General features: G+C 70.0%; 106 protein-coding genes, 3 tRNA genes and 3 riboswitches (2 of these 112 only partly in view). Of the genes, 39 read left to right on the forward strand and 70 right to left on the reverse strand.

The window, feature by feature from the left end:
* Window positions 1–312, forward strand: partial view of an SDR family oxidoreductase gene (locus GY170_RS17115; protein WP_163896312.1) — the final stretch only. Its footprint begins 555 nt before the window's first position; only the last 312 of its 867 coding nucleotides appear in the window; its start codon lies beyond the left edge, outside the window; the stop codon is at window positions 310–312.
* Here GY170_RS17115 and GY170_RS17120 read toward each other — a convergent pair.
* The 3 genes from GY170_RS17120 to secA all read right to left on the reverse strand — a co-directional run bounded on the left by GY170_RS17120 (window position 298) and on the right by secA (window position 5,988).
* Entirely contained in the window at window positions 298–1,851 is a 1,554-nt protein-coding gene (locus GY170_RS17120; protein ID WP_163895867.1) for a substrate-binding domain-containing protein, read from the reverse strand. The two genes, GY170_RS17115 and GY170_RS17120, sit on opposite strands and share 15 nt — an antisense overlap.
* The gene (locus GY170_RS17125; RefSeq protein WP_163895869.1) at window positions 1,848–3,104 is read right to left on the reverse strand and encodes a translocase; all 1,257 of its coding nucleotides are present in this window, start codon (window positions 3,102–3,104) and stop codon (window positions 1,848–1,850) included. Before GY170_RS17125 ends, GY170_RS17120 begins: the two co-directional genes overlap by 4 nt.
* Before the next feature lie 127 nt (window positions 3,105–3,231).
* Entirely contained in the window at window positions 3,232–5,988 is a 2,757-nt protein-coding gene (gene secA, locus GY170_RS17130) for a preprotein translocase subunit SecA (protein WP_163895870.1), read from the reverse strand.
* Between the two features lie 165 nt (window positions 5,989–6,153).
* Between secA and GY170_RS17135 the strand changes: the two genes are divergently transcribed.
* The 3 genes from GY170_RS17135 (at window position 6,154) to mutT (ending at window position 8,772) form a co-directional block, all read left to right on the forward strand.
* Window positions 6,154–7,071: a peptidylprolyl isomerase gene (locus tag GY170_RS17135; protein ID WP_163895872.1), complete on the forward strand. Its 918-nt coding sequence runs from the start codon at window positions 6,154–6,156 to the stop codon at window positions 7,069–7,071.
* Window positions 7,071–8,291, forward strand: coding sequence for a bifunctional glutamate N-acetyltransferase/amino-acid acetyltransferase ArgJ (gene argJ, locus GY170_RS17140; protein WP_163895874.1), 1,221 nt, complete (start codon window positions 7,071–7,073; stop codon window positions 8,289–8,291). The genes GY170_RS17135 and argJ overlap by 1 nt, the downstream gene beginning before the upstream one ends.
* A gap of 79 nt (window positions 8,292–8,370) precedes the next feature.
* A complete protein-coding gene (mutT, locus tag GY170_RS17145) occupies window positions 8,371–8,772 on the forward strand; it encodes an 8-oxo-dGTP diphosphatase MutT (protein ID WP_163895876.1) in 402 nt (133 codons plus the stop codon).
* Window positions 8,773–9,177: 405 nt separating this feature from the next.
* Here the strand turns inward: mutT and infB are convergent, their stop codons facing one another.
* The 6 genes from infB to pip form a co-directional block, all read right to left on the reverse strand.
* Entirely contained in the window at window positions 9,178–11,715 is a 2,538-nt protein-coding gene (gene infB, locus GY170_RS17150; RefSeq protein ID WP_163895878.1) for a translation initiation factor IF-2, read from the reverse strand.
* Complete coding sequence (locus GY170_RS17155; protein WP_163895880.1) at window positions 11,715–12,341, reverse strand: RNA-binding protein; 627 nt, start codon at window positions 12,339–12,341, stop codon at window positions 11,715–11,717. Before GY170_RS17155 ends, infB begins: the two co-directional genes overlap by 1 nt.
* Window positions 12,342–12,348: 7 nt before the next feature.
* A complete protein-coding gene (gene nusA, locus GY170_RS17160; protein WP_163895882.1) occupies window positions 12,349–13,971 on the reverse strand; it encodes a transcription termination factor NusA in 1,623 nt (540 codons plus the stop codon).
* Between the two features lie 6 nt (window positions 13,972–13,977).
* Window positions 13,978–14,586 carry a ribosome maturation factor RimP gene (rimP, locus tag GY170_RS17165; protein WP_163895884.1) on the reverse strand — a complete coding sequence of 203 codons (609 nt, stop codon included), beginning with the start codon at window positions 14,584–14,586 and terminating at the stop codon, window positions 13,978–13,980.
* A gap of 190 nt (window positions 14,587–14,776) precedes the next feature.
* Window positions 14,777–15,562: an ABC transporter substrate-binding protein gene (locus GY170_RS17170; protein ID WP_163895886.1), complete on the reverse strand. Its 786-nt coding sequence runs from the start codon at window positions 15,560–15,562 to the stop codon at window positions 14,777–14,779.
* 39 nt (window positions 15,563–15,601) lie between these two features.
* A complete protein-coding gene (gene pip / locus GY170_RS17175; RefSeq protein WP_163895888.1) occupies window positions 15,602–16,573 on the reverse strand; it encodes a prolyl aminopeptidase in 972 nt (323 codons plus the stop codon).
* A gap of 53 nt (window positions 16,574–16,626) precedes the next feature.
* Between pip and ubiG the strand changes: the two genes are divergently transcribed.
* Window positions 16,627–17,403 carry a bifunctional 2-polyprenyl-6-hydroxyphenol methylase/3-demethylubiquinol 3-O-methyltransferase UbiG gene (gene ubiG, locus GY170_RS17180; protein WP_163895889.1) on the forward strand — a complete coding sequence of 259 codons (777 nt, stop codon included), beginning with the start codon at window positions 16,627–16,629 and terminating at the stop codon, window positions 17,401–17,403.
* A 442-nt stretch (window positions 17,404–17,845) separates the two neighbouring features.
* Here ubiG and GY170_RS17185 read toward each other — a convergent pair whose 3' ends face one another.
* Genes GY170_RS17185 through GY170_RS17200 form a run of 4 tightly spaced genes read right to left on the reverse strand, consistent with a single transcriptional unit; the run spans window position 17,846 to window position 20,144 of the window.
* The gene (locus tag GY170_RS17185) at window positions 17,846–18,286 is read right to left on the reverse strand and encodes a MarR family winged helix-turn-helix transcriptional regulator (RefSeq protein ID WP_163895891.1); all 441 of its coding nucleotides are present in this window, start codon (window positions 18,284–18,286) and stop codon (window positions 17,846–17,848) included.
* Between the two features lie 10 nt (window positions 18,287–18,296).
* The gene (locus GY170_RS17190) at window positions 18,297–19,127 is read right to left on the reverse strand and encodes a carbon-nitrogen hydrolase family protein (protein WP_163895893.1); all 831 of its coding nucleotides are present in this window, start codon (window positions 19,125–19,127) and stop codon (window positions 18,297–18,299) included.
* A complete protein-coding gene (grxC, locus tag GY170_RS17195; RefSeq protein WP_163895895.1) occupies window positions 19,124–19,381 on the reverse strand; it encodes a glutaredoxin 3 in 258 nt (85 codons plus the stop codon). Before grxC ends, GY170_RS17190 begins: the two co-directional genes overlap by 4 nt.
* A 31-nt stretch (window positions 19,382–19,412) precedes the next feature.
* A complete protein-coding gene (locus GY170_RS17200) occupies window positions 19,413–20,144 on the reverse strand; it encodes a ComF family protein (protein ID WP_235924241.1) in 732 nt (243 codons plus the stop codon).
* Between the two features lie 18 nt (window positions 20,145–20,162).
* Here GY170_RS17200 and GY170_RS17205 point away from each other — a divergent pair, with 18 nt between their 5' ends.
* Window positions 20,163–20,990 (forward strand): methyltransferase domain-containing protein, encoded by an 828-nt coding sequence (locus GY170_RS17205; protein WP_163895897.1) that lies wholly within the window; start codon window positions 20,163–20,165, stop codon window positions 20,988–20,990.
* Between the two features lie 47 nt (window positions 20,991–21,037).
* On the forward strand, window positions 21,038–22,060 hold the full coding sequence (gene hemH / locus GY170_RS17210; protein WP_163895899.1) for a ferrochelatase: 1,023 nt from the start codon (window positions 21,038–21,040) through the stop codon (window positions 22,058–22,060).
* Window positions 22,061–22,074: 14 nt separating this feature from the next.
* On the opposite strand, the gene GY170_RS17215 is transcribed toward hemH, so the two are convergent.
* The gene (locus GY170_RS17215; RefSeq protein WP_163895900.1) at window positions 22,075–22,287 is read right to left on the reverse strand and encodes a hypothetical protein; all 213 of its coding nucleotides are present in this window, start codon (window positions 22,285–22,287) and stop codon (window positions 22,075–22,077) included.
* 47 nt (window positions 22,288–22,334) lie between these two features.
* Window positions 22,335–22,940: a L,D-transpeptidase gene (locus tag GY170_RS17220; protein WP_163895902.1), complete on the reverse strand. Its 606-nt coding sequence runs from the start codon at window positions 22,938–22,940 to the stop codon at window positions 22,335–22,337.
* A gap of 185 nt (window positions 22,941–23,125) precedes the next feature.
* Here GY170_RS17220 and dalA point away from each other — a divergent pair, with 185 nt between their 5' ends.
* Window positions 23,126–23,632, forward strand: a complete 507-nt coding sequence (dalA, locus tag GY170_RS17225; RefSeq protein WP_163895904.1) for a divisome-associated lipoprotein DalA — start codon at window positions 23,126–23,128, stop codon at window positions 23,630–23,632.
* A 348-nt stretch (window positions 23,633–23,980) separates the two neighbouring features.
* Here dalA and GY170_RS17230 read toward each other — a convergent pair whose 3' ends face one another.
* From GY170_RS17230 to hslO, 7 genes are all read right to left on the reverse strand, one after another.
* Window positions 23,981–24,484, reverse strand: a complete 504-nt coding sequence (locus GY170_RS17230; protein WP_203531366.1) for a L,D-transpeptidase family protein — start codon at window positions 24,482–24,484, stop codon at window positions 23,981–23,983.
* A 101-nt stretch (window positions 24,485–24,585) separates the two neighbouring features.
* Window positions 24,586–25,782 carry a class I SAM-dependent RNA methyltransferase gene (locus GY170_RS17235; protein ID WP_163895906.1) on the reverse strand — a complete coding sequence of 399 codons (1,197 nt, stop codon included), beginning with the start codon at window positions 25,780–25,782 and terminating at the stop codon, window positions 24,586–24,588.
* 484 nt (window positions 25,783–26,266) lie between these two features.
* The gene (locus tag GY170_RS17240) at window positions 26,267–28,162 is read right to left on the reverse strand and encodes an ABC transporter ATP-binding protein (protein WP_163895908.1); all 1,896 of its coding nucleotides are present in this window, start codon (window positions 28,160–28,162) and stop codon (window positions 26,267–26,269) included.
* A 13-nt stretch (window positions 28,163–28,175) separates the two neighbouring features.
* Window positions 28,176–30,038 (reverse strand): ABC transporter ATP-binding protein, encoded by a 1,863-nt coding sequence (locus GY170_RS17245; RefSeq protein ID WP_163895909.1) that lies wholly within the window; start codon window positions 30,036–30,038, stop codon window positions 28,176–28,178.
* Between the two features lie 160 nt (window positions 30,039–30,198).
* Window positions 30,199–31,338, reverse strand: coding sequence for a CCA tRNA nucleotidyltransferase (locus GY170_RS17250; protein WP_163895911.1), 1,140 nt, complete (start codon window positions 31,336–31,338; stop codon window positions 30,199–30,201).
* Window positions 31,335–31,928, reverse strand: a complete 594-nt coding sequence (locus tag GY170_RS17255; RefSeq protein WP_163895913.1) for a CoA pyrophosphatase — start codon at window positions 31,926–31,928, stop codon at window positions 31,335–31,337. The genes GY170_RS17250 and GY170_RS17255 overlap by 4 nt, the downstream gene beginning before the upstream one ends.
* Window positions 31,921–32,913 (reverse strand): Hsp33 family molecular chaperone HslO, encoded by a 993-nt coding sequence (gene hslO / locus GY170_RS17260; RefSeq protein ID WP_163895915.1) that lies wholly within the window; start codon window positions 32,911–32,913, stop codon window positions 31,921–31,923. The genes GY170_RS17255 and hslO overlap by 8 nt, the downstream gene beginning before the upstream one ends.
* Window positions 32,914–32,981: 68 nt before the next feature.
* Between hslO and GY170_RS17265 the strand changes: the two genes are divergently transcribed.
* On the forward strand, window positions 32,982–33,410 hold the full coding sequence (locus GY170_RS17265) for an NUDIX hydrolase (protein WP_163895917.1): 429 nt from the start codon (window positions 32,982–32,984) through the stop codon (window positions 33,408–33,410).
* Here the strand turns inward: GY170_RS17265 and GY170_RS17270 are convergent.
* Window positions 33,407–34,159: a hypothetical protein gene (locus GY170_RS17270; protein ID WP_167803334.1), complete on the reverse strand. Its 753-nt coding sequence runs from the start codon at window positions 34,157–34,159 to the stop codon at window positions 33,407–33,409. The genes GY170_RS17265 and GY170_RS17270 overlap by 4 nt on opposite strands.
* 158 nt (window positions 34,160–34,317) lie before the next feature.
* Here GY170_RS17270 and GY170_RS17275 point away from each other — a divergent pair, with 158 nt between their 5' ends.
* The 3 genes from GY170_RS17275 (at window position 34,318) to GY170_RS17285 (ending at window position 36,534) form a co-directional block, all read left to right on the forward strand.
* A complete protein-coding gene (locus GY170_RS17275) occupies window positions 34,318–35,538 on the forward strand; it encodes an argininosuccinate synthase (RefSeq protein ID WP_163895920.1) in 1,221 nt (406 codons plus the stop codon).
* 121 nt (window positions 35,539–35,659) lie between these two features.
* Window positions 35,660–36,073, forward strand: coding sequence for a DUF1810 domain-containing protein (locus GY170_RS17280; protein ID WP_163895922.1), 414 nt, complete (start codon window positions 35,660–35,662; stop codon window positions 36,071–36,073).
* On the forward strand, window positions 36,070–36,534 hold the full coding sequence (locus GY170_RS17285) for a GNAT family N-acetyltransferase (protein ID WP_163895924.1): 465 nt from the start codon (window positions 36,070–36,072) through the stop codon (window positions 36,532–36,534). The genes GY170_RS17280 and GY170_RS17285 overlap by 4 nt, the downstream gene beginning before the upstream one ends.
* Before the next feature lie 66 nt (window positions 36,535–36,600).
* Here GY170_RS17285 and GY170_RS17290 read toward each other — a convergent pair whose 3' ends face one another.
* From GY170_RS17290 to petA, 4 genes are all read right to left on the reverse strand, one after another.
* Window positions 36,601–37,017, reverse strand: coding sequence for a DUF7282 domain-containing protein (locus tag GY170_RS17290; protein ID WP_163895926.1), 417 nt, complete (start codon window positions 37,015–37,017; stop codon window positions 36,601–36,603).
* A 207-nt stretch (window positions 37,018–37,224) separates the two neighbouring features.
* Window positions 37,225–38,094 carry a cytochrome c1 gene (locus GY170_RS17295; protein WP_163895928.1) on the reverse strand — a complete coding sequence of 290 codons (870 nt, stop codon included), beginning with the start codon at window positions 38,092–38,094 and terminating at the stop codon, window positions 37,225–37,227.
* A 14-nt stretch (window positions 38,095–38,108) separates the two neighbouring features.
* On the reverse strand, window positions 38,109–39,452 hold the full coding sequence (locus GY170_RS17300) for a cytochrome b (RefSeq protein WP_163895930.1): 1,344 nt from the start codon (window positions 39,450–39,452) through the stop codon (window positions 38,109–38,111).
* Window positions 39,453–39,464: 12 nt separating this feature from the next.
* Window positions 39,465–40,028: a ubiquinol-cytochrome c reductase iron-sulfur subunit gene (gene petA / locus GY170_RS17305; RefSeq protein ID WP_163895932.1), complete on the reverse strand. Its 564-nt coding sequence runs from the start codon at window positions 40,026–40,028 to the stop codon at window positions 39,465–39,467.
* A 302-nt stretch (window positions 40,029–40,330) separates the two neighbouring features.
* Between petA and GY170_RS17310 the strand changes: the two genes are divergently transcribed.
* Window positions 40,331–40,990: an outer membrane protein gene (locus tag GY170_RS17310; RefSeq protein WP_235937862.1), complete on the forward strand. Its 660-nt coding sequence runs from the start codon at window positions 40,331–40,333 to the stop codon at window positions 40,988–40,990.
* 126 nt (window positions 40,991–41,116) lie between these two features.
* Here GY170_RS17310 and GY170_RS17315 read toward each other — a convergent pair whose 3' ends face one another.
* From GY170_RS17315 to dapF, 4 genes are read right to left on the reverse strand one after another with little or no spacing between them, the layout of a single operon-like run.
* On the reverse strand, window positions 41,117–41,716 hold the full coding sequence (locus GY170_RS17315) for a glutathione S-transferase family protein (RefSeq protein WP_163896320.1): 600 nt from the start codon (window positions 41,714–41,716) through the stop codon (window positions 41,117–41,119).
* 4 nt (window positions 41,717–41,720) lie between these two features.
* Window positions 41,721–42,320 (reverse strand): FMN-binding negative transcriptional regulator, encoded by a 600-nt coding sequence (locus GY170_RS17320; RefSeq protein ID WP_163895935.1) that lies wholly within the window; start codon window positions 42,318–42,320, stop codon window positions 41,721–41,723.
* Between the two features lies 1 nt (window position 42,321).
* Entirely contained in the window at window positions 42,322–43,572 is a 1,251-nt protein-coding gene (gene mtaB, locus GY170_RS17325; protein ID WP_163895937.1) for a tRNA (N(6)-L-threonylcarbamoyladenosine(37)-C(2))-methylthiotransferase MtaB, read from the reverse strand.
* A complete protein-coding gene (gene dapF / locus GY170_RS17330; RefSeq protein ID WP_163895939.1) occupies window positions 43,572–44,405 on the reverse strand; it encodes a diaminopimelate epimerase in 834 nt (277 codons plus the stop codon). Before dapF ends, mtaB begins: the two co-directional genes overlap by 1 nt.
* 89 nt (window positions 44,406–44,494) lie before the next feature.
* On the opposite strand from dapF, the gene GY170_RS17335 reads away from it, so the two are divergent.
* Window positions 44,495–44,570: transfer RNA gene (locus GY170_RS17335), tRNA-Lys, on the forward strand.
* A 114-nt stretch (window positions 44,571–44,684) separates the two neighbouring features.
* On the opposite strand, the gene GY170_RS17340 is transcribed toward GY170_RS17335, so the two are convergent.
* The 3 genes from GY170_RS17340 to GY170_RS17350 all read right to left on the reverse strand — a co-directional run bounded on the left by GY170_RS17340 (window position 44,685) and on the right by GY170_RS17350 (window position 48,165).
* On the reverse strand, window positions 44,685–46,058 hold the full coding sequence (locus GY170_RS17340) for a methyl-accepting chemotaxis protein (protein ID WP_235937863.1): 1,374 nt from the start codon (window positions 46,056–46,058) through the stop codon (window positions 44,685–44,687).
* A 115-nt stretch (window positions 46,059–46,173) separates the two neighbouring features.
* On the reverse strand, window positions 46,174–47,004 hold the full coding sequence (locus tag GY170_RS17345) for an alpha/beta fold hydrolase (protein WP_163895941.1): 831 nt from the start codon (window positions 47,002–47,004) through the stop codon (window positions 46,174–46,176).
* Window positions 47,005–47,133: 129 nt separating this feature from the next.
* Window positions 47,134–48,165 (reverse strand): LacI family DNA-binding transcriptional regulator, encoded by a 1,032-nt coding sequence (locus tag GY170_RS17350; protein WP_163895943.1) that lies wholly within the window; start codon window positions 48,163–48,165, stop codon window positions 47,134–47,136.
* Between the two features lie 125 nt (window positions 48,166–48,290).
* Between GY170_RS17350 and GY170_RS17355 the strand changes: the two genes are divergently transcribed.
* Window positions 48,291–48,367, forward strand: a tRNA-Arg gene (locus tag GY170_RS17355).
* A 115-nt stretch (window positions 48,368–48,482) separates the two neighbouring features.
* Complete coding sequence (locus GY170_RS17360) at window positions 48,483–49,139, forward strand: L,D-transpeptidase (protein WP_163895945.1); 657 nt, start codon at window positions 48,483–48,485, stop codon at window positions 49,137–49,139.
* A gap of 41 nt (window positions 49,140–49,180) precedes the next feature.
* Here the strand turns inward: GY170_RS17360 and GY170_RS17365 are convergent, their stop codons facing one another.
* From GY170_RS17365 to GY170_RS17375, 3 genes are all read right to left on the reverse strand, one after another.
* A complete protein-coding gene (locus GY170_RS17365) occupies window positions 49,181–49,525 on the reverse strand; it encodes a hypothetical protein (protein WP_163895947.1) in 345 nt (114 codons plus the stop codon).
* Between the two features lie 72 nt (window positions 49,526–49,597).
* A complete protein-coding gene (locus tag GY170_RS17370; protein ID WP_203531368.1) occupies window positions 49,598–50,302 on the reverse strand; it encodes a winged helix-turn-helix domain-containing protein in 705 nt (234 codons plus the stop codon).
* On the reverse strand, window positions 50,274–50,558 hold the full coding sequence (locus GY170_RS17375; RefSeq protein WP_163895949.1) for a hypothetical protein: 285 nt from the start codon (window positions 50,556–50,558) through the stop codon (window positions 50,274–50,276). Before GY170_RS17375 ends, GY170_RS17370 begins: the two co-directional genes overlap by 29 nt.
* Window positions 50,559–50,723: 165 nt before the next feature.
* Between GY170_RS17375 and GY170_RS17380 the strand changes: the two genes are divergently transcribed.
* The 3 genes from GY170_RS17380 (at window position 50,724) to GY170_RS17390 (ending at window position 53,562) form a co-directional block, all read left to right on the forward strand.
* Window positions 50,724–51,293 carry a hypothetical protein gene (locus GY170_RS17380; protein ID WP_163895951.1) on the forward strand — a complete coding sequence of 190 codons (570 nt, stop codon included), beginning with the start codon at window positions 50,724–50,726 and terminating at the stop codon, window positions 51,291–51,293.
* 441 nt (window positions 51,294–51,734) lie between these two features.
* Window positions 51,735–52,343, forward strand: coding sequence for a ribonuclease HII (rnhB, locus tag GY170_RS17385; RefSeq protein ID WP_163895953.1), 609 nt, complete (start codon window positions 51,735–51,737; stop codon window positions 52,341–52,343).
* Window positions 52,344–52,464: 121 nt separating this feature from the next.
* Window positions 52,465–53,562, forward strand: coding sequence for a site-specific DNA-methyltransferase (locus GY170_RS17390; RefSeq protein ID WP_163895955.1), 1,098 nt, complete (start codon window positions 52,465–52,467; stop codon window positions 53,560–53,562).
* Window positions 53,563–53,719: 157 nt separating this feature from the next.
* Here the strand turns inward: GY170_RS17390 and GY170_RS17395 are convergent, their stop codons facing one another.
* The gene (locus GY170_RS17395; RefSeq protein WP_163895957.1) at window positions 53,720–54,961 is read right to left on the reverse strand and encodes a D-amino acid dehydrogenase; all 1,242 of its coding nucleotides are present in this window, start codon (window positions 54,959–54,961) and stop codon (window positions 53,720–53,722) included.
* Window positions 54,962–54,997: 36 nt separating this feature from the next.
* Window positions 54,998–55,120: riboswitch (glycine riboswitch) on the reverse strand.
* A riboswitch (glycine riboswitch) is annotated at window positions 55,121–55,208 on the reverse strand.
* A 62-nt stretch (window positions 55,209–55,270) separates the two neighbouring features.
* Entirely contained in the window at window positions 55,271–55,690 is a 420-nt protein-coding gene (locus tag GY170_RS17400) for an NUDIX domain-containing protein (protein ID WP_163895959.1), read from the reverse strand.
* Window positions 55,691–55,920: 230 nt separating this feature from the next.
* On the opposite strand from GY170_RS17400, the gene GY170_RS17405 reads away from it, so the two are divergent.
* Together GY170_RS17405 and GY170_RS17410 are read left to right on the forward strand one after the other, a co-directional pair.
* The gene (locus GY170_RS17405) at window positions 55,921–57,174 is read left to right on the forward strand and encodes a DNA polymerase IV (RefSeq protein WP_163896324.1); all 1,254 of its coding nucleotides are present in this window, start codon (window positions 55,921–55,923) and stop codon (window positions 57,172–57,174) included.
* 97 nt (window positions 57,175–57,271) lie between these two features.
* The gene (locus tag GY170_RS17410) at window positions 57,272–57,469 is read left to right on the forward strand and encodes a hypothetical protein (RefSeq protein WP_163895961.1); all 198 of its coding nucleotides are present in this window, start codon (window positions 57,272–57,274) and stop codon (window positions 57,467–57,469) included.
* Between the two features lie 15 nt (window positions 57,470–57,484).
* Here GY170_RS17410 and GY170_RS17415 read toward each other — a convergent pair whose 3' ends face one another.
* Entirely contained in the window at window positions 57,485–58,348 is an 864-nt protein-coding gene (locus tag GY170_RS17415) for an N-formylglutamate amidohydrolase (RefSeq protein ID WP_163895962.1), read from the reverse strand.
* A 160-nt stretch (window positions 58,349–58,508) separates the two neighbouring features.
* On the opposite strand from GY170_RS17415, the gene GY170_RS17420 reads away from it, so the two are divergent.
* The 3 genes from GY170_RS17420 (at window position 58,509) to GY170_RS17430 (ending at window position 60,291) form a co-directional block, all read left to right on the forward strand.
* Window positions 58,509–58,583, forward strand: a tRNA-Val gene (locus tag GY170_RS17420).
* Window positions 58,584–58,662: 79 nt separating this feature from the next.
* The gene (gene ykgO / locus GY170_RS17425) at window positions 58,663–58,788 is read left to right on the forward strand and encodes a type B 50S ribosomal protein L36 (RefSeq protein WP_163895964.1); all 126 of its coding nucleotides are present in this window, start codon (window positions 58,663–58,665) and stop codon (window positions 58,786–58,788) included.
* A gap of 183 nt (window positions 58,789–58,971) precedes the next feature.
* Window positions 58,972–60,291, forward strand: coding sequence for a pre-peptidase C-terminal domain-containing protein (locus tag GY170_RS17430; protein WP_163895966.1), 1,320 nt, complete (start codon window positions 58,972–58,974; stop codon window positions 60,289–60,291).
* A 48-nt stretch (window positions 60,292–60,339) separates the two neighbouring features.
* Here the strand turns inward: GY170_RS17430 and GY170_RS17435 are convergent, their stop codons facing one another.
* The 5 genes from GY170_RS17435 to GY170_RS17455 all read right to left on the reverse strand — a co-directional run bounded on the left by GY170_RS17435 (window position 60,340) and on the right by GY170_RS17455 (window position 64,753).
* Complete coding sequence (locus GY170_RS17435; protein WP_163895968.1) at window positions 60,340–60,810, reverse strand: GNAT family N-acetyltransferase; 471 nt, start codon at window positions 60,808–60,810, stop codon at window positions 60,340–60,342.
* On the reverse strand, window positions 60,807–62,459 hold the full coding sequence (locus GY170_RS17440) for a peptidoglycan-binding domain-containing protein (protein WP_163895970.1): 1,653 nt from the start codon (window positions 62,457–62,459) through the stop codon (window positions 60,807–60,809). Before GY170_RS17440 ends, GY170_RS17435 begins: the two co-directional genes overlap by 4 nt.
* A 123-nt stretch (window positions 62,460–62,582) precedes the next feature.
* Window positions 62,583–62,915 (reverse strand): DUF3775 domain-containing protein, encoded by a 333-nt coding sequence (locus GY170_RS17445; RefSeq protein WP_163895972.1) that lies wholly within the window; start codon window positions 62,913–62,915, stop codon window positions 62,583–62,585.
* Window positions 62,916–62,978: 63 nt separating this feature from the next.
* On the reverse strand, window positions 62,979–63,395 hold the full coding sequence (locus tag GY170_RS17450; protein WP_163895974.1) for a hypothetical protein: 417 nt from the start codon (window positions 63,393–63,395) through the stop codon (window positions 62,979–62,981).
* Between the two features lie 656 nt (window positions 63,396–64,051).
* Window positions 64,052–64,753, reverse strand: coding sequence for a helix-turn-helix transcriptional regulator (locus GY170_RS17455; protein WP_163895976.1), 702 nt, complete (start codon window positions 64,751–64,753; stop codon window positions 64,052–64,054).
* Between the two features lie 72 nt (window positions 64,754–64,825).
* On the opposite strand from GY170_RS17455, the gene GY170_RS17460 reads away from it, so the two are divergent.
* The gene (locus GY170_RS17460) at window positions 64,826–65,434 is read left to right on the forward strand and encodes a glutathione S-transferase family protein (RefSeq protein WP_163895978.1); all 609 of its coding nucleotides are present in this window, start codon (window positions 64,826–64,828) and stop codon (window positions 65,432–65,434) included.
* Here the strand turns inward: GY170_RS17460 and GY170_RS17465 are convergent.
* A complete protein-coding gene (locus GY170_RS17465; protein ID WP_163895979.1) occupies window positions 65,431–66,360 on the reverse strand; it encodes a DMT family transporter in 930 nt (309 codons plus the stop codon). The two genes, GY170_RS17460 and GY170_RS17465, sit on opposite strands and share 4 nt — an antisense overlap.
* 254 nt (window positions 66,361–66,614) lie before the next feature.
* On the opposite strand from GY170_RS17465, the gene GY170_RS17470 reads away from it, so the two are divergent.
* Window positions 66,615–67,583, forward strand: a complete 969-nt coding sequence (locus tag GY170_RS17470) for an endonuclease/exonuclease/phosphatase family protein (RefSeq protein WP_163895981.1) — start codon at window positions 66,615–66,617, stop codon at window positions 67,581–67,583.
* A gap of 123 nt (window positions 67,584–67,706) precedes the next feature.
* Here GY170_RS17470 and GY170_RS17475 read toward each other — a convergent pair whose 3' ends face one another.
* The 8 genes from GY170_RS17475 to aroC all read right to left on the reverse strand — a co-directional run bounded on the left by GY170_RS17475 (window position 67,707) and on the right by aroC (window position 79,464).
* Complete coding sequence (locus GY170_RS17475) at window positions 67,707–67,997, reverse strand: HU family DNA-binding protein (protein WP_163895983.1); 291 nt, start codon at window positions 67,995–67,997, stop codon at window positions 67,707–67,709.
* Between the two features lie 194 nt (window positions 67,998–68,191).
* Window positions 68,192–69,679 carry an AMP nucleosidase gene (locus tag GY170_RS17480; RefSeq protein WP_163895985.1) on the reverse strand — a complete coding sequence of 496 codons (1,488 nt, stop codon included), beginning with the start codon at window positions 69,677–69,679 and terminating at the stop codon, window positions 68,192–68,194.
* Window positions 69,676–71,475, reverse strand: a complete 1,800-nt coding sequence (locus tag GY170_RS17485) for an adenine deaminase (RefSeq protein WP_163895987.1) — start codon at window positions 71,473–71,475, stop codon at window positions 69,676–69,678. Before GY170_RS17485 ends, GY170_RS17480 begins: the two co-directional genes overlap by 4 nt.
* Window positions 71,476–71,703: 228 nt before the next feature.
* On the reverse strand, window positions 71,704–73,149 hold the full coding sequence (locus GY170_RS17490) for a DNA recombination protein RmuC (protein WP_163895989.1): 1,446 nt from the start codon (window positions 73,147–73,149) through the stop codon (window positions 71,704–71,706).
* Window positions 73,150–73,190: 41 nt separating this feature from the next.
* The gene (mutL, locus tag GY170_RS17495) at window positions 73,191–75,041 is read right to left on the reverse strand and encodes a DNA mismatch repair endonuclease MutL (protein ID WP_163895990.1); all 1,851 of its coding nucleotides are present in this window, start codon (window positions 75,039–75,041) and stop codon (window positions 73,191–73,193) included.
* A 44-nt stretch (window positions 75,042–75,085) separates the two neighbouring features.
* Window positions 75,086–76,459 carry a M16 family metallopeptidase gene (locus tag GY170_RS17500; protein WP_163895992.1) on the reverse strand — a complete coding sequence of 458 codons (1,374 nt, stop codon included), beginning with the start codon at window positions 76,457–76,459 and terminating at the stop codon, window positions 75,086–75,088.
* Window positions 76,456–77,802: a M16 family metallopeptidase gene (locus GY170_RS17505; protein WP_163895994.1), complete on the reverse strand. Its 1,347-nt coding sequence runs from the start codon at window positions 77,800–77,802 to the stop codon at window positions 76,456–76,458. Before GY170_RS17505 ends, GY170_RS17500 begins: the two co-directional genes overlap by 4 nt.
* Window positions 77,803–78,351: 549 nt before the next feature.
* Window positions 78,352–79,464 carry a chorismate synthase gene (aroC, locus tag GY170_RS17510; RefSeq protein WP_163895996.1) on the reverse strand — a complete coding sequence of 371 codons (1,113 nt, stop codon included), beginning with the start codon at window positions 79,462–79,464 and terminating at the stop codon, window positions 78,352–78,354.
* 417 nt (window positions 79,465–79,881) lie between these two features.
* Window positions 79,882–79,992: riboswitch (TPP riboswitch) on the forward strand.
* A 45-nt stretch (window positions 79,993–80,037) separates the two neighbouring features.
* Here aroC and thiB point away from each other — a divergent pair.
* From thiB to GY170_RS17525, 3 genes are read left to right on the forward strand one after another with little or no spacing between them, the layout of a single operon-like run.
* The gene (thiB, locus tag GY170_RS17515) at window positions 80,038–81,018 is read left to right on the forward strand and encodes a thiamine ABC transporter substrate binding subunit (protein WP_163895998.1); all 981 of its coding nucleotides are present in this window, start codon (window positions 80,038–80,040) and stop codon (window positions 81,016–81,018) included.
* Window positions 80,994–82,505: a thiamine/thiamine pyrophosphate ABC transporter permease ThiP gene (locus tag GY170_RS17520; RefSeq protein WP_163895999.1), complete on the forward strand. Its 1,512-nt coding sequence runs from the start codon at window positions 80,994–80,996 to the stop codon at window positions 82,503–82,505. The genes thiB and GY170_RS17520 overlap by 25 nt, the downstream gene beginning before the upstream one ends.
* Window positions 82,495–83,220, forward strand: coding sequence for a thiamine ABC transporter ATP-binding protein (locus tag GY170_RS17525; RefSeq protein ID WP_163896001.1), 726 nt, complete (start codon window positions 82,495–82,497; stop codon window positions 83,218–83,220). The genes GY170_RS17520 and GY170_RS17525 overlap by 11 nt, the downstream gene beginning before the upstream one ends.
* On the opposite strand, the gene GY170_RS17530 is transcribed toward GY170_RS17525, so the two are convergent.
* From GY170_RS17530 to GY170_RS17550, 5 genes are all read right to left on the reverse strand, one after another.
* Window positions 83,181–83,888, reverse strand: coding sequence for a sulfotransferase-like domain-containing protein (locus GY170_RS17530; RefSeq protein ID WP_163896003.1), 708 nt, complete (start codon window positions 83,886–83,888; stop codon window positions 83,181–83,183). The two genes, GY170_RS17525 and GY170_RS17530, sit on opposite strands and share 40 nt — an antisense overlap.
* 67 nt (window positions 83,889–83,955) lie before the next feature.
* A complete protein-coding gene (locus GY170_RS17535) occupies window positions 83,956–84,852 on the reverse strand; it encodes a D-amino acid aminotransferase (protein ID WP_163896005.1) in 897 nt (298 codons plus the stop codon).
* Window positions 84,853–84,890: 38 nt separating this feature from the next.
* Window positions 84,891–85,409 (reverse strand): c-type cytochrome, encoded by a 519-nt coding sequence (locus GY170_RS17540; protein WP_163896007.1) that lies wholly within the window; start codon window positions 85,407–85,409, stop codon window positions 84,891–84,893.
* 134 nt (window positions 85,410–85,543) lie between these two features.
* The gene (locus GY170_RS17545) at window positions 85,544–86,419 is read right to left on the reverse strand and encodes a ribokinase (RefSeq protein ID WP_163896008.1); all 876 of its coding nucleotides are present in this window, start codon (window positions 86,417–86,419) and stop codon (window positions 85,544–85,546) included.
* A gap of 85 nt (window positions 86,420–86,504) precedes the next feature.
* On the reverse strand, window positions 86,505–88,760 hold the full coding sequence (locus GY170_RS17550; protein ID WP_163896010.1) for an NADP-dependent malic enzyme: 2,256 nt from the start codon (window positions 88,758–88,760) through the stop codon (window positions 86,505–86,507).
* A gap of 413 nt (window positions 88,761–89,173) precedes the next feature.
* On the opposite strand from GY170_RS17550, the gene mutS reads away from it, so the two are divergent.
* Window positions 89,174–91,795 (forward strand): DNA mismatch repair protein MutS, encoded by a 2,622-nt coding sequence (mutS, locus tag GY170_RS17555; protein ID WP_235924243.1) that lies wholly within the window; start codon window positions 89,174–89,176, stop codon window positions 91,793–91,795.
* A 379-nt stretch (window positions 91,796–92,174) separates the two neighbouring features.
* Here mutS and GY170_RS17560 read toward each other — a convergent pair whose 3' ends face one another.
* Window positions 92,175–92,771: a nucleotide exchange factor GrpE gene (locus tag GY170_RS17560; protein ID WP_163896011.1), complete on the reverse strand. Its 597-nt coding sequence runs from the start codon at window positions 92,769–92,771 to the stop codon at window positions 92,175–92,177.
* Window positions 92,772–92,789: 18 nt separating this feature from the next.
* Window positions 92,790–93,854 carry a heat-inducible transcriptional repressor HrcA gene (gene hrcA / locus GY170_RS17565; protein WP_163896013.1) on the reverse strand — a complete coding sequence of 355 codons (1,065 nt, stop codon included), beginning with the start codon at window positions 93,852–93,854 and terminating at the stop codon, window positions 92,790–92,792.
* A gap of 117 nt (window positions 93,855–93,971) precedes the next feature.
* On the opposite strand from hrcA, the gene rph reads away from it, so the two are divergent.
* Genes rph through hemW form a run of 3 tightly spaced genes read left to right on the forward strand, consistent with a single transcriptional unit; the run spans window position 93,972 to window position 96,430 of the window.
* Window positions 93,972–94,691: a ribonuclease PH gene (rph, locus tag GY170_RS17570; protein WP_163896015.1), complete on the forward strand. Its 720-nt coding sequence runs from the start codon at window positions 93,972–93,974 to the stop codon at window positions 94,689–94,691.
* On the forward strand, window positions 94,678–95,289 hold the full coding sequence (rdgB, locus tag GY170_RS17575) for an RdgB/HAM1 family non-canonical purine NTP pyrophosphatase (protein WP_235924244.1): 612 nt from the start codon (window positions 94,678–94,680) through the stop codon (window positions 95,287–95,289). Before rph ends, rdgB begins: the two co-directional genes overlap by 14 nt.
* On the forward strand, window positions 95,279–96,430 hold the full coding sequence (hemW, locus tag GY170_RS17580; RefSeq protein ID WP_235924245.1) for a radical SAM family heme chaperone HemW: 1,152 nt from the start codon (window positions 95,279–95,281) through the stop codon (window positions 96,428–96,430). Before rdgB ends, hemW begins: the two co-directional genes overlap by 11 nt.
* On the opposite strand, the gene GY170_RS17585 is transcribed toward hemW, so the two are convergent.
* The 7 genes from GY170_RS17585 to hemJ all read right to left on the reverse strand — a co-directional run bounded on the left by GY170_RS17585 (window position 96,427) and on the right by hemJ (window position 103,773).
* Window positions 96,427–97,305, reverse strand: coding sequence for a ParB/RepB/Spo0J family partition protein (locus GY170_RS17585; protein WP_163896019.1), 879 nt, complete (start codon window positions 97,303–97,305; stop codon window positions 96,427–96,429). The two genes, hemW and GY170_RS17585, sit on opposite strands and share 4 nt — an antisense overlap.
* Window positions 97,305–98,093: a ParA family protein gene (locus GY170_RS17590; protein WP_163896021.1), complete on the reverse strand. Its 789-nt coding sequence runs from the start codon at window positions 98,091–98,093 to the stop codon at window positions 97,305–97,307. The genes GY170_RS17585 and GY170_RS17590 overlap by 1 nt, the downstream gene beginning before the upstream one ends.
* Window positions 98,086–98,700, reverse strand: a complete 615-nt coding sequence (rsmG, locus tag GY170_RS17595) for a 16S rRNA (guanine(527)-N(7))-methyltransferase RsmG (protein ID WP_163896023.1) — start codon at window positions 98,698–98,700, stop codon at window positions 98,086–98,088. Before rsmG ends, GY170_RS17590 begins: the two co-directional genes overlap by 8 nt.
* The gene (gene mnmG / locus GY170_RS17600; protein ID WP_209316622.1) at window positions 98,697–100,565 is read right to left on the reverse strand and encodes a tRNA uridine-5-carboxymethylaminomethyl(34) synthesis enzyme MnmG; all 1,869 of its coding nucleotides are present in this window, start codon (window positions 100,563–100,565) and stop codon (window positions 98,697–98,699) included. Before mnmG ends, rsmG begins: the two co-directional genes overlap by 4 nt.
* Window positions 100,566–100,576: 11 nt before the next feature.
* Window positions 100,577–101,848 (reverse strand): tRNA uridine-5-carboxymethylaminomethyl(34) synthesis GTPase MnmE, encoded by a 1,272-nt coding sequence (gene mnmE, locus GY170_RS17605; protein ID WP_163896027.1) that lies wholly within the window; start codon window positions 101,846–101,848, stop codon window positions 100,577–100,579.
* A 28-nt stretch (window positions 101,849–101,876) separates the two neighbouring features.
* Window positions 101,877–103,151 carry a transcription termination factor Rho gene (gene rho, locus GY170_RS17610; RefSeq protein WP_163896029.1) on the reverse strand — a complete coding sequence of 425 codons (1,275 nt, stop codon included), beginning with the start codon at window positions 103,149–103,151 and terminating at the stop codon, window positions 101,877–101,879.
* Window positions 103,152–103,317: 166 nt separating this feature from the next.
* A complete protein-coding gene (gene hemJ, locus GY170_RS17615) occupies window positions 103,318–103,773 on the reverse strand; it encodes a protoporphyrinogen oxidase HemJ (protein ID WP_163896030.1) in 456 nt (151 codons plus the stop codon).
* Window positions 103,774–104,165: 392 nt separating this feature from the next.
* Between hemJ and GY170_RS17620 the strand changes: the two genes are divergently transcribed.
* Genes GY170_RS17620 through dnaQ form a run of 4 tightly spaced genes read left to right on the forward strand, consistent with a single transcriptional unit; the run spans window position 104,166 to window position 106,882 of the window.
* Window positions 104,166–104,768: a Maf family protein gene (locus GY170_RS17620; protein ID WP_163896032.1), complete on the forward strand. Its 603-nt coding sequence runs from the start codon at window positions 104,166–104,168 to the stop codon at window positions 104,766–104,768.
* A complete protein-coding gene (locus GY170_RS17625) occupies window positions 104,765–105,601 on the forward strand; it encodes a shikimate dehydrogenase (RefSeq protein WP_163896034.1) in 837 nt (278 codons plus the stop codon). Before GY170_RS17620 ends, GY170_RS17625 begins: the two co-directional genes overlap by 4 nt.
* A complete protein-coding gene (gene coaE / locus GY170_RS17630; RefSeq protein ID WP_163896036.1) occupies window positions 105,598–106,206 on the forward strand; it encodes a dephospho-CoA kinase in 609 nt (202 codons plus the stop codon). The genes GY170_RS17625 and coaE overlap by 4 nt, the downstream gene beginning before the upstream one ends.
* Window positions 106,199–106,882, forward strand: coding sequence for a DNA polymerase III subunit epsilon (gene dnaQ / locus GY170_RS17635; protein ID WP_163896038.1), 684 nt, complete (start codon window positions 106,199–106,201; stop codon window positions 106,880–106,882). Before coaE ends, dnaQ begins: the two co-directional genes overlap by 8 nt.
* 18 nt (window positions 106,883–106,900) lie before the next feature.
* Here dnaQ and secB read toward each other — a convergent pair whose 3' ends face one another.
* Together secB and GY170_RS17645 are read right to left on the reverse strand one after the other, a co-directional pair.
* Complete coding sequence (secB, locus tag GY170_RS17640) at window positions 106,901–107,437, reverse strand: protein-export chaperone SecB (RefSeq protein WP_163896040.1); 537 nt, start codon at window positions 107,435–107,437, stop codon at window positions 106,901–106,903.
* Between the two features lie 120 nt (window positions 107,438–107,557).
* Window positions 107,558–108,076: an FxsA family protein gene (locus tag GY170_RS17645; protein ID WP_163896042.1), complete on the reverse strand. Its 519-nt coding sequence runs from the start codon at window positions 108,074–108,076 to the stop codon at window positions 107,558–107,560.
* 144 nt (window positions 108,077–108,220) lie between these two features.
* On the opposite strand from GY170_RS17645, the gene GY170_RS17650 reads away from it, so the two are divergent.
* Entirely contained in the window at window positions 108,221–108,883 is a 663-nt protein-coding gene (locus GY170_RS17650; protein ID WP_163896044.1) for a Tim44/TimA family putative adaptor protein, read from the forward strand.
* Window positions 108,880–109,787: the 5' portion of a murein transglycosylase A gene (gene mltA / locus GY170_RS17655; RefSeq protein WP_163896046.1), read on the forward strand. 124 nt of this gene lie beyond the right edge of the window; only the first 908 of its 1,032 coding nucleotides appear in the window; its start codon is at window positions 108,880–108,882; its stop codon lies off the right edge, out of view. Before GY170_RS17650 ends, mltA begins: the two co-directional genes overlap by 4 nt.

Consider the following 109,787-nt stretch of genomic DNA (forward strand, 5'->3'; position numbering starts at 1 on the left):
GATATCGCGCAGGTGCTCGTCGCCTCCCTTGCGCGGCCGAACCCGGGGCGCGCCTACAACGTCTGCGATGACGATCCGGCCCCGCCGCAGGAGGTGATCGCTTACGCCGCCGACCTCCTCGGCATGGCACCGCCGCCGGAGGAGCCGCTGGAGACGGCGGACCTCAGCCCCATGGCACGCAGCTTCTACGCGGAGTCCAAGCGCGTCAGCAACGCGCGGATCAAGGAGGAGCTGGGCGTGTCGCTGCTCTATTCCGACTACCACTCGGGGCTAAAGCAGGTCCTTCAGGACGAGGCGTCAGCGGAGCCATAGCTCCACGCGGCGGTTCCGCTCCCGCCCCCAGACGGTGTCGTCGCAGGCGACCGGCAGCACCTCTCCCAGCCCGATATGGGCCAGCGTCACCCCCGCCGGAACCTCGCCGCCCAGCGCCTCCAGCAGCGCCGCCTCCACCGCCGCTGCCCGTGTCCGCGCCAGCAGGAGGTTGCGCGAGGCGGGGCCGAGCCGGTCGGAGAAGCCGACGAACAGCAGCTCCCGCCCCGCGTAGCGTCCGTCGGCGATGCGGCGGGCCAGCACCTCCAGCGAGGCGCGCGAGGGGCCGTCGAGCGCCGCGTCCCCCTCCTCGAAGCGGAAGGTGGGGGAGAGGCGGGTGCGGGGTCCGAGCACATCCGCCATGTCGCGCAGGTCGGAGAGCGTCACCTCCGCCCCCGCGTTGCCGATGGCGGCGAGGAAGCGCCGCCCCTGCTCCGCCACCGGGATCTCCGCCGGCTCCTGCCCGATGACACCGGCGCGGCGCAGGACGAGCTGCGCCTCGGGCTCGGCCAGCCAGTCGAGGAAGGCGGCGACACTCGGGTGCTGGATGCGGCGGGGCATGTTGAGGTGCAGCGGCAGGGTGAGCGGGTAATCCTCGGTGCGGATGCCCGCCGCCTCCGCCGGCTGCGACAGCCCGCAGGGGCCGGAGACCTGCAGCGCCAGCGCCGGGTCGGCGGCGCCGAAGGGGACGAGGCCGACGGCGCTCCCCTCCCCCGCCACGGCCGCCGCCACCTCCTCCGCTGGCAGCCGCTGCACACCCGGAGAAAGGTCGCGGCCGGTGGCGCTGAGGAAGGCGGAGACGAAATACTGCGCCTGCCCGTCGCCCTCGGCGGCGAGATAGGGCGTGATCGGCCCCTGCGGCTGGCCGAGATCGGCCCAGTCGTTCAGTTCGCCGGAATAGATGCGCACGAGGTCCCGCAGGCGCATCCTGTCCATCGCGCGGCCGGGGGAGACGACGGGCACCAGCGCATCGAGCGCGAGGATCTGCACCTGCCCGCCCGTCTCCAGCGGCCCCAGCCCGGCATCGCGGGCGAGCGACAGCTCCATCGGGGTCAGCGGGCGGTCGGCGAGGGCCATGTCCGCCTCGTGGGCGAGGAGATCGGCGAAGGCATCCTCGGTGCTCGTGGCGCGCAGGCTCACCGCCAGCGGGGTGTCCCCGCCGAGCCGGTAGATGACGCGGTCCTGCCCCTCCTCCCGCGCCAGCGGGGCGCCGAGGGTGCGGGCATAGGCCTCCACCAGCGCCGGCAGGATCAGCCCGGCGAGCCGCGCGGGGCCGGAGAGGCGCAGCTCCGGCACAAAGCTGCCGGCCTCCGGGCAGGCGCCCTCGCAGGCGAGGCCCTCGTAGGCCAGCGTCATCTCTCCCATAGGGGCGTTGATGCGGATGTTCTGCCCGTCGAAACCGAGGAACTCGCCGGTGATCTCGAAGCCGCCGCCGGGCTCGCGGAGCGTCACCTCCTCGGCCATGGCGGGGGCAAACGCAAAGAGCGCGGCGAAGCTCGCCGCGCCGATCGTCTGCAGGGTGTGACCGCGCGGGCGCCTCATCTTGCCGCGAGTGTCAGGTCCTCCAGCATGTTTGACAACACAAGATATTGGCCGAGCGCGTCACATCCGGGAATGGCGAGCGTGAGGTCCGTCGCCTCCGGCGCCGCGCCCGGGCGGACCTGCAACGACTGGGCGGAGACCTCCTGCCCGCAATTGTCGGGCGTGATGACCGCCTCGACGGAGAGCTGCACCTCGCCCGGCAAGGCGGTGCCGCTTGGGAAGGTATAGATCTCGGCGAAGTAGCTGTGGGACGGCGTCTCGTCGCCCAGCTCGGTGATGTAGCCGCCCATCCCCTCCAGCGCCGCCTCGGCCGCGCGAGGGGCGCCCCACCAGACATGGCCCTCGTCGTCGTAGCCGGCGCCGTATTCCAGCGCGTGCAGCTCCATGCCCGTCGTGCCCTCCCATTGCAGGACGGCGCGGTCGAACTGGCCCATGTCGGCCACCTCGGCGGTGGCGGTGACACTCTCGCCGCCCGTCAGCTCGGCGATGAAGGTCGCCCGCTCGGCCAGCGCCGGCACGGTGAGGGAAAGCCGGCCCGACCCGTCCGTGAGGGCGGAGAACATCATGCCGCGATGGTGGATGACGACGGCGCTCTCCGGGTCACAGGGCGCGCGGAGCGTGAGGGAGACCAGGGCGCCCTGCTGCGGCGCAGCGGTGAGCGCGGTGTCACAGCTCGGCGTGGCCAGCGGGGCCGGGGCGACGGCGGGGAGGGCAAGCTCCAGCGCATCGGTGCCGAGCGCGGCGAGAAGCACCGGCTCCGGCGCCCCGAGGCGCGGCGCGTCGGCGACGGCAGGGAGGATCGGCGGCTGCGCGGCGGGCTCGGCCATGGTGAAGAGCAGCGGCGCGGCCTGGTCGATGACGGGCCGGGGCATGTCGGCGGAGGGCGCGGGGGCCTCGCCGGCGCGGAGGGAGGCGAAGATGGTCACGGGGCGGGCGAGCCGGGCGCCATCCGTCTCGTCAGGGGCGCTCTCGTCGGGCCGGATCTGGACGGGCGTCTGGCTCGGCTCCGCGTCTCCCCCCCCTGCCGGGGCCTGCACCTCGATGGGGGCCGGCGCCTCCTCGGGGGCGATGATCCTCACCGGCTGCTGGACGGGCGACTCTTCCGGGGGCGCCGAGCCCTCCGTCGCCACGGGGGCAGCCGGCTCGCCCGTGCCAAAGGCCGCGAAGGCATCCTGGTTCTGCATGACGAAGCCGATGCCCAACGCCGCAGCGAAGGTCGCTGTAGCGATGGCGACTTTGCGAATCCGATTCATTGGCCCCAACCCGGTCATTCGAGGTTTGAGCCAATATTTGCCGATCCACCGTGGCTGGGCTGCGGCCCGGCCAAGGAGTCTTAGCGGCCTGAATCAGGCGAAATCGGACGAAGCTGCCCTGATTGCGTCAGAATGCGCCGTGGCAGTGCTTGAACTTCTTGCCCGATCCGCAGGGGCAGGGATCGTTGCGGCCAGGGTTGCCCCAGGTCGACTGGTCCTCGGGGTCGAAGCCCGGGCGTGGCTCGCCCGCCGGCGCCTCCGCCCCGGCGCCTGCCATCGCGGGCGCGGCCGCCGCGGCGCCAGCCGCCGCGGGAGCGGCAGCGGGGGTGCCGCCATTGGCCTGCGCGGCCATGCGGCGACGCTGCTCCATCACCTGGGCGAGCATCGCCTTCTGCTGTTCCTCGCTCATCGGGCGCACGTTGGAGAGCTTCTGCGTCACCTCGGCGCGCAGCGATTCCAGCAGCGTGCCGAAGAGCTGGAAGGCCTCCGTCTTGTACTCGTTCAGCGGATCGCGCTGCGCGTAGCCGCGGAAGCCCACGACGGCGCGCAGATGTTCCAGCGTCAGCAGGTGCTCGCGCCACTTGGCGTCGATCGTCTGCAGCAGCACCTGCTTGCGCAGGTCGCGGAAGCTGTCGGCGCCGAAGGACTCTTCCTTCTCGGCGATGGACTTGTCGCTCTCGCTCTCCAGCCACTCGCGGATCTCGGTGTCGTCGATCCCTTCCTCGGCGGCCTTCTCGGCCACCGGCAGGTCGAGGCCGAGGATCGTCTTCACCTTCTCCTGCAGCTCCTCCGTCCGCCACTGGTCGGCGTAGGCGCGGGCCGGGATGTGCTCGGCGACCAGATCCTCGATCACCTGGTGGCGCATGTCGCGCGTGATGTCGGAGACGTCCTTCGCCTCCATGATCTCCAGCCGCTGGCTGAAGATCGCCTTGCGCTGGTCGTTCATCACGTCGTCGAACTTCAGCAGCTGCTTGCGGATGTCGAAGTTGCGGCCCTCGACCTTCGCCTGCGCGCGCTCGAGGCTCTTGTTCACCCACGGGTGCACGATGGCCTCGCCCTCCTTCATGCCGAGCTTGCCCAGCATGTTGTCGAGCCGCTCGGAGCCGAAGATGCGCATCAGGTCGTCATCGAGGCTGAGGAAGAAGATCGAGCGCCCCGGGTCCCCCTGGCGGCCAGAACGACCGCGAAGCTGGTTGTCGATGCGCCGGCTCTCGTGCCGCTCGGTGCCGAGCACGAAGAGCCCGCCGGCGGCGATGACCTTCTCCTTGTCGGATTTCACCTCGGCCTCGGCCGATTTGCGCAGCGCCTCGGGATCGGCCTCCGGATCGGCGGAGAGCGCCTCCTGCACCTTCATCTCGACGTTGCCGCCGAGCTGGATGTCGGTGCCGCGGCCGGCCATGTTGGTGGCGATGGTCACGGCGCCGGGCTTGCCCGCCTCGGCGATGATCAGCGCCTCGCGCTCGTGCTCCCGGGCGTTGAGCACGTTGTGCGGCACGCCGTCCTTCTGGAGCATCTGCGAGAGCATGTCGGACTTCTCGATCGACGTGGTGCCGACGAGGATCGGCTGGCCCTTCTGGTGGGAGGCCTTGATCTCGCCCACGATGCCGTCGAACTTTTCCTTCGCCGTCCGGTAGACCTGATCGTGCTCGTCGGAGCGGGCGATGGGCCGGTTGGTCGGCACCTCGACGACGCCGAGCTTGTAGATCTCCATGAACTCCTCCGCCTCGGTGGCGGCGGTGCCGGTCATCCCGGCGAGCTTGGAGTAGAGGCGGAAGTAGTTCTGAAAGGTGACGGAGGCGAGGGTCGTGTTCTCCGGCTGGATCTTCACGCCTTCCTTCGCCTCGATCGCCTGGTGCAACCCGTCGGAGAGGCGGCGGCCGGCCATCATGCGGCCGGTGAACTCGTCGATCAGCACGACCTCGTCATTGCGGACCATGTAGTGCTGGTCCTTCTGGAACAGCCGGTGCGCCTTGATCGCCTGGTTGACGTGGTGAACGAGCGTCGTGCTCTCCGGATCATACAGGCTCTGCCCGTCGGGCAGCAGGCCGGCCTCGGCGAGCATGACCTCCAGCGCCTCGTTGCCCTCGTCGGTGAAGGTGACGTTCCGCTGCTTCTCGTCGAGCTCGTAATGCTCCTCCGTCAGGCGGGGGATGAAGGCATCCACCTCCTTGTAAAGATGCGAGCGGTCCTGCGCGGGGCCGGAGATGATGAGCGGCGTGCGCGCCTCGTCGATGAGGATGGAGTCCACCTCGTCGACGATGGCGAAGTTGTGCCCGCGCTGCGACATGTCGGAGAGCTGCGCCTTCATGTTGTCGCGCAGGTAGTCGAAGCCGAGCTCGTTGTTCGTGGCGTAGGTCACGTCGGCCTTGTAGGCGTCGTGCTTCTCCGCCTGCGGCTGCTGCGGGTAGACGACGCCGCAGGTCATGCCGAGCTGGGCATAGACCTTGCCCATCCACTCCGCGTCGCGGCGGGCGAGGTAATCGTTGACCGTGACGATGTGCACGCCCTTGCCGGACAGCGCGTTGAGATAGGCGGGGAAGGTGGCGACCAGCGTCTTGCCCTCGCCCGTCTTCATCTCGGCGATGTTGCCCTGGTGCAGGAAGATGCCGCCCATCAGCTGCGTGTCGAAGGCCCTGAGGCCGAGGGCGCGGCGTGCGCCCTCCCGGCAGTTGGCGAAGGCTTCGGGGAGGAGATCGTCGAGGCTCTCGCCGTTGCGGGCGCGCTCGGCGAGGGCGGCGGTCTTCTCTTTCAGGCCATCGTCGGTGAGGGCGGAGAACTCCGGCTCCAGCGCGTTGATCTGCTCCACCAGCGGCCGCGTGGCCTTCACCCTGCGGTCATTGGGGGTGCCGAAGACCTTTTTGGCCAGCGTCGGAATGCCCAGCATGTCGTGATCCCTGCCGTCTCAACTTTCACGAGGAGGTTGGTTGCTGCCCCCAGAGGGGAGGCATAAACAGGCCGCGATCGCGGCTTCCCCGGCCTTCGGGCGATGTAAGGGGCGGCCCCTGAAGTGTCAACGCCGGGGCAAACCCGGCTACGGGAGGAACACCCAATGTTGAAGCAGTCAACGGCGCTCGCCGGCCTGATCCTGAGCCTCGGCCTCACCGGCCCCGCGCTCGCCCAGGACGACCAGACCACCTCCGAAGACGGCGCCACCGAAGCGCAGGCCGACGCGACCACCGACGAGACCATGGACCTGTCCGCCGACACGGTGATCGCCAGCGTCGACGGCGTGGAGATCACGCTCGGCCAGATGATCATCGCCCGCAGCCAGCTGCCGCAGCAGTACCAGCAGCTCCCGCCGGACGTGCTCTTCGACGGCGTGCTGACGCAGCTCATCCAGCAGCAGGCCCTCTCCGCCACGATGGAGGAGGAGCCCGCCCGCGTGCGCATCGCGCTGGAAAACCAGCGCCGCTCTCTGATGGCCGGCGAAGCGCTGACCTCCTTCCTCGACAGTGCCGTTTCGGAAGATGCCGTGCGCGCCGCCTATGACGAATCCTTCGCCGAAAGCGGCGGGGCGCTGGAATACAATGCCAGCCACATCCTCGTGCCGACGCAGGAAGAGGCGGCTGACGTCATCTCCCGCCTCGAGGGCGGCGAGGAGTTCGCCACGCTCGCCACCGAGCTCAGCCAGGATCCCGGCTCCGGCCAGAACGGCGGCAACCTCGGCTGGTTCGGCGCCGGCATGATGGTCGAGCCCTTCCAGGCCGCCGTGGAGACGCTGGAGGTTGGCGAAGTCTCCGGCCCCGTCGAGTCCCAGTTCGGCTGGCACGTCATCCAGCTCAACGAGACGCGTGAGCAGACGCCGCCCGCCTACGAGGAGATCGCCGGCGAGATCGAGGCGCAGCTGCAGGAGGAAGCCATCAACAGCTACCTCACCGAGCTGACCGAGAGCGCCGAGGTGGACCGCCCCGAGCCGGGAACCTACCCCGCCGACGTGCTGAACGACCTCACGCTTCTGGACGAGTGATGGCCGGCCCCGTCTCGCCCCTGGCGCCCGCGAGCTTCCCCACGCTGCCGCCCATCGCCGGTGTCCGTCTCGCGGCGGCGCAGGCGGGGGTGCGCTACAAGGGGCGGACGGATGTGATGCTGGCCGAGTTGGCCGAGGGGACGAGCGTGGCGGGGGTCTACACCCGCTCCGCCACCCGCTCCGCCCCCGTGCTCGACTGCCAGCAGAAGACAGGCGGCGCAGCCACCGGCCGCGCCGCCTTTCTGGTGAACTCCGGCAATTCCAACGCCTTCACCGGCCGCGCTGGGGTGGAGGCCGTCGAGGCGCTCTGCGCCGCCGTCGCCGATGTGACGGGGATCGACGCGGGGCGGATCTTCACCGCCTCCACCGGCGTGATCGGCGAGAAGCTCCCCCATGAGCGCATCAGCGCCAAGCTCGGTGAGCTGACCGGCGCGCTGCACGAGGGCGCGCTGGAAGAGGCCGCCCGCGCCATCATGACGACGGATACCTTCCCCAAGGGCGCCACGGCGGAGATCGAGGTGGGCGACGCCCGCGTGCGCATCGCCGGCATCGCCAAGGGCTCCGGCATGATCGCGCCCGATATGGCGACGATGCTCGTCTACATCTTCACGGATGCGAAGATCGCCCAGCCAGCCCTGCAGGATCTGCTCGGCCAGCTGACGGATCGCACCTTCAACTGCATCACGGTCGACAGCGATACCTCCACCTCCGACACCCTGCTCTGCGCCGCCACCGGCGCCTCCGGGGTCGACGTGGAGGGCTCCGCCGCCTTCGCCGATGCGCTGGAGGCGGTGATGCTCGACCTCGCCCACCAGGTGGTGAAGGACGGCGAGGGGGCGACGAAGTTCGTCGAGGTCCGCGTGACGGGGGCCGAGAACGACGACGACGCCCGCAAGGTGGCGCTCGCCATCGCCAACTCGCCGCTCGTCAAGACGGCGGTGGCGGGGGAGGACCCGAACTGGGGCCGCATCGTCATGGCCGTCGGCAAGTCCGGCGCCGCGGCGGATCGCGACAAGCTGTCGATCCGCTTCGGCGACATCGTGGTGGCGGAGAACGGCTGGGTCAGCCCCGACTACCGTGAGGAGCTGGGGGCGGAGTACATGCGCCGCGCCGAGCTGGTCATCGGCGCCGACCTCGGCCTCGGCCAGAGCACCGCCACGATGTGGACCTGCGACCTGACCAAGCGCTACATCGAGATCAACGCGGACTATCGCTCGTGATGCTGCGCTGCGGCGCAACCGGGCGCCGGAAATCGCGCGATTTCCGTCACGAATTCCGCGCGGAATTCGTGGGCGCCCGGTGACGAAGGTCGTCCTCGTCTCCGCCGTCGCGCTGATCGATGTGGACGGAAGAGTGCTCCTTGCCCGGCGGCCGGAGGGCAAGTCCATGGCCGGGCTCTGGGAATTTCCCGGCGGCAAGGTCGAACCGGGGGAGACGCCGGAGGCCGCACTGATTCGCGAGTTGCACGAGGAACTGGGCATCGAGACCTGGAACAGCTGCCTCGCACCCCTGACCTTTGCGTCACACGACTACCCGGAATTTCATCTTTTGATGCCGCTCTATGCATGCCGCCGGTGGGACGGCACGCCCCGTCCCCGCGAGGGACAGATTCTCAAATGGGCAAGTGCAAGGGAGTTGAGCAAATTCCCGATGCCGCCGGCCGATCTCCCGCTGATCCCAATTCTTCGCGACTGGCTCTAACGAATTTTTCACAAAGTTCGCATACCTGTCAGAAATGCATCGCCTGTGGGGCAAAAATCTGCTTTTCTGGGCAAGCCGTTAACTGGAGGGGGCGGGAGAGAGAGATGCTGAGAACGATTACGATTGGTAGCTGTGTGTCAGTCCAGGGCCTGCTCGTGAGAGATCTTGCCGACGGTAAGATTGTGGTCCGTGTGGACGATCGTCTCTACGAGGGCCGGCCGGTTGTCGCCAAGGCAGCGCCGACCGCGCACTGACATCGCCGCTACAGTTGACAGGAAGGGCGCTGCACCGCAGCGCCCTTTTTCATATGCAACAGCCAAGTCGCACGACATACCCCTGCGTCACCCCAGCAAAAAGGGCGGCCCCGAGAGGCCGCCCTTTTGCTGTTCCGGTGCAGGGTAGAGATCAGAGCGAGCGCTCGACCGTCTCCCGCTCGAAGATCTCGATGACATCGCCGGCGCGGATGTCTTCGTAGTTCTCGAAGGCCATGCCGCATTCCTGGCCGGAGATGACTTCCGCCACTTCGTCCTTGAAGCGCTTGAGCGTCTTCAGCGTGCCTTCGTGGATCACCACGTCGTCGCGCAGCAGGCGCACACCGGCGGAGCGGCGGGCCACCCCTTCGGTGACGAGGCACCCGGCAACCTTGCCGACGTTGGAAACCTTGAAGACCTCCTTGATCGACGCGTAGCCGATGAAGCGCTCGCGCACCTCGTCCTTCAGCAGGCCGGAGGCCGCCGCCTTCACGTCATCCACAAGGTCGTAGATCACCGAGTAGTACCGGATCTCCACGCCCTTCTGGTTGGCGGCCTGGCGGGCCGGCGCATTGGCGCGGACGTTGAAGCCGATGACTGGCATCCCCGAGGCTTCGGCGAGGCCGATATCCGTCTCGGTGATGGCACCGACGCCCGAATGGACGACACGGACACGCACCTCTTCGTTGCCCACCTTCTCCAGCGCCTGGACGATGGCCTCGGCGGAGCCCTGCACGTCGGCCTTCACCAGAACGGGCAGCTCGGCCACGTCCTTGTCTTCCTTGGCCTTCTGCATGAGCTGCTCGAGGGTCGTCGCGGCACCGGCGGCGGCGCGCTTCTCCTTCGAGACGCTCTCGCGGTACTCGGCGATCTCGCGGGCCTGCGCATCGGTCTCGACGACGTTGAGAACGTCGCCCGCCTCGGGCGTGCCGTTGAGGCCAAGAACCTCGACCGGAACCGACGGGCCGGCTTCCTTCACCCGCTCGCCCTGATCGTTGATCAGCGCGCGGACCTTGCCCCACTTCTCGCCGACGACGAAGATGTCGCCCTGCTTGAGCGTGCCGTTCTGCACGAGCACGGTGGCGACGGGGCCGCGGCCCACGTCGAGCTGCGCCTCGATCACCGCGCCGGAGGCGGAGCGGCTCGGGTTGGCCTTCAGCTCCAGCACCTCGGCCTGCAGCGCGATGGATTCGAGCAGATCGTCGAGGCCCTTGCCGGAAACGGCGGAGACTTCGACATCCTGCACGTCGCCGGACATCTTCTCGACGACGACCTCGTGCATCAGCAGATCGGTGCGGACCTTCTCTGGGTTGGCCTCGTGCTTGTCGACCTTGTTGATCGCCACGATCATCGGCACCTTCGCCGCTTTCGCGTGATTGATGGCCTCGATCGTCTGCGGCATCACCGCGTCATCCGCGGCCACCACCAGCACCACGATATCCGTCACCTGCGCGCCACGGGCCCGCATGGAGGTAAAGGCGGCGTGGCCGGGCGTATCGAGGAAGGTCAGCAGGTCACCGTTCGGCGCCGACACCTGGTAGGCGCCGATGTGCTGGGTGATCCCGCCGGCTTCGCCGGAGGTGACGCTCGTCTTGCGAATCGCGTCCAGCAGCGAGGTCTTGCCGTGGTCGACGTGACCCATGATCGTGATCACGGGCGGACGGGAGACGAGGTCTTCTTCCTTGTCCTCGACCGCGTGGATGACCTGCTCGACGTCGGCGGCGGAGACACGCTGCACCTTGTGACCGAATTCCTCGACCACCAGCTCGGCGGTGTCGGCGTCGATCGTCTGGTTCTGCGTGACCATCATGCCGCTGTTCATCAGCGCCTTGACGACATCCGCCACGCGCTCGGACATCCGGTTGGCCAATTCGCCCACCATGATCGCCTCGGGCACCTGCACGGTGCGCGTCACCTTCTCGCGCTCACCGGAGCCGCCCATCGCCTTCTGGCGGGCCCGCTCCTGCTTGCGCTTCATGGCGGCAAGGCTGCGCTGGCGGCCACTGCCCTCGCCGAGGGCCTGGTTCAGCGTCAGGCGGCCGGTGCGGCGGCTGTCTTCGCCGCGGCCCGGCTTCGGCCGGCCGGCATTCTTGTCGCCGCGCGCATCGCGGTTGGTGTCGCGGTCGGCCTTGCGGGGGCCACCGGGGCGGCCGGCCTCGGCCGCCTGCGCGGCAGCCTGGGCATCGGCCGGGGATTGCGTGGCCGGCTGGCCGGCAGCGGGCGCTTCCTTCTTGCGGGCGCCGGCCTTCTTGGCCTCTTCCGCCTCGCGCTTCTGGCGCTCCTCTTCCTCGGCGCGGGCCTTCAGGGCCTCGACGCGCTCACGCTCCTCACGCTCCTTGGCCTCGGCCTCGGCGCGGCGGCGGTCACGCTCCTCGGCGCGCTCCTTCTCTTCGGCAGCGCGCTTCTCGGCCTCGTCGGCCTCGCGGGCACGGGCCATGGCGAGCGCCTTCATGCGGCGCTCGAGCTCGGCCTCGGAAATGCCCTGCGGGCGCTTCTTGGGATCGCCGCTCACGGCCGCGCCGCCGCCGGCGTTGGAACCCGCGGCGCCGGGCTTCGGCACCACAACGCGCTTGCGCTTGGTTTCAACAACGACGTTCTTGGTACGCCCGTGGCTGAAGCTCTGCTTCACATTCCCCGGACGAGAGCCGGAACCACGCAGCCCAAGAGGCTTTTTGCCGTCGGTATCGCTCATCAAACTTCTATATCCTTTCCGGCGGCGATCGGCGCCCCCGAGATCTCTCGCATGCCGCGGAGCTTCGCGGCTTCCTCTACAACACGGTCACTCAACGCGCCAGATGCGAGCGCGCCATGTATCACAGATTGACGCCCGAATGCCAAACCCAATTCAGATGCGGTCAGGCAGCCGTAATAACGTGCGCCCGTCGGGGTCCAGAGCTTGGCCTTGCCCCGCTCCGACCCGTCGGACGCCTGGAGGAGAACGCGGATGCCGCCCTTCTCCAGGGCAGCCTTGACCTTCTCGAAGCCGCAGACCGCGAGGCCTGCCTTCCGCCCGAGTGATATAAGCTCGATTGTCCGACGTGCAAGCTGCCGCTCCACCTCGTCAGCAATGTTTTCCGGCACGTCGACCTTTGCCTTGGCGGCGCGGGCGAACTGGCCGGCCTTCGCCTTCTCCAGAATCGCCCGCTCTGCCGTGACGTAGATCCCCCGCCCCGGAAGGCGGCCGAGGATGTCGGGCACGATCATGCCGTCCGGCGACGCGACGAAGCGGACGAGGCCGCTCTTCGGCCCCGTCTCACCGGTAACGATGCACCGGCGCTCCGGCTCGTCCCTGTCCTTGTCGCGCCCGCCCCGGCTCATGCTGCGATCAGGCCTCCGCCTCTTGCGCCGCCGCGTCGCCTTCGGCCGCCTCGGCCTCGGCACGCGCCAGCTCGTCCGGGTCCACCCAGCCGAGGGCGACACGGGCGGTCATCACGAGGTTCTGCGCCTCTTCGAGGCTCATGTCGAAGGGCTCGAGGATGCCGTCGTCCTTGACGCGCTCGCCGTTCATGGTCGTCCAGCCGCCGGCCAGCTCCCAGTCGGCACAGGTGGCAAAGTCTTCCAGCGTCTTCACGCCATCCTTCGCCAGCGCCTCGATCATCTGCGGGCTGAGGCCCGGGAAGGAGATCAGGCTCTCCTCCGCGCCCAGCTCGCGCGCCCGGTCGAGAGCCGCCTTGTTCAGCGCTTCGAGGTGGTCGCGGGCGCGGGCCTGCAGCTCGCCGGCGGTGTCTTCGTCCACCCCGTCGATGACGAGCAGCTCGTCCTGGTCGACGTAGGCCACCTCCTCAAGGTTGGTGAAGCCCTCGGCGACGAGAAGCTGGGCGAAGAACTCGTCGAGGTCGAGCGTGTCCATGAAGAGCTTCGTGCGCTCCTCGAACTCGGCCTGACGGCGCTTGCTTTCCTCTTCCTCGGTCATGATGTCGATGTCGAGCCGGGTCAGCTGGCTGGCCAGGCGCACGTTCTGGCCGCGCCGGCCGATGGCCAGAGACAGCTGCTCTTCCGGCACCACCACCTCGATCCGCTCCGCATCCTCGTCGAGAACGACCTTCGTCACCTCGGCGGGTTGCAGCGCGTTGACGAGGAAGGTCGGCAGATCCTCATTCCACGGAATGATGTCGATCTTCTCACCCTGCAGTTCGTTGACAACGGCCTGCACGCGGCTGCCGCGCATACCGACGCAGGCGCCGACGGGGTCGATGGAGTTGTCGTAGGAGATCACGGCGATCTTGGCGCGGCTGCCCGGGTCGCGGGCGACGGCCTTGATCTCGATGATGCCCTCATAGATCTCCGGCACTTCCATCTTGAACAGGGCCGACATGAATTCCGGCGCCGTGCGGGAGAGGAAGATCTGCGGGCCGCGCACCTCGCGCCGCACATCCTTGATGTAGCAGCGGATGCGGTCACCCGGGCGGTAGCTCTCACGGCCGATCTTGTCGTTGCGGCGCAGGATCGCCTCGCCGGCGCCGACATCGACGATGAGGTTGCCGTATTCCTCGCGCTTGACGACGGCGTTGATGATCGTGCCGGCGCGGTCCTTGAACTCTTCGTACTGGCGGTCACGCTCGGCCTCGCGCACCTTCTGCAGGATGACCTGCTTGGCGCTCTGCGCGGCGATGCGGCCCAGCTCCACCGGGGGGACTTCCTCGGTGTAGACGTCGCCGACCTTCGGCTCGGAGAGGTACTGCTTGGCCTGCTCGACCGTCATCTCCGCCTGGTAATTCTCCAGCTCGTCCTCTTCGACGACCGTGCGGACCCGGGTGAAGGTCGCGCGGCCCGTCTTGCGGTCGATCGAGACGCGGATATCCATCTCGGCCCCGTAGCGGGACTTGGCGGCGCGGGCGAGGCTCTCCTCCATCGCCTCGACGACGAGGCCCGGGTCGATCATCTTCTCGCGCGCGACGGCCTCGGCCGTCTGCAGAAGCTCCAGCTGGTTGGCGGATGTGATGGCCATAACGGCTTACTCCTGGTTCTGCGCCCGGGGCTTGTTCCCCTGGGCGTCATCGTCATCGTCGAGCACGGTCTCGACCTCGTCGTACTGGGCCTCGTCGATGAGGCCCTGATCCTTGCGGCCCTTGAGCACCTCGCGGATGAGCTCGTCCGTCAGCACGAGCTTGGCATCCGTCAGCCAGTCGAACTGCAGGCCGATGGTGCCCTCCTCGATCTCGATCAGCACCTCCGAGCCCTCGGTGCCCTGCAGGATGCCGCGGAAGCGCTTGCGACCGTCGATCAGCTCGGCCGTCTCCAGCTTCGCGTCATGGCCCTGCCACTGGTCGAAATCCTTCAGCCGGGTCAGCGGCCGGTCGATGCCGGGGGAGGAGACCTCCAGCGCGTAGGCCTCGAGAATCGGGTCCTCCACGTCGAGCACGGCGGAGACGGCGAGCGAGATCTGCGCGCAGTCGTCGACCTCGATGGAGCCGTCGGGCTTCTGCGCCATGATCTGCAGCACCGGGTTCTTGCCGCCCTGCAGGCGCACGCGCACCAGCTCGAAGCCCAGATCCTCGATGACGGGGCGGACGATGGAGGCGATGCGCTGGTCGATGGCGGCCTTGGCGACGAGATCGGACATGGCGGGGTGCTCCGGCGTTCGGACACAAAAAAACGGGCCAGCGGCCCGTCGGAAGCTTCCGGTGGTGCGCCGGGGGTGGAGACCGGAGCGCCGCTGTTGAGGGCGATATAGGCGGAAGGGCCGGCCTTGGCAAGAGCAGTGACGGGGCGGCGGAGCGAGACGCGCCCGCAAGGGAGCGGCGAGCGTCCCCTCAGGCGAACCACCACCGCTCGGCAATGCGCCCGTCGTCGCCGGCCAGCGTGCCGTCGGAGGCGGCGGGCCGGGCAAGGGCGCGGCCCGGCGTAGCGGGCGCCGCGATGGCGATGCGCAGCCCCTCTTCCGCCGTGCGGCAGGCGGCGTCCACGAGGCCGGCCTCCAGCATCTCGGCGCGGGCCGCGTCCTCTTCCACCGCCATCAGCTCCACCCGGTCGAACCAGCCGGCGCGGCCGTCCTTGTAGTGGCCGGGCTGGCGCAGCAGCAGCGTGGGGCCCTCCTCCCCCGCCGCGATCCGATAGAGCCCGCTGCCCTCCCCCTCCGGGCCGGTGACGGCCAGAGCCGGGTCGGCGAGGCGGAAGGGCAGGTTCGGGTCAGGCGCGTGGAGGTGGATCGTCACGCGATGCGCGGTGGGCGCCTCCATCCCGGCGATGGCCGGCGCGAGGGGGCTGCCCGCGAGGCTGCGGAGGACATCCTCCGCCGTCACCGGCACATCTCCGTCGAATCGGGCGCCGCGGCGAAGCGCGATGGCCCAGGCCCGCGCGCCCTCCGACGGCTCCCAGCTTTCGGCCAGTTCGCCGATCAGTTCGCCGCCGGCGGCGATCTCCGTCAGGCAATCGTAGGCGGCGCGGCGAGCCACCAGCTCCAGCGCGTCCGCCGGCAGGGCCATGCGCAGCACGCCGCCGCGCGACTGGGCGGCGAGGGCCTGCCCCGTCGCCACCATCAGCCCGGCGGCGGCGCCGGTGCGTAGAAGGCCACGTCTGGTGAATCGTCTCTGGCTCATGCTGCGCCTGACACTAGAGGCTCGGGCGCGCGCGGCAAGTCAGCTCTCCGAGAGGCGGTCGGTGGCGCGGATCAGCTCGGCGCTGATCCCCGGCTCCGACAGGGCGTGCCCGGCGCGGGGGACCATGACCAGCCGCGCATTCGGCCAGCCGGCGGCGAGCTGGAAGGCGGAGTGCGGCGGGCAGATCATGTCGTAGCGGCCCTGCACGATCACGCCGGGGATGTCGGCAATCCGGTCCAGCCGGTTCAGAACCTGCTGCTCCTCGCTCAGGAAGCCCTTGTGGTGGAAGTAGTGATTCTCCAGCCGTGCAAAGGCGCGGGCGTAATCCGCCGGGCTCTCGCCGCCCGGCCCGTCGTTGTCGATCGAGGCGAGGGCATTCTCCCACTCCGCCCAGGCGCGAGCATGGCGCAGCTCCACCGCCGGGTCGCCGGAGAAGAGCCGCTCGGCATAGGCGGCGATCATGTCGCCGCGCTCCTCCTCGGGGATCGGCGCCGTGAAGCGCGCCCAGAGGTCGGGCCAGAACTGCCCGGCGCCACCGCCGTAGAACCAGTCGAGCTCCCGCTGGCTCATCAGGAAGACGCCGCGCAGCACGATGGAGCGCACGTGCTCGGGATGCGTCTGCGCGTAGATTAGCCCCAGCGCCGCGCCCCAGGAGCCACCGAAGACCATCCACGCCTCGATGCCCAGCACCTCGCGGATACGCTCGATATCCGCGACGAGGTGCCATGTCGTGTTGGCCTCGACGCTGGCATGGGGGCGAGAGCGGCCGCAGCCGCGCTGGTCGAAGAGGACGATCCGGTATTTCTTCGGGTCGAAGTAGCGGCGCATGGCGGGGGAGCATCCGCCGCCCGGCCCGCCGTGGAGCACCACCACCGGCAGGCCGGCGGGGTTGCCGCATTGCTCGACGTAGAGCGTATGGCCGTCGCCGACCTCCAGCATCCGCGAGTCGAAGGGCTCGACCGGGGGATACAGATGCGCGCCGGCGCGCTTGTGAACCGCTGTCCTGTCCATGACGTAGCCTATATAACGCTCGCGCAGCCCGCACCACGGGGGAAGGAGAACATATGACGCACTCCGAAGGCCACGGCGCCGTCACGTCCACCGCGACCGACCCGGCCGAGCTCGCCAAGTTCGAGGCGATGGCCGCCGAGTGGTGGGATCCGGAGGGCAAGTTCAAGCCGCTCCACATGCTCCAGCCGGTGCGGCTGGATTACGTGACCACCCAGATCGCCGCCGAGTTCGGCCGCGACCTCGGCACGGAGCGGCCCTTCGAGGGTCTGCGCCTGCTCGACATCGGCTGCGGCGGCGGCCTCCTCTGCGAGCCGATGGCGCGGCTCGGCGCCGACGTCGTGGGCGTGGACCCGGCGGCGCGGAACATCCCCGTCGCGCAGCTGCACGCGGAGCAGTCGGGCTTGCAGATCGACTACCGGGTGAACACGGCGGAGGCGCTGGCGGAGGCGGGCGAGCTCTTCGACGTCGTCCTCAACATGGAGGTGGTCGAGCACGTGCCCGACCCGGCGAGCTACCTCACCGCCTGCCGCGCGCTGTTGAAGCCCGGCGGCCTGCACATCTGCTCGACGCTCAACCGCAACCCCAAGAGTTTCATGATGGGGATCGTGGGCGCCGAGCACGTGATGCGCTGGCTGCCGAAGGGGACGCACGACTGGCGAAAGTTCATCACGCCGGACGAGCTCTACGATCTCCTGCGCGGCGCGGGCATGGAGCCGGTGGACCGCACGGGCATGGTCTTTAACCCGCTGAGCTGGCAATGGCGCCTCTCGGGCCGGGACCTCTCGGTGAACTACGTCACTGCAGCGCGGGCGCCTGCTGCGGAGGTTTAGCGCGAGGCGGAGGAGTCTCGGAGACGGTGCGTGACGAGCACGCACCCTACGCCTCGCATCCTCAGGCACAGTGCTTGCACCCCACGGGCATACATCAGGAACCGCTCCGCCCCCGTAGGGTGGGTTTCCAACCCACCTTCCCCTCTCCCCACCGCACGTCGGTCGCAGGCGCAGGGCGAGCGCCTGCCCGTGGGGTGGCGCTCCGACGGCGCTACTTCGCGCTTTATGCCCGCCAAGTCCCTCCCCGCTGCCCGCTGAGCACCAGGCCCCACCAGAGCGCCAGCCCGTCGGGACGGGCAGGCGCTCGCCCTGCGCCTTTGGCGCGCACCGGGCGGGGGAAAAGCGGCGGCGTGGCTCTCCGGCAAGGCTCCGATCGGCGTGCCTTAGGGAACAAGACGCGGGCGGCGCCCCGCAGGCCGGGCTTCAGCCCTGCACCCCCCCCTCAACTCTCCGACAGCTTCACCCGCAGGTCCCGCAACACCGGCAACAGCTGGCGCACCTTCTCCTCGCCCACGCGCCGCGTGATGTCCGCCATCAGGGGCACGATGGCCGCCACCGCGGCGTCGCGCGCCACCCGTCCTGCAGGGGAGAGGGAGACGAGCTTGCGGCGGGCGTCGTCCCAGTCCGGGCGGACATGGACCCAGCCGTTCCACTCCAGCTTCGAGAGCGTGTTCGTCATCGCCCCGCGCGTCAGGTGAAACGTCTTCGCCAGCTGCGCCGGCGTGCGCTCCCCGCCGTGGGTCGCGAGGTGGTTGAGCACCGAGAACTGCGACAGCTCCATCCCCTTCGGCAGCACCTTGGTCAGCTGCGCGCGGCTGAGCTGGTCGACCGTCAGGATCTCGCTGATCAGCGCGATGGCGAGGTTCTCGGTGGCCGTGCTCATCGGGCGCTCATCAGGGGCCGTCGAAGCCGCGGTCATGGCTCAGCGCCGGCAGCCTGCCGCGCGCCTCCGCCACCTTGCCGAGGTCGAGATCGACGAGGAACACGCCCGCCTCCTCCCCCGCATCCAGCAGCACCTCTCCCCAGGGCGCCACGGCCAGCGAATGGCCGTAGCTGCGGCGCGGTCGACCCTGGCTCAGGCTGTGCTCCCCCGTCTGCGCCGCGGCGAGGACGAAGGCGCCCGTCTCGATGGCGCGGGCGCGCAGCAGCACCTCCCAGTGGCCCGGCCCGGTGCCGGGGGAAAAAGCGGAGGGCACCAGAAGCACCTCCGCCCCCGCCTTGCCCAGCGCCCGGTGCAGGTGGGGGAAGCGCACGTCGTAGCAGATGGTCAGGCCCAGCGTCGCCAGCGGCGTCTGAGCCACCACCGCCTGCCCGCCGGGGCGGTAGCCGGCGCTCTCACGGTAGGTCTCGGTCTCGGAGACCTGCACGTCGAACATGTGGATCTTGTCGTAGCGCGCCGCGATCTCCCCCTCCGGCGAGATGAGGAACGAGCGATTGGCGAAGCGGCCATCGGCGTCGCGTGTCTTCAGCGCCAGCGAGCCGATGGCGAGCCAGACGCCCGCCTCGCGCGCCGCCTCGCGCAGGCCGGCGAGGACGGGATCGTCCTCCTCCAGCCGCAGCACCTCCTCCTGCTGGGTCCGGGAGGTGGAGACGCAGTTGGTCACCTCCGGCGTACAGACGAGCTGCGCACCGCCGGCCGCCGCCTCGGCGATCATGGCGCGGGCGGCGGCGAGGTTCTCCCCCGGGTCGTCGGAGGAGCACATCTGGCAGAGCGCCGCCCTCACGCGGCGAGCAGCGCGTCGAGCTTGCCGGCGCTGTCCAGCGCGTAGAGATCGTCGCAGCCGCCGACATGCGTGTCGCCGATGAAGATCTGCGGCACGGTGCGCCCGCCATTGGCGCGCTGCACCATCTCGGCCCGGCGCTCGGGATTGGCGACGACATCCACCTCGGAGTAGCTGACGCCCTTCTGGCTCAGCAGGCGCTTGGCGGCGTGGCAGTAGCCGCAGGTGGGGGAGGTGTAGATTTCGACTTGGGTCATGAAGGCCTCCAATCAGGGGTTGGAGGGTAACTTAGGCATCCTTTGCCGTTCGGGCCAGCGTGAGCGTGCAGACTTCCGTCGCGCCGGCGGCGAGGAGGGCGGTGCTGGAGGCGGCGAGCGTGGCGCCGGTGGTCAGCACATCGTCCACCAGCAGGACCCGGCGGCCGCGCACCGGGGCGGCGCGGCAGGGGTGCGGGGAGATGGCGCCGGCGAGGACGCCCTCCCGCGCCGCGCGCCCCAGCCCCTCCAGCTTGGCGGTGGGGGCGGGGCGGGTGAGCGCGTCCGGCGCCACCTGCAGCCCGAGCTCGCGGCCCACCGCCTGCGCCAGCAGCGCCGCCTGATTGTAGCGCCGCGCCCAGAGCCGCCGCCAGTGCAGCGGCACCGGCACGACGAGCGCGCCCTCCGGCTCCAGCGGCGCGGCGGCCCGCGCCATCCAGGCGCCGAAGGGGCGGGCCAGCTCCGCCCGGTCGTAGGCCTTGAAGGCCACCGCCAGCCGCGCGCCGATGTCGCGGTAGAGCAGCACCGAGCGCCCGCGCACCCAGGGGCGCGGCGCGGCGAGGCAGGCGTCGCACTGCACGGCGACACCCTCCGGCTCCTCCCCCGGCAGGGGCAGGCCGCAGACGTCGCAGACGAGGCCGGAGATCATGTGCGCCTCGGGCCAGCAGGCGGGGCAGAGGGCGAAGTCATTCTCCACCAGCGCCCCGCAGGAGACGCAGGCCGGCGGGTAGATCAGCCGCGCCAAGGCTTGCATCCCGCCCGCCATCACCGCATCTCCCTCTCCATGAGCCAGGCCCTCACAGACCGTGCCGCCCTCGCCCGCCAGCGCGCCCGCGCGGCGCGCAACCCGGCCCTCTTCCTGCAGGAGGCGGCGGCCGACGACGTTCAGGAAAGGCTCATCGAGGTTAACAGGGCCTTTACGTCCCCCGCGGTGGTGACGCCCTGGCCGGATCTCTGGGCCGCGCGCCTGCCCGGCGCCAAGCTGATCCCCGATCGGGAGACGCTGGATCTCACCGAGGGCTCCCATGACCTCGTCATCCACGCCCTGTCCCTGCACTGGGCCGACGATCCGCTCGGCCAGATCATCCAGTGCGCCCGCGCGCTGAAGCCCGATGGCCTCTTCATCGCCACCTTCTTCGGCGGCGAGACGCTCGCCACCCTCCGCGCCGCTCTCGCGGAGGCGGAGGCGGCCGTCACCGGCGGCGCCTCGCCCCGCGTGCTGCCGATGGCGGAGGTGCGGCAGGCCGGCGCGCTCCTCCAGCGGGCCGGGCTCGCCCTGCCGGTGGCGGACCTGACGCCCCTGCCCGTCTCCTACCCCTCCGCCCTCGCGCTGATGGGGGACCTGCGGGCCATGGGCGAGGGCAACGCGCTGGCCCAGCGCCTGCGCCGCCCGACCCGGCGGGAGGTCTTCGCCCGCGCCGCCGCCCTCCTGCAGGCAGGGGCGGATGACGAGGGGCGGATCACCGCTCGGTTCGAGCTCATCACCCTCACCGCATGGGCCCCCGCGCCCGACCAGCCGCAGCCCCTGCGCCCCGGCTCCGCCACCACCCGGCTGGAGGACGCGCTGCGCGAGGCGCGGAATGCCGCGCCGAAAGACCGGCCCGACAATTGATCCTTCACCGCCGTCGCGCGTATTGAATGCGCGACAGGAGGCACCCCATGCACCAGCTCCCCCCCGATCATCCGAGGATCCCTTCGGAGAAAACCGGCATTCTGCTCGCCAATCTCGGCACGCCGGACAGCCCCGATTACTGGCCGATGCGGCGCTACCTGTCGGAGTTCCTCTCGGACAAGCGCGTCGTCGACTACCCCGCGTGGCTCTGGCAGCCGATCCTGCAGGGGCCGATCCTCGCCCGCCGCCCGTCGAAGAGCGGCGCCAACTACCGGATGATCTGGAACAACGAGGCCAACGAGAGCCCGCTGATGACGATCACCAAGGCGCAGACGGCGGCCGTAGCCGAGTGGGCCGAGGGCCGTTACGGCGACAAGGTGATGGTCGAGTTCGCCATGCGCTACGGCAACCCCTCCACCCGCTCCGTCCTGCGGCGGATGGTGGAGGCGGGGTGCTCGCGGCTGCTCTTCTTCCCGCTCTACCCGCATTACGCCGGGGCGACGGTCGCCACCGCCAATGACGAGCTGTTCCGCGGCCTGATGAAGGAGAAGTGGCAGCCGACGCTGCGCATCGTGCCGCCCTATTTCGACGAGGACGATTACATCGCCGCTCTCGCGAACTCCGTCCGGGCGGGGCTGGCGGAGGATGTCGACATCCTGCTGTGCTCCTACCACGGCCTGCCGGAGCGCTACCTGCGCGAAGGCGACCCCTACCATTGCCAGTGCCACAAGACGACGCGGCGCCTGCGCGAGGCGCTCGGCTGGGACGAAACGAAGATCAAGACGACCTTCCAGTCGAAGTTCGGCCCGGAATCGTGGCTGCAGCCCTACACGGTGGAAGAGGTCGCTCGGCAGGCCGAGGCGGGCAACAAGCGCGTCGCCGTCATCGCGCCCGCCTTCTCGTCGGACTGCATCGAGACGCTGGAGGAGATCCAGGGCGAGATCCAGGAGAGCTTCACCCATGCGGGCGGCGAGCGCTTCACCTACATCCCCTGCCTGAACGCGGGGGAGGAGCACATGGCCGTGCTCACCCGCCTGATTGAGACCAACCTCGCCGGCTGGACCCTCTAGTCGTCGCCGCCCTTTTACTCGCCGCCGTCGCTCGAGCTGTCGCTGCTGGCGGCGACGAGGATCAGGGCGACGGCGCCGGCGAGCATGTAGAGCAGCGGCCGGGTCTGCCCGGCGAAGCCGGCCGTCGCCTCCACCACCTGCGGCGGCGCCTCGGGCGCAACCTCCTGCGCCATGGCGGGCAGGGCGAGGCCGGCGGAGATGGCGGCGGCAAGGATCAGGCGTGTCATCGGCAATTCCCCTCTGAATGCGGGGGCACCCTGCGCGCTCGCTCCGCTCAGATCAAGATCACCTTGGTGCCCACGGGCGTCAGGCTGAACAGCTCCTCGATATGCTCGTTGTAGAGCCCGATGCAGCCGTTGGAGCTGGGGCGCCCGATCTTGCGCGTGTCATGCGTGCCGTGGATCCGGTAATACTGCCACGACAGGTAGAGCGCGAAGGGCCCCAGCGGGTTGGTCGGGTCACCGCCCTCCACCACTGCCGGCCACTCGGGGTTGCGCTCCAGCATCGACGGCGTGGGGCGCCACGTCGGGGCGACGACCTTCTGCGTCACCTCGCAATTGCCGCGACGCGTCAGTTCTTCCGACGCGGGCACGGAGGTGGGGTAGAGGCGGTAGATGCTCTGGTCGGCGTTCCAGAAGTGCAGCGCCCGGCTGCGGATATCGACGAGGATCGCCGCCGGCACGGTGCTGTCGAAGTAATCCTGCCAGTTCAGCGTGCGGAAGCTGGAGACGTTGCGCGACACGCTTTGGCTGATATCGCCCTCGATGATCGTCGAGTTCTGCATCGTGGTGCTCTGCGCCATCGCGGCGGTCCCCGCGGCCGAGGCGGCGGAGGCGATGAAGAGGCGGCGCGACAGTCGGGGGGCGGAAAGCTTGCCCATGGGCGGCTCCTTTGCGGATCTTGGCTGCTCGGGAGCGGTCATACTCCCTCGCGGGCCGAAGCGTAAACGTCCGCGCGTGGCATCACCGCAATGTGAGGCTCGGCTCGGCCATCCGCCGCCGATGCGGGATTTGAACAGCCCCGCGCCCCGCGCTAAGGAGCCGGGACAGCTTTTGGAGACGCCTCATGCAGCGCCGGACCTTCGCGCTCGCCCTGCCCGCCCTCGCTCTGGCCGCCTGCGGGCGGCCCAGCAACGTCGGGCCCGACGGCCTGCCGCCGCCGCAGATCTACGACATCACGCCCGAGGTGGAGGCCGGGATCCCGTTCCGCTTCCTCGACGGGCTCAACACGCTGCGCCAGGCGGCCGGTGCCGGGGCGGTGCAGCTCGACGCCGCCCTCAACGCCGCCGCCGCGACCCATTCGCGCGACATGGCCCTGCAAAACCGCCCGTGGCACTTCGGCTCCGATGGCTCCTCGCCGCTCGACCGGCTGAACCGCGTGGGCTACAGCGGCGGCCTCGTCGGAGAGGCGATCTCCGAGAGCTACGAGACGGAGCTGGAGACCCTCGCCGCCTGGGCCGAGGCCCCGGAGACGCGCGAGGTTCTCCTGTCGCCCCGCGCCACCCGGATCGGGCTGGCGTGGTTCCAGGAGCCCTCGGGCAAGCTCTGGTGGACGCTGGTTCTGGGGAACTGACGGGCCGGCGTCGATCTTCTGAGCGCTGAATGGCTGCCGGGGAGCTCCCGGATCAGGGGAATGCCCGTCGTGGTCGCCCCTTCCCCGCCCGCAACCGGGCCGTCCCTCTCAGGCGCGGGGCGAGCGCCTGCCCGTGGGATGGCGCACCGTCAGTCCCGCGGTGCGCTTCATGCGCGCCAAAGCCCTCCCCGCCGTGAGCTAAGCGCCAAGCCCAGCCAGAGCGCCAGCCCGCCGGGACGGGCAGGCGCTCGCCCTGCGCCTTTGGCGCGTACCGGGCGGGGCAAAGCTCGACCGTGGCGCCGATTGGGGTGCCTCGTAGGCCGGGCTTCAGCCCGGCACACCCGCCCCTCAGGACGTCAGCAGGATCGGCGTGCCGTCGTTGACCATCGCGTAGATGTCCTCGATCTCCCGGTCCGACACGGCGATGCAGCCGGCCGTCCAGTCCGCCTTGCCGTCGAATTCCTTCGGCGTGCCGTGGATGAAGATGTCACCCCCCGGCGAGCGCCCCATCGATTCGGCGAAAGCGCGGTCGGCGCTGTTGGGGTAGGAGATGCCGATCGACAGGTGATAGCGGCTCTCGGGATTGCGGCGGTTGATGTAGTAGGCGCCCTCGGGCGTGCGCCCGTCCCCCTCGAACTGCTTGTGCCCCTGCGGCGTGAAGCCGAGCTGGAAGTCGTAGACGGCCAAGGCCTTGTTGTAATGCAGAAGATAGAGCCGCCGCTGGCTCTTCGCCGCCAGAAGCTGCGTCACGGCCGGGCCGTCATACGTCCTGAACTTGCTGGTCGCGCAGCCGGCGAGGCCGGTGAGCCCCGCCGCGGCTGACGCGGCCAGGAAGGTGCGTCGGTTGATCATTCGTCTGCCTCTCGCGCCGGATTTTCCGGTCTCTTGCTCTCCCGGTTCTTTACAGCGCCTGACGGGGGCTGTCCAAATCGCGGCTTCGTGAGCGGCGCGGTTCAGCGGGTCGCCCGTGTCGCCAGCTCCACATGGGAGGACCAGCGGAACTGGTCGACCACCCGCACCGGGCCGAGCGTGAAGCCGGCGGCGGTGAGCCGGGCGGCATCCCGCGCGAAGGTGACGGGGTTGCAGGAGACGAGGGCCACCGTGGAGAGCGTGGACGCCGCGATCTCGGCGATCTGCGCCTCCGCCCCGGCGCGGGGCGGGTCGATCACAGCGGCATCGAAGCGCGCCAGCTCGTCGGGCAGGAGGGGGCGGCGGAAGAGGTCCCGCGCCTCGGTCGTCACCCGGTGCAGCCCCGGCGGGCCGCGCCAGCCGGCGTCCAGCGCGCGCAGCATGGCGGCGTCGCCCTCGACGGCATGCACCTCCGCCCGCTCGGCGAGCGGCAGCGTGAAGGTGCCGCAGCCGGCGAAGAGGTCGACAATGCGGCGCGCGCCCTGCGTCGCGGCCTCCACCTCGGCCCGCAGCGCTGCCTCCCCCTCGGCCGTCGCCTGCAGGAAGGCGCCGGGCGGCGGGGAGACGCGGGCGCGGCCCATGGCCTGCGCGGGGGCGGAGAGCTCCGCCACCACCTCGTCGCCCCAGGCGATGCGGGAGAGCTCATGCGCGGCGGCGAGGGCGGGCAGCTCCATCCGCAGGTCCCGGTCCAGCGGCCGGCCGCCCTCCACCAGCACCTCCGGACCGGCAAGCGAATCGGTGACCGTCAGCGCCACCTCGCTCTTGCGGGAGGCGGCGAGCACCGTCAGCGCCTCCAGCGCCGGGAGTGTGGCGCGCAGGCGCTCGGTCACGAGCTGGCAGTCCGGTATGGCGGTGATCTGGTCCGAGGCGCGCATGTGGAAGCCGACGAGCGCGCCGCCCTTCGTCCGCCGCCCGGAGAAGCGGGCACGGCGGCGGGAGCGGGGTGGAGAGGTCTCCGGCCCCGTCACCTCGGCCTCGATCCCCTGCGCGGCGAGTGCCTTCTCGACGATGCCGCGCTTCCAGTCGGCGACGAAGGGGTCGGAGGCGTGCTGCATGGCGCAGCCGCCGCAGGTGCGGAAGTGCCGGCAGGGCGGGGAGACGCGGGTGGCGGAGGGCTCGAGGATGCGCGGTGTCCCCTCGCCCGGCTCGACCAGCTCGCCGGGCAGGACGCGGGGATGGAGCGAGCCGTCCTCGGCCCGGCCCTGGCCGGTCAGCGTGAGCGTTTCGATGCGGAGCGCCATGGCGGCGGGACGTCGGGCAACCGGGGCGGGAAGTCAAGCGGGAGGGGCGTTGGGGGGCCCGGCTTGGCGGACAGCAGGCCCACGCGCTGTTCCGCCGTTGCCGACTTTCTCCGCCGCTTGGGCCTCCTACCCCCCTCTGCGCCAACGTCGCCGCTTTGTCCCCCGCCCGGTGCGCGCCAAAGGCGCAGGGCGAGCGCCGGCCCGTCCCGTGGGCTGGCGCTCCGGTGACGTTGGCGCGGAGCTCGGAGCGGGGATGTAGTGGCGCCATAAAGCGCTGCCGCGGAATTGTCGGAGCGCCACCCCACGTGCCGGCGCTCGCCCTGCGCCTGCGGGTGTGTGCGCGAGTGGCAGGAGGGCGCGGGAGGAAAGGTCCCGCCTACCGACGAGGCGAATGGCCGTCCCCTCCCCTGCGGATGGCGTGCGCGGGTGGCCAGAGGGAGGTGGGTTGGAAACCCACCCTACGGAAGGAGCCGCCGCCCTCCCCTTACTCCGCCGCCTCCTGGCCTCCGTCGGTGCCAATGAAGCCGCCCGACTGGCGCTTCCAGTAGCGGGCGTAGAGGCCGTCCTGCGCGAGGAGGTCGTGGTGCGTGCCCTCCTCCACGATACGGCCGTCGTGCATCACCACGATCCGGTCCATCGAGGAGAGGGTGGAGAGGCGGTGCGCGATGGCCAGAACCGTCTTGCCCTCCATCGCCTCCTCCAGCGCCTCGAGGATCTGCGCCTCGACCTCGGAGTCCAGCGCCGACGTCGCCTCGTCCAGCACCAGGATCGGGGCGTCCTTCAGCAGCGCCCGCGCCAGCGAGATCCTCTGCCGCTGCCCTCCGGAGAGCTTCACGCCCCGCTCGCCGAGGAAGGCGTCGTAGCCCTGCCGGCCCCGGAAATCCCGCAGCTCTCCGATGAAGTCGTGGGCCTCGGCGCGCGCCGCGGCATCCTCGATCTCCGCCTGGCTGGCCTCGGGGCGGCCGTAGCCGATGTTCTCCCGAGCCGTCCGGTTGAACATGGAGGTCTCCTGCGTGACCATCCCGATCTGCTTGCGCAGGCTCTCCTGCGTGACCTTCGAGATGTCCTGCCCGCCGACGCGGATCGCGCCCTCCTCGGCATCGTAGAGCCGCAGGAGCAGCGCCACGAGCGTCGACTTGCCGGCGCCGGAGGCACCCACGACGCCGACCTTCTCGCCGGGGGCGATGCGCAGCGTCAGGTCGCGGATGCCGCCGGAGCCGCCGCCGTAGGTGTAGGTCACGTCGTCAAAGAGGATCTCGCGCGCCGGCTCCAGCTCCACCGCGTCGGGGGCATCCTGCAGGCGCCACTCGGGGGTGAGCGTGTCCACCGCGTCCTCCACCTCGCCGAGGTTGGAATACATCTGCATCAGCGTGAAGCTGACCCAGCCGGTCATTTGCGCGAGGCGCAGCGCGATGGCGCCGGCGGCGACGATCTGCCCGGTGCTCGCCTGCCCCTGGCTCCACAGATAGAGGGGGATGCCGACCAGCAGCACCGGCAGCGTGCCGGCCAGTGTCATCAGCCAGAAGCGGAAGGAGGTGGAGACATGGCCGAAGGCCAGCTGGTCCTGCCGGAAGCGGCGCAGGGCGCCGAGCGCGGCACGATCCTCGTACTCGCTGTGCGCGAAGAGCTTGACCGTCTTGATGTTGGTGATCGTGTCGACCACCTGCCCCGTCACGCGGGCCCGGCTCTCGGCCCGGTCCTTCGCCGTCTTGCGGATGCGGGGGATGTAATGGATCAGCAGCCACAGGTAGCCGCCCAGCCAGACGAGCAGCGCGACGACTGTCCAGCCGCCGATCAGCCCCAGCATCGCCAGCGCGCCGATGAAGGAGGAGAGGGCGAAGATCACCGTGTTGACGAAATCGTTCGCCAGATCCGACACGGCGCGCGCGGCCTGCATTTCCTTCTGGGCGATGCGGCCGGCGAAGTCATTGTCGAAGAAGTTGACGGAATGGCCGAGCGTGTAGCGGAAGAGCCGCCCCAGCACGAGGTTGAAGATGTTCGGCGCCATCATCACCGTCTGGCTCAGCGAGTTGAGCCCCAGCGCAATGGGCCGGGCCAGCACGAAGAACGCGGCGACCAGCGCCAGCAGCACGCCGTTGTCGGAGAAGAACTGCGCCGGCCCCGTCTGATCGGTGGAATCGATGATCGAGCCGAGGAGATAGGCGGCCAGCACCTCCGTCGTGCCGGCGACGAAGGAAAGGGCGGAGGCGATGAGCAACACGCCCCCCGCCCCATTGAGCGACCAGCGGATGAAGGCGAGCGGCGTGCGGGGCGGCGGGGAGCTGGCCGGGGCCTCGTAATCGAAGGGCCGTTCGATCTTCTCCCGCAGGGTCGTAAGGTCGACCCTGTGCCCCACCTGCTGCCCGCTGGCCTCGCTCATCCCGTCACGCCTTTCATTCCGCCGCCTCGACCTCGTCTCCCTCGCCGAGGAAGCCGCCCGACTGGCGGGCCCAGAGGCCGGCATAGATGCCGCCCTTGTCCAGAAGCGCCTGATGGCTCCCGTCCTCGACGACGCGCCCGTGATCCATCACGACGATCCGGTCCATCTGCGCGATGGTGGAGAGCCGGTGCGCGATGGCGATCACGGTCTTGCCTTCCATCATCCCGTAAAGGGTGTCCTGAATGGCGGCTTCCACCTCTGAATCGAGCGCGGAGGTCGCCTCGTCGAGCACCAGAATGGGCGCGTCCTTGAGCATAACGCGGGCAAGCGTGATCCGTTGCCGCTGGCCTCCGGACAATTTGACGCCCCTCTCGCCGACAAGCGCATCGTAGCCGGTCAGGCCCTTGTTGTCCTGCAGGCGCTGGATGAACTCATGCGCCTCGGCGCGCCTTGCCGCCTCGATCATCTGCTCTTCGGAGGCCTCGGGATTGCCGTAGAGGATGTTGTCGCGGACGGAGCGGTGAAGGAGCGAGCTGTCCTGCTGCACCACGCCGATGGCGCGGCGCAGGCTGTCCTGCGTCAGCGTCGAGATGTCCTGCCCGTCGATCAGGATGCGGCCGGCCTCGGCGTCGTAGAAGCGCAGCAGCAGCTTGACGAGCGTCGACTTGCCGGCGCCGGAGCGGCCGACGAGGCCGACCTTCTCGCCCGGCTCGACCGTCAGCGACACGTCCTGCAGCCCGCCCGTCTTGCGACCGTAGTGGTGGGTGAGCCCCTCCACCTCGATCCGGCCGTTGCCGAGGGCGAGGTCGCGCGACTGCGGCCTGTCGACGAGGGTCACGGGCTGAGCGATCGTCTCCATCCCCTCGGACACGACGCCGAGGTTCTGGAAGAAGTTCGACACGGCCCACATGATCCAGCCGGACATGGCGTTGAGCCGCAGCACGAGCGCCACGGCGGCGGCAACGACACCGGGGCTCGCCGCGCCCTGCAGCCAGAGCGCGATGGCCCAGCCGGCGACGGCGACAATGAGGTAGCCGTTCAGCACCGTCAGGCCGAGATCCATCAGCGTGTAGAGCCGCATCTCCTTGCGGACGGTCTGGCGCGTCTCCTCGATGGCCTCGCGCGCATAGTCGATCTCGCGGGCATTGTGGGCGAACATCTTCACCGAGTGGATGTTGGTGTAGCTGTCCACCACGCGGCCGGTGAGCTGCGAGCGCGCGTCGGAGGAGGCCTTGGAGGCCGGCTCGATCCGCCGGATCACCCATTGCATGAGGAAGGCGTAGAGCGCCGCCCAGATCAGCAGCGGCAGGATCAGCCGCGGGTCGGCATCGCCGAGCAGCACGGCGGAGCCGATGAGATAGGCGATGGCATAGGCGATGGCGTCGAAGAGCTGGAAGACCACCTCGTTCGCCGCGGGCGGCGTCTGCATGATGCGCCCGGCGATGCGGCCGGCGAAGTCGTTCTCGAACCAGCCGACGGATTGCCGCAGCACGTGCCGATGGCTCCGCCAGCGGATCAGCGTGCCGAAGTTGACCATGACGGTGTTGTGCAAAAGCGCCATGCCGACGATCTGCACGGCAGGCCGCACCGTCAGCAGGAAGATGGCGACGAGGATCATCTCGACGCCGTGCTCGGCCCAGAAGCCCTCGGGCCCCAGATCGAGCAGGTCGACGAGACGCCCCATGTAGCCGATCAGCCAGAGCTCGACGATCGCGGCGAGGATCGAGAAGATCGCCGTGGCGATGAAGACCTTCCGGAACGGCTTGGCGTACTCGTAGATGAACGAGAACAGCTTGCGCGGCGGATGGTCGGTCTCGTCGTAGGGGGTGTAGGGATCGACGAGGTTTTCGAAAAAGCGGAAGAATGCAGAAAACATGGCAGGAGGCCTGAAGTAGGGGTCAGCAATGAGAAGAAGGGGCGGTCTGCCGGGCCACCCAAACGGGATCGGACCGGTCAAGCCTGGTCGATTGGGATCCCGTTTCTCATCGTAGCCTCCTGAATGGGTGCCCTTCCTCTATCCGACGACAACGAGAATGTCACCCCTTCAAATCGAGCAGCGCCTCCCGGCCCAGCGTGAAGCCCGACTCCACCCACAGCCGCTCCAGCTCCCGCAGCCTCTGCCCCAGCGCCGGGCCCTCGAACTCCGGCTTCAGATCCGCCGCCATCACGGGAAATTCGGCGCCCGCTCCGCGCCTTAGCGGCTCCAGCGCCTCCGGCCCCGCGCCGCGGAGGGCAAGGGCGGAGGCGCCGTCCTCCGCGCCCAGCCGGTAGCCGAGCTCGGCGGGGCCCTGGGGGGAGGCGACAGCCTGTCGCAGGGCCTCGGTCCGCTTCGCCGCCGCCTTGGAGAGGCGGAATCGCTCGAAGGGGGACTCGCCCCCCAGCGCCGCGAGGCGGCGCACCGCGTCGGGGGCGAGGCCGAGCGCCGCCTCGGCATGGACGAGCGGCGCGATGGCCAGCGCCTCCGCCCCCGGCAGCACCCGCGCCAGAAGGCCGGAGGCCTGCATGGAGGCGAGGGCCGGCGCCGGGTCCGCCGCCGCGAGGAGGCGCATCATCTCGTGGCCGATCCGCTCGCGGGAGAGGTGCTCCAGCATCTCGCCCGCCTCCGCGCAGGCGGCGAGTCCCTCGGTGTCGATCCCCTCCGCCGGGTCGCCGTACCACGCGGTGAAGCGGAAGAAGCGCAGGATGCGCAGGGCGTCCTCCGCGATCCGCTGCGGCGCCTCGCCAATGAAGCGGACGCGCCGGGCCTGAAGGTCCGGCAGACCACCGAGCGGGTCGAGCAGCTCGCCGTCCGAGCGGGCATAGAGGGCGTTCATCGTGAAGTCGCGGCGCGCCGCATCCTCCGCCACGTCGGTGGAGAAGCGCACGATGGCATGGCGCCCGTCCGTCTCGACATCGGCGCGGAAGGTCGTCACCTCCAGGGGCTCGCCCTCGACGACGAGCGTCACTGTGCCGTGCTCGATCCCCGTCGGCACGGCCTTGATCCCCGCCGCCTTCGCCAGCTCCGTCACCCGCCGGGGCCGCGCGTCGGTGGCGAGGTCGAGATCGCCCGGCGCCAGCCCCATCAGCGCGTTGCGCACGCAGCCGCCGACGAAGAGCGCCTGGTGGCCCCCGGCCTCAAGCATCCCGGTCACGGCCTGCGCCGCCGGGCTCTCCAGCCACTCCGCCTGCAGCTTCACCGCATCACCTCCGCCAGCCCGCGCAGCATCCGCGCCGTGGCGCCCCAGATGTAATAGGGCCCATAGGGCACGGCATAGTAGCGGCGGGCGATGCCCTGCCAGCGGCGGCCCTCGATACGGTAGTTCGCCGGCTCAAGCAGGTGCGCGAGGGGGACGCGGAATATCTCCTCCACCTCGCCCGCCTCGGGGCGCTCGGGGAAGCCCGGCTCCACCAGCGCCAGCACGGGGGTGACGGCGAAGGCGGTGACGGTCTCGTGGCTGGGGAAGGTGCCGAGCACCTCGACATGGGCAGCGGGCAGGCCGATCTCCTCCTCCGCCTCGCGGAGGGCGGCATCGACCGGGCCGCTGTCCACCGGCTCCACCTTGCCGCCGGGAAAGGCGATCTGGCCGGGGTGGTGGCGCAGGTGCGAAGCGCGCTTGGTGAGGATCACCTGCGGGCCACGGCCGGCATCCTCCACCCCGATCAGCACCCCGGCCTGGCGGAGCTTGCGCCCCTCGGGCCTCAGCTTCGGGTTCAGGTCGAAATCGGAGGAGCCGCCGCCGGCGGCCCGCTCCAGAGCCCTCGTCAGTCTGCCCCGCAGGTCACTCATCGCGAGGCGGATCGGTCGCCTCGAAGCCAAGCGTCTCGGGGGCGAACTCGTAATGGGCGCCGCAGAACTGGCAATCGGCCGTCACGATCCCCTCCTCGGTCGTCATGTGACCGATGTCCTTGGCGGAGTAGATGGAGAGCGACTGGCGCACCTTGTCCGCCGAGCAGGAGCAGCCGAAGCGGATCGCCTGCGGGTCGAAGACGCGCGGGTTCTCCTCGTGGAAGAGCCGCACCAGAAGGTCCGTCGGCGCCACCTCCGGCCCGACCAGCTCATCCACCTCGACGGAATCGAGCAGGATGTTCACGCGCCGCCAGTCCTCCGCCGCATCCTCGTTGGGGGCGACGAGATCTTCCGCGCGCAGCAGGCCGTCGGCATTGGTCGCGTCCCCCTTGGCGAAGGGCGAGGCCTTGGGCATGTGCTGGAGCATGACGCCGCCGGCGCGGATGTCGTCCTCCGCCTCCTCGCGGCCCCAGGCGAGGGAGAAGCGCGTGGGCAGCTGCTCCGACTGGGCGAAGTAGGTGCTGGCGCAGGCGGCGAGGGAGCCGCCGGCCAAGGGTGTGATGCCCTGATAGGGATGCGTGCCCTCGCCCTGGTCGATCAGCACGGCGAAGTAGCCCTTGCCGATCTGCCCGAAGGCGTCGGCCACGGTGTTCAGCCGCTCGGCATCGTAGGAGGCCCAGGCGCGCATGCGGGCGCGGCCGCCCGGCTCCTCCGGCGCGTAGTAATCGGCGGCGAGGATACGCACCGGCCCGTCGCCGCGCACCTGCACGGAGAGCTTCCAGCGCAGCTTGACGCTCTCGCCGATGAGCGCGGTGATCAGCGCGACCTCGGCGACGAGGCTCTCAACCAGCGGCGGGTAGTCGTGCTGGGAGAGCAGGTCGTCGAGCACGCCGTCGAGCCGGGCGACGCGGCCACGGATGTCGGGAATGTCGAGCTGGAACGGCAGGACGGTGTCGTCCCAGGCGATGCGGGCGCCGAGGGTCATGGGCTTTCCTTGGCCAATGTGGGTATACGGCCCCCCATATAGGGGTGGCGGATGAAGGGATAAAGGCCATGCGCAGATTGGGCGAACGGGTGGACCCCGCCCAGACCTACCGCGCCCGGCCCGGCGCCTACGCGGTGCTGCCGCGGGGCGGGGCGCTGCTCCTGACGCGGACGGAGGAGTTTCTGCTGCCCGGCGGCGGCATCGACCCCGGCGAGTCGCCCCTGCAGGCGCTGCACCGCGAGGTGATGGAGGAAACCGGCTGGCGCATCGCCGCGCCCCGCCGGATCGGCGCCTTCCGCCGCTTCGTCTTCATGCCCGATTACGGCTGGTGGGCCGAGAAGATCTGCCACATCTACGTCGCCCGCCCCGTCCTCCGCCTCGGCCCGCCGACGGAGCCGGACCATGAGCCCGTCTGGATGGCGCCGGAGCTGGCGGCCGACCTCCTCGGCTCGCCCGTCGACCGCTTCGTGGTGGCCGGCCTGCAGGAGCGGGCCTAGCGCAGCCGCCGGCCTTCGACGGCGACGCCGTAGAGCGTCGCCACCATGGCCAGCGACATCATCTGGGACAGGGCCGACACGAGAGACAGGCTGACGAACCCGAACCCCGCGGGCAGCAAGACCGGTGCGACAATGAGGGCGAGCGAGCCGAGCGCGCCGGCGACGGCCACGCCGATCAGGGCGAAGCGCTGCGGCCGCGTCTCCTGCCACGCGTCGGCGAGAGTGAGCGGCCGGCCGAGCGCAGCGGCCGGCAGGACCACCGAGAGGCGCAGCCGTCCCCACGCCATGGCACCGGCGACGACGACCACGTCGAGGACAAACCCGAGCGGCCCGAGCATGTCGTAGGGCACGAGCGGCACGATGGCGGCGTCATACAGGAACTGCAGGACGAGAAAGAGGATCCCCAGCAGGAAGAGCTGCCACATGTAGCCGGAAATCAGCGACCAGTCGAAGGCGGGCAACCAGCCGGGCTGCTCTTCCCGGAAGATCCAGCGAAACCAGTTCACGCCGATCCATGCCTCGAAAACGAGCGACAGGACCCCGAAGATGAGCCCCGCTGACGAGCCCATGACGGATCCGGCAAGTCCGCCGCTCCCGCCGAAGCCCATCGCCCACAGCCCCATCCCGTACATCCCCATCGCGCCGGAAAGAGCCGCCGTCACCAGCCAGAACAGCGCCATCGGCACGAGCGCGACCTTCAGCGCCGGCACGATGTTGCGCAGAAGGAGCCCCACCGCGTGAAGGATCATTCGGATCGCCATATCGTTCTCCAGGCCGGCAGAGGGGTCGCAGACGGGGCTGCTGACCGGGGGCCAGACTTGCCGCCGGGGGCGGGGGGGTCAAGCCGCCCGCTTGCCCAAGCCCGGAAAACCCCTTACGCCGCGTGCGTCTGATCAACGGAGGCTCCATGTCCGCGCCCAAGAAAGTGGTGCTCGCCTATTCCGGCGGGCTCGACACCTCGATCATCCTCAAATGGCTCCAGACGGAGTATGGCTGCGAGGTCGTCACCTTCACCGCCGATCTCGGCCAGGGCGAGGAGCTGGAACCGGCGCGCGCGAAGGCCGAGCTGCTCGGCATCAAGCCGGAGAACATCTACATCGAGGACGTGCGCGAGGAATTCGTGCGTGACTTCGTCAACCCGATGTTCCGCGCCAACGCCCTCTACGAGGGGCAGTACCTGCTCGGCACCTCCATCGCCCGGCCGCTGATCTCCAAGCGGCTCGTCGAGATCGCCGAGGAGACGGGCGCCGATGCCATCGCCCACGGCGCCACCGGCAAGGGCAACGACCAGGTCCGTTTCGAGCTGGCCGCCTACGCGCTGAACCCGGACATCAAGGTCATCGCGCCGTGGCGGCTGTGGGATCTGACCTCCCGCACCAAGCTCATCGAGTTCGCCGAGCAGCACCAGATCCCCATCGCCAAGAACAAGCGCGGCGAGGCACCGTTCTCCGTCGATGCCAACCTCCTGCACACCTCCTCCGAGGGCCGCGTGCTGGAGGACCCGGCCGAAGAAGCGCCGGATTACGTGCTCCAGCGCATCACCCGCCCGGAGGACGCGCCGGACGCGCCCGAAATGGTGGAGATCACCTTCGAGAAGGGCGACGCCGTAGCGATCGACGGCGAGGCCATGTCGCCCGCCACGATCCTGACGAAGCTCAACGAGCTCGGCGGCAAGCACGGCATCGGCATCCTCGACCTCGTCGAGAACCGCTTCGTCGGCATGAAGTCCCGCGGCATCTACGAGACACCCGGCGGCACAATCCTGCTGGAGGCGCATCGCGGCATCGAGCAGATCACGCTCGACAGCGGCTCGGGGCACCTCAAGGACAGCCTGATGCCCCGCTACGCGGAGCTGATCTACAACGGCTTCTGGTTCTCCCCCGAGCGCGAGATGCTGCAGGCCGCGATCGACAAGAGTCAGGAGCGGGTCTCCGGCACCGTGCGGCTGAAGCTCTACAAGGGCTCCGTGCGCACCGTCGCCCGCTGGTCGGAGCAGTCGCTCTACTCCGAGGCCCACGTGACCTTCGAGGAGGACGCCGGCGCCTACGACCAGACCGACGCGCAGGGCTTCATCCGGCTCAACGCGCTGCGCCTGAAACTGCTGGCGACGCGCAAGCGGCGCGGCTGAGGCTTGGCGCCGGCCAGCCCGGCGCGCTAGATTGAGAAGGCAACAGGGGGGCTTGCCCCCCGCCTTCGGCCCCGCCGTCTTTCGAGGAAGCACGAGGGGCGCATCAAAAAACGGAGGGGCCATGGCCGAGCTGTCGGACTTCGTCGAGGCACAGGACAGGGTGTGGCCCGACGTGCAGGAGGAGCTGGCGGCGGGGCGCAAGCGCAGCCACTGGATGTGGTACGTCTTCCCGCAGCTCGCCTCCCTCGGGCGCTCCCCCATGGCGCAGCACTACGGCCTCGCGGGCCCGGAGGAGGCCGCCGCCTACCTCGCCCACCCCGTGCTCGGCCCGCGCCTGCAGAAGGCGGCGGAGCTGGCGCTCTCCTCCGGAGAGACCAATCCCGAGCGGCTGATGGGCCCGGTGGATGCGCTCAAGCTCCGCTCCTCCATGACCCTGTTCGAGACGGTGCCGGGGGCGCCGGCCGTCTTCAGCCAGATCCTCCTGCGCTTCTATGACGGCACGCGGGACCCGCTGACGCTGGACGCGCTGGCGTGAGCCTGACGCGGCGCCCCGTCGTCCGCGCCGACCTGCGGGCGCTGATGGCGCTAAAGGTCGCTCCCGCGCAGCGCCAGCTGGTCGCCGAGACGGCGGTCACGCTGGCCCAGCAGGCCTACGAGCCGCCGGGCACCCATGTCTGGGGGCTGTGGGATGGCGACACGGCCGTCGGCCTGCTCGCCATGGTCGATCCGCGCACCTACCCAGAGCTCGAGCCAGAGGATGACCGAGAGGCCGCCTTCGTCTGGCGGCTGATGATCGCGGAGGAACATCAGGGCAAGGGCTATGGGCGCGCGGCTCTGGGGGAGGTCTTCTCCGTCGCGCGCGACTGGGGCCTGCCGCGGGTGGCGCTGACCTTCACCGACATCCCGGGCAATGCCGAGCCCTTCTACCTCGCCCACGGCTTCACCCGCACCGGGCGGGTGGTGGACGGCGAGGTGGAGATGATGCGGGGCATCTGACGCCCGCGCATCGAAAAGGGCGGCGCCGTCGCCGGCACCGCCCTTTCGTGAACCGTCACGCATCGCTTACTGCGTGGTGATGACCTGCATCACCAGCTCGTCGTCGACGCGAACAGGGCCGTCCTCGGTGGCACCGAGCGTGTACTCGAAGATGCCTGTCTCCATGCCGCCGGCCTCGCTGTGGACCATGAGCATCAGCATCTCGCCGGGCATGACCTCTTCGGTCAGGATCGCGGCGACATCCATCGTCTCTCCGACGCGGATCGGGGCGTGGCCGACAACCGGGCCCGGCGCCATCTCGGCATCGGTACGGTGCACGACCAGCCAGCCATTCTCGGCCGCCGTGACCATGCTGGCGCTGACGACGCCGTTGGAGACATCCTGATCCATCGCCTCGACCATGGGGGTCATGTCCTGGGCGGAGGCGGCGGAGGCGAGAAGGAGGGCGGCAGCTGCGGCGGGGGCGGAGAAACGATTGAGCATAAGACGATGTCCTCGATACTGTTGAACCGGCGCGCCCCGTCTGGCCGCGCCTACTGCAAGCAACGGCGGCCCGGAGCATTCGGGCTCACCCTCCCGGGTCACGCGCCCTGACATTCCCGTCAGGGGCTCCGTCAGGCGGAAGACGGCCCGAACGCGAAAGGGGCGCCCGAAGGCGCCCCCCTGCATCTCTTGCCTGGCGTGAGAGGATCAGTCCTCGTCGCGGCGCTTGTGATGCTTGTGCGGGGCCCAGAGGCGCTTGTTGGTCAGGTACAGCAGCACGGCGAGGACGGAGAGGCCGATGACACCGGCGAAGCCGGCCTGCTTGCGCGCCGCCATGTGCGGCTCGGACGCCCACATGATGAAGGCGGCGACGTCCTTCGCTTCTTCGTGCAGCTCGTTGGAGTGCCCGTCGTTGAAGACGATGTCTTCCCCGTAGAGCGGCTGCGGCATCGCGATCCACGAGCCCGGAGCCATGTGGTGGCCGTCCTCGTCGATGCAGCTGGCCGGGTAGCCGCCGGCATCGAAGGCGGTGTTGTAGTAACCCTCGAAATCCTCGGGCGCGCATTCCGGCGGCTCCTCGTAGCCGACGAGGAGCGAGGCGATGTACTCGCCGCCGCCCATGCCGTTGAAGAGCTGGTTGAGGCCGGTGCCGTAGGGGCCGTGGAAGCCGGCGCGGGCCTTGCCCATCAGGCTGAGGTCCGGCGCGTTGGAGAGCGAGGATTCCGGGAAGTAGTCGGCCGGGGTGGCGGTGCGATAGTCGCCCTGCCCGTCGGCGAGGCTTTCGTCGAACACCTCGAACTGCTGCGCATAGGCGCGCATCTGGTCTTCGGGCAGGCCGGGGCCGCCCTCTTCGGCCAGAGTGCGGTAGGCGACGTATTCCATCCCGTGACAGGCGGCGCAGATCTCGGTGTAGATCTGCAGGCCGCGCTGCAGCTGGTTCTGGTCGAACGTGCCGAACGGCCCCTCGTAGGAGAAGGAGAAGTTCTCGATATGCGTCTCGGCGTGCTGGGCCGATGCGGCCACGGGGGCCAGCGCGCCCAGCGCGACAGCGGCGGTCAGAGCGAGAGTCTTGAGCATGGGGTCGTCCTTTCTCACTCGGCCGGCTTGGCCACGTAGGGCGGCGGCGTCTCGGCGTCGCCGTAGTGCTCGCGGAAATCGTCCTCGATCGTTGCGGGCGGCGTCGTCGGCTTCTCGAACACGCCGAGCAGCGGCAGGATCACCAGGAAGTAGGCGAACCAGTAGGTGGCGCCGATCAGCGCGATGGTGGAGTAGGGCGGCTCGGCCGCCTGGGAGCCGACCCACATCAGTACGATGAAGTCGACGACCAGCAGGCGGTACCACCACTTGAACATCGGCCGGTAGCGGCCCGAGCGCACGTTCGACGTGTCCAGCCACGGCACGAGGGCCATGACGAGGATGGCGCCGAACATCGCCAGCACGCCGAAGAACTTCGCGTCGATGATGCCGAAGGAGATCCAGTTGGCGAACATCACCACCCAGACATCCGCGGTGAAGGCCCGCAGGATGGCGTAGAAGGGCAGGAAGTACCATTCCGGCACGATGTGGCTCGGCGTCGCGAGCGGGTTGGCCGGGATGTAGTTGTCGGGGTGGCCGAGGTAGTTCGGCATGAAGCCGACGATCGCCATGAAGACGACGAGGATCAGCGTCAGCGCGAAGAGATCCTTGATCACGAAGTAGGGCCAGAAGGGCAGCGTGTCCTTCGCTGCCTCTTCCTTGCTGGTGCGCCGCACCTCAACGCCCGTCGGGTTGTTGTTGCCCGTCGAGTGGAAGGCCCAGACGTGCACGATGACGAGGCCCGCGATCACGAAGGGCAGCAGGTAGTGCAGCGAGAAGAAGCGGTTGAGCGCCGGCTGGCCGACGGCGGAGGCGCCGAGAAGCCAGGTCTGCAGGCTCTCGCCGATGAAGGGAATGGCGCCGAAGAGGCCGGTGATCACCGCCGTGCCGTGGAAGGACATCTGCCCCCAGGGCAGCACGTAGCCCATGAAGCCGGTGGCCATCATGCACAGGTAGATCAGCATGCCGATGATCCACGTCACCTCGCGGGGCGTCTTGTACGAGCCGTAGAAGAGGCCGCGGAAGATGTGGATGTAGACGGCGAAGAAGAACAGCGATGCGCCGTTGGAGTGGAAATAGCGGATCATGTGGCCGCCATTCACGTTGCGCATGATGTGCTCGACGGAGGCGAAGGCCAGGTCGACCTGCGGGGTGTAGTGCATCACCAGCACCACGCCCGTGGCGATCTGCAGCACCAGCGCGAAGACCAGGACGACGCCCCAGATCCACCACCAGTTCAGGTTCTTCGGCGTGGGGATCATCAGCGTGTCGTAGAGCAGGCCGATGACGGGCAGGCGCCCGTTCAGCCACTTCGCCGCGCCGGCCTTAGGTTCGTAATGGTCGTGGGGAATACCAGCCATCGTGACGTCTCCTTAACCGAGCTGCAGCGTCGTCTCGTCCACGAAGGCCGCGACGGGAATGGGCAGGTTGCGCGGCGCCGGGCCCCGGCGGATGCGGCCGGCGGTGTCGTAGTGCGACCCGTGGCACGGGCAGAACCAGCCGCCGAAATCACCGGACTCGCCGAGCGGCACGCAGCCGAGATGGGTGCACACACCCATTTGCACGAGCCACACGCTGTCCTCGCTGATCGAGCGGTTCTCGTCGGTGGCGGGAACTCCTTCGGGCAGGTTGGCGTTCTCGGCATTGGGATCAACGAGATCGGAGACATCGACATCGCGCGCCGCGGCAATCTCTTCATCGGTGCGGGCCCGGATGAAGACCGGCTTGCCCTGCCAGAGGACCGTCAGCTGCGTGCCACGCTGCACGCCGGAGACATCGACGCGGATCGAGGCGAGAGCCTGCACATCCGCGGAGGGGTTCATCTGGTTCACCAGCGGCCAGACCGCGGCACCGGCCATCACCGTCGCCATGCCGGCGGTGGCATAGTAGATGAAATCGCGGCGCGTGCCCTCTGGGGCCGTCTCTGCTTGTGACACGAGGTTTCTCTCCTTGAGTCGGGGCGCGGGTCGCCCGTCGCACATGTCCCGCGGCGGATTTCCGCCCGATTTTGGGGGGCTTCTTATCCCTCATGCAGTGGGCCGTCCAGCACGCATTGGCCGCGGCCGGCTGACGAGATTGTGGAGTGAATGTCGCTCGGGGTTAACAATTTAGAAACCGAAGGATGCACAGCTTGAACGTGTGTTCGCCCGGCCATAGGGTCTGCGATGGGGATGAACCGGGGGAACCCGGGGTCCGGTCATGCGCATGTCCGGGCCAAGAGCTACGCTAGGAGAACGACGTGCTGTCACCTGCGCACAAAACGCTGCTGATCGCGGGGCTGCTGGCCCTGCCGGGCGCTGCCCGGGCCGAGCTTCAGCTCAGCCTGTATGGCGGCGTGCAGGAGGCTGACCCGTCCGACGTCACCGTTTCCGGCGATTCGGTCGTGGCCGATGACGAGTTCACCGCGACGTGGGAGGGCCGGTCCCTTGAGGCGCCGTTCTACTGGGGCGCCCGCGCCACGTGGTGGGCCCGCTCCGGCCTCGGCTTCGGGCTCGACGTCAACCACGCCAAAACCTACGCCGACGACGAGACGCTGGCCCAGACGGGCTACGAACGGCTCGAATTCTCCGACGGGCTGAACATCGTCACCGTCAACGCCTACTACCGGTGGGACAGGGCGCTCGGCCCCGTCACCCCCTATGTCGGCGGCGGCCTCGGCGTCTCCGTCCCCCATGTGGAGCTGACAGAGGCCTCAAGCGAGACCTTCGAATACCAGCTCACCGGCCCCGCCGCGACCTGGATCGCCGGGGCGAGCGTGCCGATCACCGAGCGGGTGGACCTCTTCGGTGAGTACAAGGGCACCTGGTCCTCCAACGAGGCCGAGCTCGACACCGGCGGCACGCTGGAGAGCGACATCATGACCAATGCCGTGAACTTCGGGGTGAGCTTCAACTTCTGACCGCCGTGCGGGAAGGAGAAGCTAGGAGCGGGGGCCAGCCCCCGCACCCCCGCGGTATTTTTGGCCAGATGAACAGGGGATCCCGGAGAGGGCGCCGCTCTGCCTGGTGAATAGGCCGCGTCTGATTCAGCCGGGAGGCATCGTCGCCCGCATGGCCGGGCGCTCGGCGAAGCGGGCGGCCCAGGCGGAGAGGTCGGGGCGGCCGGCACGCCAGTCGCGGGCGGCATGGCGGAAGTCGAGGTAGCCGAGCGCCGCTGCAACAGAGATCTGCGCGATGTCCAGCGGGCCGGCGAGGTGGCTCATCCAGCGGCCCTCGATGGCATCGAGGGCGCGGGCGACCTTCTCCCACTGCGCATCCATCCAGCGCTGGTCCGGCGTCTCGCGCAGCCGCGCCTCGTAGGCGGCGCTGACGGCGCTGTCGAGGATGCCCTCCGCCGTCGCCTCCAGCGTCAGCACCTCCCAGAGCCGCTTCTCGGGGTAGAGACCGAGGTGCCAGCGATCGTCGAGGTAGCGCGTGATCACCCGGCTGTCATAGAGCGCCGGCCCCTCGGGGCGGATCAGCGCCGGTATGCGGCCGAGCGGGTTAGCGCCGAGCACCGTGGGGTGGCTGTCATAGGCCGTCGTGGCGACGGCGACCTCCTCCACCTCCGCCTCGCGCCCCGCCTCGCGGACGAGAAGGCACACCTTGCGGACGTAGGGCGAGTTGGGGCTCATCACCAGTTGCAGCATCTCAATCCTCCGGGGGCGTCTGCATGAGCTCACCCAGAGCCCCGCCGACGTGAGCGGCGGCGGCCAATCGCGCCGCCTCCGGCTTGTTCTGCCCCAGCTTCCAGGTGCCGTCCACCGCCTCGATCCGCAGGCGCACGGGGACGATGCTGCGCATCATGCGCGCGAGCAGGTCGGGCGGCATCTTGGCGGCGAGCCACGGCGGCTTCGGCGCCAGCCGCGCCTCGAACTCGGCCGAGAGGCGGTCGAGATGGCCGCGCAGCTCCTCCGCCGGTCGCAGCTCCAGCGGGCCGGCCAGGTGGACGGCGACGTAGTTCCACGTCGGCACCTGGTCCTCCAGCCCGTACCAGTCGGGCGAGACGTAGCCCTCCGGCCCGGTGACCGCGAGACGGGCCTGCAAGGGCCCGGCAAGCAGCGCCCGCGCGATGGGATTGGAGCGGACGAGATGCGCCTCGATCAACCCCTCCTCCAGCAGCACGAAGGGGATGTGGGAGAGCAGCGGCGCCGCCTCCGCCACGACCGCAAGCGTCCCGAAGCCGCGCCCGGCCGCGAAGGCGAGGTTCGCGGCGGCGCTGCGGGTGTGGAACGCCTTGTTGGGGTGCATCTCAGGCCGTCAGCCGCTGGCCCTGCCGGCCCGTGATCCGCAGCGGCAGGACCTGCCCCACGGGCTGGTCGGCGCCCAGCGCCACTTCGGTGAAATGCTCCGTCCGCCCCATGCGCGGGCTCTCCATCAGCACCTGCCGGACCTCGCCGACCTGCGCACCAAGATGCCGCTCCACCGCCGTAGCCCCGGCCGCGCGCAGGCGCTTCGCCCGCTCCTTGATCGCGCGCCCGTCCACCTGCGGCATCCGGGCCGCGGGGGTGCCGGGGCGGGGGGAATAGGGGAAGACGTGCAGCCACGTCAGCCCGCATTCTTCGACAAGACGCAGGGAGTTCTCGAACATCGCCTCCGTCTCCGTCGGGAAGCCGGCGATGATGTCGGCGCCGAAGGTGATCCCCGGCCGCAGCCGCCGCGCTTCTTCCGTGAAGCGGATGGCGTCACCGCGCAGGTGGCGGCGCTTCATCCGCTTGAGGATCATGTCATCCCCCGCCTGCAGGGAGAGGTGCAGGTGCGGCATCAGCCGCTCCTCCTCCGCGATGGCGCGCATCAGGCTCTCGTCCACCTCGATCGAATCGATGGAGGAGATGCGCAGCCGCGGCAGGCCCGGCACCAGCTTGAGGATGCGCATGACGAGATCGCCGAAGCGCGGCTGGCCCGGCAGGTCCGCCCCCCAGCTCGTCAGGTCGACGCCCGTCAGCACCACCTCGTTGTAGCCGCTCTCCACCAGCCGGCGGATCTGCTCGACGACGACGCCGGCGGGCACGGAGCGGGAGTTCCCCCGGCCGTAGGGGATGATGCAGAAGGTGCAGCGATGGTCGCAGCCGTTCTGCACCTGCACGTAGGCGCGGCTGCGGGTGCCGAACCCGTCGATCAGGTGGCCGGCGGTCTCTTCCACCGCCATGATGTCATCCACCTTCACCGGTTCGCTCTCGCCGCGGGCGAGGCCGATCCATGTCTCCGGGCGCATCTTCTCGGCATTGCCGATGACGCTCGTCACCTCGGGCATGGCAGCGAAGCGCTCCGGCTCGATCTGCGCCGCGCAGCCGGTGACGATGATCGGCGCGCCGGGGTTCTCGCGCGACAGGCGGCGGATCTCCTGGCTGGCCTTGCGCACCGCCTCCGCCGTGACGGCGCAGGTGTTGATGACCACGGCGCCCTCGAGCCCGGCGCGGGTGGCGAGATCCTTCATCGCCTCCGTCTCGTAGGCGTTGAGACGGCAGCCGAGGGTGGAGAATTTCGGCGTCACGCGGTCCATCAGACCCTCTCCAGGAAGGCGGCAGTGAGCACGCCGTCGAAGACATGGGCCACCGGCCCCGTCAGCCAGATGCCATCCTCGCGCCAGTCGGCCGCCAGCACGCCGCCATCGGCCACCACCTCGGCCCGCCGGCCGGTGAGGCCGCGGCGGTGGGCGGCGGCGACCACGGCGCAGGTGGAGGAGCCGGAGGCGAGGGTCAGCCCCGCGCCCCGCTCCCACACGCGCATCCTCAGGCGGTTCTCGCCGATGAGGCTGACCACCTGCACGTTCGTCCGCTCGGGGAAGAGCGGGTGATGCTCCATCTTCGGGCCGAGCTCGGCGATCTCGATGGCCTCGGCATCGGCGACGAAGAAGGTGCAGTGCGGGTTGCCCATCGAGGTGGCGGCCGGCTCGCCCTCGATGGGCAGCGACAGCGTGTCCACCTGCTCGGCGAGCGGGATCTCCTCCCATGTCAGCCGGGGCGGCCCCATGTTGACGGCGACGCCGCCCGCCTCGCTGCGCGCCCGCAGCAGGCCGCCGCCGGTGCGGATGGTCAGGGCGCGCTCGCCCGTCTCCCCCATCTCGGCCGCGGCGATGCAGCGGGTGGCGTTTCCGCAGGCGGCGGAGAGCGAGCCGTCGGCGTTGTAGAAGGTCAGCCCGAAATCGGCGCCGTCGGCCGGCGTGATGACGGCGAGCTGGTCGAAGCCGACGCCCCTGTGCCGGTCGGCCAGAGCCGCCACGAGCGCAGGGGCCACCGCCCCAGCGCCGGAGCGGCGCTGGTCGATGACGACGAAATCGTTGCCGGCCCCATGCATCTTCGCGAAGGGCAGGCCGGAGGCAGGGCTGTCACGCATGCGCCGCCCCATAGCCGAAGGCCGGCACCATTTCCAGCGATTTGCGGGTTGACGCGCCCGCGGCCTTTGCCTAGCAAGCGCTGCGTTGTGGGCCGGTAGCTCAGTTGGTAGAGCAACTGACTTTTAATCAGTAGGTCTCGGGTTCGAGCCCCGACCGGCTCACCACAACACCCTTCCTTCAGCAGAACGGCGGCTTGTGCCGCCCTGAGCGATGGTCATGCCAAGGGGCCGACGAGTCGGCCCCTGTTTGCCTGTCACGAGGGTCGCGCGGTTCGCCCGTCAGGAGGCCAGCCGCCTGCGAGCCTGCGGAACGGCTACCGGGGCGGTGTAGCTCTGGTCCCCCGTCTGGAAGACGGAGACCCGCTTGGCGAGATCGCGCGCCTCCTGCGTCAGCAGGTGGCTGGCGGCCGTCGATTCTTCCACCATCGCCGCGTTCTGCTGGGTCACGTCATCCAGCCGCGAGACGCCGGCGTTGATCTCCTCCAGCATCGCCGCCTGCTCGGCCGCGCCGCCGGCGATCTGCGAGACAGAGGTGTGGATTGCCTCGACCCCCTCGATGATCCGCTTCAGCTCATCGCCCGCCCGCGTCACGAGGCCCACGCCGTTCGTCACCTGCCCGGAGCTGACCTGGATCAGGTCCTTGATCTCGGCGGCGGAATCGGCGGAGCGCATGGCCAGCGACCGCACCTCCGAGGCGACGACGGCGAAGCCACGCCCCGCCTCCCCCGCGCGGGCCGCCTCGACGCCGGCGTTCAGGGCCAGCAGGTTCGTCTGGAAGGCGATGTCGTCGATGATGCCGATCACCTGCGAGATGCGCCGCGACGAGGCCTCGATCTCCGCCATGGCCGTCACCGCGTCGGTGACGACGACGCCGCCCTTGCGCGCCGTCGACATCGCGTCGCTGGCGGAGGTCTCCACCTCCCGCGCGCTCTCCGCCGATTCCTTCACGGTGGAGGTCAGCTCGTCGATGGCCGAGGCCGTCTGCTCCAGCGTGGCGGCCTGCGATTCGGTCCGCGTCGCGAGTTCGGAGGAGGATTGCCCGATCTCCGCCGCGGCGCCCTCCACCTTGCCGGCGACGCCCTTCAAGGAGGTCATCACCTCAGACAATTGCTGGCAGGCCTTGTTGAACGCCTGCCCGAGGAGGTGAATGTCCGCCGCGCCGCAGGGCGGGATCCGGTGCCTCAGCTCACCGTGGCTGAGCCGGTCCAGCCCGCGCGCCAGCTCCTCGATACCGGCCTGCCGCTCGGTGATGTCGGTGGCGATCTTCATGATCGACAGCGTCTCGCCTCGCGCTCCGAGGCAGGGGGCATAGGTCGCCTGGATCCAGACGGTCGCGCCATCCTTGGCGACGCGGGGGAACTGGTCGGTGAAGGTCTTGCCGGCGCCGAGTGCCTGCCAGAACTCCTTGTATTGCGGCGAGCGGGCGTACTCCTCCTTCACGAACATCGCGTGATGGCGGCCCACCACCTCTTCCAGCCGGTAGCCCATGGCGGAGAGGAAGTTGTCGTTCGCCCGGATGATCGTGCCGTCAGGATGAAACTCGATGATGGCCTGCGTCCGCTCGACCACAGCCATCAGGTCCGCGGCTGTCCGCTCCCCCGCATCCTCTTCCTTGCGCCTGAAGAACATCCACCAGCCCTCTGAAACCAACATCGACGCCAGATTGCGCCGCGAGCTTCCTAGGGCCGAGGTGTCTCCAAACGCTTAAGACGGGCCCAGCCTGCCGCGACGCGCCGCAGATGCGGGCCGCGGCAGGCAGGTCGCAGCCTCAGCCCTGCTCGAGGAACTCGATCAGCGCGTCGTTGAAGGCCTGCGGGTGGCTGACGTTGCAGCCATGCGGCGCGTCCTGGATCAGGGCGAGCCGGCTGTGGGCGACGGCCTTGTGGGTGCGCAGGCCCGAGCCTTCCACCGGCACGATGCCGTCCGCATCGCCGTGGAGCACCAGCGTCGGCACGGTGATCTTCTCCAGATCCTCGCGGAAGTCGGTGGTGCCGAAGGCCTCCATGCAGGCCAGCGCCGCCGTCTGGTCCGACTGCTCGCAAAGCCGGATGGCCTTCTGCCGATCCTCCTCGCTGACCTTCAGCTCGTCGCCCGCGCTGAAGAAGTTCTTCGTGAAGTCGTCGAAGAACGCCGCGCGACCGGCCTTCAGCCCGTCTTCCATCTCCTTCGCCGCATCCTCCGTCAGCGGGCCGGAGGGGTTGTCGGCGGTCTGCATCAGGTAAGGCGGCACGGCGGAGGCGAAGACGATGGAGTGCAGCCGCTCCTCGCCATGAGCCCCGACGTAGCGGGCCACCTCGCCGCCGCCCATCGAGAAGCCGACGAGCGTCACGTCGCGCAGGTCCTTCTCCTCCAGCAGCGCGGCAAGGTCGTCCGTCATCGTGTCGTAGTCGTAGCCGCCCTCCGGCTTGTCGGAGGCGCCGAAGCCCCGCCGGTCATAGGAGATGACGCGGTAGCCCTTCTCCGTCAGCGCGGGCACCTGCTTCTCCCACGCGGCGGAGGAGAGCGGCCAGCCGTGGATCAGCACCACGGGGCGGCCGGTGCCGCCGGTGTCGTTGACGTGCAGGCGCGGGCGAGAGCTGGCGTTGAGGGTGGGTTCCATGGGTCGTCTCCCTGTCTGGGACAAATGCTGTGGTTGGACGACGAACGCACCCCTTCGCCCGGCCGTTTCGCGGCCCGGCGAATTCGTGAGGTGTCAGCAGTTTTCCGGGAGGCGCTTGGCCCCGCCGCGTCAGCTCCGCCGCAGCGTGTCGCCCACGTCCAGCATCGGCGCGAGGGTGATGACGGGGCCGTCCTCGCCGAGCGGGTCAGGCAGGGCGCAGCGGGCCGCGATGATGTCCGCCGCCTTCTCGCCCACCTCGCGCCGGCAGGCATCCATGGTGGCGAGCTGGCGGGGCAGGCCCTCGAGCAGCTCCACCCCGTTGAAGCCGGCGAGCCCGATCTGGCCGGGAATATCCACCCCCTTCTCCAACAGGTAGAGCAGGCCCCCGGCGCCGATCATGTCGTTGGAGTAATAAAGAAAGTCGAGCCCCGGCGTCCGCGTCAGGATCGCCTCCGTCATCTCTCGGCCCTTCTTGAGCGCCGAGCCGCCGGAGTAGAACTCCTGGTCGACGATCTCGTGGCCCTTCTTGGCGAGGTAGGCGGTGAACCCCTCGAAGCGCTTCCGCGCCCGGTAATCCAGGGGCATCTTGGTGCCGAGAAAGCCGATCTTCCGATAGCCCTGCCCGAGGATCGCTTCGGCCATCTCCCGCCCCGCGCGGCGGTGGGAGATGCCGACGGCGGCGTCGATGGGGTCCCCGTCGGTATCCATGATCTCCACCACCGGCACGCCGGCGCGGGCGAGCATGGCGCGGGAGGCTTCCGAATGCTCCAGCCCCGCGATGATCACGCCGGAAGGGCGCCACGAGAGCATCTCGAAGAGCACCTTCTCCTCCTGCTCGGGCCGATAGTCGGTGACGCCGACGACGGGCTGCAGCCCGGTGCCGGACAGACGGTCGGAAATGCCGGAGAGCACCTCGGGAAAGACCATGTTCTTGAGCGAGGGGATGATGACGGCGACGAGGTTCACGCGGCTGGAGGCGAGCGCCCCGGCGATGCGGTTCGGCACGTAGCCCATCTTCTTGGCCGCGGCCTGCACCTTGGCGCGCGTCGCCTCTGAGACGTCGCCCTTGCCGCGCAGCACGCGGCTCACCGTCATTTCGCTCACGCCCGACGCTTCGGAGACGTCGCGCAGCGTCAGCGGCCGCTGCCTCGTCTGGGTCACTCCGTCCCCCTCCTCCGGGGTCCCGAAGGGTTAGCGGGGCGGCGCGGCATTGTAAAAGGGATATGCGGGCGGCCCGGCACGCGCCGTTGACCTCCGCCCTGGGGGCGGGCAGGAAGGCGATGAGCGGCCCCGTGGCTCAACTGGATAGAGCAATCCCCTCCTAAGGGATAGGTTGCAGGTTCGAATCCTGCCGGGGTCACCAGCCCTCGCCGAACCGCCCCCCGTGCCTTCCCCGCCCCCGCGCCGCCCGTCATTCGCATCGACGTGAAGGAACGGCTGCGGTCCGGGCGACTTGTACAGTCGAAAGGGGATGCCTCATGCTGACCAGACGCCACTTCATCTCGACCACGACAGCGCTCTTCTCGACCGCCATCGCCGCGCCGGCCTTCGCTGCCACCGCGGCGCAGGAGGCGGAGTGGGATGCGCAGGTGACGCCGCCGGGCTTCGATCCGGCCACCTCCAACCCCTGGGGACTGAACCCGCGCCTGCTGCCGCAGCGGGTCTTCACCAATGGCGGGCTGACGCCGGGGGACATCCACGTCGATGCCGTCGCGCGCTACCTCTACCATATCGAGGAGGGCGGCACGGCGATGCGCTACGGCGTCGCCATCGGCCGCGGCGGGCTTTACGAGCCGGGCACCTACCGGATCGGCCGCAAGACGAAATGGCCGACGTGGACGCCGACGCAGGACATGATCGAGCGGGAGCCCGATCTCTACGCGCAATACGAGGACGGGATGGACCCGGGCCCCGAGAACGCGCTGGGGAGCCGGGCGCTCTACCTGTTCGAGGGCGGTCGCGACACGCTGCTGCGCATCCACGGCACGCCGCATCCTCGCTCCATCGGCACGCGCGCCAGCTCCGGCTGCGTGCGGATGATCATGCCGCACATCAACCAGCTCTACCCGAACGTGGCAGTCGATTCGACGGCCGTGCTCTACCCGGCGGACGACAGCGTTACCGCCACGAGCTGAGCCGAAGGCGTGAGCCGGGGCCGCGAAGGCCCCGGCCGGGATCAGGCCGCGGGCGGCGGCGGGGCCGGGATGGCCGAGCCGGCGCCGAGGCAGATCGGGTTGTCGTTGATGGAGCGCAGCGGAAGCTCGGTCGTCTCCACCGGGCCGGTGTAGCTGTACCAGTAGCAATTGTCGGTCGGCCGCAGGTAAGCGGTCGTCAGGTCCTGCCCGGGCGCGACGATTGAGCGCACCTCCGGCGGCAGCTGCGAGCCGGGCTCTGGCGGCAGTTCCGGCACCGGGGGGGCCGGCGGGGGCGGCGGCGCGATTGCGACGCAGGCGGTGAGCATCAGGGTGGTGCCGAGCGCCAGCGCCGGGGCGCGGCAAAGGCTGAGGAAAGTCTCTCGCATTGGGGGCGGTCCTGTTCAGGTTTCCCGCCGAAGGTCGCATTCCGCGCGGCGGTTCGCAACGCCGCAGGGCGCCTACACCATGCGGATCACATCCTTGCCGATCGCCAGCACGTAGCCGCGCCGGGCAATGTTCTTCACCAGAAGCTCGCTGACGATCTGGTTGCCCAGCGTGTCGCGCAGCCGCTTGATCCGCGTCGCGCCGGCCGCCTCGTCGCAATCGGAGGCATCCTTGCCGGAGATCACCGCCTCGATCTCGGCGCCAGAGAGCACGTCATCGTCCATCCGCGCCTCCGCCAGCACCGAGAGGGTCTCGATGGCGGCGCCGGTCAGCTTGAACTCGAGGTTGTTGAGATAGACCGTGTTCTGCTCCCTCGCGATCAGCAGCGAGTTCACCTCGATCCCCTTCCGTTCGATCTGGCCCATCCGGCGCGTCAACGCCACGAGCATGACGAGGAAGGCGACCGCCGCCACCAGCATCGCCAGCGCGAAGACCAGCAGCACGAAGATGACGAATCGGTAGGAACCCAGCGTCTCCGAGAAGGCCGTGCCGCTCTGCGCGAGGATCTCCAGCAGCTTCACCTCCGCCTGGCTGCGCAGGTCGGCATTCTCGATGAACAGCTGCTCGACGCGCGCGTTGAAGGCGTTGGCATCCGGCAGGTTGAGGAAGAGCAGCAGCGCCGCGATCACCAGCACCGCGAAAATCGACGCGATGCCCCCGATCACGAACCGGTTGCCCGTCACCCGCACCTCAGAAGCGAAGGTAGAATCTCCCGGCATCGCCTTCCCTCTCCCCAAGCCCGGCTTCGTCGAATGTGCCGAGAATCGTGAGAAGCTGCCAGCCATTCGCGGCCAGCCGGGGGCGCAGCTCTTCTTCGGCAGCCGCCATGGTGCAGGCTCCGCGGATTTCCGCAACACCGTAGTGCAGGCGCAGCGGATCATCCTGCTTCGCCTTGTAGTCGGCAAAGCAGGCCGCCGAGGCCGGGCCGGCGGCAGCGAGGAGCATCAGGGCGAGGAAGGGGAGCGTGGCTCTCATGGCCCGAGCCTCAACCCGGGAGGGCACGCTAGTCAATATCCGTTGGGATTTTCGCATCCTGTCATTGGATAGCAACCGGACGTTATTGTTTGATTTCACCGGTGCTCCCCATGGTCTGCCCATCGCGTTCGCCAAAAGGGCTGCCACCCGATGAGGAGACCCGCCATGAGATACCTGACCCGCCAGCTGATCGCCATCGCCGCCGCCTTCGCCCTCGTCCTGCCCCTGCCGGCACGGGCGGAGGAGTATGGTGCGCGCAGCGACAGCAATGGCGAGGAGATTGGCCAGCTCCTCATCGGCCTCGCCGTTTTCGGCATCGCGGCGCATGTCCTCGCCCAGGCGAGCAAGCGCAATAAGGAGGACGATACCCCGGCGCCGGCCCCCACGGCCCGGCGGCCCGCGCCGCAGCAGCCCTTCCACCCCGGCTTCACGCGGTCAGAGCCCGGCTTCAGCCCGGACTCGTCCCGTGGGTTCAGCCCGGCGTCGCCGCGCGGCTTCAGCCCCGCTGCCCCGGCCGCGCTGCCGCGCCTGCCCTCGAGCTGCGCGGTGAGTTTCGAGACGCTGCGCGGCGCCCCCGTGCGCATCGTCGATCAGGATTGCCTGGCCCGGCGCTTCGCGCAGACCAGCCAGCTTCCCGCTTCCTGCAACCGGACCATCCGCATCGTCGGCGGCGTGGCGCGCGGCTTCGATGTCCGCTGCCTCCAGGATGAGGGATACCGCTTCTCGGCCCGTTAAGGCGTTCACGGTCGAGCAGAGGGACCGGAACCCGCAGTCCCCGCGGGACCGGCACCCGGAACGGGGCGGAGGAACATGGGCCTCCGCCCCGTCTCTATTTCGGGGACAAAATCCTCGACATCGCAGTTGCCAAGCCGCCGGAGCTGTTCCCCGCCCGATACGCGCCAAAGGCGCAGGGCGAGCGCCTGCCCGTCCCGGCGGGCTGGCGCTCTGGTGGGGCTTGGCGCCCCGCCAGGGCGGGGATGTCTTTTGCCGCCATAAATCGCGCAGCAGGGCCATTGCAGCGCCACCCCACGGGCAGGCGCCCGCCCTCCGCCTGCAACCGGAGTCTCGGGGAGGCGATCGGAGCGGTGGGTTGTGGGTTACAAACCCACCCAACGCAGCCCATTCGTGATCGCCGCCAGGCTTGCACCGCGACTCGCGCCCCGGCATTTTGCGCCCATGCAGGCCTTCCCAGATTACACCTTCGAGACCGCCATCATCTCGCGCGGCCATGTCCCCGTCGCCGGCGTCGATGAGGCTGGACGAGGCCCCCTCGCCGGCCCGGTCGTCGCCGCCGCCGTCATCCTGCGCCAGGAGGCGATCCCGCCCGGCCTCAACGATTCCAAGAAGCTCAACGCCGCCCAGCGCGAGGAGCTCGACCTGCAGATCCGCGAGAGCGCCATCTTCGCCGTCGCCGAGGCGAGCGTGGAGGAGATCGACCGCCTCAATATCCTCTGGGCCTCGATGCTGGCCATGTCGCGCGCCCTCGCCGCCCTCGCCATGGCCCCGGCCTATGCCCTCATCGACGGCAACCGGATGCCGAAGGAGCTCTGCTGCCCCGGCGAACCGCTCGTGGGCGGCGACGCCCGCTCGCTCTCCATCGCGGCGGCCTCGATCCTCGCCAAGGTGCACCGCGACCGCATCATGGTGGATTTGGCGCAACAGCACCCCGGCTACGGCTGGGAGCGCAACTCCGGCTATGCGGTAAAGGCGCATCAGTCCGCGATCCGTGAGCTGGGGCTGACCCCACACCATAGGCGCTCCTTCCGGCTCGACTACCAGATATAGTGACAAGCCCTAGCCGTAACTCCCTGATTCAAAAAAGCTTTTGACAGCGAATCGCCTCTGACTCATCTTTGCACCGAGCAGAACGAGCGGGAAAATCCGCCGTCAGATCAGGGGCAGAGTGATGGGAATGATGAAGGGCGCCGCGGCGCTCCCGCTAAACGCGATTCTGGATGGTGACTGTGTGGAGCGGATGAACGCGCTCCCCGCGAATTCGATCGATCTGATCTTCGCCGATCCGCCCTACAACCTGCAGCTGCGGGGCGATTTGCACCGCCCCGACAATTCCAAGGTCGACGCCGTCGATGACGCGTGGGACCAGTTCGACTCCCTGAAGATCTACGACGCCTTCACGCGCGACTGGCTCGCCGCCGCCCGCCGGCTCCTGAAGCCGAACGGCGCCATCTGGGTCATCGGCTCCTACCACAACGTCTTCCGCCTCGGCGCCGAGCTGCAGAACCAGGGCTTCTGGATCCTCAACGACGTCGTCTGGCGAAAGTCGAACCCCATGCCGAACTTCCGCGGCAAGCGCTTCACCAACGCGCATGAGACGCTGATCTGGGCGTCGAAGGGCGAGGGCGCCAAGTACACCTTCAACTACGAGGCGCTGAAGGCCCTGAACGAGGGCATCCAGATGCGCTCCGACTGGATGATCCCGCTCTGCACCGGCCATGAGCGGCTGAAGGACGAGGCGGGCGACAAGGCCCACCCGACGCAGAAGCCCATGGCCCTCCTGCACCGCGTCCTCCTCGGCACGACGAACCCCGGCGACGTGGTGCTCGATCCCTTCTTCGGCACCGGCACCACCGGCGCCGTCGCCAAGATGCTCGGCCGCGAGTTCATCGGCATCGAGCGGGAGGAGTCCTACCGCCGCATCGCCGAGAAGCGCCTCGCCAAGGTCCGCAAGTTCGACCGCTCGGCGCTGGAGGTCACCACCTCCCGCCGCGCCGAGCCGCGCGTCGCCTTCGGCGTCCTCGTGGAGCGCGGCATGCTCCGCCCCGGCGAGCAGCTCGTCTCCGCCCGCGGCGCCACAGCCAAGGTGCGCGCCGATGGCACGCTTGTGGGGCATGACGTGAAGGGCTCCATCCACCAGGTCGGCGCCGCCATCGAGGGCGCGCCCTCCTGCAACGGCTGGACGTACTGGCACTTCATGCGCGATGGCCAGCCCGTCCCAATCGACGTGCTCCGCCAGCAGATCCGCGCGGAGATGCGCGAAGGCTGACCCCGCCACCCCAGAGTTACCGCCCGTGCCGAGGTCACCATGCCCCGGCACCGCCTGCCCCGCGCGCTCTTCGAGCCTGCGGGGCCTTTTTTTATCGACGGCAAAGGTGGGCTGGCACCGTCCCCTCGTGAGGGGGCCTCTGCCCGGGTGCGGGGCCTCAGGCCGGCACCAGCCCACCCCTCTGAACGGCGCGCGCCGGCCGTTCCGTCGCCGAAATCTGCTCGGCGACCAGATCGGCGGTGGCGGCAGAGAGCGTCCACCCCAGGTGCCCATGGCCGGTGTTGTAGAAGACCCGCGGCGAGCGCCCGGCGCCGACGCGCGGCATCATGTTCGGCATCATCGGCCGCAACCCGGCCCAGGGCGTGCAGCTCTCGGTCGAGACACCGGGGAAGTGCCGCTCCACCCACCCCACCAGCGGGCGGATGCGATCGGCCCGGATGTCGAGGTTGGCGCCGTTGAACTCCGCCGTCCCCGCCACGCGCAGCCGGTCCGCGCCGAGGCGGGAGGTGACGATCTTCGCCTTGTCGTCGAGGAGGGACACATGCGGCGCCGCCCCCCGGCTCGCCTCATCGAGCTGCACGGTGATGGAGTAGCCCTTCACCGGGTAGACGTTCACCCTGTCGCCGAAGCCCCGCGCCAGCGCCCGGCTGCCGACCCCGGCGCAGACGACGACGCCGTCGTAGCGCGACACGTCTCCGGCGGTGACGGTCACGCCCGCCTCGCCGGCCCGGGCGCTGCTGATCTCCGCCCCGTAGCGGAAGGTCACGCCCTGGGCGGCCAGCCAGTCGGCCAGCCCGCAGGTGAAGCGGTGGATGTCCCCGGTCGAATCGCTCTCGGTCCAGAAGCCGCCGACGATGTCGCCCTCCAGCTCCGGCGCCTTGGCGCGCACCTCCGCCGGCGTCAGCTCCTCCCGCTCCAGTCCGCCGGCGGCGAGCAGCCCGGTGACGCGGCGCGCATGGTCGAGATCCGCCTCCCGCTCGTAGAAATGCAGGATACCGGCGCGGGAGAAGGAGAAGTCCATCCCCGCCGCCGCCGCCATCTCCGCCAGCCCGGCCCTCGCCGCGATGGCCAGCCGCGCCGTCTCAATCGTGTTGCGCCGGTACTGCGGGATCGCGGCGAGGAACTCAGCCATCCAGCTCATCTTGTGCCACGACGGTTTGGGGTTCACCGACAGCGGCGCATCGGGCGTCAGCATCCACTTCAGCCCCTTGAGTACCGTCGCCGGCTGGTTCCACACCTCGGCGTTGGAGGCGCTGAGCTGCCCGCCATTGGCGAAGGAGGTCTCCATCGCCGCGTAGCGGTTGCGGTCATAGACAGTGACGTCATAGCCGCGTTTATGGAGCGAATAGGCGGTGGTGATACCGGTGATGCCGGCGCCGAGAACGGCGATGGTGCGCATGGGTCAGGCCCTCAGTGGCGAGATCAAATCCCGCGATGCGCCCCCTCCGTACCGGGCCTGAGAGATTCACCGATCCGCCCGCCATGGGTGGCCCGGCTTGCTCCTTCGGCGCGCCCGGCCGGGGTCCCACCCGGCGAGCGACTCTTCGGAGTGTTGCGGCCCCGCCGGTCCGTCTGCCTGAGAGTTCGCGGGGCGCGATTGCTCCTTCGGCGGCGGCCCTCTTGCCGCGCTCTCCCGGCGGGGTCGTTGTCCTGAGCGACCAGATAGCCCGCCTCGCGCGATCCGCCTATCGAATGTTTCGCATGATAATCATGCAGCGCCGTGATGGATTGCCAGCCACCGCCGCAGCATCCCGGCCTGGAAGGGCACATGCCGCATGGCGAAGAAGACCTCCGGCCGCACCAGCGCCCAGCCCTGCCCTTCGTCGCCGAAGCGCACCGCCCGCTCGGCCCCCTCCGGCAGCCGGTGCACGAAGAACCACACCCGCCCCCGCGGCCGCTCCGACGGCGCCTGCCAGAGCCGCTCCGCCGCCCCCAGGTCGAGCCCCAGCTCCTCCCGCGTCTCCCTCGTCAGAGTCTGCACGGGGGTCTCCCCCGGCTCCCGCTCGCCGCCGGGAAAATCCCACAGGTTCGGCGAGTTGATCCAGGGCTTGGCATCGCGCAGCAGCACCACCAGCCGCTCCCCGAGGAACAGCGCCCCCTTCGCCCCGTCGAATGCACCCTCATCCATACCGCCGATCCTGCCATTCCCGCGCCGCCTCCGCCACCCGGCGCCCCCGCCGCCCGTTTCATCTGGCCAAAAATACCGCGGGGGTCCGGGGGCTGGCCCCCGGTCCCGTCCCATCCACCCGCGCCCAACGCCGGCCCCCCGCAGCGCCGGGCGGGCCGGGGTGGGTGGGCGGGAGGCCCGCCCGGCGCTGCGGATAGACGCCGCCCCGACGCATGCTTATCTTGCACCCCATGCCCGCCCTCTGCCGCGCCTGCCTTCATGCCTTCGAGTCGGGCCCCCGCTGCCCGGCCTGCCGCAGCCCGCGCGTCACGTCCCACCCGGAACTATTCTCCCTCTCCATCGCCCACATGGATTGCGACGCCTTCTTCGCCTCCGTCGAGAAGCGGGACGATCCGGGGCTGCGCGACCACCCGGTCATCATCGGCGGCGGCCGGCGCGGAGTCGTCTCCACCGCCTGCTACCTCGCCCGCATCAAGGGCGTCCGCTCGGCCATGCCGATGTTCCAGGCGCTCAAGCTCTGCCCCGAGGCGATCGTGGTGAAGCCGCGCTTCGAGGCCTATGTCGAGGCCTCCCGCGCCATCCGCGCGATGATGGAGGACCTGACCCCCACCATCCAGCCGCTCTCGCTCGACGAGGCGTTCATGGATCTGACCGGCACGCAGCGCCTCCACGGCGCCCCGCCCGCCGTCCTCCTCGCCCGCCTCACCCGGCGCATGGAGACGGAGCTGGGGCTGACCGGCTCCATCGGCCTCAGCCACAACAAGTTCCTCGCCAAGCTCGCCTCCGATCTCGACAAGCCCCGCGGCTTCTCCGTCATCGGCCGGGCGGAGACGGAGGCGTACCTCGCCCCCCTGCCCGTCTCGAAGATCTGGGGCATCGGCCCCGCCGCGCAGGCGAGCCTCGAGAAGGTGGGCATCCGCTCCTTCTCCGACCTGCGGCGCTGGGAGCGGCGCGACCTGATGGAGCGCTTCGGCCAGATGGGCGACCGGCTCTGGCACCTCGCGCGGGGGGAGGATCATCGCCCCGTCTCCGCCCATGAGCCGGTGCGCTCGATCTCCAACGAGACGACCTTCCACGAGGATACGGCCGACGCCGATATCCTCGACGGCCATATCTGGCGGATGGCAGAGAAGGTGGCGAGCCGCGCCAAGGCCAAGGGCCTCGCCGGCCGTGTCGTGACGCTGAAGCTCCGCCGCGCCGACTTCCGCATCCTCACCCGCCGCACGGCGCTCCACCAGCCGACGCAGATGGCCGACACGCTCTACCGCACGGCCCGGGGGCTGCATGACGCCTCCGGCCTCAAGGGCCCCTTCCGCCTCATCGGCGTCGGCCTCTCCGATCTCTGCGACGCTGCCGAGGCCGACCGTGAGGCCGACCTGCTCGATCCCGGCGCCGCCCGGCGCGCGGGGGCGGAACGGGCGGCCGACGCGATCCGCGCCAGGTTCGGCGATGCGGCGATCGTGAAGGGCCGGGCCCTGCGCTGAGGGCCGTCCGGGGATCTCCACGACAGCCAGGCACAGGCGCCCAGGGAACCCTCGCACGTCTAACCCGTTGAGGAAGAAATCCGAACGGAGGACGATCATGACCCCGAAGACCGAGCGCAACAGCGGCGACGACTGGACGGACGAGGACGTGGCCGAGCTGAAGAAACTGGCCGAGGAGAACACGCCGACCCGCGTGATCGGCCTCAAGCTGGGGCGGACCGAGGATTCCGTCTACAACAAGGCGTCCGAAGAGGGCATCTCCCTCAAGCCGGTCAACCAGTCGCCCCACGGCTGAGGTCCCTCGGCTGAGCTACTCCGCCGCCATCGGCAACGGGTCCGCCCGGCCGAGGGCGGCGATGTCGGCGACGACACCGCCGATCAGATCGCGGAAGCTCTCGAAATCGGGCCGCGGCGCGATGCTGGCCTCGTCCATGTACAGCGCCCGGTCGATCTCGATCTGCACCGCGTGCCGCCGGCGCGCCGGCCGCCCGTAGGCCTGCGCCACGTAGGCCCCGGCGAACGGCATGTTGCGCGCGCAGCGCAAGCCGGCGCGGGCGAAAGCCGCCTCGATCTCCGCCACCAGCCCCGGCGCGGCGGAAGCGCCGAAGCGATCCCCGATCACCACGTCCGGCTTGCGGATGCCGCGGGGGCCGAGGCTCTCCAGCGCTTCGTGCGGCATGGAGTGACAGTCGATCAGGATCGCCTGCCCGAAGCTGTGCTGCGCCTCGTCCACGAGCCGCCCCAGCGCGGCATGGTAGGGGTGCCAGACATTCGCCAGCCGCGCCTCCGCCTCTGCCAGCGGGATGCGCCCGTGATAGATCGGGCGCCCGCCCGCCACGACCCGGGGGATGACGCCGAGCCCGGAGGCGATGCGCGGATTCGGGTTCACCCGCCGCAGCCCCTCGATCAGCGCCGGGTCGAGCTCCTCCGCCGCGCGATTGAGGTCGACATAGGCGCGGGGCGCCTCGGCAGCGATGAGCGGCGCGCCCGCCTCGGGCGCGCAAGCGAAGAGCCGGTCCACGAAGGCATCCTCGCTGGAGCGGATGGCCTGCTCGTCGAGCCGGGCGGCGGCGAGGAACTCGGCCGGATACTCGCTGCCGGAATGGGGGGAGGCGAAGACAACGGCGCTCGTGCGCCGCGCCGGCATCGTCAGACGGAATGCTGCCTTGGCCATCGCTCCTCCGCGCCCCCGATCTTGGGGGAAATCATACGGGCGAAGCGTCGCCGCCAAAAGCCCTTGATCCGCTTCGTGAACCCTTTTATAGACCCGTCACCCGACGCAGAGGCACCCTGCGTCCCTTTTGTTTTGGGACGAAGGAACCCCCGGTCGGCAAGGGCGGTTAGCTCAGTGGTAGAGCACTTCGTTGACATCGAAGGGGTCACAAGTTCGAACCTTGTACCGCCCACCAGACGGATTTCACCGGCACCCCGGAGGAGGGGTGCCAGAACGCAGAGCGGCCGGAGCGCCGCGTGAGAAGGAGAAGGCCGATGAAAGTCGCCAATTCCCTGCGCTCGCTCAAGTCGCGCCACCGCGATTGCCGCGTGGTGCGCCGCAAGGGCCGCGTCTACGTCATCAACAAGACGCAGCGCCGCTTCAAGGCCCGCCAGGGCTGAGCCAGCGCCAGTAACGAACGAAGGGGCCGTGCCTGCGAAGGCGCGGCCCCTTTGCTTTTGCGCGCGCCCTCGTTTCGTCCTCCTCTCGGCCGGTTCCGGCCGGCGCTCCCGCTCCCGCCCCCTAGCCCCGCCCGCGGGGTTGGGGGTAGGGTCCCGGCAGGGAGTAAGAAGGATATTTTCGAGATGACGACGCACTCCGTTTCCCGCCTCGCCCTGGTCGCCTGCATGGCCGCCGGCCCCGCCTTGCCCGCTTTCGCGCAGGATCTGTGTGGCGGCGCCGGTGCCAATGGCCAGTGGATCGGCGGCTCCGAGGCCGATTCCGACATCGCCACGGCCGACGACTACCTGCAGCAGATGGCGCTGGTGCTGATGCAGAACGAGTATGTCTCGCTCTTCACCCTCTCCGAGCCGACGGAGGTGCGGATGGAGGCGCAGGGACGCGGCGCGGGCGATCCGCTCTTCGATCTGCGCAGCGAGGACGGCACCATCCTCCTCTCCGACGACGATTCGGGCGGCGACAGCGCCGCGCGGGCCGAGACGATGCTCGAGCCCGGCACCTACTGCCTCTCCACGGCCTCCTACGACGGCTCGCCGATGACCGGCTTCGTCCGCATCGGCCGGCTGGAGCACGAGGCGCTGACCCCCGGCCTGCAGGGCGAGCCCATCGACATGGGCAACGGCATCGGCGACGGCACGATGGGCGACATGGGCGATATGGGAGACACGGGCGGCAACACCGGCGGCGGGCAGATGCCCGGCGAGATCTGCGACATGTCCCGCGTCACCAACTACTTCGGCGGCGGCGACCCGGTGGACGATATGCTCGGCGGGGGCCTGTCGGTCGAGGCGCCGGTGAACCAGGTCGCCTACTGGGGCTTCTCCCTCTCCTCCCCCCAGCCGCTGACCATCACGGCGGAGAACGAGAGCGCCGACCCCGTCATCACCCTCTACGATTCCACCGGCTCCTGGCTGGCGGAGAACGACGACTACGAGGGGCTCAACAGCCTCATCGAGCTGACGCAGCCGCTCCCGGCCGGCGATTACTGCCTCGCCGTCCGCGCCCTGTCGGACGAGAGCCTGCCGATCGCGCTGACGCTCGAAGCCTTCGACCCGGCGGCCCAGCAGACGGCGCTCTACGACAATGCCGAGGCGGCCCCGCCGCTCGACGGCTCCCACCCGGTGACGATGCTCGGCCCGCTCGAGAGCCGCCTGCGCCAGGATGTCCAGAACTCCGGCACTGCCGAATGGTTTGCCTTCGAGGTGGACGAGGCCGGGCTGGTGATCATCGAGGCGGTCACGAATGGCCTCGGCGACCCGGTGCTGACGCTCTACGACGATTTCGGCCGGCTGGTGACGATCAACGACGATTACGGCGACAACTTCGATTCGCTCCTCGCCGCGCGTGTCATGCCGGGCACCTACCTCGTCGCCCTCCGCCAGTACGACGACAGCGTCCCGGTGCTCACGCGCCTGCTGTTCGAGCGCTACGTTCCGGCCGACTGAGCCGCTGACAACAGGGCCGCGGGGCATCCCGCCCGGCGGCCCGCCCCCTCACAGCTCCAGCGCGTAGACGCACCAGCCGTCACAGAGGTTGCGCCGATGCTGCCAGCCGCGCCGCCCAAGGAGCCCGGCGGCCGTGGCGGTGGTGGCGTGAAGGGTGCCGACGCCCCTCCCGCGCGCCTCCTCCTCCACCGCGGCGACCAGCGCGTCGCCGACACCCCGGCCGCGGGCGTGGGGGGCGACGACGAGGCCGCCCAGCCACAGCTCCTCCCCCTCCGCCGCGCCGAACGAAGTGCCGCTCAGCGTGCAGAGGCCGATCAGCGCCCCGCTCTCGTCCTGCGCCGCGATGCCCCAGGGCAGCGCGTCCTCGAGGCTGCGGACGGCGACATCGGCCGCCGCGTCTCCGTCACCGCCCAGCCCGTACCAGTCGGGCCATGTCTCCTCGAGAAGGCGGGCCGCCTCTGCCGCCTGCTCGGGGCAGGCGGCGAGGGGGACAATGCGTGTGAGCGGGGTATCCCTCACCGCTCGATCGCATCCGCGAGCAGGCGCACGATGGTCTCCTCGTTGAGGTAACCGGTGACGTCGAGCTGCCGGTCGCGCTGGTAGCGGCGCAGCGCCTGCCGGGTCTGCTCGTTGAACTGGCCGTCCACCGGGCCGGGCTGCAGGCCAATGTTGTCGAGCCGCGTCTCCACCAGCCGGCGGGTGAAGGAGTTCAGGTTGAGCCCGTTCTCCCGCGCCTGCGCGGCCTCCATCTCGTCCTGCTGGCCGAGCTGACGGCGCAGCTCGTCGCGCCGCGCCTCGGCCTCCTCGACGAAGGAGCCCGACGGGTAGTTGCGCAGGTAGCCGTCATAGGCGGCGATGGTGTCCGCGTCGCGGACACGGTCCCACGCCTCGCGCTCCACCTGCCGGGCGCGGGCGCGCTTGGCGGCCTCGATATCTTCGAGCTCCGAGCGCGCCTCGGCGGCGTGCAGCCCGTCGGGGTAACGGTCGAGATAGGCGCGAAGGCCCGCCTCGCCCCCGTCGGAGCCGGTCTCGTCCCAGAAGGAATTGTCGGCCCGGCGCTCGGCCGCGGCCCGACGCTCCGCCTCGGCCTCCAGCTCGGCGGCGCGGCGCGCGGCCTGCGCGTCGATGCGGGTGATGTGGTCGGGCGTCAGGTAGGAGGTCTGCGAGAAGCCGTTCTCCTGCTGCCAGTTGGTGATCGCCCCGCGGGTGCCGGGGCCGAAGATGCCGTCGACGCCCCGGGTGTTGTAGCCCAGCATCGTCAGGTCGCGCTGCACCTCCTGCCGCTCCTCGCGGGAGAGGCGCATCGCCTCCTCGATCAGCCGGGCGGCGCGGTTCGGCTCCGAGACGATGTCGCGGATCGCCTCCTCGGCCTCGTCGGCGTAGTCGCCCACCGGGTAGTTCTGCAGGTAGTTGCGGTAGGCCTGCACGGTGTCGAGCGCCTGCGCGCCCTGCCACAGCGCCTCCTCCGCCTGCCGGTCGGAGTTGGTGCGCCCGGGCAGCGAGGGGGCGAAGCCGCCGGAGGGCATGAACTCGAACTGCCGGGGCAGGTAGCCATAGAGCTCCACCCGCCGCTCGTCGCGCAGGGGGGCGAGGATGTCCGCCTCCGGCTCCAGCACCGGGCCGGAGACGAGATCGGCCATCACGTCGGGCGGGCCGGTGACGACCGTCACGCCCTGCGGGGGGGAGATGGGGCCGAGCCCGTCGCGCAGCCACTCGTCCAGCTCGCGCCCCTGCCCGGCGGCGCCGAGGAAGAGGATGGCATTGCCCGGCCGGTCGCCGAGGATCTGCAGCAGGCTGTCGACGGAGATCGCCTCCTGCCCCGCCGTCATCAGCGTCGGCCGGCCCGCCTCCGCCGTCACCAGCCAGCTGCGCTCGCCATCGGTGACGAAGCGGCCGGTCAGGGCGACGAAGAGCCGCTCGGCATCGGGGACCTCGGCCACCCACTCGGCGATGGCCTGCGTGGCGGAGGGGATGCGCGCATTGGGCAGGGCCAGCACGGTGAAGCCCATGTCCGTCAGCTCGTCTGCGGCGTCGATCACATCGGCGGCGCCGGGCACGCCGGTGAGCTGCTCGTATTGCTCGATGCCGATCAGCAGCGCCGCGTCGTCGGCGGCCGCGGGGGCCGCGGTCAGCGCCGCCAGCGCGGTGGTCATGATGAGATGTCGCATGAAAGGTCTCCTCGCCTCTTTGCCGCGACCCTTGCCGCCGCCTACGTGCTATTCAATAGCAGCCGGCCGGAGGGGGTTCCGGCACGCCCCCCCGCGGCGGCGGAGGGTGTGGCGGCCCTGCCCTCAGGTCTCGCCCGAGCGATAGAGCTGGTCCTCCTCGTCGGTGGCGGAGATGCCCAGCGCCTCCAGCCCCGATTCGAGGTGGTCGGCGAGATGGGGGGAGCCCTTGAGGTAGCCGGCCGTCGGCGTGCGCGCCTCCGACTGGGCGGTGGCGAAGGCCTCGTCCCAGTCCTCGGCGTCGAAGGCGCCCCGGCCGATCCACATGAGGGCGACGAGGGCGGCCTGCTCGGATTCGTTCAGGCTGCCGATGAAGGCGTCGAACTCCCGTTCGGCGCGGTCGAGCTCACGGGCGAGGATGATGACCTCGGCCACGGTGCTGCTGGCGATCTCTTGCATGGCGCGTCTCCTTTGGGCCCTGTCCTAGGGCCGGCGCCGCGCCGCGCCTTGATCTGGCGCAATCTACTCCCAGGCCAGCGGCACGGCCGCGCCGGAGGGATAGAGAACTGCCCCGTCGCCGCCGGGGGAGAGCCACAGCTCGACCCCGTAGAGCCCCGCGACGACGACGTAGTCTTCCGTCGTCCGCACGTTCCCCGCCGGCCCGGCGGTGGAGCCGGCGCAGATCGCGGTGCCATTGCGGCAGGGGACGAGGACATAGGTGTCCATGCCGGAGCCGCTGGAGGCGACGGCGGTGACCGGCCCCTCGGCGACGAAGGGCATGGTCAGCCCCGACTGGTAGAAGCGGTAGGCGGCCAGTTCCGCCTCGGCATAGGTCGGCACGGCCTCCCCGGCCGCGTCCACGTCGACACCCGCGCAGCCGGCGAGGAGCCCCGCAACCAGAAGTGCGCCGAGTCCCGTCCCGCCGGTGGTGATCCGCATGTGTCGTCTCCCCTTGTCTGCCGGCAGGCTAGTCCTCCCGTGCCCCCGTGGCAATCCGCTAGGCCTGCCACGCCGGCGGCCCCGGCATTGCCCCGTCCCCGCCCCCGTAGGGTGGGTTTCCAACCCACCGCTCCCCCTCTCCACCGGGCACCCCCCTCTCCGCCGCAGGGCGAGCGCCTGCCCGTGGGGTGGCGCTGCAACGGCGCCGCTGGAGTGCTTTATGCCAGCCAAGCCCCTCCCCAGCTCCGAGCTACTCACCAAGCCCCAGCAGAGCGCCAGCCCGCCGGGACGGGCAGGCGCTCGCCCTGCGCCTTTGGCGCGTACCGGGCGGGAGAACAGCGGCGGCCGGGTGCCGGGGCAGATCGGAGCCACAATGCTGCGAGACGCCCGGCACCTGCCCGTAGGGTGGGTTTCCAACCCACCTCCCCCCCTCTCCACCCCGCACTCCATCCGCAGGCGCAGGGCGAGCGCCGGCCCGTGGGGTGGCGCCCCGACGCCTGAGCGGCGCGCTTTATCGTGCCACCACCTCCCCGCCCCGACCGCCGCGCAAACGTCACCGGAGCGCCAGCCCGCGGGACGGGCCGGCGCTCGCCCTGCGCCTCTGGCGCGCACCGGGCGGGGAGCGCCGCTCAGGCGTCGCACCCCAGGCCCGGGCATCAGCCCGGCTCCCCCCGCTCCTCCCCACCCATCTGCCCCAGGTACTCGTTCAACAGGCTCACCCGCCGCGGCCGGAAGCTCAGGCCCTCCCGCGCCGCCGTCTCGATCTGGTGCAGGTTGAACCGCCGGAACCCCTCCCTCAGGCAGCACCACGCGAGGAGCTGGTGGCGGTCCTCCGAGAACACCAGCCCGAGCGGGTAGACCACCCGCTCCGTCGCCGCCCCGCCCCGGTCGACATAGGCCAGCCGCACCGCCTCCTCCGCCCAGGCCGCCTCGCGGAGCAGCCCCATCCACGGCGGCGCCTCGGGGCGCTGGAAGTAGCGGTAGGCGTGGAGGACATGGTGCATCGCCTGCCGCTGCACCCGCTCCGGCAGGGTGGCGACGATCTTCGCCATGGCGCGTTCCGCCGCCTCCGCCAGCTCCGCGTCGCCCCAGGCGCGGATCTCGGCGAGGCCGAGCGCCACTGCCTCCACCTCCAGCCGGTCGAACATCTGCGGCGGCAGCGCCGGATCCTCCGTCAGCGTGTAGCCGTAGCCTGCCTCGCCCTCGATCCTCGCCCCCGCCGCCCGCAGCGCGGCGATGTCACGGTAGATCGAGCGTTCCGAGAGGCCCAGCTCCTCCGCCAGACGCGCCGCTGTCACCGGCGGGCGCAGGCGGCGCATGAGATCGAGAAGGCGCAGCAGGCGATCGGCGCGGGCCATCCGGCGCTCCTGTCAGGTTCTGTCAGGGGGAGGGGAGCATAGCTGCTCCCATCGCACAATGGAGTCACCGCCATGATCACCCTCTACCACTCCCCCGTCAGCCGCGCGACGCGCGTCCTCGCCCTCGTCCATGCCCTCGGCGCGCTGGACAAGGTGGAGCTGAAGCCCGTCACCATCCCGCGGATGGATGGCTCGGGCGACCGGGACCCCTCCAACCCGCATCCCGACGGCAAGGTGCCGCTTCTCGTCGAGGACGGCGTCGCGGCCTGGGAATCGGGCGCCATCATGCTGCGCCTGACGGAGCTCTTCCCCGACGCCGGCCTTGGGGTGGAAAGCGGCCCGCGCCGTGGCCGCTTCCTCGGCTGGATGCACTGGTACGGATCGGTCTTCGAGCCGGCCTACCTCAACATGGTCGACGGCACGGGCGCCCCCGGCACTGCCATGCACGCGGCCATCCGCGGCGTGCCCGAGGCGGTGGAGCGGCTGCGTGTCGCGCTCTCCGATGGCCCTTGGCTGATGGGGGAGCAGATGACGGCGGCCGACTTCCTCGTCGCCTCCACCTACATCTGGTTCCCCGATGCCACGCCCGACTTCGCGAAGGACTGGGTGGCCCGGGTGACGGATCACCCCTCCTACCGCTGGGCCGTCGCCCGCGATGAGGAGCTGATGGCCCCCGCCTAGCCCTCTCCCCGCGCCGGCACCGCCGGCGCGGCGGTCGCCGCCTCCGCCGCCGCCACGCGCGGCGGCGCCTTGGCCAGCTGCACGGCGAGGATGCCGGCGGCGATGATCGCGACGCCCACCGCGTCGAGCCAGCTCAGCCGCTCGCCGAGCAGCAGCGCGGCGACGGCCACCCCGATGAACGGGTTGAGGAAGTGGAAGGCCGAGGCCTTCACCGTCCCGATCCGCCGCACAAGCAGGAACCACAGCCACGTCGCCACCAGCCCGGGGAAGACGGTCGTGTAGGCGAAGGAGAGCACCAGCTCCCGGCTCCACGCCACCTCGGCCCCCCGCTCCAGCAGCAGCGCCGGCAGGCCGACGGTGGCGGCGCCGACGAGCATCTGCAGCCCCACGACCATCAGCAGGTTCCCCCCGTTCGAGGCACTGCGGACGGAGAGCGTCGCCACCGCCAGCGCCAGCGCCCCGACAACGCAGAGGAGGATCCCCCAGCCCACGGCGCCGCCGGTCACCCGGGTGGACATGATCAGCGCCACGCCGCCCATGCCCACGATCAGCCCGCCCAGCGCCAGCGGTGCCGGTCGGTCGCCGAGCGCGATCCAGCCGAGGAGGGCGACGATCAGCGGCATGGAGGAGGCGATGATGGCGGCCAGCGACGCCTCCACCCACTGCATGGCGACGAAGTTGAGGCCGAGGTAGAGCCCGTTCTGGCAGATGCCGAAGACGATGATGCCCCGCCACGCGGCCCGGCCCTTCGGCATCCGCTGCCCCAGCGCCTTCGCGATGGCCAGCGCCAACAGCCCGGCGATCAGGTAGCGCAAAGTCAGGGCGGAGAGGGGCGGCGCGGCGGTGACGATGATCCGCGCCGAGGCGAAGGCGGAGGACCACAGGAAGGCGAAGGCCAGCCCGATGCCGATTGCGCGAATATCCATGGCCGTCCTCCTCGTCGCGGGCGAACTCACCCGCTCCTCCCCTGAATGTCCATGGCCGCGGGCCACATGGCGGCGATGCGTCGCGTGCAAGCCCCGTGCCGCCCGCATCCCGCCCGTGCTGCGACCCACCTGCCCAGCAAGGCGGCAGGCTCCGCCGCGTCCCCTGCCCCTTTGGCCCTGATGCGGCCGGTTGGCATTCTCCCTGTCATCTGCACGCGCTAAGGCGCAGAGGAGGCAGGCAAAGGAACATGAGCGTGGCGAACTCTCACAAGCGGCGGCGCTGGCGCATCCGCGCCGGCATGGTGCTCGTCGCCCTGTCGGCGCTGGTCACCCTCGTCGGCCTCCTCGCGCAGCTCGTCCCCGATGCGATGCCGGTGTTCGGCCGGCTCGCCCGCGTCGCCGACAGCCTCCGCCTGCACCTGTTCCTCCTCGCCATCCCGCTCGCCCTCGGGGCCGTCGCCCTCCGCCCCCGCCGCGCCGGGCTGTCGGCGCTGCTCGCCGCGCTCCTCGGCCTTGGGCTCCTCGCGGGGGATTATGCCCGCCGAGCCTCCCCGGCAGGGGAGGAGAGGGACCTGTCGATCCTCTGGTTCAACGTCCTCGGCACCAACGACATCCCGCTCGGGCAGCTGGCGCGGGCCATCCGCGCGGACTCACCGGACCTCGTCGTGCTGACTGAGGCGCTGCCGGCCGTCGGCCTCCATGACCAGCTCAGCACCCGCTATCCCTACAGCTTCGGCTGCGAGATGCGGCGGGACTGCAGCATCCTGATCCTGTCGAAACTGCCGCTGGACGAGGCGCAGATCGCCGACCTCTCCAGCTACCACCCCAACCGCCGCGCCTCCTTCACCGTCACCCACCCCGCCGCCGAGATCTCCGTGCAGGTGCTGCACATGATCAAGCCCTGGCTCTTCCGCTACACGGCGCAGGAGGAGGCGGTGGTCGACGAGGTGCTGGAGCGGCGGCCGCCGGACATCCTGATGGGCGATTTCAACTCGGCCCCGTGGAGCCGGCGGATGCTGGCGCTCGAGCGCGAGCATGACCTCCGCCACGCGCGCCTGCCGGTCGCGACATGGCCCGTGCCGGCGGGGCCGCTGGGCATCCCCATCGATCACGTGCTGGTGGGCGAAGGCTATGCCATCACCTCGCTGGAGGAATGGGGCGAGGGCCTCGGCTCCAACCACCTCGGCCTCATCGCCGGCATCGACATCCTGCCGCAGGACTGACCGCAGCCTCGGGCCCCACTTGCCGGCCCTGCCGGGCCGTCTCGTCCGCCCGCAACCCCCCGGCGCCAAAAGAAAAAGGGCCGCCCGCAGGCAGCCCCCGTTTCCATCGGCCGGTCAGCGCGCTCAGGCGTTGACGCTGTCCTTCAGAGCCTTGGCGATGGTGACCTTCACCGCCTTGTCGGCCTCTTTCTTCATCTGCTCACCGGTGGCCGGGTTCCGGACCATGCGCTCGGGGCGCTCGCGGCAGTAGATCTTGCCGATGCCGGGGATCGTCACGGCACCGCCGGAGGACACTTCGTTGGTGATGATCTCGGCGAGAGCGTCGAGAGTGGCGCCGGCGGACTTCTTGTCGGTTTCAGTCGCCTCGGCGAGCGCGGAGACGAGCTGCGCCTTGGTCATCGGTTTTGCTGCCATTGGTAGATCTCCTTACATCAGCCCCGAGGACTTGTGGGGAGCGCCCACAAGTCGACAGTCATTTGGGTATCCACACAATGATTTGTGTGACGTTGCAAGCCTTTTCCGTGCTTATACGCCTTCTTTTATTGGTTTTCCTGCTGGAATGCCGGGTTAAGCACTTTCCCGCTCATGCCATCCCGGCCCGTCGGCGGTCAGAGGAACGCCGTCTCCTCGAAGCTGCGCAGCTTGCGGCTGTGCAGCCGCTCCAGCGGCATGTCGCGCAGGCATTCCATGGCGCGGATGCCGATCATCAGGTGCCGGGCGACCTGCGTCTTGTAGAAGTCGCTGGCCATGCCCGGCAGCTTCAGCTCCCCGTGCAGCGGCTTGTCGGAGACGCAAAGGAGCGTGCCGTAGGGCACCCGGAAGCGGAAGCCGTTGGCGGCGATCGTCGCGCTCTCCATATCCAGCGCCACGGCGCGGGACTGGCTGAGCCGGCGCACCGGGCCCTCGTGCTCGCGCAGCTCCCAGTTGCGGTTGTCGAGGCTGGCGACGGTGCCCGTCCGCATGATGCGCTTGAGCTCGTATCCCTCCAGCTCCGTCACCTCTTCCACCGCCGATTCCAGCGCCGTCTGGATCTCCGCCAGCGGCGGGATGGGCACCCAGACCGGCAGGTCGTCGTCGAGCACCTTGTCTTCGCGCAGATAGGCATGGGCGAGGACGAAATCCCCCAGCCGCTGCGAGTTGCGCAGGCCGGCGCAGTGGCCGACCATCAGCCAGGCGTGGGGGCGGAGCACGGCGATATGGTCCGTCGCCGTCTTGGCGTTGGAGGGGCCGACGCCGATGTTGACCAGCGTGATCCCCTGCCCGTCCTTGCGGGTCAGGTGATAGCTCGGCATCTGCGGCAGCTTCGCCGGCATGTGCATCGGCGCCTCGGCATCGGTGATCACCTGGTAGCCGGGGCCGACGAAGCTCTCGTAGCCCGAATCCGGGTCCGCCAGCGCGGTGCGGGCGAAGGCTTCGAACTCCTCCACGTAGAACTGGTAGTTGGTGAAGAGCACGTGGTTCTGGAAGTGCTGCGGGCTCGTCGCCGTGTAGTGCGACAGGCGCGCCAGCGAGTAGTCGATCCGCTGCGCGGTGAAGGGCGCCAGGGGATGCGCGCCGTCGGGGTAGAGGAAGCCCTCGCCGTTGACGATGTCGTCATGCGTCGTCGTCAGGTCCGGCACGTCGAAGAAGTCGCGCAGGATGAACTGCGCCGCCCCCTCCTGCGGCACAGAGATCGCGGCATCGTTGGCCACCGCGAAATGCACCGGGATCGGCGTGTCCGACGGCCCGATGGAGACGGGCAGATGGTGGTTCTGGATCAGCAGGCCGATCTGCTGGCGCAGGTAGTTGGCGAAGAGCTCAGGCTGCGTGACGGTGGTCACGTAGGTTCCGGGCTGGGCGACATGGCCGAAGGAGAGGCGGCTGTCCGTCTGCTCGAAGCTGGCGCAGGTGAAGCGGATCTCCGGGTAGAAGGCCCGCGCCCGCGCCTGCGGCCGGCCGGAGGAGATCGCCTCGCGGAAATGCTCCTGCAGAAAGCCCGTCGCCTCGGCGTAGAGCTGGATCAGCCGCTCGACGGCGGCGCCGGCGTCGTCGAAGGATTCGTGGTCGGCCGGGGCCGGGGTGAGGATGGGCAGGTGACTGCCGGAATGCTTGTTCATGTGGCGTCCTCGAAAAGCGGAACGAGCTCGAATGTGCGAACATCGACGAGCCCGAGATCTGAAATGCGCAGCTCGGGGATGACCACGAGCGCGAGCAGCGAATGCTGCATGTAGGCGTTGTTGAGCGTGCAGCCGGCCTCGGCCATCGCCCGGCCCAGCGCCTGCGCCTGCTCGGCGACCTCGGCGGCGGGGCTGTCGGACATCAGGCCCGCGATGGGCAGGGGCACGGTGGCCCGCTCGGCGCCGTCGCGCCAGAGCGTGACGCCGCCGCCGAGCTCGCCCAGATGGTTGGCGGCGGCCGCCATCATCTCGCGGTCGGTGCCGACGACGATCATGTGGTGGCTGTCATGCGCGACGGTGGAGGCCATGGCCATACGGCCAGTGTAACCGAAGCCGGAGACGAAGGCATTGGTGACACCCCCCGTCCCCCGATGCCGCTCCACCAGCGCGATCTGGGCGACCTCGCCCTCCGTCTCCACCAGTCCGTCGATGACGGGCAGGTCGGCGGTGAGCGCCTTCGTCGGCGCCTGGTTCTCCACCACGCCGATGACCTTGGCGCGGACGGAGTTGCGCCCCTCGGGCGCGGCGATCTCGAAATCTTCCGGGGCCACGGACCTGCCGAGCTTCACCGTGGCGCGCGCGCTCTCCGGCCAGTCCAGATGCGGGCAGTCGGCGAGGAGCGTGCCGCCCTCTGCGACCTTGACGCCCCGTGCCCAGACCGCCTCGATCGGCAGCTCCTCCAGCGAGGAGGTCAGGATCATGTCCGCCCGCCGGCCCGGCGCGATGGAGCCGAGCTCCCGCTCCAGCCCGAAATGGGTGGCGGTGTTCACCGTGGCCATCTGCAGCGCGATCAGCGGCTCGCAGCCGCAGGCGATGGCATGGCGGACGACACGGTCCATATGGCCCTCGCCAACCAGCGTGCCGGAATGGCTGTCATCGGTGCAGAGGATGAAGTTGCGGGGGTCGAGCCCCTTCTCGGTGATCGCGGTGATCTGGCTTTCCACGTCGTACCACGCCGAGCCGAGCCGCAGCATCGAGCGCATGCCCTGCCGGGCGCGCGCGATGGCGTCGCTCTCCGCCGTGCCCTCGTGATCGTCCGCCGCGCCGCCGGCGGCATAGGCATGGAAGGGGATGCCCCGGTCGGGGGAGGCATAATGCCCGCCGACGACCTTGCCGGCGCGCATGGTGGCGGCCATCTCCTCCAGCATCTGAGGGTCGCCGTTGACCACGCCGGGGAAGTTCATCATCTCCCCCAGCCCGACGATGCCGGGCCAGGCCATCGCCTCGGCCACGTCCTCGGCGGTGATCTCGTATCCCGTCGTCTCCAGCCCGGGGGCGGAGGGGGCGCAGGAGGGCATCTGCGTGAAGATGTTGAGAGGCTGCATCAGCGCCTCGTCATGCATCAGCCGCACGCCGGCGAGCCCGAGCACGTTGGCGATCTCGTGCGGGTCGGTGAACATCGTCGTGGTGCCATGCGGCGCCACGGCGGCGGCGAACTCCGCCGGGATGAGCATCCCGCTCTCGATATGCATGTGCCCGTCGATGAGCCCCGGGATCAGGTAGCGCCCGCCACCCTCGACGACCTCCGTCCCCTCGCCGATGCAATGGCTGGCGTCCGGGCCGACATAGGCGAAGCGCCCCTCGGCGACGGCGACCTGCCAGCCGGGCAGCACCTCGCGGGACTGGACGTTGACGAGCGTGAGGTCGCGCAGCACGAGGTCGGCAGGCGCGCGACCGGCGGCGACGGCGACGAGACGGGGGGCCGCGTCGGCCCATGATTTGACGGGGCGTTCCATCGCCAAATCTGACACCATCGAGGCGACAGGGGCAAGACGGCCGCCCGCCGATTTGCGGCGGAACGCTGCGGAGGTGGGGCGGGAGGGCGCTCTACTCCGGCGGCAGCGCGGGGAAGGCCGGCGGCGGAGGGGGGCTGTCTGCCCCCCGCGGCCGGAGGCCGCCCCCCCCGAGGATTTTCAGGACCAAAGACAGGGGGGCGCGTCGGAGAGGGGGGCGCCCCGGGCCGGTCAGTCCTGGAACTCGGGGGCGGTGAGCTGGCGGGGTTCGACCTCGACGGAACTGGCGGGGTCGAGGCTCTTGCCGCCGGGGACGACGCCCAGCGCCTCGAACTTGCGGGCGGAGGGGAGGATGCGGCCCTCGAGCGAGCCCACCGCCTTGTTGTAATTCTCCACCGAGGAGCGCAGCGCGTTGCCGACGCGGGTCAGGTGGTCGGCGAAGGTGGAGAGGCGCTCGTAGAGCTCCTGCCCGACCTTCTGCACCTCGGCCGCGTTCTCGGCCATCTTCTCCTGCTGCCAGCCGTAGGCGATGGACTTCACCAGCGCCATCAGCGTCGTCGGCGTGGCGATCAGCACCCGGTTCTCGAAGGCGTATTCGATGAGCCCCGGGTCCGCCTCCGCCGCCGCGGCGACGAAGGTCTCGCCGGGGATGAACATCACCACGAAATCCGGCGTCGAGGGCAGGCGGGACTGGTAGTCCTTCGAGGCCAGCACCTTCACGTGCTGGCGGACGTGGCGGGCATGGCGGGCCATGCACTCCGCCTGCGCCTCGGGCGTCGCCGCCTCCAGCGCGTCGAGGTAGCCCTCCAGCGGGGTCTTGGCGTCGATGACGATGTGCTTGCCGCCGGGGATGGTGACGACGGCGTCGGGGCGCTGGCGGCCCTCGTCGCCCTCCATGCTCTGCTCCAGCCGGAAGTCGACATGCTCGCTCATCCCGGCCATCTCGAAGACCTGCCGCAGCTGCATCTCGCCCCAGCGGCCGCGCGTCTTGGGGGCGCGCAGCGCCTGCACCAGCCGGTGCGTCTCGTGCCCGAGGTTGGCCTGCCCCTCGGCCAGCTTGGTCACCTGCTCGCGGATGGCGCCGTAGGCCTCGGACCGGGCCTTCTCGATCTCGCCGATGCGGGTGTCGAAATGGCCGAGCTTCTCGCCCAGCGGCTTGACGAGCTCGGCGATGGCCTGCTGGCGCTTGCCCAGATCCTCCTCCGCCGTCTGCCGGTGCTGGGCGAAGCGCTCCGTCGCCAGATCGAGGAAGCGCTTCGAATTGGCGGAGAGGACCTCGCCGGCGAGGGAGGAGAAGCGGTCCTCCACCTCTTTCCTCAGGCCGCGGATCTCTTCCATGCGCGTCTCGAAGCTGGATTTGAGCGTCTCCAGCTCCGTCTCCAGCCGGGCCTTCTGGCGGCGCTCGTCCTCCAGCGCGGCGCCGGCACGGCGCAGCTCGTCCACCAGCTCGGGCATCCGCTCGGCGCGGGCGGTCAGGCTGGCATTGGCGACGTTGAGCTCGCCGATCTCGCCACGCAGCTCCCGCGCCTCGGCGCGCGCCGCCTCCACCTCCGCCGTCAGGCGGGCGGCGGCGCGGGCGCGGAGCAGCGTGGAGAGCAAGAGCAGCGCGAGGAGGCCGGCAGCGATGAGGGCGAGGAGCGGGCCGTTGGCGGCGATCCACGTGGTGAGCTGGTCCATGGTGCCTCCCTGTCTGGCGGTGTGGCGCCCTCCGGCAGCGCCTAGCGGCGGCCGAAGAGTTTTTCGATATCGGTCAGGCTGAGCTCCACCCAGGTGGGGCGCCCGTGGTTGCAGGTGCCGGAATAGGGCGTCGCCTCCATCTCGCGCAGGAGGGCGTTCATCTCCTCCCCCCGCATCCGGCGGCCGGAGCGGACGGAGCCGTGGCAGGCGATGCGGCTGAGGATCGCGTCGATCCGGGCGGCCAGCGCGTTGCCGGCGCCGGGGGCCTCCTCCTCCACCAGATCGGAAAGATCGGAGAGGAGGGCCTTGCAATCCACCTCGCCGAGGAGGGCCGGCACCTCGCGCACGGCGATGGTGCCGGGGCCGAAGGCCTCGATCGTCAGCCCGAGGGAGGAGAGCGTCTCCGCCTCCGCCAGCAGGGCCTCGGCGGCGGCGCCGAGCTCCACGATCTCGGGGATGAGCAGGGCCTGCGCGGCGATGCCCGTCTCCGCCCGCTGGCGCTTGAGGCGCTCGTAGACGAGCCGCTCGTGGGCGGCGTGCTGGTCGACGATGACCATGCCGCGGGAGGTCTGCGCGATGATGTAGTTCTCGTGCACCTGCGCCCGGGCGGCGCCGAGCGGCGAGTCCGGCAGCGGCTCGGCGGGCCCCTCATCGCTCCCTTGCGGGCGCGCCTCGGGCGGCTCGTATCGGGCCGAGGGGGCTGCGAGATCGGCGAAGCCGGGCGCGGCCGCCGGGTAGCCCGAAGAGGGGCGCGGCCCCGGCCGGTCCATCTGGTAGATGCGTGCCCCCTCCGGCTCCGTCCGCGCGGCGCCCAGCGCCTCGCTCGTCAGCGTGCGCGAGCTGCGGTGCCCGGCGCCGGCGAGCGCGTGGCGGAGGGCGGAGACGACGAGGCCGCGCGCCACCCCCGGCTCACGGAAGCGCACCTCCGCCTTGGCGGGGTGGACGTTGACGTCGACCGCCTCCGCCGGGCAGGCGAGGTAGAGCGCCGCCGCCGGGTAGCGGCCGGGGGCGAGGCAATCGGCATAGCCGGCGCGCAGCGCGCCGATCAGCAGCTTGTCGCGGACGGGGCGGTTGTTGACGAAGAGGTACTGATGCGTCGCCGAGCCGCGCGAATAGGTCGGCAGCGCCGCGAGCCCCGTGAGGTGCAGCCCCTCCCGCTCCGCATCGAGGTCGATGGCGTTTTCGGCGAAGTCGCGCCCCATCACCGCCGCCAGCCGGGCGTGCAGCGCATCGAACAGGTCCCCCTGCTCGGCCTCGACGCGAAAGATCACCCGCTCGTCGCCGTCCCGCGCATCGCAGAGGCGGAAGGCCACCCCCGGCTCGGCCATGGCGAGGCGGCGGATCACATCGCCCACCGCCTGCGCCTCCGCCCGTTCGGAGCGCAGGAACTTCAGGCGGGCGGGGGTGGCGTAGAAGAGGTCGCGCAACTCGACGATGGTGCCCCGCCGCAGCGCCGCCGGCTTGACCGGCCCGATGCGCCCGCCCTCGGCGGAGATGCAGACGGCCTCTTCCCCCTCCGTCCGCGTCGTCAGGCTCAGCCGCCCCACGGCGGCGAGCGAGGCCAGCGCCTCGCCGCGGAAGCCGAAGGAGTGGATGTCGGTGAGGTTCGTCCCGTCGATCTTGGAGGTGGCGTGCCGGGCCAGCGCCAGCGGCAGATCCTCCGCCGAGATGCCGGAGCCGTCGTCGACCACGCGGATCAGCCCGGCGCCACCTCCGGCGATCGTCACCTCGATGCGGCGGGCGCCGGCGTCGAGCGCGTTCTCCACCAGCTCCTTCACGGCGGAGGCCGGCCGCTCCACCACCTCGCCGGCGGCGATGCGGTTGATCGCCGTCTCGCCGAGCTGGCGGATTCGCGAGCGGGGGGCGTCTATCTTGCGCAGAGGGTCGGCCATGCGCCCATATCTAGCATGGGAGCAGGCCGCCCTGCACCCGAAAACTACTCCGCCGGGGCGGTCTCGTCGCCCTCTTCGGCGGCATCTTCCTCCGCCTCCGCGGGGCCTACGACATTGTCCTCCAGCCCCTCCGGCTGGCCGGCGACGACGAAGTAGAGGTCCTCCGGCTGCAGCAGGCGCGCGGCGACGCGGTTCACGTCCTCCAGCGTCACCGCCTCGATGTAGGAGTTGCGCTCGATGACGTAGTCCGGCGGCAGGTCGAGCATCTGCATGCCCACCATGATCCGCGCGATCTCGTCATTGCCGGTGAAGCGCAGCGGGTACTCGCCGGTCATGTAGGTCTTCGCTGCCTCCAGCTCCGCCTCCGTCACGCCGTTCTCGGCGAGATCGGCCCAGACGTCCTTCACGACGCCCACCGCCTCGCCCATCGTGGCATTGGCGGAGGCGAAGGAGCCCACGATGGCCTCGGCATTGTCGAAGACGTAAAGGCTCGTGCCCACGCCGTAGGTCAGCCCCCGCTCTTCGCGCAGCTCCTGCATCAGGCGGGTGTCGAAGCCGTCGCCCCCGAGGATCTGGTTGAGCACGATGGCGGCGAAGTAATCGGGATCGTCCCAGCCGATGCCCTGATGGCCGAAGATGGCGATGCTCTGCGGCGTCTCGAAATCGACGAGGTCCACCCCGCCGGGCGCCGCGAAATCGACGTGGCCGCCGAGCTCCGGCCCGCTCTCGGGCACGCCCTCCAGCAGCTCGTCGATCAGCGCCTCCGCCTCCTCGGGCGTGATGTCACCGACGGCGCCGACATAGGCGCGGTCCGTCACCAGCAGGTCCTGAAAGCTCTGCATCAGGTCATCGCGCGTCAGCCCGCTGACGCTCTCCACCGTGCCGTCCGAGTCGCTGCCGTAGGGCGCATCCGGGAAGGCATTGGCGAAGAAGCGGCGGGAGGCGAGCGTGCCGGGCCGTCGCTGGGCGGCATCGAGCCCCGCCAGCACCTGCGCGCGCACCCGCTCCACCGCGTCCTCGTCGAAGCGCGGCTCCGTCAGCGCCTGATGGAGGAGGGCGACGGCCTCGTCCCGGTTCTCCGTCAGCATCCGGGCGGAGATGGAGAGCGTGTCGTCGTAGACGCCGAACTCGAAGGTCGCCGCCAGCGCCTCCCGCGCCTCCTGAAATTCCCCGGCATCCATGTCGCCGGAGCCCTCCTCGAGGAGGCCGGTCATCAGGTTGGCGGCGCCGCGCTTGCCTTCCGGGTCCAGCGCCGCGCCGCCCTGGGCGCGGATCTCCAGCGCCACGAAGGGCAGCGAATGGTCTTCCACCAGCCACAGGTCGATGCCGCCGGGGGTGGTCAGCTCCTGGATCTCCACCTCCGCGGCGGCGGGGGTGGCGGCGATGAGGGCGAGGGTGACGGTCAGAGCACGGATCATTGCAGCGCCTCCTGGCGATCGGCGACGACATAGGCGGTGACGGAGCTGTCGATGTCGAACAGCGCCTCGGCGGCGGCCATGACATCCTCGGGCGTCACCGCCTGCAGGATGTCCGGCCACGCCTCGATATCCTCGATGGTCAGGCCCTGCGTCAGCCCGGCCCCGTAGCGGCGGGCGAGGCCTTCCACATCGTCGCGGGCGTAGATCTCCGCCGCGCCGAGCTGCGTCTTGATGCGCTCGAACTGCTCCTCGTCGACGCCCTCCTCGAGGAACTGCGTGATCACCCCGTCCATCGCCGCCTCGGCCTCGCTCAGCGTGACGCCCTCGGCGGGGGCGACGGTGAGCGAGAAGGTGTTGTCGTCGAGGGACATGGCCCCGTAGCCGGCGCCGGAGAAGAGGGCGATGTTCTCGTCGAAGCTCAGCTCCCGCGCCATGAGCGAGGTGAAGCTGGAGCCGCCGAGGATCTGCTCGAGGTAGACGAGCGCCGCCGCCTCCTCCTGCGCGCCGCTGTCCCGCTCCTGCGCGAGGTAGGAGCGCAGCAGGTAATCCTGCCCGACGCGCGGATCGGCGTAGATGATCCGCCGCGCCGCCCTCTGCGGCGGCTCCTCGGTGCGAAAGCGTTCCGGCAGCTGCGGCTCGGCGGGGATGGGGCCGTAGTGTTCCTCGGCGAGGGCGAGGACCGCCTCGGGCTCCACGTCCCCGGCGACGACGAGGATGGCGTTGTTAGGCGAGTAGTAGAGATCGTACCAGGCGAGCGCGTCCTCCTGCGTCAGCGCCTCCATCTCGTGCCGCCAGCCGATGACCGGCTGGCCGTAGCGGTGGTTGAGGTATTGCGACGCCATGATCTGCTCGCGCGCCAGCGCGCCGGCATTGCTGTCCACCCGCTGGTTGCGCTCCTCGAGGATGACGCTGCGCTCGGTGGCGATATCCTCCTCCGTCAGGCGGAGGTTGTTCATCCGGTCGCTCTCCATCTCCATCATCAGCTCCAGCCGGTCGGCGGCGACGCGCTGGAAGTAGGCGGTGTAGTCGTAGGAGGTGAAGGCGTTGTCCGTCCCGCCGTTGGCGGCGACGACGGTTGAGAACTCGCCAGCCTCCATGCTGTCCGTCGCCTTGAACATCAGGTGCTCGAGGAAATGCGCGACACCGGAGAGGCCCGGAGGCTCGTCGGCGGAGCCGGCGCGGTACCACACCATGTGCACGACGGCGGGGGCGCGGTGATCCTCGATCACCACCACGTCCATGCCGTTGTCCAGCGTGTAGGTGGTGACGTCATCGGTCTGGGCCTGCGCGGCCGCGGCCGGCAGCGCGAGCGCGGCGACGAGGGAGAGGGCGAGCTGACGCATGAATCCTCCTGCGGGCATGTCAGCGCGAGACTACAGCCGCCGGCACATCCCGCAAAGCCGGCCCTACCAATCCGTGATACCCCGCGAGCAGGGCGGAGCGGGGGGACCCGGGGCTGCGTTTTGCCGCCGTTCAGCTCGGCACCGCCGCCGCTGCCGTCGCCCTGCCCGGGCAATCGGCGCCCGGCCCGTAGGGTGGGTTTCCAACCCACCTCTCCCCTCTCCACCGGGCGCCCCCCTCTCCGGCGCAGGGCGAGCGCCTGCCCGTGGGATGGCGCCTCAACGGCCCCGCTGCCGCGCTTTATGCACGCCAAACCCCTCCCCGCCCTGAGCGGATCACCAAGCCCCACCACAGCGCCAGCCCGCCGGGACGGGCAAGCGCTCGCGCGGCGCCCTTGGCGCGCACCGGGCGGGGGAGCAGCTAGGACCGGTCACTTCGTGGAGGAGCGGGATACCGGCGGGACAACCCTCCGCCGCCCACCGTAGGGTGGGTTTACAACCCACCTCCCGCGCGCCCGGCGCCAAGGCGGGCCAAAGGCCCGCCCCGCCACTTCACCGCCGCCCGATCTCCCCGCGCACGCCGCCGGTCTGACCCCGGTCGAGCAGCAGGTGATCGAGGAGCACCGCCGCCATCATCGCCTCGCCCACCGGCACCGCGCGGATGCCGACGCAGGGGTCGTGGCGGCCCTTGGTGATCAGCTCCACCGGCTCTCCGTCCACCGTGATCGACTGCCGCGGCGAGAGGATGGAGGACGTCGGCTTCACCGCGAAGCGCACCACAACCGGCTGGCCCGAGGAGATGCCGCCGAGGATCCCTCCCGCGTTGTTCGAGCTGAACGAGAGCCCCTCGTTCTCCCCCCAGAACAGCTCGTCGGCATTGTCGCGCCCCGTCAGCGCCGCCGCGCCCATGCCGGCGCCGATCTCGACGCCCTTCACCGCGTTGATGCTCATCATCGCCGCCGCCAGCTCGGTGTCGAGCTTGCCATAGACGGGGGCGCCCAGCCCGGGGGGAACCCCCTCCGCCACCACCTCGATGACGGCGCCGACGGAGTTGTGGTCGTCCTTGCGCAGGAACTCCAGGTACTCCGCCCACTCCTCCACCGCGCCCGGGTCGGGGCACCAGAAGTCGTTCTTCCCGATCTCCCCGGCGTCGAACCGGCTCCGGTCGATGCCCTTCTCGCCCATCTGCACCATGTAGCCGGTGATCTTGAGCCCCGGCACCAGCGCGCCCAGCGCCGCCCTCGCCACGCCCCCGGCCGCGACCCTCGCCGCCGTCTCCCGGGCCGAAGACCGCCCGCCCCCGCGCGGGTCCCGCAGCCCGTACTTCAGGTGATAGGTCAGATCGGCGTGACCGGGGCGGAACTGCTTCGCGATGTCGGAATAATCCTTCGACCGCTGGTCGGTGTTGCGGATCATCAGCGAGATCGGCGTCCCCGTCGTCAGCCCATCGTAGGTGCCGGAGAGGATCTCCACCTCGTCCGCCTCCTTGCGCTGCGTGGTGTGCCGGCTCTGCCCCGGCCTTCGCGCATCGAGCCACGGCTGGATGTCGCCCTCCGTCAGCGGCACACCCGGCGGGCAGCCATCGACGACGGCGCCGAGCGCCTTCCCATGGCTCTCGCCCCATGTGGTGACGCGGAAGAGGTGGCCGTAGCTGTTGTGGCTCATGGGGCGGCTCCTTGGCAGGCGGGCCATCTCTAGGGCCATGCGGGCGCTATCGCAAACCCCCTTGGGGTGCGCGTCGGCGGGCGGGTGGGCGGTGGGTTACAAACCCACCCTACGCAGGGCGGGCGGGCCCCACCCACCCGCGACGCACCGTAGGGTGGGTTTCCAACCCACCAAGCCCGGCCCGCCACCCCGAGCTGCCCTCGCACGCCGGCCCGTGGGATGGCGCCGCAACGCGGCCGCTCAGGTGTTTTATCGTTCCACACCCCTCGTCGCGGCCCGCTCCGCACCGCCTTCACCAGAGCGCCAGCCCGCCGGGACGGGCCGGCGCTCGCTCGGCGCCTTCGGCTTGATTCCGCGCGGGCGGAGCGGGACCGGCGGTCACTCCCCCTTGCGCCCGCGCGCCCTGTCCCTATCTTCCGCCTCACCTCGGGGGACCCGGCTGCAATGCCGGGCTGAGATGCGGACACCCGCGAACCCGTTGAACCTGAACCGGTTAGAACCGGCGGAGGGAAGGTACGAGCGCTCCACACCGCTCTCATGCCGTCTTTCCGCCCCGCATGAGAGGACCGCACGATGCGCACCATTCTCGCCACGGGGCTGAGCTTCGCTGCTACCGCAGCCATGGCCCAGACGCCCGAACTGACGATCTACACCTATGACAGCTTCGTCACCGATTACGGCCCCGGCCCGGTGATCGAGGAGAACTTCGAGGCCACCTGCGGCTGTGACCTCACCTTCGAGGCCTTCGGCGACGGCGCCGCCCTCCTCTCCCGCCTCCGGCTGGAGGGCGACAGCACCGACGCCGACATCATCCTCGGGCTCGATACCAACCTCACCGCCGAAGCCGCCGACACCGGCCTCTTCGCGCCCCATGGCATCGAGACCCCGGCCCTCGACATCCCCATCCCGTGGACCGACCCGCTCTTCCTGCCCTACGACTGGGGCTACTTCGCCTTCATGGGCGACGCCTCCATCGAGGCCCCCACCTCGTTCCGCGAGCTGGCCGACAGCGACATCCAGGTGGTGATCGAGGACCCCCGCTCCTCCACCCCCGGCCTCGGGCTCGTCTACTGGGTCGAGGCCGCCTATGGCGACGAGGCCCCCGCGATCTGGGAGGCGCTGGCCGACAACATCCTCACCGTCACCCCCGGCTGGTCGGAGGCCTACGGCCTCTTCACCGAGGGCGAGGCGGATGCGGCGCTCTCCTACAACACGTCCGAGGCCTATCACCTCGTCGCCGAGGGCGATGACACCAAGGTCGCCTGGCCCTTCGAGGAAGGCCACTACATGCAGGTCGAGGTGGCCGGCAAACTCGCCTCCACCGACGTGCCCGAGCTGGCGGACGACTTCCTCGCCTTCATGCTGACCGACGGCTTCCAGGGCCCGATCCCGGAGACGAACTGGATGTTCCCCGTCGTCATGCCGGAAGGCGGCCTCGGCGAAGGCTGGCAAAGCCTCGTGGAGCCCGAAACCGCGCTCCTCTACTCCCCCGAAGAGGCTCAGGCCCGCCGCGAGGAGGCCATCGAGACGTGGCGCACCGCGCTCTCCCAGTAGGACCCGGGGTCGCCGCGTCCCTCGCGGTGCTGGCCTTCGTGCTGGTGCCGCTGGGGGCCGTGGCCCTCCGCGCCGGGGGGGCGGGGATGCCCTCCCCCGGCGACTGGGCGGCCTTCCGCTTCACGCTCTGGCAGGCGGCGCTCTCCGCGCTGATCTCCTGCGCCCTCGCCGTGCCCGTCGCCCGCGCCCTGATGCGCCGCCGCTTCCCCGGCCGCGCGCTCTTCATCAGCCTCATCGGCGCGCCCTTCATCCTGCCCGTCATCGTCGCCGTCTTCGGCCTCGTCGCAATCTTCGGCCGCAACGGCTGGCTCAACGCCGCGCTCGGCCCGCTCGGCCTGCCGCCCCTCTCCATCTACGGCGCCCACGGCGTCATCCTCGCCCACGTCTTCTTCAACCTGCCGCTCGCCACCCGCATGCTCCTCTCCGGCTTCGCCTCGATCCCGGGGGAGCACTGGCGCCTCGCCGAGGCGCTGAACCTCCCCCGCTTCCGCTTCCTCGAATGGCCGATGCTGCGGGACCGTCTGCCCGGCGCGTTCCTCCTGATCTTCCTGATCTGCCTCACCAGCTTCGCCGTCGCGCTCACCCTCGGCGGCGGCCCCCGCGCGACGACGCTGGAGCTCGCGATCTACCAGGCGCTCCGCTTCGACTACGACCTCGGCAAGGCCGCGCTCATGGCCGCCGCGCAATGCGCCGTCTGCCTCGCCGCCCTCGCCCTCGCCCGCCGCGTGGCGCTTGCCCCCGTCGCCGCCCCCGGCCTCGGCCTGCCACCGCGCCTCCCATCGGGCCCCCTCTGGCTCGACGCCCTCGTCATCGCGGCCGCCGGCGCCTTCCTCCTGCTCCCCCTCGCCGCCGTCGTCACCTCCGGCCTCGCCGGCATCGCGGAGCTTCCGCCGACGATCTGGCGCGCCGCCCTCCGCTCGCTCATCGTCGCGCTCTCGGCCACCGCCCTATCCATGGCGCTCGCCCTCCTCATGGCCCGCACCGGCGGCCGGCTGGCGGAGGTCGCCTCCGCCCTGCCCCTCGCCGCCTCCTCCCTCGTCACCGGCACGGGGATCTTCCTCATCCTCTTCCGCCTCATCCGGCCGGAGGCGCTGGCCCTGCCCGCCACCATCGCCGTCAACGCCGTCATCGCCCTGCCCTTCGCCTACCGCATCCTCCGCCCGGCACTGCAGCAGGCTGAGATGAACTACGGCCGCCTCGCCGACCAGCTGGGGCTCGCCGGCCTCGCCCGCTGGCGCCTCATGCTCGCCCCCCTCGCGCGCGGCCCGATCGGCTTCGCCGCCGGGCTGATCGGCGCCATGGCGATGGGCGATCTCGGCGTCATCGCCCTCTTCGCGAGCCAGGAGCAGCAGACGCTGCCCCTCGCCATGTCCCGCGCCATGGGCGCCTACCGGATGGAGGAGGCGGCGGGCGCCGGGCTCCTCCTCGTCATCATGGCCTTCGGCCTGTTCTGGATCTTCGACCGGGGAGGCCGCGATGCCAACTGACGGACTTACGCTGGACGCGCTCACCCTCACCCAGGGCGACTTCTCCCTCTCCGCCGACCTGACCGTCCCCGAAGGCCAGACCATCGCCGTCATGGGCCCCTCCGGCGGCGGCAAGTCGACCCTGCTTTCCGGCATCGCCGGCTTCCTCTCGCCCACCTCGGGCCGCATCCTCTGGAACGGGCAGGACATCACGCCGGCCGCCCCGGCACAGCGCCCGGTCACGATGCTCTTTCAGGAGCACAACCTCTTCCCCCACCTGACCCTCGCGCAGAACGTCGGCCTCGCCCTCGGCCCCTCGCTCAAGCATGCCGCCTCCCCGAAGGTGGCCGACGCCCTGTCGCGGGTCGGACTGGAGACCCTCGGCCCCCGCCGCCCGGCGGAGGTTTCCGGCGGCCAGCGCAGCCGCGCCGCCCTCGCCCGCATCCTCCTCGCCGGCAAGCCCCTCGTGCTGATGGACGAGCCCTTCGCCGCCCTCGGCCCGGGCCTGAAGCAGGACATGCTGGCGCTGGTCGACGAGACGCTCCGCGCGGCCGGCCGCACCCTCCTGATGGTCACGCATGACCCCGCGGATGCCCGCGCCATCGCCGATCAGGTCATCGTGGTGGAAGAAAGCCGCGCCCTGCCGCCCACGCCCACGGCGGAGCTGCTGGACAACCCGCCGCCCGGCCTCGCCAGCTACCTCGGCACCAGCGCCCGCGCCCGCAGCTCTTCGTAGAAGGGCAGCGCCTCGGCCACCAGCTCCGCCGCCCGCCCCTCCAGCTCCGGCAGAGGCCCCTCGGCCCCCGCGAACCCGGTCGAGGCATGGACGGCCGGATACCAGTGGCTCGCCCACACTCCGTCCTCCGGCCGCCCGCCCTCGGGCCAGCTCAGCATCGCCTCCGTCCACGGCAGGCCGACCTCGGCGCAAAGCGCCTCCAGCGCCGCCGCCGGGTCCGCCCGGATATCGGCGCTGTCGATCACCGGCCCCGGCAGCCGCGTCCACATCTCCACCTGCTGGCGGTAGCCCAGCTCCTCGAGGTCCGGCAGCTCCCGCTTCGCCCCGTAGCTCGCCACCACCCGCGCCGGGTGGCGGATGAGGTGAACGTTGGTGCAAGCGTCGGCCCAGCCGAGCGGGAAGCCCTCAGGCATCTGGTGCGGCATCACCTTGAGGTAGAGATGCGGCTTGCCCCCCGGGATCGGACCCGCCAGCCCGGCCGCCACCGCCTCCGCGTCACACTCCATGTCGGCGATGATCTCGTCCCGCATCGGGTGGTCCGCACCGCTGACCTTCAGCCACGCCCCGTAGAAGGGCTCGTCGACCACCGCGCAGTCGCCCCGCGCGGCGAAGCTGTACATCATCGCGGTCGACAGGTTCCGCGGCCCGCTCCACATCGCCAGCTTCATGGCGCGTTACCGGTGCACGCCCGGTGCACGCCCCGTGCATGCGCGGTGCATGCGCCCATCCGGCCCCTCACGCGCCCACCAGCGCCTTGTAGAGCCCGCGGATCCGCTCCGTCACCGGCCCCAGCCTGCCCTCTCCGATCACCCTGCCATCGATCTCCGACACCGGCGTCTGCGCGCCGAAGGTGCCGGTCAGGAAGGCCTCGTCGGCCCCGTAAGTCTCGACCAGGCTGAAGTTTTTCTCGAAGACCGGGATGCCGTTCTCGCGGCAGAGCTGGATCACCTTCCCCCGCGTGATCCCGTTCATGCAGTAGTCCCCCGTCGAGGTCCACACCTCGCCTTTACGGACGATAAAGAAATTGCAGGCATTGGTGGTGTTCACGAAGCCATGCACATCCAGCATCAGCGCCTCATCCGCCCCCGCCTTCTCGGCGGCGATGCAGGCGAGGATGCAGTTGAGCTTGGAATGGGAATTCAGCTTCGGGTCCTGGCTCATCGGCAGGCCCCGGATATGCGGCACCGTCGCCAGCCTGATCGGCCGGCCGATGGCGGGTTTGCTATGCTCCATGATGATGGCCACCGTCGGGCCGGAGCGCGACAGCGACGGATGCTGGAAGGGCCGGTGCTTCACGCCCCGCGTCACCATCAGTCGGGCATGGGCATCGCGCTCCATGCCATTGGCCTTGCGCGTCTCTTCCAGCGCATCGGCCACCTGATCGGGCGTCATCCCGATATCGAGGTCGATCGCCTTGGCGGCCTCGAACAGCCTCGCCATGTGCTCATCGAGGAAGGACCAGCCCCCGGGGTAGAGCCTCAGCCCCTCCCAGACGCCATCGCCCAGCATGAAGCCGGAATCATAAACGGAGACCATGGCCTCCGCTTTCGGAACGATCCTGCCGTTCAGCCAGAGGAGGATGCGCTCGTTGCGCGCATCCTCCTCGGACATATGTGTGGAAACTTCTGCCATGGCGCCACTTTTCAGCGGCGCGCCGGCAGGAGCAAGCCTCAGCCGTCGCTTTCGGCGGCGTCTTCCCCTTCGGTCATCTCCTCGTCGGAGGCGCCGTCGTCGGCCATGCCCTCGTCTTCCACCTCGGGCGACACGCTCGTCAGGAAGGCCCAGATATCATAGGCATCTTCCTCGTGACGAACCTGGAAGGCCATCTTCGAGCGGGCCGAGGAATCGTCCAGATGGGCGCGGAGGAAGCCCGTCGGGTCCTGCACGTACTCCACGAACCACTCCTCGGTCCACGACGAGCCGTCCTCGCCGAGGATCGGCAGGTAGTCGCTGTAGCGGAAGTCCTCGTCGCTGCCGACGGGGCGGCTGTTGATCGCGTAGAGGTTCGGGCCGGTGCGGGCGTTGCGGCCGGCAATCGTTTCGCCCTCGTCGTCGACTACGACGTGGCACGCCACGCACTGGCGAGAGAAGAGCGTTTCGCCGTTCTCGGCGTCGCCCATCATCTCGTCCTGCGCGAAGACCGGGGCAGCCGCGAGCGCGGTGATCCCGGCGAGAATGAACGGTTTCATAGTGTCCTCCTGCATCGAACATCCCGCCGGTCGTCCGGCAGGGGTTTGCAGACGAACATAATGCCCTGAGGCAGGCGCGCCAGCCCACCGTGCCATCTATCGGCGCGCTCGGCCCCGCAGATCTCCAATAAGAGTCATTTGTTTTCCGAAGGTGAGGCCTCCACCTCTCCCCTGAGCGGGATGCCCGCCGCCGCCCCCGGCCGCGTCACCTTGAGCGCCGCGGCCCGCAGCGCCAGGCCGATGGCCGCCTCCATCCCCTGCCCCTCGTCGAGCCCCGCGAGGAGGTAGCCGGCGAAGGTGTCGCCGGCGCCGGTGGTGTCGCGCGCCGTGACCTTCGGCGCCGAAAACTCCGCTGCGCCCTCAGGCCCATACCACGTTACGCCCTCGGCCCCGCGGGTGACGATCACGTCCGCCACCCCCAGCGCGTCCGGCGCCCGCCCCGTCGCCTCCTGCAGCTGCGCCGCCTCGACGGCGTTGAGGATCAGAAGGTCGGCATGGGGCAGCATCGCCGACACCGCCCCGGCCTCGAACGGCGCCGCGCAGTAGCACACCCGCAGCCCCGCCGCGCTGGCCCGCGCCGCCGCGTCCTCCTGTCCGTTGGTCTCGTTCTGCGTCACGAAGATGTCACCCGCCTGCGCCGCACCCAGCGCCGCCGCAACCTCTTCCCCGGCGATCGTCATGTTCGCCCCGGGCAGCAGCACGATGGCATTCTCGCCCCCCGCGTCGACGGTGATCACCGCGTGCCCCGTCGGCCCCTCGCGCCGCGCCACGTGCTCCAGCCCGACGCCGTAGCCCTCCAGCTCCGCCAGCACCCGCTCGGCGCCCTCGCCCACGGCGCCCACGTGCACGACCCTCCCGCCCGCCTTCGCGGCGGCGACGGAGAGGTTCGCGCCCTTGCCGCCCAGCCCCTGCGCGTAATCGGTGGAGGCCAGCGTCTCCCCCAGCGCCGGGATGCGCGGCACCTGGTAGACATGGTCGACGTTGATCGAACCGAGGTTGAAGATCGTCACGCGGGATCCCCTTTCATCTGGCCAAAAATACCCTCGGGGGGTTCCGGGGGGCTGGCCCCCCGGCCGCTCTCCACCCCGAGACCGGTCAGCCCACCTTCACCGCCGCCATGACGGCCATGTTCAGGATGTCATTCACCGTCGAGACGGTCGAGCAGACCTGGATCGGCCGGTCGAGCCCGGTGAGGATCGGGCCGATCACCGTCGCCCCCGCCATCTCCTGCATCAGCTTGACGGAGATGGAGGCGGAGTGCCGCGCCGGCACCACCAGCACGTTCGCCGGCCCCGTCAGCCGCGAGAACGGGTAGTTCTCCGCCGAGCGCGGGTTGAGCGCCACGTCCACCGCCATCTCGCCCTCGAACTCGAAGTCCACGCCCCGCCGCTCCAGCACCGCCGGCGCGCGATGCATCTTCTCGGAGCGTTCGGAGACGGGGTAGCCGAAGGTAGAGAAGGAGACGAAGGCCACCCGCGGCACCAGCCCGAGGTGCCGGGCCACGGCGGCGCCACGCTCGGCGATATCGGCGAGGTCCTCCTCCTCCGGCCATTCATGCACCAGCGTGTCGGCGATCAGCACGATGCGGCCGTTGGTCATGAGGGCGGAGACGCCGACCGCCCCGTCATGCGGGCCGGCGTTGTAGACGTGGTTGATCAGCTCCAGCACGTGGGCGCTCTTGCGCGTCACGCCCGTCACCATGCCGTCGCCATGGCCATGGGCCAGCATCAGCGCGGCGAAGACGTGCCGGTCGCGCGCGGCGAGGCGGTGGATGTCCTGCGCGTCGTGGCCCTTCCGCTGCAGGCGGCGGTAGAGGAAGTCCTTGTAGGTCTCCAGATGCGGGGTGCGCGCGGCGTTGGTGATCTCCAGCTCCCCCATCGCGTCGGCGAGGCCGGCGGCGCCGAGCTTCTCCGCCACGTCCGCCTCGCGGCCCACCACCACGGCCCGCCCGAGGCCGGACCGCTGGAAGGCGACGGCGGCGCGCAGCACGCGTGGGTCGTCGCCCTCGGCGAAGATGATCTTCGCCTGCGCGGCCCGGGCGCGGGCATAGAGGCCGCGAAGGACGGAGGCCGTCGGGTCCATCCGCGCCATCAGCGCCTGCTCGTAGCTTTCCATGTCCACGATCGGGCGGCGGGCGACGCCCGTGGCCATGCCGGCGCGAGCGACGGCGGGCGGGATCTTGTGGATCAGCCGCGGGTCGAAGGGCGTGGGGATGATGTAATCGCGCCCGAAGGTCAGGTTGCGGCCATAGGCCAGCGCCACCTGATCGGGCACATCCTCGCGCGCCAGCGCCGCGAGGGCCTGGGCGCAGGCGATCTTCATGTCGTCGTTGATGGCGCGGGCATGGATGTCGAGCGCACCGCGGAAGAGGTAGGGAAAGCCGAGGACGTTGTTGACCTGGTTGGGGTAGTCGCTGCGCCCCGTGGCGACGATGGCATCCTCGCGGACCTCATGCGCCTCCTCCGGCGTGATCTCGGGATCGGGGTTCGCCATGGCGAAGATCACCGGGTCGGGCGCCATGCTGGCCACCATCTCCTTCGTCACCGCGCCCTTGGCGGAGACGCCGAGAAAGACATCCGCCCCCGCCATCGCCTCGGCCAGCGTGCGCGTGTCGGTCACCGCGGCATGCGCCGATTTCCACTGGTTCATGCCCTCGGTGCGGCCCTGGTAGATGACGCCCTTGGTGTCGCACATGATGCAATTGTCGGGCGTGGCGCCCATCGCCTTCAGTAGCTCCAGGCAGGCGATCCCCGCCGCGCCGGCGCCGTTGAGGACGATGCGCACGTCCTCGATCTTCTTGCCCGAGAGGTGCAGCGCATTGATGAGCCCCGCCGCGCAGATGACGGCCGTTCCATGCTGGTCGTCATGGAAGACGGGGATGTCCATCTCCTCCTTCAGGCGCTGCTCGATGATGAAGCACTCGGGCGCCTTGATGTCCTCGAGGTTGATGCCCCCGAAGGACGGCCCCATCAGGCGGACGGCGTTGCAGAAGGCGTCCGCGTCCTCGGTGTCGAGCTCCAGATCGATCGAGTTGATGTCGGCGAAGCGCTTGAAGAGGACCGACTTGCCTTCCATCACCGGCTTGGAGGCGAGCGCGCCGAGGTTGCCGAGCCCAAGCACCGCCGTGCCGTTGGAGATGACGGCGACGAGGTTGCCCTTGTTGGTGTAGTCGTAGGCCGTCTCGGGATTCTCGGCGATGGCCTCGCAGGGGATGGCGACGCCGGGGGAATAGGCGAGGCTGAGGTCCCGCTGAGTGGTCATCGGCACGGTGGCCGTGACCTCCCATTTGCCGGGCGTGGGCTCCATGTGGAACGTCAGCGCGTCTTCGCGCGTGAAACGCGGCTTGGCCATGTGGGGCTCCTCCCGGTCTTCTCCCGAAGCAACTCCATAGGACATGCGGGGGATTGGGGGAAGCGGGGAGGGTGACGGGCCAGTGTGCGCCAGTCCAGCGTTGCCGCTCCTCTCCCGCCCGGAATCAAGCCGAAGGCGCCGGGCGAGCGCCTGCCCGTCCCGGCGGGCTGGCGCTCTGGTGAAGGCAGCGCGAAGCTCGGAGCATGGAGGGGTGTGGCCAGAATAAATCGAGAAGCGGCGTGGGAGGAGCGCCACCCCACGGGCAGGCGCTCACCCAGCGCGGCACCGTCTGGGCGGGATGTCGGCGAAGGTGGGTTGGAAACCCACCCTACGGGCCGGGTCACGGCGCCCCGCCCCCTTTCGCCCGCCCGCCCCGCGTCCTACTCTGCCGCCCTCAACCGAAGGGGGCAGGCATGAGCGCAGACGGCGCCACGCCGATGATGACGCAATATCTGGAGATCAAGGAGAGCCAGCCCGGCGCCCTTCTCTTCTACCGGATGGGCGACTTCTACGAGATGTTCTTCGACGACGCGATCGCCGCCGCCGAGGCGCTCGACATCGCGCTCACCAAGCGGGGCAAGCACCTCGGCGAGGATATCGCCATGTGCGGCGTGCCCGTCCACGCCGCCGAGGGATACCTCCTCCAGCTCATCCGCAAGGGCTTCCGCGTCGCCATCGCCGAGCAGATGGAAGACCCGGCGGAGGCCAAGAAGCGCGGCTCCAAAACCGTCGTGAAACGCGAGGTGGTGCGGCTGGTCACGCCCGGCACGCTCTCCGAAGAGGCGCTGCTGGATGCGCGCCGCCACAACTTCCTCGCCGCCTTCGCCGAGGTGCGCGATGACGGGGCCCTCGCCTGGATCGACATGTCGACCGGCGGCTTCTGGGTGACGACCTGCGCGCCATCGCGCCTCGCGCCGGAGCTCGCCCGCCTCGGCCCCCGCGAGGTGCTGATGGCCGAGGGGGCCGAGGGGCCCTATGCGAGCCTCGTGGCGGAGGCGGGGGCAGCGCTGACGCCGGTGCACAAGGGGACGTTCGACTCGACGGCCGGGGAGCGGCGACTCTGCGGGCTCTTCAACGTGACCTCGCTCGAAGGCTTCGGCGCCTTCACCCGGGCGGAGATCGCCGCGATGGCGGCGCTGGCGGAGTATCTGGACCTCACCCAGCGCGGGCAGATGCCGCTCCTGCGCCCGCCCCAGCGCGAGCGGGCCGGGGCCATGATGCAAATCGACGCCGCGACCCGCCGCTCGCTGGAGCTGACGCATGCCACGGGCGGCGGCCGCGCCGGCTCTCTCCTCGCCTGCATCGACCGGACGGTGACCGCCGCCGGGGCGCGCCTGCTGGAGCGGCGGCTCTCGGCGCCGTCGTGCGACCTCGCCACCATCCACGCCCGGCAAGCCGGCGTGGCGGCGCTGGTGGAGGCTGGCGGGCTCCGCCGCGACCTGCGCGAGCGGCTGCGGGCCGTGCATGACATCGACCGGGCTCTCTCGCGCCTGTCGTTGGGCCGCGCCGGGCCGCGTGACCTCGCCGCCATCCGCGATTCCGTCGCGGAGGCCGGGCGGCTCGCCGAGCGGCTGGAGGGCGAGGAGCTGCCAGAGGAGCTCGCGCAGGCGGCGGGCGCGCTGACCGGCATGGAGGAGCTGGGCGAGCTGCTCGATGCCGCGTTGATCGCAGAGCCGCCCCTGCTGGCGCGCGACGGCGGCTTCACCGCGCGGGGCTTCGACGAGGAGCTCGACGAGGCCCGCACCCTCCGCGACGAGGGGCGCGGCGTGATCGCCGGGATGCAGGCGGAGTATGCCGAGCGCTCGGGCGTGAGCGCGCTGAAGATCAAGCACAACAACGTCCTGGGCTATTTCATCGAGGTGACGGCGACGCATGAGGCGAAGATGCGGGCGCTGCCGGAGGTGTTCATCCACCGCCAGACGACCGCCAGCCAGGTGCGCTTCACCACGGTCGAGCTGAACGAGCTGGAGACGCGCATCCTCAACGCCGGGGGCCGGGCACTGGAGCTGGAAAAGCGGATCTTCACCCGTCTGAGCGAGGCCGTGCTGGCCGAGGCCGGCCCGCTCGGGGCGCTCGCGCGGGCGCTGGCGGAGATCGACCTCGCCGCCGGGCTGGCGGAGCTGGCGGCGGCCGAGGATTGGGCCCGCCCGGTGCTGGAAGACAGCCGCGCCTTCGAGATCACCGCCGGGCGTCACCCCGTGGTGGCCGAGGCGCTGCGCCGCGAGGGCAAGCCCTTCGTCGCCAATGATTGCGGATTGAGCGAGGCGGCGATCTGGCTGCTGACCGGGCCGAACATGGCCGGCAAATCCACCTTCCTGCGCCAGAACGCGCTCATCGCCATCCTCGCCCAGATCGGCGCCTACGTGCCGGCGGAAGCGGCCTGTATCGGGCTGGTCAGCCAGATCTTCTCTCGCGTCGGCGCGTCGGATGACCTCGCCCGCGGCCGCTCGACCTTCATGGTCGAGATGGTGGAGACGGCGGCGATCCTGCACCAGGCCGACGACCGGGCGCTGGTGATACTTGATGAGATCGGGCGCGGCACGGCGACGTGGGACGGCCTTTCCATCGCCTGGGCGGTGCTTGAGCACCTGCAGGCGGTGAACCGGTGCCGGGGCATCTTCGCGACGCATTACCACGAGCTGGCGGCGCTGGCCGGGCGGCTAGACGGGGTGGAGAACGCCCATGTCGCGGTGCGCGAATGGGAGGGCGACGTGATCTTCCTGCACGAGGTGCAGGAGGGCGCGGCGGAGAGCTCCTACGGCGTTCAGGTGGCGCGGCTGGCGGGGCTGCCCGAGGCGGCCGTGGCGCGAGCGCGGGATGTGCTGAAGGCGCTGGAGGAAGGTGAGCGGGAGGGCGGGGCCTCGGCGGCGCTGATCGACGATCTGCCGTTGTTCGCCGCGGCTCCGCCGGCGCCGGTCGCGAAGCCGGTGGTGCGGGAGAGTGAGGTGGAGGCGGCGCTCAGGGATGTGTTGCCGGATGAGCTGAGCCCGCGGGAGGCGTTGGAGCTCGTGTATCGGTTGAAGGGGATGGTTTAGAGCGGGCGGTGCGTTGGAACCCCACCCTACGAGTGGTTAGGGGCCGGTCCTCGTAGAGAAGCAGGGTGACCGCCCGGCTCGAGCTGTTCCCCCGCCCGGTGCGCGCCAAAGGCGCAGGGCGAGCGCCGGCCCGTCCCGCGGGCTGGCGCTCCGGTGACGTCGGCGCCTCGCTCGGAGCGCAGAGATGATGGCACCATAAATCGAGGAGCGGAGCCTTCGGGGTGCCACCCCACGTGCCGGCGCTCGACCTGCGCTTGTGAGGGACGCGCAAGATGGAGAGGGGGAGGTGGGTTGAACGCCCACCCTACGGAAAAGGGCGGAGACTCGCTCCGCCCTCTGGTCCGTCTCTCGGAGACCGCATGGCCCCGAAGGGCTGCCCTCAGTTCGCCGGGGTCGAGGAGACGCCGACCTGGGCGGCGCGCAGGAGGCGGCCCTGGAGGGTGAAGCCGATGGCCATGACCTGGATGATGTCGCCGGCGCGGGTGTTCGGCACGGGGGCCTCGAACATCGCCTCGTGTATCTTCGGGTCGAAGCGGTCGCCCACCTCCGGCGTGATCTGCACGATGCCGTGGCGGGTGAAGGTATCCAGCAGGGCGCGCATCGTCAGCTCGATGCCCTCGACCAGCGGCGCGTTATCCTTCTTGAGATCCTCGCCCACCGCGTCGAGCGCGCGGGAGAGGTTGTCGTAGATAGGCAGAAGGTCGCCGGCGAGGCGGGAGGCGCCGTAGGCCTCGCCCTCGCGGCGGGACCGGTCGGCCCGCTTGCGGGCATTCTCCGCCTCCGCGAGAGCGCGGAAGAACTTGTCGCGGAAATCGTCGCGCTCGGCCGTCACGGCCTCCAGCGCGTCGGAGGCGGGCTCCTCCGCGGGGCCGCCGGCTGCGCGGTTGGCGTCGATTTCGGCCTGTTCCGCCTCGATCGCCTCTGCCTCGGCGGCGAGATCGTCGAGGCTTTGCGGCTCGGGGTTCTTGCTCGACATGTCGTCCTCTTGCTGTCTTCAGGCCCGCCCGGCGAGCAGCCGCCCGACGAGCTGCGCCGTGTAATCCACGATGGGCACGATGCGACCGTAGTTAAGCCGCGTCGGCCCGATGATTCCAACGGCGCCGATAATCTTACGGTCGGCGTTCATATAGGGAGAAACCACGAGAGAGCTACCCGAAAGTGAAAAGAGCTTGTTCTCGGAGCCGATGAAGATCCGCACCCCTTCCCCGCCCTCGGCGAGCTCGAGGAAGGAGGCGATGTCGCGCTTGCGCTCGAGGTCGTCGAAGAGCAGGCGAATGCGCTCCAGATCGGCCTCGGAGGCCGCATCCTCGGAGAGGAGATTGCCGCGGCCGCGCACGATGAGGCGATCTGGCTCCCCCTCCGCCACCGCCCAGGAGGCGAGGCCGGTCTCGACGAGGCTGGCGGCCAGAGAATCGATCTCCTGCCGGCGGGCCTTGATCTCCCGCGACATGACGGTGCGCAGCTCGGAGAGGCCGCGCCCCTCGGCAATGGCGGAGACGAAGTTGGCCGCTTCGCGCAGGGAGGCGGGCGTCTGGCCGGGGGGCGGGGTGAAGAGGCGGTTCTCGACATGGCCATCGGCGAAGACCAGCACCACCAGCGCCCTGTCCGGCGCGAGGGAGAGGAACTCGACATGGCGAATCGGCGCCTCGTGCTTGGGCGCCAGCACCAGCGAAGCGCCGCGCGTCAGGCCCGAGAGGGCGGAGCCAACGCGGTCGAGCAGCGCCGGCAGCTCGGATTGGTCGCCCGCCGCGCCCTCAAGCAGCTCACGCTCCTCGCCGCCGACGGCGGAAACCTCGAGCAGGCCGTCGACGAACATGCGCAGCCCCGCCTCCGTCGGCATGCGGCCGGCGGAGATGTGGGGAGCACCGAGCAGGCCGAGATATTCAAGGTCCTGCATGGTGTTGCGGATGGTGGCGGCGGAGACCTTCTGGCTCATCTGACGCGTGAGCGAACGGGAGCCGACCGGCGCGCCGGTTTCGAGATAGGCTTCCACCACGCGGCGGAACACCTCTCGGGAACGGTCGGAGAGATCCTGGATATTCGGGCTCGTGTCCTGCATGGGCCTGCCTCGCGAGGAGCCGGGACATTAAGGCCGACGCAGCCGCGAGGTCAATGAGGGTTGGATTTCACCGGGGCGAAGCGTATCCCGCCCGGCATCAAATGAGGGAGAGTTGCCATGCGCCCGTCCGGACGAGCGAACGACGAGATGCGGGAAGTGTCGATCGAGACGGGGGTGAACGCCCACGCGGAGGGCTCCTGCCTGATCCGCGTCGGCCGCACGCAGGTGATCTGCACGGCGACGCTGGAGGAGAAAGCGCCGTCCTTCCTCAAGGGCTCCGGCCTTGGCTGGGTCACGGCGGAGTACGGGATGCTGCCCCGCGCCACCAACACGCGGATGCGACGCGAGGCGAAGACCTCGCAAGGCGGCCGCACGCAGGAGATCCAGCGGCTCATCGGCCGCGCCCTGCGCGCCGGGGTGGACCGGGTGGCGCTCGGCGAGCGGCAGATCGTCGTGGATTGCGACGTGATCCAGGCCGATGGCGGCACCCGTTGCGCCTCGATCACAGGCGGCTGGGTGGCCCTCCGCCTCGCAGTGAACCGGCTGATGAAGGCCGGGCTGGTGACGGCGGACCCGCTGGTGACGCCGGTGAGCGCGGTGAGTTGCGGCATCTATGCCGGCCAGCCGGTGCTGGACCTCGACTACCCCGAGGACAGCGAGGCGGGCGTTGACGGAAACTTCATCCTCTGCGGCGACCGTATGGTCGAGGTGCAGATGAGCGCCGAGGGGGCGACCTTCTCGCGCGACGAGATGGGCAAGCTGCTCGACCTCGCCGAGGCGGGCTGCGCGCGACTGTCGGAGATCCAGCTCGAGGCGGCGAAGAATGCGTCGGTTTGAGGGGCGAGAGCTGCTGATCGCCACGCATAACGCCGGCAAGCTGGCGGAGATGCGGGCGCTGCTGGCGCCCTATGGCGTGGAGGTGACCTCCAACGCCGATCACGCGCTGCCGGAGCCGGAGGAGACCGAGGAGAGCTTCGTCGGCAATGCGCGGATCAAGGCCCGTGCAGCCGTGGCGGCGACGGGGCTGCCCGCGCTGGCGGACGATTCGGGCATCGCCGTCGAGGCCCTCGGCGGGGCGCCCGGCGTGCACACGGCGGACTGGGCGGAGACGCCGAACGGGCGGGACTTCCCGATGGCGATGCGGCGCACGTGGGCTGAGCTGGAGGAGATCGGCGCGCCGGAGCCGCGGCGCGCCGCCTTCTGCTGCACGCTGGTGCTGGCCTGGCCCGACGGGCACGAGGAGATCTTCGAGGGGCGGATGCCCGGGCAGGTCGTCTGGCCGATGCGGGGCGTGGAGGGGCATGGCTATGACCCGATCTTCCAGCCCGACGGCTACGACGTCACCTTCGGAGAGATGGACCCGGCGGAGAAGAACCGCATCTCGCACCGGGCCAAGGCCTTCGCCGCGCTCGTCGAGGGCTGCTTTGCGGGATGACTGGCGGGAGGGGGGCTTCGGCCTCTACGTCCATTGGCCCTTCTGCCAGGCCAAGTGCCCGTATTGCGACTTCAATTCGCACGTCGTCTCCGCCGTGGACCAGGGCCGCTGGGCCGACGCCTTCGAAGCGGAGATCGCGCGCTACGGGGCCGAGACCGGGCGCAGGGTCCTGTCCTCGATCTTCTTCGGGGGCGGCACGCCGAGCCTGATGCAGCCGGAGGTTGTCTCCCGCGTCATCGAGGCGGCGCGAGGGCAGTGGGATTTCGCCAACGACATCGAGGTGACGCTGGAGGCGAACCCGACCTCCGCCGAGGCAGGACGCTTCGAGGGCTATCGGGAGGCCGGGGTGAACAGGCTCTCCATGGGCGTGCAGGCGCTGAACGATCCCGATCTGCGGGCGCTGGGGCGATTGCATAGCGCTGGCGAGGCGATGGAGGCCTTCGCGATGGCGCGAGAGCTGTTCGGGCGCGTTTCCTTCGATCTCATTTATGCCCGGCAGGGGCAGAGCGTGGAGGCCTGGGCGGCGGAGCTGGAGCGGGCCCTGGGCCTCGCCGTCGATCACCTGTCGCTCTACCAGCTGACCATCGAGGACGGCACGGCCTTCGGCGCGCGGCATCGGGCGGGCAAGCTCGCCGGTCTGCCGGGCGAGGATGCGGCGGACGACATGTGGGACGTCACGCAGGCGCTGACGGTCGCTGCGGGAATGCCGGCCTATGAGGTCTCGAACCACGCTGCCAAGGGGGCGGAGAGCCGGCACAACCTCGTCTACTGGCGGAGCGGCGACTGGGTCGGCGTCGGTCCTGGTGCGCATGGGAGGCTGACGCTGGACGGCCAACGCTGGGCGACGGAAACGCCGCTGCAGCCAGGGGCCTGGCTGGCCGCCGCCGAGGCCGGGCGCGGCGAGAACGGGCGCGAGGCGCTGGGGCAGCCGGAGCGGCTGGAGGAGCTGCTGCTGATGGGGCTGCGGCTGGAGGATGGCGTTGACCGGGCCCGGGCGGAGGCGCTCGGGATCAGTGAATTCTCTCGTAATGTCAGTGCTTTGACTGATATTGGCATGCTGGAGAGCACCGGGCCGCGTCTGCGCGCGACCGAGGCGGGGCGGCCGGTTCTGAACGCCGTTCTGCGGCGGCTGCTGGATTAATCGCCGCCGAGGGCGCGGAGCAGATCGTCCAGCTGGTCGAGAGTGCGGTAGTGCAGCGTGAGCGTGCCGCCCTCCGTCCCCGGTTTGTGACTGATGTTGACGCCCATCTTCAGCTGCGCCGCCAGCTCCGTCTCGATGGCCTTGGTGTCGGCATCCTTCTCCGGAGCGCGCATCTCGCGGGGTTTCGGCGGGGTCGTGCCCTGCTTGACGAGCCGCTCGGTGGCGCGGACGGAGAGCCCGCCCTGCAGCACGCGCCGGGCCAGCGCCGAGGCCTCGGGGTGGCCGACCAAGGCGCGGGCGTGGCCGGCGGAGAGTGTGCCGTCGGCGAGGTGGCCCTGCACATCCTCGGGCAGCGACAGCAGGCGCAGGAGGTTGGCGATGTACGGGCGCGACTTGCCGAGCGCCGTCGCCATCTGCTCCTGCGTGTGGCCGAAGCGATCCATCAACGCGCGGTAGCCGGCGGCCTCGTCGACCGGGTTGAGATCGGCCCGCTGGATGTTCTCGATGATGGCGATCTCGAGGACTTCCGTCTCGGAATAATCGCGCACCAGTACCGGAAGCTCGTGGAGGCGCGCGATCTGGGCGGCGCGCCACCGGCGCTCACCAGCGACGATCTGGAAGTCTCCGGGATGGGAGGGATCCGGGCGGACGATGAGGGGCTGGATGATGCCGCGGCGGGCAACGGATTCGGCCAGCTCCTTCAGCTCCGCCTCATCGAAATGGCGGCGGGGTTGGTCGGGGTTTGGCCGGATCTGCTCGATCGGCAGGTGCGTATCCGGGCGACGCGCCTTCGGCTCCTCCCCCGCTGGCGTGACATCGGCCATGAGGGCGGAGAGGCCGCGGCCGAGGCCGCGTGTCTTGGGTTTCTCGGCCATCAGCTCTCCTTCCCCGGCTGGCGGGCGATGAGTTCGGCGGCGAGCGCGCGGTAGGCGGCGGCGCCCGTCGAGGTGGTATCGTATTCCAGCACCGGCCGCGCGAAGGACGGGGCCTCGCTGAGGCGGACGTTGCGGGGGATCACCGTCTGGAAGACGAGCTCCCCGAGGTTCTCACGGGCATCTTCCTCCACCTGGCTGGCGAGGTTGTTCCGCCGGTCGACCATGGTCAGGACGATGCCCTCGATTCTGAGGTCCGGGTTGGCGCCGGAGCGGAGCTCGCGGACCGTCAGCATGAGCTGAGAGAGGCCCTCGAGGGCATAGAACTCGGCCTGTAGGGGGACGAGGAGGGAGTCGGCCGCGATCAGCGCGTTGATGGTCAGCAGGCTGAGCGCGGGCGGGCAGTCGATGAGGATGTAGTCGGTCTCCGCGACCGCGGGGCGGAGAGCCTCGCGGAGGAGGCGCGTTCTTTTCTCGTTTGAATACAGGTCGATATCGGCCGAGGAGAGGTCGGTCGTGGCGGGGATGATCGACAGGTTGCACACGCCCGTGGGACGGGAGGCCTCGGCCGCCGTCGCCTCGCCGACGAGCAGATCGTAGGTGGTGACGGGGCGATCCTCCCGCTCGATGCCGAGGCCGGTGGAGGCGTTGCCCTGAGGATCGAGATCGACCAGCAGCACCCGCCGTCCCTGCTCCGCCAGGCCAGCGCCGAGGTTGATGGCGGTCGTCGTCTTGCCCACTCCGCCCTTCTGGTTGGCGATGGCGATGATTCGGGCGCCGGGCTCAGGCACGTCGGATCCTTTCGAGGGTGAGGAGGGTCGCGTCCGGGTCCGTCATAGAGGGGGTGCGGATGAGATCAAAGTGCCAAGAGGTCGCCGCCTCGGCAAGCTCCTCCTCCGCGCGCCGCCCCTTGGGGAGGATGGCTCGGCCTCCCGGGGCGAGGTGCGGGGTGAGGAGGGTCAGGAGTTCGGGAAGTGGCTTGAGGGCGCGGGCGGAGATGACGTCTGCCGCGAGGGGCGGCACCGCCTCGATACGCTGGTCGAGGATGCGAGCGGTGAGGGAGATCTCGCGGGTGGCTTGGCGAAGGAAGGTAGCCTTGCGCTTGTCGGACTCGACGAGGGTGAATCGGGCGGCGGGGGCCTTTTCGGCGGCTATGATGGCCATGACGAGGCCCGGCAGCCCTCCGCCGGCGCCGAGATCGGCCCAGTGGGAGAAATCGGGAGGAGCCAGCGGGAAGAGCTGTGCGGAGTCAATGACGTGGCGCTGCCAGACATCGCCCACGGTTCCCGGGGCGATGAGATTGATGCGGGCGGTCCACTTGGTCAGGAGCTCGCTGAAGGTTTCCAGCCGCTCCAACGTTTCACGTGAAACATCCACCCCGGGCAAAAGCGCCGTCACGCGACCCGCTGCTCCATCCGCTTGAGACGGGCGGTGAGGAGGATGAGTGCGGCGGGCGTCATCCCCTCGATGCGAGCGGCCTGCGCGATGGAGGACGGGCGGGCGCGCTCGAGCTTCACCTTGAGCTCGTTCGAGAGGCCGTCGATAGGGGCGTAGTCAAAGCCATCGGGGATCGTCAGCGCCTCGTCACGGCGCATGGCGTCGATGTCGCGCTGCTGACGCTCGAGGTAGTGCATGTAGAGCGCGTCGCGCTTGAGCTGCTGCTGGATCGGCGGTGCGATATCCGAGAGCTCGGGCGCGATCGACAGGAGCTGCGGGAACTCAGCGTCGGACAACGCGAGCATGTCCAGCGCGGAGCGGCTTTCCCGCTCCGCGTTCAGGTTCACGCCGGTGCCGGCGATGGCGCGGGCCGTGAGCTTCGTGCTCTCGAGCCGGGCGCGCGCCGCCTCCAGGGCCTCCGCCTTCTCGTCGTAGATCTGCCAGCGCTCGTCCCCCACGAAGCCGATCTCGCGGCCGAGCGGCGTCAGCCGTTGGTCCGCATTGTCCGCCCGAAGCGAGAGCCGAAATTCGGCGCGAGAGGTGAACATGCGGTAGGGCTCGGTGACGCCGTGGGTAATGAGGTCGTCGATCATCACCCCGATGTAGGAGGTCGCCCGCGAGAAATGCACTGGCGCGTAGTCAGTCGCCCGCCGCGCTGCGTTGAGCCCCGCGACCAGTCCCTGGGCCGCTGCCTCCTCATAGCCGGTCGTCCCGTTGATCTGCCCGGCGAGGTACAGCCCCGGCAGCGCTTTCAGCCCGAGACCGGCATCCAGCGCCCGGGGGTCGACGTAGTCGTACTCGATGGCATAGCCCGGCTGCAGAACCACCGCCTGTTCGAGCCCGGCGATGGAGCGCACGTACGCCTCCTGCACGTCCGCCGGAAGCGACGTGGAGATGCCATTCGGATAGACCTGGTTGGTCTCAAGCCCTTCAGGCTCAAGGAAAATCTGGTGCGACGTCTTGTCGGCGAAGCGCACCACCTTGTCCTCGATCGAGGGGCAGTAGCGCGGCCCGGTGCCGGAGATATGGCCGCCATACATCGCGGAGCGAGAGAGGTTATCCCGGATAATCTCATGCGTCCGCTCGTTGGTTTGTGTGATGCCGCAGGAGATCTGCCGGACCACAGGCGCGCCGGAGAGGAAGGAGAAGAGCGCGGGCTCCTCGTCGCCCGGCTGCATCTCCAGCCCCTCCCAGCGGATGGTGCGGCCGTCGAGGCGTGGCGGCGTGCCCGTCTTGAGCCGCCCCATCGGCAGGTCCAGCGCATCCAGCCGCTCGGCCAGCCGCTGCGACGGCGCCTCGCCCGCACGGCCACCGGGGCGGGAGACGTCACCGATGTGGATCACGCCGCGCAGGAAGGTCCCGGTGGTCAGGACGGCGGCGCGGCAGGCCACTTTGGCACCGTCGCCCAGAACGACGCCGCGCACCTCGCCGCCCTCGACCACGAGGTCCGTCACTTCGCCTTCCAGCACCGTCAGGTTTGGCGCCTCCGCCATCTCCCGCTGCATGCCCTCGGCATAGCGCTCCCTGTCGGACTGTGCTCGCGGCCCCTGCACCGCCGGCCCCTTCCGGCGGTTGAGCAGGCGGAACTGGATGCCGGCATAGTCCGCCACCCGACCCATCACGCCGTCCAGCGCATCGATCTCCCGCACCAGGTGTCCCTTGCCGAGACCTCCAATAGCCGGGTTGCAGGACATGGCGCCAATGGCGCTCGCCTTCAGGGTCACCAGCGCCACGGAGGCACCCATGCGCGCTGCCGCGTGGGCTGCCTCGGCGCCCGCATGGCCGCCGCCGATCACGATGACGTCGAACTGTTTCACGTGAAACACTCCCGAAGGCTCTATTTTCCGATGCAGAAGCTGGAGAAGATCTCGTCCAGCAGGTTCTCCACCCCGACGCGGCCGATGAGCATGTCGAGCGCCCGCATCGCCTCGCGAAGCCGCTCCGCCGCCAGCTCAGCCCGGTCGGAGCCCGCTCTTACCTCATCCTCCGCCGATTCCAAAGCCCCCACGGCGGCCTGCACGGCACGGAGCTGGCGCTGTCGGTGGATCGTCGCGGCACCGGTCACCCGCCCCTGCAACAGGGCGCCGATCTCCCCGATCAGCGCCGAGACCCCCTGCCCCGTCAGCCCGGAGACGCCCTCGCCGCCCAGGTCCGCTTTCCCACGCACCACGAGGTCCTCCGGGCCCGGCGCCAGCAGCGGCACCTCCCCGTCAGCGTCGAGCAGGAACAGCCGCAGGTCCGCCGACGCCGCGCGGGACATCGCCCGCTCCACGCCGATCCGCTCCACCTCGTCCTCCGCCTCGCGAAGCCCGGCGGTATCGAGCAGCGTCACCGGCAGGCCGGCGATATCCATCCGCACCTCGATGACATCCCGCGTCGTCCCCGCCACGCGCGAGGTGATCGCCGCCTCCCGTTGCGCCATAGCATTGAGAAGCGTAGACTTTCCGGCGTTCGGCCGGCCCACGATGGCCACCTCGAACCCTTCGCGCAGCCGCTCGGCCGCTCCGTACCCGGTCACCTCTGCCCGCAGCTCCGGCAGAACCCGGCCGATCAGCTCCGTCACCTCGGGGGTCACGTCCACCGGTACCTCTTCATCGGCGAAGTCGATGGTCGCCTCGATCAACGCCGCCGCCCGCACCAGCGTCTCCCGCCAGCCAGCGGCCTTGGCGCCAAGTGCGCCGGCGAGGACCCGCACGGCCTGCCGCCGCTGCGCCTCCGTCTCCGCCTCCACGAGGTCGGCCAGCCCCTCGACCTGCGCGAGGTCCAGCCGTCCGTTCTCCAGAGCCCGGCGGGTGAACTCCCCAGCCTCTGCTGGCCGCAGCCCCTGCCCTGCGAGCGCATCCAGCACCGCGGCCACCACGGCGCGTGACCCATGGCACTGCAGCTCCGCTACCGCCTCGCCGGTGAAGCTCCGCCCGGCCGCGAAGGTCAGCACCAGCGCCTCGTCGATCAGCCCGTCCGCTCCGGTCAGCCTTGCCAGCTTCCGGCCATGCTCCGGCAACGGCCCGGCCAGGGCCTCCGCCGCGCCAAGCGCGCCGGGGCCTGAAATGCGAACCACCGCCACACCGGATTTCCCGGCGGCGGTGGCAAGGGCGAAAATGGTATCCATCCGCCTATCTCATTGTTCTTTATGGTCTTTAGGTGTTCATCGAGTCGAAGAAGTCGCTGTTCGTCTTCGTCTGCTTGAGCTTGCCGATGAGGAACTCGATGGCATCCGTCGTCCCCATCGGATTGAGGATTCGCCGGAGCACGTAGGTCTTCTGCAGATCGGCCTTGTCGACCAGCAGATCCTCCTTCCGCGTGCCGGACTTGAGGATGTCCATCGCCGGGAAGACGCGCTTGTCGGCGACCTTGCGGTCGAGCACGATCTCGCTGTTGCCCGTGCCCTTGAACTCCTCGAAGATCACTTCGTCCATCCGGCTGCCGGTATCGATCAGCGCCGTGGCGATGATCGTCAGCGAGCCGCCTTCCTCGATGTTCCGCGCCGCACCGAAGAAGCGCTTCGGCCGCTGCAGGGCGTTCGCGTCGACACCACCGGTCAGCACCTTGCCCGACGACGGGACCGTGGTGTTGAACGCACGGCCCAGGCGCGTGATCGAGTCGAGCAGGATCACGACGTCGCGCTTGTGCTCCACCAGCCGCTTGGCCTTCTCGATGACCATCTCGGAGACGGCCACGTGCCGCTGCGCCGGCTCGTCGAAGGTGGAGGAGACGACCTCCCCCTTCACCGAGCGCTGCATGTCCGTCACCTCCTCGGGCCGCTCGTCGATGAGCAGCACGATCAGGTAGGTGTCGGGGTGGTTCACCTCGATGGAGCGGGCAATGTTCTGCAAAAGCACGGTCTTACCCGTGCGCGGCGGCGCCACGATCAGACCCCGCTGGCCTTTCCCGATGGGCGCAACGAGATCGATGATCCGCGCCGAGCGATCCTTGGTCGCGGGGTCGTTCTCGATCTCCATCTGCAGGCGCTCGTCGGGATAGAGCGGCGTCAGGTTGTCGAAGGCGACCTTGTGGCGCGCGCGCTCCGGGTCCTCGAAGTTGATGCTCTCGACGCTGGTCAGCGCGAAATACCGCTCGTTCTCGCCCGGCTCGGCGATGACACCCTCGACGGTGTCGCCTGTGCGCAGCGAATACTGGCGGATCATGTCGGGCGAGACGTAGATGTCATCCGGCCCCGGCAGGTAGTTCGCCTCGGGGCTGCGGAGGAAGCCGAAGCCGTCCTGCAGCACTTCCAGCACGCCGTCGCCGCCGATGACCCAGTCTTCCTCGGCCCGCTCCTTGAGGATGGCGAACATCATGTCGCCCTTGCGCATGGTCGAGGCGTTCTCGATCTCCAGCTCCTCGGCGAGGGAGAGGAGGTCCTTCGGGCTCTGGGCCTTCAGGTCGGCAAGATTCAGGCGCTCTTCGGACATGCGGATACTCGGGCTTTGGGCGGCCGAGGCCACCGGGATCGTCGAATGACAGGATTGTGCATCGCCCCGGACGGGGCAGCGCCTCTCAGATAGGGGCCGTGGGGCCGCGAGTCAATCCGCCGGCGCCCCGGGGCTGCGCGCAGGCCCTCCCGGCTCTCAGCGGCTCTCAGAACGGCCGGGCGATGACCATGACGACGATGATGATCAGCAGCACCGTCGGCACCTCGTTCACCATCCGGTAGGTCCGCCCCGTCCGCCGGTTCGTTCCCGCCTCGAACTCCTTGCGCTGCGCCGACAGCCAGCCGTGTACGCCGCTCAGCGCGATCACCCCCGCCGCTTTCACCCAGGGCCAGCCCTGGCTCCAGTCGACCACGCCGGGCGTGAAGACGAGCATCAGCCCGAAGATCCACGTCGCGATCATTGCCGGGTTCATGATCGCCCGGAGAAGCCGCCGCTCCATCACCTTGAAGGTCTCGGCGGTCTCGGAGCCCTCCGTGGCCGCCTCCGCGTGATAGACGAAGAGCCGCGGCAGGTAGAACATCCCGGCCATCCACGCGACCATCGAGATCACGTGGAGCGACTTCGTCGTCGGATAGAACCAGGTGAGAAAATCGCCGATCATGCTGGGGCTCCCTTCTCCTCCTCTGAATCAAAGATTCTATAAGAAGGAAAGTAGTGGTGGTTGTAGGGGTGTGGACAAGTCGGGTCTCCAGACTTCTCCGCAGGCTTGTCCACAGATCTCCGGCGGCGCTCAGGAGAAGATGAACGAATCATGAATTACACAAGTAACTGATTTGAATAGTAATTTTCCGCTCCCCCTGCCCCGCTCCACAGATTGACTCTCCCCGGCCCCGCCACGCCCGCCAGAGTCGCTCACAGCCCCCGACTTGTTCCTATCCCCCGTGGGGGACTCGGGGCCCTGCTGCGGCGAAGCAGCGTCAAGCCCATGGGCAAGTCTGGCGGCTCGTGGCATTCACCCCTTTTACCCACCCCTCCCACCGACTCTTGTCCCCCATGTCATCCACAGCCCTCATTCTCGCCTCCGGCTCCGCCACGCGCGCCGCGCTCCTGACCCAGGTGCGCCTGCCCTTCGAGGTGTCGCCCGCCCGCGTCGACGAGGCCGCCATCCGCGCCTCGCTCGCGGCCGACGGCGCGGCACCCCGCGATGTGGCGGATGCCCTCGCCGAGGCGAAGGCGCGAAAGGCCTCCGGGCGGCACCCGGACCGGCTGGTCCTCGGCTCCGACCAGGTGCTCGTCCATGATCGCGAGATCCTCGCCAAGCCGGAGAGCCGGGAGCAGGCCGCGGCCCAGCTCGCCCGTCTCGCGGGTCAGACGCATGACCTCCTCTCCGCCGCCGTCCTCTACGAGGGCGGCGCGCCCGTCTGGCGCCACATCACCCGTGCGCGGCTGACCATGCATGCGCTGACGCCGGCGGAGATCGAGGAGTACCTCTCCCGCACCTGGCCGGGCGTCGCCGACAGCGTGGGCGGCTACAAGATCGAGGAGGAGGGGCTGGCGCTCTTCAGCAACATCGAGGGAGATCAGGCCACCATCCTCGGCCTGCCGCTTCTGCCCCTCTTGTCATATCTGCGTCTACGCGGGACAGTCCGCGCATGAGCGACGCTGCCTTCCCTCTCGCCGGTGTTCTGGGTTCCCCCATCGGCCATTCCCGCTCGCCCCGGTTGCATCGGCACTGGCTGAAAACCTATGGAATCAAGGGCGATTACGTCGCCCTCCCCGTGGGGGAGGATGATCTGGAGACGGTGCTGCGCACGCTGCCCAAGATGGGCTTCGTCGGCTGCAACGTCACCATCCCCCACAAGGTCGCCGTGCTCGGCATCGCCGATCACATCTCCGACCGGGCGACGCTGCTCGGCGCGGCCAACACGCTCATCTTCCGCGCCGACGGCGGCATCCATGCCGACAACACCGACGGCACCGGCTTTCTCGCCAATATCCGCCAGCAGGCGCCCGGCTGGTCGGCGGGGGACGGCCCCTGCGCCGTGCTCGGCGCCGGCGGTGCCGCTCGGGCGGTGATCGGGGCGCTGATCGAGGCAGGGGCGACCGAGATCCTGCTGTCCAACCGCACCCGCCCGAAGGCGGAGGGGCTGAAGCAGGATTTCGGCTCCAAGATCAAGGTGATCGACTGGGTTCAGGCCGGCAATGCCGTCGAGGAGGCGCAGACCGTCGTCAATTGCACTTCCCTTGGGATGGAGGGCTGCCCGGAGCTGCGCGTGCCGCTCGACGGGCTCGCCCCCGGCAAGCTGGTGACCGATCTCGTCTACCAGCCGCTGGAAACCCGCCTCCTGCGGGAGGCGCGCGCCGCCGGCTGCACCACCGTCGACGGTCTGGGCATGTTGCTGCACCAGGCCGTGCCCGGGTTCGAGCGCTGGTTCGGCTTGAAGCCCGAGGTCGACGACGCCGCCCGCGCCGCCGCGCTCGGCCAATGATCTCGCTCGGGCTCACGGGCTCCATCGGAACCGGCAAGAGCACGACGGCGCAGATGTTCGCCGAGGAAGGCGCTGCCATCTGGGATGCCGACGCCGCCGTCCACCGCCTCTACGGCCCCGGCGGCGCGGCTGGCGCGGCGCTGGAGGAGGATTTCCACGATGCTGTCCGCCACGACGGCAGCATCGACAGGGTCCGCCTCGCGGCCCGCGTCACGCGCGATCCCGCCGCCTTCGAGCGGCTGGAGGAGATCATCCACCCCCTCGCCCGCGCCGACCGCTTCGCCTTCATGGCAACCGTCGATGCCGATGTCGTCGTCTGCGATATCCCTCTGCTCTTCGAGACGGCGCTGGATCTGGAGTTCGACGCGACCATCGTCACCACCTGCCCGCCGCAGATGCAGCGCCGCCGCGTGCTCGCCCGCAAGGGCATGACGGAGGAGCGGTTCAACGCCCTCCTCGCCCGCCAGATGCCGGATGCCGAGAAGCAGGAGCGGGCGAGCTACGTGATCGTCACCGACACGCCGGATCATGCCCGCGCGCAGGTGCGCGAGGTGCTGGCCGACGTGCTCGTCCGCTACCAGAAGCCGGAGAACCCCGATGCGTGAGATCGTTCTCGACACCGAAACCACCGGCTTCGAGCCCGATACCGGCGACCGGATCGTCGAGATCGGCGCGGTGGAGCTTTCCGGCCACCTGCCCACGGGGCGGACGTTTCACAAGTACCTGAACCCCCAGCGGGACATGCCGCAGGAGGCGTTCGAGGTGCACGGGCTGTCGGAGGAGTTCCTCTCCGACAAGCCGCTCTTCGCCGATCTGGCGGACGAGTTTCTCGCCTTCGTGGGCGATGCGAAGCTGGTGATCCACAACGCCGCCTTCGACATGAAATTTCTCAATGCCGAGCTGCGCTGGGCCGGCCGGCCGCTGCTGCCGATGGAGCAGGCGATCGACACGGTCGCCATCGCGCGGCGCCGCTTCCCCGGCTCCCCGGCCTCGCTGGATGCGCTCTGCCGGCGCTTCGGGATCGACAACTCGGCACGCACCCTGCACGGGGCGCTGCTCGACTCGGAGATCCTGGCGGAGGTGTATCTGGAGCTGATCGGAGGTCGTCAGCCCGATTTCGCCCTCGGCGGCCCGTCGGCGAGCGCGAATGGCGCCACCGTCCCGGCCTGGCGGGCGCAGCCCCGGCCGGAGCCGCTGCCGTCCCGCCTGACGGAGGCCGAAAAGGCGGCGCATGCCGCCTTTGTCAAGAAAATCGAGGGCGCGCTCTGGCAGAATGCCTGAGCCGCGCCCGGTAGGGCCTCAGGCCTCGGCCGTCGGCGTTTCGCCCTGCGCGGCCTTCTGGGCCTGCAGGCGACGGGCGATCTCGGCCCGGTAAAGGGCGACGAAGTCGATCGTCTCGAGGTTCACCGCCGGGAAGCCGCCGTCGCGCGTCATGTCGGAGACGATGCGGCGCAGGAACGGGAAGGTCATGCGCGGGCATTCGATCATCAGGTAGGCGTGCAGCTGCTCCTGCGCGACGCCTTTGACCTCGAACATGCCGGCATATTCGATCTCCAGCAGGAAGAGCACATTCTCGGTGCCCTTGGCCTTGGAGGTGATCTTCAGCTTGGTGACGACCTCGTAGGTATCCTCACCGCGCTTGCGGGCATCGAGGTTCACCTGAACCGAGACTTCCGGCACCGCGTCGGGCTGGGCGCCCTTCTGGCTCAGGACGTTCTCGAAAGAGAGGTCGCGGATGTACTGCGCGAGGATGCGCTGGCTGATCTGCTGCTGCGGAGCGGAGGCGCCGTTCGGCGCGCTGCCGTTGGATTCGGTCTCGGGCGTGTCGTCGGCCATGTCAGGCTCCCGTTGGTAAAAATCGCGTTTGCGTAGCAGGCGGAGGCCTCCGCCTCAACGCAAAAGGCCGGGAGGGGCCGCCCGTGGGCTTCATGGCAAGGCCCGGAGGCCCCGCCGCCCTCAGTGCCGCGTCCAGCCGGAGGGCTGATGCGTCGGGCGCTTGCCGGGCGTCACCTCCTCGAAATCGGCGTCGATCACGTCGTCGCTGCGCGGCCCTTTCGTCCCCCGCGGCGCCGGCCCGGCGCCGGGGCCCGGCTGGCGCGGCGGCTGGCTGCCGTAGGTGAAGCTCTGCGCCACCACCCGGTCGCGCACCCGCTCAAAGACCCAGCGGCGCACGCCGGGCACCAGCAGCGCGAAGCCGCAGGCATCGGTGAAGAAGCCCGGCGTCAGCAGCAGCGCGCCGGAAACGAGGATCATCGCCCCGTGCGCGAGCGGCTCGGAGGGATCGCGCAGATCGTTGAAGCTGCGCTTGAGGTCGCCGAGGGCCCGCGCGCCTTCTCGGCGGACGAGCCACGTGCCGAGGATCGCGGTGATCACGACGATGGCCAGCGTCGGCCACAGGCCGATGGCGCCGCCCACCTGGATGAAGAGGGCGATCTCGATCAGCGGAACGGCGAGAAAGGCCGCGAATAGCCACATGGGCAGATCCTCCTGTCCGCCCGCACGAATGGTTGTGCGGGCCGGGTTTGGCGGGGGCCAAGGTGGACTCGGCCCCTTGCCCGCCCTAGATAGGGTCGAGACGCCCCATCGCAACGCATAAGCCGCGGAAAGTCGCCTCCTGTTATGAACGGTCCCGTCCTTCAGCTGCTCGTCCTCGCCGGTATTGCCATCTTCCTGATCCTGCGCCTGCGCAGCGTTCTGGGGACACGCGAGGGCTTCGAAAAGAAGCCGAGCCTCGAGCGCCCGGCCGACAGGCGCGGCCCGCGCCCCGAGCTCGAGGTGATAGAGGGCGGCCCCGACCGCGACATCACCGACCATGTGCCCGAGAAGTCCGACGCCGCCCGTGCGCTGGCCGACATGAAGCGGGCCGATCCGTCCTTCTCCGTCGGCGAGTTCCTGCACGGGGCCCGCGGCGCCTACGAGATGATCCTCATGGCGTTCGAGCATGGCGATCTCGCCTCCGTCCGCCCGTTCCTCTCCGACGAGGTCTACGAGGCTTTCGCCCAGGTGGTGGAGCAGCGCGAGCGCGAGGGCCTGCAGGTCGAGGCGAAGTTCGAGGGGCTCAACGAGCTCACCCTCTCCGACGCCGAGTATGACAGCGAGAGCACCGAGGGCGAGGTTTCCGTCCGCTTCGTCAGCGAGATGATCTGGGCCGTCCGTGACCGCGCCGGCGACATCGTCGAAGGCTCGCTCACCGAGCGGCGTCGTCAGAAAGACGTGTGGACCTTCGCCCGCGTGATGACGAGCGACGATCCCAACTGGCAACTGGTCGCCACGGGCGAATGATCCGGCGGGCCCTCGCCGGCCTGGCCTTCGTGCTGGCTGGGGCGGCTGCGCCCATGCCGGAGGCGCGCCTTCTTTCCTTCGATGACCTGTCCGGCTGGGCGGAGGATGACCACGCCGCGGCGCTGGACGTCTTCCTCTCCACCTGCGGCGACATGCGCGGCCGCGACTGGGCGACGCTCTGCGCTTTCGCCCGCACCGGGCCGGAGCCGCGCGCCTTCTTCGAGCGGTTCTTCCTGCCCGTCGAATGGCAGGGGGAGGCGCTGTTCACCGGCTATTACGAGCCCGAGCTGCGGGGCGACCGCTGGCCGAGCGATTACTACCACGTCCCCCTCTACGCCCCGCCGCCGGAGCTGCCGACGAGCGGCCCCTGGCTGACGCGGCGCCAGATCGAGGAGACGGGCGTGATGGAGGATCGCGGTCTCGCCCTCGCCTGGGTGGCGGACCCGGTGGATGCCGTCTTCCTGCAGATCCAGGGCTCGGGCCGCATCCGCCTGCCCGGCGGCGAGATGATGCGGCTCGGCTACGCCGCCGCCAACCGGCGCGAATATTCCTCGCTCGGCGAGATGCTCATCGAGCGGGGTATCTTCGAGCCCCACGAGGTCTCCGCCGAGCGCATCCGCGCTTGGGTGCGGGCGAACCCGGAGGAGGGGGCGGAGCTGATCCGCCGCAACGATTCCTACGTCTTCTTCCGGCGGGTCGATGACGTTCCCGCCGATCAGGGCCCGCTCGGCGCCATGAACCGCTCCGTCACGCCCATGCGCTCGCTGGCGGTCGACCCGGCCTACGTGCCACTCGGCGCGCCTGTCTGGATGGAGAAGGCGGGGGCGGAGCCTATGGCGCGGCTGATGGTGGCGCAGGATACCGGCTCGGCCATCAAGGGGCCGCAGCGGGCGGACATCTTCTT

This window comes from Pseudoroseicyclus tamaricis, assembly GCF_012070395.1.
Taxonomy (GTDB): domain Bacteria; phylum Pseudomonadota; class Alphaproteobacteria; order Rhodobacterales; family Rhodobacteraceae; genus Pseudoroseicyclus_A; species Pseudoroseicyclus_A tamaricis.

Excerpts from the sequence above, each read along its gene's own strand:
- GY170_RS17540 (WP_163896007.1), bottom strand. The coding sequence starts at position 85,409 with ATGAAACCGTTCATTCTCGCCGGGATCACCGCGCTCGCGGCTGCCCCG.
- GY170_RS17245 (WP_163895909.1), bottom strand. The coding sequence starts at position 30,038 with ATGTTTTCTGCATTCTTCCGCTTTTTCGAAAACCTCGTCGATCCCTAC.
- GY170_RS17535 (WP_163896005.1), bottom strand. The coding sequence starts at position 84,852 with ATGGCAGAAGTTTCCACACATATGTCCGAGGAGGATGCGCGCAACGAG.
- GY170_RS17390 (WP_163895955.1), top strand. The coding sequence starts at position 52,465 with ATGGGAATGATGAAGGGCGCCGCGGCGCTCCCGCTAAACGCGATTCTG.
- GY170_RS17560 (WP_163896011.1), bottom strand. The coding sequence starts at position 92,771 with ATGTCGAGCAAGAACCCCGAGCCGCAAAGCCTCGACGATCTCGCCGCC.
- mutS (WP_235924243.1), top strand. The coding sequence starts at position 89,174 with ATGAGCGCAGACGGCGCCACGCCGATGATGACGCAATATCTGGAGATC.
- GY170_RS17550 (WP_163896010.1), bottom strand. The coding sequence starts at position 88,760 with ATGGCCAAGCCGCGTTTCACGCGCGAAGACGCGCTGACGTTCCACATG.
- GY170_RS17230 (WP_203531366.1), bottom strand. The coding sequence starts at position 24,484 with ATGATCAACCGACGCACCTTCCTGGCCGCGTCAGCCGCGGCGGGGCTC.
- mutL (WP_163895990.1), bottom strand. The coding sequence starts at position 75,041 with ATGGCCGACCCTCTGCGCAAGATAGACGCCCCCCGCTCGCGAATCCGC.
- GY170_RS17475 (WP_163895983.1), bottom strand. The coding sequence starts at position 67,997 with ATGGCAGCAAAACCGATGACCAAGGCGCAGCTCGTCTCCGCGCTCGCC.
- hslO (WP_163895915.1), bottom strand. The coding sequence starts at position 32,913 with ATGACCCTCGGCGCCCGCATCGCCTGGGACGACACCGTCCTGCCGTTC.
- GY170_RS17365 (WP_163895947.1), bottom strand. The coding sequence starts at position 49,525 with ATGCGAGAGACTTTCCTCAGCCTTTGCCGCGCCCCGGCGCTGGCGCTC.
- GY170_RS17485 (WP_163895987.1), bottom strand. The coding sequence starts at position 71,475 with ATGGAACGCCCCGTCAAATCATGGGCCGACGCGGCCCCCCGTCTCGTC.
- GY170_RS17235 (WP_163895906.1), bottom strand. The coding sequence starts at position 25,782 with ATGGCGCTCCGCATCGAAACGCTCACGCTGACCGGCCAGGGCCGGGCC.
- ubiG (WP_163895889.1), top strand. The coding sequence starts at position 16,627 with ATGACGCACTCCGAAGGCCACGGCGCCGTCACGTCCACCGCGACCGAC.
- GY170_RS17340 (WP_235937863.1), bottom strand. The coding sequence starts at position 46,058 with ATGTTGGTTTCAGAGGGCTGGTGGATGTTCTTCAGGCGCAAGGAAGAG.
- GY170_RS17430 (WP_163895966.1), top strand. The coding sequence starts at position 58,972 with ATGACGACGCACTCCGTTTCCCGCCTCGCCCTGGTCGCCTGCATGGCC.
- GY170_RS17450 (WP_163895974.1), bottom strand. The coding sequence starts at position 63,395 with ATGCGGATCACCACCGGCGGGACGGGACTCGGCGCACTTCTGGTTGCG.
- argJ (WP_163895874.1), top strand. The coding sequence starts at position 7,071 with ATGGCCGGCCCCGTCTCGCCCCTGGCGCCCGCGAGCTTCCCCACGCTG.
- GY170_RS17345 (WP_163895941.1), bottom strand. The coding sequence starts at position 47,004 with ATGGAACCCACCCTCAACGCCAGCTCTCGCCCGCGCCTGCACGTCAAC.
- rimP (WP_163895884.1), bottom strand. The coding sequence starts at position 14,586 with ATGTCCGATCTCGTCGCCAAGGCCGCCATCGACCAGCGCATCGCCTCC.
- GY170_RS17185 (WP_163895891.1), bottom strand. The coding sequence starts at position 18,286 with ATGAGCACGGCCACCGAGAACCTCGCCATCGCGCTGATCAGCGAGATC.
- rho (WP_163896029.1), bottom strand. The coding sequence starts at position 103,151 with ATGTCCGAAGAGCGCCTGAATCTTGCCGACCTGAAGGCCCAGAGCCCG.
- pip (WP_163895888.1), bottom strand. The coding sequence starts at position 16,573 with ATGGACAGGACAGCGGTTCACAAGCGCGCCGGCGCGCATCTGTATCCC.
- GY170_RS17135 (WP_163895872.1), top strand. The coding sequence starts at position 6,154 with ATGTTGAAGCAGTCAACGGCGCTCGCCGGCCTGATCCTGAGCCTCGGC.
- GY170_RS17410 (WP_163895961.1), top strand. The coding sequence starts at position 57,272 with ATGACCCCGAAGACCGAGCGCAACAGCGGCGACGACTGGACGGACGAG.
- dnaQ (WP_163896038.1), top strand. The coding sequence starts at position 106,199 with ATGCGTGAGATCGTTCTCGACACCGAAACCACCGGCTTCGAGCCCGAT.
- GY170_RS17295 (WP_163895928.1), bottom strand. The coding sequence starts at position 38,094 with ATGCTCAAGACTCTCGCTCTGACCGCCGCTGTCGCGCTGGGCGCGCTG.
- GY170_RS17270 (WP_167803334.1), bottom strand. The coding sequence starts at position 34,159 with ATGATCCTTCACGCGGTGGGGCTCCTTCTGCGCAACATCGTGCCGGCG.
- GY170_RS17205 (WP_163895897.1), top strand. The coding sequence starts at position 20,163 with ATGAGCCAGGCCCTCACAGACCGTGCCGCCCTCGCCCGCCAGCGCGCC.
- GY170_RS17505 (WP_163895994.1), bottom strand. The coding sequence starts at position 77,802 with ATGCGTCAGCTCGCCCTCTCCCTCGTCGCCGCGCTCGCGCTGCCGGCC.
- GY170_RS17585 (WP_163896019.1), bottom strand. The coding sequence starts at position 97,305 with ATGGCCGAGAAACCCAAGACACGCGGCCTCGGCCGCGGCCTCTCCGCC.
- GY170_RS17440 (WP_163895970.1), bottom strand. The coding sequence starts at position 62,459 with ATGCGACATCTCATCATGACCACCGCGCTGGCGGCGCTGACCGCGGCC.
- GY170_RS17280 (WP_163895922.1), top strand. The coding sequence starts at position 35,660 with ATGGCCGAGCTGTCGGACTTCGTCGAGGCACAGGACAGGGTGTGGCCC.
- GY170_RS17380 (WP_163895951.1), top strand. The coding sequence starts at position 50,724 with ATGAGATACCTGACCCGCCAGCTGATCGCCATCGCCGCCGCCTTCGCC.
- GY170_RS17375 (WP_163895949.1), bottom strand. The coding sequence starts at position 50,558 with ATGAGAGCCACGCTCCCCTTCCTCGCCCTGATGCTCCTCGCTGCCGCC.
- GY170_RS17500 (WP_163895992.1), bottom strand. The coding sequence starts at position 76,459 with ATGATCCGTGCTCTGACCGTCACCCTCGCCCTCATCGCCGCCACCCCC.
- infB (WP_163895878.1), bottom strand. The coding sequence starts at position 11,715 with ATGAGCGATACCGACGGCAAAAAGCCTCTTGGGCTGCGTGGTTCCGGC.
- secB (WP_163896040.1), bottom strand. The coding sequence starts at position 107,437 with ATGGCCGACGACACGCCCGAGACCGAATCCAACGGCAGCGCGCCGAAC.
- GY170_RS17255 (WP_163895913.1), bottom strand. The coding sequence starts at position 31,928 with ATGAGTGACCTGCGGGGCAGACTGACGAGGGCTCTGGAGCGGGCCGCC.
- mnmE (WP_163896027.1), bottom strand. The coding sequence starts at position 101,848 with ATGGATACCATTTTCGCCCTTGCCACCGCCGCCGGGAAATCCGGTGTG.
- secA (WP_163895870.1), bottom strand. The coding sequence starts at position 5,988 with ATGCTGGGCATTCCGACGCTGGCCAAAAAGGTCTTCGGCACCCCCAAT.
- GY170_RS17320 (WP_163895935.1), bottom strand. The coding sequence starts at position 42,320 with ATGCACCCCAACAAGGCGTTCCACACCCGCAGCGCCGCCGCGAACCTC.
- GY170_RS17215 (WP_163895900.1), bottom strand. The coding sequence starts at position 22,287 with ATGACACGCCTGATCCTTGCCGCCGCCATCTCCGCCGGCCTCGCCCTG.
- ykgO (WP_163895964.1), top strand. The coding sequence starts at position 58,663 with ATGAAAGTCGCCAATTCCCTGCGCTCGCTCAAGTCGCGCCACCGCGAT.
- rnhB (WP_163895953.1), top strand. The coding sequence starts at position 51,735 with ATGCAGGCCTTCCCAGATTACACCTTCGAGACCGCCATCATCTCGCGC.
- GY170_RS17460 (WP_163895978.1), top strand. The coding sequence starts at position 64,826 with ATGATCACCCTCTACCACTCCCCCGTCAGCCGCGCGACGCGCGTCCTC.
- GY170_RS17125 (WP_163895869.1), bottom strand. The coding sequence starts at position 3,104 with ATGAATCGGATTCGCAAAGTCGCCATCGCTACAGCGACCTTCGCTGCG.
- GY170_RS17275 (WP_163895920.1), top strand. The coding sequence starts at position 34,318 with ATGTCCGCGCCCAAGAAAGTGGTGCTCGCCTATTCCGGCGGGCTCGAC.
- GY170_RS17455 (WP_163895976.1), bottom strand. The coding sequence starts at position 64,753 with ATGGCCCGCGCCGATCGCCTGCTGCGCCTTCTCGATCTCATGCGCCGC.
- mtaB (WP_163895937.1), bottom strand. The coding sequence starts at position 43,572 with ATGGACCGCGTGACGCCGAAATTCTCCACCCTCGGCTGCCGTCTCAAC.
- aroC (WP_163895996.1), bottom strand. The coding sequence starts at position 79,464 with ATGAGCCACAACAGCTACGGCCACCTCTTCCGCGTCACCACATGGGGC.
- GY170_RS17200 (WP_235924241.1), bottom strand. The coding sequence starts at position 20,144 with ATGGCGGGCGGGATGCAAGCCTTGGCGCGGCTGATCTACCCGCCGGCC.
- GY170_RS17360 (WP_163895945.1), top strand. The coding sequence starts at position 48,483 with ATGCTGACCAGACGCCACTTCATCTCGACCACGACAGCGCTCTTCTCG.
- coaE (WP_163896036.1), top strand. The coding sequence starts at position 105,598 with ATGATCTCGCTCGGGCTCACGGGCTCCATCGGAACCGGCAAGAGCACG.
- GY170_RS17155 (WP_163895880.1), bottom strand. The coding sequence starts at position 12,341 with ATGAGCCGGGGCGGGCGCGACAAGGACAGGGACGAGCCGGAGCGCCGG.
- GY170_RS17530 (WP_163896003.1), bottom strand. The coding sequence starts at position 83,888 with ATGAAGCTGGCGATGTGGAGCGGGCCGCGGAACCTGTCGACCGCGATG.
- dapF (WP_163895939.1), bottom strand. The coding sequence starts at position 44,405 with ATGCGTGACAGCCCTGCCTCCGGCCTGCCCTTCGCGAAGATGCATGGG.
- GY170_RS17400 (WP_163895959.1), bottom strand. The coding sequence starts at position 55,690 with ATGGATGAGGGTGCATTCGACGGGGCGAAGGGGGCGCTGTTCCTCGGG.
- GY170_RS17645 (WP_163896042.1), bottom strand. The coding sequence starts at position 108,076 with ATGTGGCTATTCGCGGCCTTTCTCGCCGTTCCGCTGATCGAGATCGCC.
- GY170_RS17220 (WP_163895902.1), bottom strand. The coding sequence starts at position 22,940 with ATGGGCAAGCTTTCCGCCCCCCGACTGTCGCGCCGCCTCTTCATCGCC.
- hemJ (WP_163896030.1), bottom strand. The coding sequence starts at position 103,773 with ATGATCGGCGATTTTCTCACCTGGTTCTATCCGACGACGAAGTCGCTC.
- GY170_RS17265 (WP_163895917.1), top strand. The coding sequence starts at position 32,982 with ATGCGCAGATTGGGCGAACGGGTGGACCCCGCCCAGACCTACCGCGCC.
- thiB (WP_163895998.1), top strand. The coding sequence starts at position 80,038 with ATGCGCACCATTCTCGCCACGGGGCTGAGCTTCGCTGCTACCGCAGCC.
- GY170_RS17300 (WP_163895930.1), bottom strand. The coding sequence starts at position 39,452 with ATGGCTGGTATTCCCCACGACCATTACGAACCTAAGGCCGGCGCGGCG.
- dalA (WP_163895904.1), top strand. The coding sequence starts at position 23,126 with ATGCAGCGCCGGACCTTCGCGCTCGCCCTGCCCGCCCTCGCTCTGGCC.
- rdgB (WP_235924244.1), top strand. The coding sequence starts at position 94,678 with ATGCGTCGGTTTGAGGGGCGAGAGCTGCTGATCGCCACGCATAACGCC.
- GY170_RS17370 (WP_203531368.1), bottom strand. The coding sequence starts at position 50,302 with ATGCCGGGAGATTCTACCTTCGCTTCTGAGGTGCGGGTGACGGGCAAC.
- GY170_RS17405 (WP_163896324.1), top strand. The coding sequence starts at position 55,921 with ATGCCCGCCCTCTGCCGCGCCTGCCTTCATGCCTTCGAGTCGGGCCCC.
- GY170_RS17490 (WP_163895989.1), bottom strand. The coding sequence starts at position 73,149 with ATGGACCAGCTCACCACGTGGATCGCCGCCAACGGCCCGCTCCTCGCC.
- GY170_RS17525 (WP_163896001.1), top strand. The coding sequence starts at position 82,495 with ATGCCAACTGACGGACTTACGCTGGACGCGCTCACCCTCACCCAGGGC.
- nusA (WP_163895882.1), bottom strand. The coding sequence starts at position 13,971 with ATGGCCATCACATCCGCCAACCAGCTGGAGCTTCTGCAGACGGCCGAG.
- grxC (WP_163895895.1), bottom strand. The coding sequence starts at position 19,381 with ATGACCCAAGTCGAAATCTACACCTCCCCCACCTGCGGCTACTGCCAC.
- GY170_RS17415 (WP_163895962.1), bottom strand. The coding sequence starts at position 58,348 with ATGGCCAAGGCAGCATTCCGTCTGACGATGCCGGCGCGGCGCACGAGC.
- GY170_RS17170 (WP_163895886.1), bottom strand. The coding sequence starts at position 15,562 with ATGAGCCAGAGACGATTCACCAGACGTGGCCTTCTACGCACCGGCGCC.
- GY170_RS17445 (WP_163895972.1), bottom strand. The coding sequence starts at position 62,915 with ATGCAAGAGATCGCCAGCAGCACCGTGGCCGAGGTCATCATCCTCGCC.
- GY170_RS17120 (WP_163895867.1), bottom strand. The coding sequence starts at position 1,851 with ATGAGGCGCCCGCGCGGTCACACCCTGCAGACGATCGGCGCGGCGAGC.
- hemH (WP_163895899.1), top strand. The coding sequence starts at position 21,038 with ATGCACCAGCTCCCCCCCGATCATCCGAGGATCCCTTCGGAGAAAACC.
- GY170_RS17625 (WP_163896034.1), top strand. The coding sequence starts at position 104,765 with ATGAGCGACGCTGCCTTCCCTCTCGCCGGTGTTCTGGGTTCCCCCATC.
- GY170_RS17290 (WP_163895926.1), bottom strand. The coding sequence starts at position 37,017 with ATGCTCAATCGTTTCTCCGCCCCCGCCGCAGCTGCCGCCCTCCTTCTC.
- hrcA (WP_163896013.1), bottom strand. The coding sequence starts at position 93,854 with ATGCAGGACACGAGCCCGAATATCCAGGATCTCTCCGACCGTTCCCGA.
- GY170_RS17650 (WP_163896044.1), top strand. The coding sequence starts at position 108,221 with ATGAACGGTCCCGTCCTTCAGCTGCTCGTCCTCGCCGGTATTGCCATC.
- GY170_RS17465 (WP_163895979.1), bottom strand. The coding sequence starts at position 66,360 with ATGGATATTCGCGCAATCGGCATCGGGCTGGCCTTCGCCTTCCTGTGG.
- GY170_RS17620 (WP_163896032.1), top strand. The coding sequence starts at position 104,166 with ATGTCATCCACAGCCCTCATTCTCGCCTCCGGCTCCGCCACGCGCGCC.
- rph (WP_163896015.1), top strand. The coding sequence starts at position 93,972 with ATGCGCCCGTCCGGACGAGCGAACGACGAGATGCGGGAAGTGTCGATC.
- GY170_RS17240 (WP_163895908.1), bottom strand. The coding sequence starts at position 28,162 with ATGAGCGAGGCCAGCGGGCAGCAGGTGGGGCACAGGGTCGACCTTACG.
- GY170_RS17395 (WP_163895957.1), bottom strand. The coding sequence starts at position 54,961 with ATGCGCACCATCGCCGTTCTCGGCGCCGGCATCACCGGTATCACCACC.
- GY170_RS17480 (WP_163895985.1), bottom strand. The coding sequence starts at position 69,679 with ATGAACAAGCATTCCGGCAGTCACCTGCCCATCCTCACCCCGGCCCCG.